106 protein-coding genes and 1 riboswitch (2 of these 107 cut by a window edge) are annotated in these 115,343 nt (G+C 39.2%); of the genes, 62 read left to right on the plus strand and 44 right to left on the minus strand.

The genetic code is table 11. The annotated features are described in order from the left end of the window. Both I7H67_RS06175 and parE read left to right on the plus strand, forming a co-directional pair. Nucleotides 1-30 carry the 3' end of a YqiA/YcfP family alpha/beta fold hydrolase gene (locus I7H67_RS06175; RefSeq protein ID WP_107880433.1) on the plus strand. It extends 552 nt beyond the left edge of the window, so the window shows 30 of its 582 coding nt (coding positions 553-582); its start codon lies beyond the left edge, outside the window; the stop codon is at nucleotides 28-30. A 14-nt stretch (nucleotides 31-44) separates the two neighbouring features. Further along, a complete protein-coding gene (gene parE, locus I7H67_RS06180) occupies nucleotides 45-1,928 on the plus strand; it encodes a DNA topoisomerase IV subunit B (RefSeq protein WP_151767075.1) in 1,884 nt (627 codons plus the stop codon). Nucleotides 1,929-2,051: 123 nt separating this feature from the next. Here the strand turns inward: parE and I7H67_RS06185 are convergent, their stop codons facing one another. Continuing rightward, a complete protein-coding gene (locus I7H67_RS06185) occupies nucleotides 2,052-2,555 on the minus strand; it encodes an ureidoglycolate lyase (protein WP_174739480.1) in 504 nt (167 codons plus the stop codon). Next, on the minus strand, nucleotides 2,552-3,562 hold the full coding sequence (gene alc, locus I7H67_RS06190) for an allantoicase (RefSeq protein ID WP_198307378.1): 1,011 nt from the start codon (nucleotides 3,560-3,562) through the stop codon (nucleotides 2,552-2,554). The genes I7H67_RS06185 and alc overlap by 4 nt, the downstream gene beginning before the upstream one ends. A gap of 199 nt (nucleotides 3,563-3,761) precedes the next feature. On the opposite strand from alc, the gene hpxO reads away from it, so the two are divergent. Further along, nucleotides 3,762-4,919, plus strand: coding sequence for an FAD-dependent urate hydroxylase HpxO (gene hpxO / locus I7H67_RS06195; protein WP_107880437.1), 1,158 nt, complete (start codon nucleotides 3,762-3,764; stop codon nucleotides 4,917-4,919). A 52-nt stretch (nucleotides 4,920-4,971) separates the two neighbouring features. On the opposite strand, the gene I7H67_RS06200 is transcribed toward hpxO, so the two are convergent. From I7H67_RS06200 to puuE, 5 genes are all read right to left on the minus strand, one after another. After that, nucleotides 4,972-5,697 (minus strand): outer membrane protein OmpK, encoded by a 726-nt coding sequence (locus tag I7H67_RS06200; RefSeq protein ID WP_005300575.1) that lies wholly within the window; start codon nucleotides 5,695-5,697, stop codon nucleotides 4,972-4,974. Between the two features lie 121 nt (nucleotides 5,698-5,818). Continuing rightward, nucleotides 5,819-7,186 carry a nucleobase:cation symporter-2 family protein gene (locus I7H67_RS06205; RefSeq protein ID WP_198307379.1) on the minus strand — a complete coding sequence of 456 codons (1,368 nt, stop codon included), beginning with the start codon at nucleotides 7,184-7,186 and terminating at the stop codon, nucleotides 5,819-5,821. 24 nt (nucleotides 7,187-7,210) lie between these two features. Beyond that, entirely contained in the window at nucleotides 7,211-7,534 is a 324-nt protein-coding gene (uraH, locus tag I7H67_RS06210; RefSeq protein ID WP_198307380.1) for a hydroxyisourate hydrolase, read from the minus strand. Next, nucleotides 7,531-8,034, minus strand: coding sequence for a 2-oxo-4-hydroxy-4-carboxy-5-ureidoimidazoline decarboxylase (uraD, locus tag I7H67_RS06215; RefSeq protein WP_198307433.1), 504 nt, complete (start codon nucleotides 8,032-8,034; stop codon nucleotides 7,531-7,533). The genes uraH and uraD overlap by 4 nt, the downstream gene beginning before the upstream one ends. A 100-nt stretch (nucleotides 8,035-8,134) precedes the next feature. After that, nucleotides 8,135-9,100 carry an allantoinase PuuE gene (gene puuE / locus I7H67_RS06220; RefSeq protein ID WP_198307381.1) on the minus strand — a complete coding sequence of 322 codons (966 nt, stop codon included), beginning with the start codon at nucleotides 9,098-9,100 and terminating at the stop codon, nucleotides 8,135-8,137. Between the two features lie 252 nt (nucleotides 9,101-9,352). On the opposite strand from puuE, the gene I7H67_RS06225 reads away from it, so the two are divergent. From I7H67_RS06225 to dsbD, 4 genes are all read left to right on the plus strand, one after another. After that, nucleotides 9,353-9,703 (plus strand): HPF/RaiA family ribosome-associated protein, encoded by a 351-nt coding sequence (locus I7H67_RS06225; protein WP_001019316.1) that lies wholly within the window; start codon nucleotides 9,353-9,355, stop codon nucleotides 9,701-9,703. Nucleotides 9,704-9,856: 153 nt separating this feature from the next. Continuing rightward, nucleotides 9,857-10,402: an ankyrin repeat domain-containing protein gene (locus tag I7H67_RS06230; protein ID WP_013196585.1), complete on the plus strand. Its 546-nt coding sequence runs from the start codon at nucleotides 9,857-9,859 to the stop codon at nucleotides 10,400-10,402. 12 nt (nucleotides 10,403-10,414) lie between these two features. After that, nucleotides 10,415-11,182 carry a transporter gene (locus I7H67_RS06235; protein WP_198307382.1) on the plus strand — a complete coding sequence of 256 codons (768 nt, stop codon included), beginning with the start codon at nucleotides 10,415-10,417 and terminating at the stop codon, nucleotides 11,180-11,182. A gap of 18 nt (nucleotides 11,183-11,200) precedes the next feature. After that, a complete protein-coding gene (gene dsbD / locus I7H67_RS06240; RefSeq protein ID WP_198307383.1) occupies nucleotides 11,201-13,027 on the plus strand; it encodes a protein-disulfide reductase DsbD in 1,827 nt (608 codons plus the stop codon). Here dsbD and I7H67_RS06245 read toward each other — a convergent pair. Both I7H67_RS06245 and I7H67_RS06250 read right to left on the minus strand, forming a co-directional pair. Next, complete coding sequence (locus tag I7H67_RS06245; RefSeq protein WP_198307384.1) at nucleotides 13,022-14,215, minus strand: GGDEF domain-containing protein; 1,194 nt, start codon at nucleotides 14,213-14,215, stop codon at nucleotides 13,022-13,024. The two genes, dsbD and I7H67_RS06245, sit on opposite strands and share 6 nt — an antisense overlap. Before the next feature lie 174 nt (nucleotides 14,216-14,389). Further along, entirely contained in the window at nucleotides 14,390-15,301 is a 912-nt protein-coding gene (locus I7H67_RS06250) for an alpha/beta hydrolase (protein WP_013196589.1), read from the minus strand. A 152-nt stretch (nucleotides 15,302-15,453) separates the two neighbouring features. Between I7H67_RS06250 and I7H67_RS06255 the strand changes: the two genes are divergently transcribed. Further along, nucleotides 15,454-15,891: a DUF2147 domain-containing protein gene (locus I7H67_RS06255; protein ID WP_002121971.1), complete on the plus strand. Its 438-nt coding sequence runs from the start codon at nucleotides 15,454-15,456 to the stop codon at nucleotides 15,889-15,891. Nucleotides 15,892-15,929: 38 nt separating this feature from the next. Here the strand turns inward: I7H67_RS06255 and I7H67_RS06260 are convergent, their stop codons facing one another. Continuing rightward, nucleotides 15,930-16,280 carry an arsenate reductase gene (locus I7H67_RS06260; RefSeq protein ID WP_049837533.1) on the minus strand — a complete coding sequence of 117 codons (351 nt, stop codon included), beginning with the start codon at nucleotides 16,278-16,280 and terminating at the stop codon, nucleotides 15,930-15,932. 455 nt (nucleotides 16,281-16,735) lie between these two features. Then, entirely contained in the window at nucleotides 16,736-17,560 is an 825-nt protein-coding gene (locus I7H67_RS06265; protein WP_005300601.1) for an exodeoxyribonuclease III, read from the minus strand. 38 nt (nucleotides 17,561-17,598) lie between these two features. Between I7H67_RS06265 and pyrE the strand changes: the two genes are divergently transcribed. Then, complete coding sequence (gene pyrE, locus I7H67_RS06270) at nucleotides 17,599-18,249, plus strand: orotate phosphoribosyltransferase (RefSeq protein WP_005300604.1); 651 nt, start codon at nucleotides 17,599-17,601, stop codon at nucleotides 18,247-18,249. Nucleotides 18,250-18,299: 50 nt separating this feature from the next. Here the strand turns inward: pyrE and I7H67_RS06275 are convergent, their stop codons facing one another. Then, nucleotides 18,300-20,486 carry a TonB-dependent receptor gene (locus I7H67_RS06275; RefSeq protein WP_198307385.1) on the minus strand — a complete coding sequence of 729 codons (2,187 nt, stop codon included), beginning with the start codon at nucleotides 20,484-20,486 and terminating at the stop codon, nucleotides 18,300-18,302. Nucleotides 20,487-20,715: 229 nt separating this feature from the next. Continuing rightward, complete coding sequence (locus I7H67_RS06280) at nucleotides 20,716-20,928, minus strand: DUF1737 domain-containing protein (RefSeq protein WP_002122004.1); 213 nt, start codon at nucleotides 20,926-20,928, stop codon at nucleotides 20,716-20,718. Nucleotides 20,929-21,088: 160 nt separating this feature from the next. On the opposite strand from I7H67_RS06280, the gene gshB reads away from it, so the two are divergent. The 8 genes from gshB (at nucleotide 21,089) to lpxC (ending at nucleotide 30,324) form a co-directional block, all read left to right on the plus strand. Continuing rightward, nucleotides 21,089-22,033 carry a glutathione synthase gene (gene gshB, locus I7H67_RS06285; RefSeq protein ID WP_151767064.1) on the plus strand — a complete coding sequence of 315 codons (945 nt, stop codon included), beginning with the start codon at nucleotides 21,089-21,091 and terminating at the stop codon, nucleotides 22,031-22,033. A gap of 237 nt (nucleotides 22,034-22,270) precedes the next feature. After that, the gene (murG, locus tag I7H67_RS06290) at nucleotides 22,271-23,368 is read left to right on the plus strand and encodes an undecaprenyldiphospho-muramoylpentapeptide beta-N-acetylglucosaminyltransferase (RefSeq protein ID WP_005300613.1); all 1,098 of its coding nucleotides are present in this window, start codon (nucleotides 22,271-22,273) and stop codon (nucleotides 23,366-23,368) included. Nucleotides 23,369-23,379: 11 nt separating this feature from the next. Next, nucleotides 23,380-24,828, plus strand: a complete 1,449-nt coding sequence (gene murC, locus I7H67_RS06295; protein ID WP_003654096.1) for a UDP-N-acetylmuramate--L-alanine ligase — start codon at nucleotides 23,380-23,382, stop codon at nucleotides 24,826-24,828. A gap of 36 nt (nucleotides 24,829-24,864) precedes the next feature. Then, entirely contained in the window at nucleotides 24,865-25,791 is a 927-nt protein-coding gene (locus I7H67_RS06300) for a D-alanine--D-alanine ligase (RefSeq protein ID WP_198307386.1), read from the plus strand. A 2-nt stretch (nucleotides 25,792-25,793) separates the two neighbouring features. Further along, entirely contained in the window at nucleotides 25,794-26,648 is an 855-nt protein-coding gene (locus I7H67_RS06305) for a cell division protein FtsQ/DivIB (protein WP_005300619.1), read from the plus strand. 60 nt (nucleotides 26,649-26,708) lie between these two features. Next, a complete protein-coding gene (gene ftsA / locus I7H67_RS06310) occupies nucleotides 26,709-27,971 on the plus strand; it encodes a cell division protein FtsA (RefSeq protein ID WP_004790064.1) in 1,263 nt (420 codons plus the stop codon). A gap of 164 nt (nucleotides 27,972-28,135) precedes the next feature. Next, nucleotides 28,136-29,311 carry a cell division protein FtsZ gene (ftsZ, locus tag I7H67_RS06315; protein ID WP_005300624.1) on the plus strand — a complete coding sequence of 392 codons (1,176 nt, stop codon included), beginning with the start codon at nucleotides 28,136-28,138 and terminating at the stop codon, nucleotides 29,309-29,311. 110 nt (nucleotides 29,312-29,421) lie between these two features. Then, nucleotides 29,422-30,324, plus strand: coding sequence for a UDP-3-O-acyl-N-acetylglucosamine deacetylase (lpxC, locus tag I7H67_RS06320; protein WP_004790060.1), 903 nt, complete (start codon nucleotides 29,422-29,424; stop codon nucleotides 30,322-30,324). 97 nt (nucleotides 30,325-30,421) lie between these two features. On the opposite strand, the gene I7H67_RS06325 is transcribed toward lpxC, so the two are convergent. Beyond that, nucleotides 30,422-30,862, minus strand: a complete 441-nt coding sequence (locus I7H67_RS06325; RefSeq protein ID WP_016143783.1) for a DciA family protein — start codon at nucleotides 30,860-30,862, stop codon at nucleotides 30,422-30,424. Between the two features lie 107 nt (nucleotides 30,863-30,969). Here I7H67_RS06325 and I7H67_RS06330 point away from each other — a divergent pair, with 107 nt between their 5' ends. The 5 genes from I7H67_RS06330 (at nucleotide 30,970) to I7H67_RS06350 (ending at nucleotide 37,843) form a co-directional block, all read left to right on the plus strand. After that, the gene (locus tag I7H67_RS06330; protein ID WP_005300632.1) at nucleotides 30,970-31,662 is read left to right on the plus strand and encodes a M23 family metallopeptidase; all 693 of its coding nucleotides are present in this window, start codon (nucleotides 30,970-30,972) and stop codon (nucleotides 31,660-31,662) included. Nucleotides 31,663-31,911: 249 nt separating this feature from the next. Continuing rightward, the gene (gene aceE, locus I7H67_RS06335) at nucleotides 31,912-34,629 is read left to right on the plus strand and encodes a pyruvate dehydrogenase (acetyl-transferring), homodimeric type (RefSeq protein WP_013196595.1); all 2,718 of its coding nucleotides are present in this window, start codon (nucleotides 31,912-31,914) and stop codon (nucleotides 34,627-34,629) included. A gap of 2 nt (nucleotides 34,630-34,631) precedes the next feature. Next, on the plus strand, nucleotides 34,632-36,614 hold the full coding sequence (locus tag I7H67_RS06340) for a 2-oxo acid dehydrogenase subunit E2 (RefSeq protein ID WP_198307387.1): 1,983 nt from the start codon (nucleotides 34,632-34,634) through the stop codon (nucleotides 36,612-36,614). Nucleotides 36,615-36,759: 145 nt separating this feature from the next. Further along, nucleotides 36,760-37,038, plus strand: coding sequence for a hypothetical protein (locus I7H67_RS06345; protein WP_077163716.1), 279 nt, complete (start codon nucleotides 36,760-36,762; stop codon nucleotides 37,036-37,038). A 28-nt stretch (nucleotides 37,039-37,066) separates the two neighbouring features. Further along, nucleotides 37,067-37,252, plus strand: a riboswitch (yybP-ykoY riboswitch). A 15-nt stretch (nucleotides 37,253-37,267) separates the two neighbouring features. Continuing rightward, entirely contained in the window at nucleotides 37,268-37,843 is a 576-nt protein-coding gene (locus I7H67_RS06350; protein ID WP_013196598.1) for a TMEM165/GDT1 family protein, read from the plus strand. A 60-nt stretch (nucleotides 37,844-37,903) separates the two neighbouring features. On the opposite strand, the gene I7H67_RS06355 is transcribed toward I7H67_RS06350, so the two are convergent. Further along, nucleotides 37,904-40,042 carry a TonB-dependent siderophore receptor gene (locus I7H67_RS06355; protein WP_198307388.1) on the minus strand — a complete coding sequence of 713 codons (2,139 nt, stop codon included), beginning with the start codon at nucleotides 40,040-40,042 and terminating at the stop codon, nucleotides 37,904-37,906. A gap of 227 nt (nucleotides 40,043-40,269) precedes the next feature. On the opposite strand from I7H67_RS06355, the gene I7H67_RS06360 reads away from it, so the two are divergent. The 5 genes from I7H67_RS06360 (at nucleotide 40,270) to recJ (ending at nucleotide 46,582) form a co-directional block, all read left to right on the plus strand. Then, nucleotides 40,270-41,067, plus strand: coding sequence for an MBL fold metallo-hydrolase (locus tag I7H67_RS06360; RefSeq protein ID WP_060465086.1), 798 nt, complete (start codon nucleotides 40,270-40,272; stop codon nucleotides 41,065-41,067). 194 nt (nucleotides 41,068-41,261) lie between these two features. After that, nucleotides 41,262-42,728, plus strand: a complete 1,467-nt coding sequence (gene guaB, locus I7H67_RS06365; RefSeq protein ID WP_004790042.1) for an IMP dehydrogenase — start codon at nucleotides 41,262-41,264, stop codon at nucleotides 42,726-42,728. A 148-nt stretch (nucleotides 42,729-42,876) separates the two neighbouring features. Then, entirely contained in the window at nucleotides 42,877-44,214 is a 1,338-nt protein-coding gene (gene glmM / locus I7H67_RS06370) for a phosphoglucosamine mutase (RefSeq protein ID WP_144732554.1), read from the plus strand. Nucleotides 44,215-44,224: 10 nt separating this feature from the next. Then, nucleotides 44,225-44,881 carry a pyridoxamine 5'-phosphate oxidase gene (gene pdxH, locus I7H67_RS06375; protein ID WP_198307389.1) on the plus strand — a complete coding sequence of 219 codons (657 nt, stop codon included), beginning with the start codon at nucleotides 44,225-44,227 and terminating at the stop codon, nucleotides 44,879-44,881. Next, a complete protein-coding gene (recJ, locus tag I7H67_RS06380; RefSeq protein ID WP_198307390.1) occupies nucleotides 44,882-46,582 on the plus strand; it encodes a single-stranded-DNA-specific exonuclease RecJ in 1,701 nt (566 codons plus the stop codon). 49 nt (nucleotides 46,583-46,631) lie between these two features. Here the strand turns inward: recJ and I7H67_RS06385 are convergent, their stop codons facing one another. Next, a complete protein-coding gene (locus tag I7H67_RS06385) occupies nucleotides 46,632-47,399 on the minus strand; it encodes a putative porin (RefSeq protein WP_004790036.1) in 768 nt (255 codons plus the stop codon). 392 nt (nucleotides 47,400-47,791) lie between these two features. On the opposite strand from I7H67_RS06385, the gene prfB reads away from it, so the two are divergent. The 5 genes from prfB (at nucleotide 47,792) to I7H67_RS06410 (ending at nucleotide 52,651) form a co-directional block, all read left to right on the plus strand. After that, a protein-coding gene (prfB, locus tag I7H67_RS06390; RefSeq protein WP_107880456.1) for a peptide chain release factor 2 occupies nucleotides 47,792-48,887 on the plus strand; the annotation gives its coding sequence in 2 pieces (ribosomal slippage) (nucleotides 47,792-47,863 and nucleotides 47,865-48,887; 1,095 coding nt in all). A 221-nt stretch (nucleotides 48,888-49,108) separates the two neighbouring features. Beyond that, nucleotides 49,109-49,411, plus strand: a complete 303-nt coding sequence (locus I7H67_RS06395) for an ArsR/SmtB family transcription factor (protein ID WP_002121891.1) — start codon at nucleotides 49,109-49,111, stop codon at nucleotides 49,409-49,411. A 28-nt stretch (nucleotides 49,412-49,439) separates the two neighbouring features. Then, entirely contained in the window at nucleotides 49,440-50,498 is a 1,059-nt protein-coding gene (locus tag I7H67_RS06400) for an alkene reductase (protein ID WP_198307391.1), read from the plus strand. A gap of 156 nt (nucleotides 50,499-50,654) precedes the next feature. Next, nucleotides 50,655-51,947: a 3-deoxy-D-manno-octulosonic acid transferase gene (locus I7H67_RS06405; RefSeq protein ID WP_198307392.1), complete on the plus strand. Its 1,293-nt coding sequence runs from the start codon at nucleotides 50,655-50,657 to the stop codon at nucleotides 51,945-51,947. After that, a complete protein-coding gene (locus I7H67_RS06410) occupies nucleotides 51,944-52,651 on the plus strand; it encodes a 16S rRNA (uracil(1498)-N(3))-methyltransferase (RefSeq protein WP_198307393.1) in 708 nt (235 codons plus the stop codon). The genes I7H67_RS06405 and I7H67_RS06410 overlap by 4 nt, the downstream gene beginning before the upstream one ends. Here the strand turns inward: I7H67_RS06410 and I7H67_RS06415 are convergent. Both I7H67_RS06415 and I7H67_RS06420 read right to left on the minus strand, forming a co-directional pair. Beyond that, the gene (locus I7H67_RS06415; RefSeq protein ID WP_198307394.1) at nucleotides 52,631-53,611 is read right to left on the minus strand and encodes a mechanosensitive ion channel family protein; all 981 of its coding nucleotides are present in this window, start codon (nucleotides 53,609-53,611) and stop codon (nucleotides 52,631-52,633) included. The genes I7H67_RS06410 and I7H67_RS06415 overlap by 21 nt on opposite strands. Before the next feature lie 113 nt (nucleotides 53,612-53,724). After that, the gene (locus I7H67_RS06420; protein WP_198307395.1) at nucleotides 53,725-54,300 is read right to left on the minus strand and encodes a DUF805 domain-containing protein; all 576 of its coding nucleotides are present in this window, start codon (nucleotides 54,298-54,300) and stop codon (nucleotides 53,725-53,727) included. Nucleotides 54,301-54,594: 294 nt separating this feature from the next. Here I7H67_RS06420 and acs point away from each other — a divergent pair, with 294 nt between their 5' ends. Then, a complete protein-coding gene (gene acs / locus I7H67_RS06425; protein WP_198307396.1) occupies nucleotides 54,595-56,544 on the plus strand; it encodes an acetate--CoA ligase in 1,950 nt (649 codons plus the stop codon). 41 nt (nucleotides 56,545-56,585) lie between these two features. Here acs and I7H67_RS06430 read toward each other — a convergent pair whose 3' ends face one another. Beyond that, nucleotides 56,586-57,128, minus strand: a complete 543-nt coding sequence (locus tag I7H67_RS06430; protein ID WP_198307397.1) for a cysteine hydrolase family protein — start codon at nucleotides 57,126-57,128, stop codon at nucleotides 56,586-56,588. A 105-nt stretch (nucleotides 57,129-57,233) separates the two neighbouring features. Here I7H67_RS06430 and I7H67_RS06435 point away from each other — a divergent pair, with 105 nt between their 5' ends. After that, nucleotides 57,234-57,647 carry an Lrp/AsnC family transcriptional regulator gene (locus tag I7H67_RS06435; RefSeq protein WP_198307398.1) on the plus strand — a complete coding sequence of 138 codons (414 nt, stop codon included), beginning with the start codon at nucleotides 57,234-57,236 and terminating at the stop codon, nucleotides 57,645-57,647. A gap of 93 nt (nucleotides 57,648-57,740) precedes the next feature. Here the strand turns inward: I7H67_RS06435 and sfnG are convergent, their stop codons facing one another. Both sfnG and msuE read right to left on the minus strand, forming a co-directional pair. After that, nucleotides 57,741-58,853 carry a dimethylsulfone monooxygenase SfnG gene (gene sfnG / locus I7H67_RS06440; protein ID WP_005300669.1) on the minus strand — a complete coding sequence of 371 codons (1,113 nt, stop codon included), beginning with the start codon at nucleotides 58,851-58,853 and terminating at the stop codon, nucleotides 57,741-57,743. 43 nt (nucleotides 58,854-58,896) lie between these two features. After that, nucleotides 58,897-59,637, minus strand: a complete 741-nt coding sequence (gene msuE, locus I7H67_RS06445; RefSeq protein ID WP_005300671.1) for an FMN reductase — start codon at nucleotides 59,635-59,637, stop codon at nucleotides 58,897-58,899. A 376-nt stretch (nucleotides 59,638-60,013) separates the two neighbouring features. Here msuE and I7H67_RS06450 point away from each other — a divergent pair, with 376 nt between their 5' ends. Beyond that, nucleotides 60,014-60,664, plus strand: a complete 651-nt coding sequence (locus I7H67_RS06450; RefSeq protein ID WP_013196611.1) for a response regulator — start codon at nucleotides 60,014-60,016, stop codon at nucleotides 60,662-60,664. 43 nt (nucleotides 60,665-60,707) lie between these two features. Here I7H67_RS06450 and I7H67_RS06455 read toward each other — a convergent pair whose 3' ends face one another. Next, nucleotides 60,708-61,475 carry a hypothetical protein gene (locus I7H67_RS06455; protein ID WP_013196612.1) on the minus strand — a complete coding sequence of 256 codons (768 nt, stop codon included), beginning with the start codon at nucleotides 61,473-61,475 and terminating at the stop codon, nucleotides 60,708-60,710. 389 nt (nucleotides 61,476-61,864) lie between these two features. After that, entirely contained in the window at nucleotides 61,865-65,362 is a 3,498-nt protein-coding gene (locus tag I7H67_RS06460) for a PAS domain-containing hybrid sensor histidine kinase/response regulator (RefSeq protein WP_111855189.1), read from the minus strand. Nucleotides 65,363-65,543: 181 nt separating this feature from the next. Between I7H67_RS06460 and I7H67_RS06465 the strand changes: the two genes are divergently transcribed. The 4 genes from I7H67_RS06465 (at nucleotide 65,544) to I7H67_RS06480 (ending at nucleotide 70,591) form a co-directional block, all read left to right on the plus strand. Beyond that, on the plus strand, nucleotides 65,544-65,876 hold the full coding sequence (locus I7H67_RS06465; RefSeq protein ID WP_005300680.1) for a DUF485 domain-containing protein: 333 nt from the start codon (nucleotides 65,544-65,546) through the stop codon (nucleotides 65,874-65,876). 1 nt (nucleotide 65,877) lies between these two features. Next, a complete protein-coding gene (locus I7H67_RS06470) occupies nucleotides 65,878-67,593 on the plus strand; it encodes a cation acetate symporter (protein WP_004790007.1) in 1,716 nt (571 codons plus the stop codon). Nucleotides 67,594-67,763: 170 nt separating this feature from the next. Further along, nucleotides 67,764-68,456 (plus strand): ion channel, encoded by a 693-nt coding sequence (locus tag I7H67_RS06475; RefSeq protein ID WP_198307399.1) that lies wholly within the window; start codon nucleotides 67,764-67,766, stop codon nucleotides 68,454-68,456. A 167-nt stretch (nucleotides 68,457-68,623) separates the two neighbouring features. Further along, nucleotides 68,624-70,591, plus strand: coding sequence for a BCCT family transporter (locus I7H67_RS06480; protein WP_198307400.1), 1,968 nt, complete (start codon nucleotides 68,624-68,626; stop codon nucleotides 70,589-70,591). Between the two features lie 60 nt (nucleotides 70,592-70,651). Here the strand turns inward: I7H67_RS06480 and omp33-36 are convergent, their stop codons facing one another. Next, nucleotides 70,652-71,551 (minus strand): porin Omp33-36, encoded by a 900-nt coding sequence (gene omp33-36, locus I7H67_RS06485; RefSeq protein ID WP_192834089.1) that lies wholly within the window; start codon nucleotides 71,549-71,551, stop codon nucleotides 70,652-70,654. Between the two features lie 1,004 nt (nucleotides 71,552-72,555). Here omp33-36 and I7H67_RS06490 point away from each other — a divergent pair. Both I7H67_RS06490 and I7H67_RS06495 read left to right on the plus strand, forming a co-directional pair. Further along, entirely contained in the window at nucleotides 72,556-74,265 is a 1,710-nt protein-coding gene (locus I7H67_RS06490; protein WP_198307401.1) for a GGDEF domain-containing protein, read from the plus strand. Between the two features lie 87 nt (nucleotides 74,266-74,352). Further along, nucleotides 74,353-76,113, plus strand: coding sequence for a P-loop NTPase fold protein (locus tag I7H67_RS06495; RefSeq protein WP_198307402.1), 1,761 nt, complete (start codon nucleotides 74,353-74,355; stop codon nucleotides 76,111-76,113). A 27-nt stretch (nucleotides 76,114-76,140) separates the two neighbouring features. Here the strand turns inward: I7H67_RS06495 and uvrA are convergent, their stop codons facing one another. Further along, on the minus strand, nucleotides 76,141-78,972 hold the full coding sequence (gene uvrA / locus I7H67_RS06500) for an excinuclease ABC subunit UvrA (RefSeq protein WP_198307403.1): 2,832 nt from the start codon (nucleotides 78,970-78,972) through the stop codon (nucleotides 76,141-76,143). Between the two features lie 297 nt (nucleotides 78,973-79,269). On the opposite strand from uvrA, the gene I7H67_RS06505 reads away from it, so the two are divergent. The 4 genes from I7H67_RS06505 to I7H67_RS06520 all read left to right on the plus strand — a co-directional run bounded on the left by I7H67_RS06505 (nucleotide 79,270) and on the right by I7H67_RS06520 (nucleotide 81,666). Then, on the plus strand, nucleotides 79,270-79,872 hold the full coding sequence (locus I7H67_RS06505; protein WP_144732595.1) for a TetR/AcrR family transcriptional regulator: 603 nt from the start codon (nucleotides 79,270-79,272) through the stop codon (nucleotides 79,870-79,872). 3 nt (nucleotides 79,873-79,875) lie between these two features. Further along, entirely contained in the window at nucleotides 79,876-80,853 is a 978-nt protein-coding gene (locus I7H67_RS06510) for a zinc-binding dehydrogenase (RefSeq protein ID WP_198307404.1), read from the plus strand. Nucleotides 80,854-80,918: 65 nt separating this feature from the next. Next, nucleotides 80,919-81,272 carry a DUF1304 domain-containing protein gene (locus I7H67_RS06515; protein ID WP_002053763.1) on the plus strand — a complete coding sequence of 118 codons (354 nt, stop codon included), beginning with the start codon at nucleotides 80,919-80,921 and terminating at the stop codon, nucleotides 81,270-81,272. A gap of 52 nt (nucleotides 81,273-81,324) precedes the next feature. Continuing rightward, the gene (locus tag I7H67_RS06520; protein ID WP_004789991.1) at nucleotides 81,325-81,666 is read left to right on the plus strand and encodes a GlpM family protein; all 342 of its coding nucleotides are present in this window, start codon (nucleotides 81,325-81,327) and stop codon (nucleotides 81,664-81,666) included. 42 nt (nucleotides 81,667-81,708) lie between these two features. On the opposite strand, the gene I7H67_RS06525 is transcribed toward I7H67_RS06520, so the two are convergent. The 3 genes from I7H67_RS06525 to tenA form a co-directional block, all read right to left on the minus strand. Then, on the minus strand, nucleotides 81,709-82,515 hold the full coding sequence (locus I7H67_RS06525; RefSeq protein WP_198307405.1) for an SDR family NAD(P)-dependent oxidoreductase: 807 nt from the start codon (nucleotides 82,513-82,515) through the stop codon (nucleotides 81,709-81,711). A gap of 103 nt (nucleotides 82,516-82,618) precedes the next feature. After that, the gene (locus I7H67_RS06530; protein WP_005300704.1) at nucleotides 82,619-82,990 is read right to left on the minus strand and encodes a MerR family transcriptional regulator; all 372 of its coding nucleotides are present in this window, start codon (nucleotides 82,988-82,990) and stop codon (nucleotides 82,619-82,621) included. A 65-nt stretch (nucleotides 82,991-83,055) separates the two neighbouring features. Beyond that, complete coding sequence (gene tenA, locus I7H67_RS06535; RefSeq protein ID WP_151768131.1) at nucleotides 83,056-83,730, minus strand: thiaminase II; 675 nt, start codon at nucleotides 83,728-83,730, stop codon at nucleotides 83,056-83,058. 262 nt (nucleotides 83,731-83,992) lie between these two features. On the opposite strand from tenA, the gene I7H67_RS06540 reads away from it, so the two are divergent. From I7H67_RS06540 to ssb, 3 genes are all read left to right on the plus strand, one after another. Then, on the plus strand, nucleotides 83,993-85,075 hold the full coding sequence (locus I7H67_RS06540) for a DUF475 domain-containing protein (RefSeq protein ID WP_005300706.1): 1,083 nt from the start codon (nucleotides 83,993-83,995) through the stop codon (nucleotides 85,073-85,075). A gap of 147 nt (nucleotides 85,076-85,222) precedes the next feature. After that, nucleotides 85,223-86,587 (plus strand): MFS transporter, encoded by a 1,365-nt coding sequence (locus I7H67_RS06545; RefSeq protein ID WP_005300707.1) that lies wholly within the window; start codon nucleotides 85,223-85,225, stop codon nucleotides 86,585-86,587. Between the two features lie 51 nt (nucleotides 86,588-86,638). Then, nucleotides 86,639-87,229, plus strand: coding sequence for a single-stranded DNA-binding protein (ssb, locus tag I7H67_RS06550; protein ID WP_004789979.1), 591 nt, complete (start codon nucleotides 86,639-86,641; stop codon nucleotides 87,227-87,229). A 41-nt stretch (nucleotides 87,230-87,270) separates the two neighbouring features. Here ssb and I7H67_RS06555 read toward each other — a convergent pair whose 3' ends face one another. Then, on the minus strand, nucleotides 87,271-87,594 hold the full coding sequence (locus I7H67_RS06555) for an AzlD domain-containing protein (protein ID WP_111855172.1): 324 nt from the start codon (nucleotides 87,592-87,594) through the stop codon (nucleotides 87,271-87,273). Continuing rightward, nucleotides 87,591-88,286 carry an AzlC family ABC transporter permease gene (locus I7H67_RS06560; protein WP_151822333.1) on the minus strand — a complete coding sequence of 232 codons (696 nt, stop codon included), beginning with the start codon at nucleotides 88,284-88,286 and terminating at the stop codon, nucleotides 87,591-87,593. Before I7H67_RS06560 ends, I7H67_RS06555 begins: the two co-directional genes overlap by 4 nt. A gap of 68 nt (nucleotides 88,287-88,354) precedes the next feature. Here I7H67_RS06560 and I7H67_RS06565 point away from each other — a divergent pair, with 68 nt between their 5' ends. Together I7H67_RS06565 and I7H67_RS06570 are read left to right on the plus strand one after the other, a co-directional pair. Next, nucleotides 88,355-88,903 (plus strand): helix-turn-helix domain-containing protein, encoded by a 549-nt coding sequence (locus I7H67_RS06565; RefSeq protein ID WP_151822332.1) that lies wholly within the window; start codon nucleotides 88,355-88,357, stop codon nucleotides 88,901-88,903. Nucleotides 88,904-89,230: 327 nt separating this feature from the next. After that, nucleotides 89,231-90,673: an amino acid permease gene (locus tag I7H67_RS06570; RefSeq protein ID WP_198307406.1), complete on the plus strand. Its 1,443-nt coding sequence runs from the start codon at nucleotides 89,231-89,233 to the stop codon at nucleotides 90,671-90,673. A 60-nt stretch (nucleotides 90,674-90,733) separates the two neighbouring features. On the opposite strand, the gene I7H67_RS06575 is transcribed toward I7H67_RS06570, so the two are convergent. Continuing rightward, complete coding sequence (locus I7H67_RS06575) at nucleotides 90,734-92,233, minus strand: PLP-dependent aminotransferase family protein (RefSeq protein WP_151822331.1); 1,500 nt, start codon at nucleotides 92,231-92,233, stop codon at nucleotides 90,734-90,736. Nucleotides 92,234-92,388: 155 nt separating this feature from the next. Between I7H67_RS06575 and gabT the strand changes: the two genes are divergently transcribed. Next, nucleotides 92,389-93,681, plus strand: a complete 1,293-nt coding sequence (gabT, locus tag I7H67_RS06580; protein WP_004789969.1) for a 4-aminobutyrate--2-oxoglutarate transaminase — start codon at nucleotides 92,389-92,391, stop codon at nucleotides 93,679-93,681. Further along, the gene (locus tag I7H67_RS06585; RefSeq protein ID WP_151988731.1) at nucleotides 93,678-95,126 is read left to right on the plus strand and encodes an NAD-dependent succinate-semialdehyde dehydrogenase; all 1,449 of its coding nucleotides are present in this window, start codon (nucleotides 93,678-93,680) and stop codon (nucleotides 95,124-95,126) included. The genes gabT and I7H67_RS06585 overlap by 4 nt, the downstream gene beginning before the upstream one ends. Nucleotides 95,127-95,229: 103 nt before the next feature. Here the strand turns inward: I7H67_RS06585 and I7H67_RS06590 are convergent, their stop codons facing one another. Both I7H67_RS06590 and ycaC read right to left on the minus strand, forming a co-directional pair. Next, entirely contained in the window at nucleotides 95,230-96,204 is a 975-nt protein-coding gene (locus I7H67_RS06590) for a LysR substrate-binding domain-containing protein (protein WP_198307407.1), read from the minus strand. Between the two features lie 20 nt (nucleotides 96,205-96,224). Then, on the minus strand, nucleotides 96,225-96,851 hold the full coding sequence (ycaC, locus tag I7H67_RS06595) for an isochorismate family cysteine hydrolase YcaC (protein WP_002052204.1): 627 nt from the start codon (nucleotides 96,849-96,851) through the stop codon (nucleotides 96,225-96,227). A 276-nt stretch (nucleotides 96,852-97,127) separates the two neighbouring features. Between ycaC and I7H67_RS06600 the strand changes: the two genes are divergently transcribed. From I7H67_RS06600 to I7H67_RS06615, 4 genes are all read left to right on the plus strand, one after another. Beyond that, complete coding sequence (locus I7H67_RS06600; protein WP_198307408.1) at nucleotides 97,128-98,000, plus strand: pirin family protein; 873 nt, start codon at nucleotides 97,128-97,130, stop codon at nucleotides 97,998-98,000. Nucleotides 98,001-98,439: 439 nt separating this feature from the next. Continuing rightward, nucleotides 98,440-99,738 (plus strand): FAD-dependent oxidoreductase, encoded by a 1,299-nt coding sequence (locus I7H67_RS06605; protein WP_043961653.1) that lies wholly within the window; start codon nucleotides 98,440-98,442, stop codon nucleotides 99,736-99,738. A gap of 4 nt (nucleotides 99,739-99,742) precedes the next feature. Then, nucleotides 99,743-100,570, plus strand: coding sequence for an SAM-dependent methyltransferase (locus tag I7H67_RS06610; protein ID WP_198307409.1), 828 nt, complete (start codon nucleotides 99,743-99,745; stop codon nucleotides 100,568-100,570). 8 nt (nucleotides 100,571-100,578) lie between these two features. Beyond that, nucleotides 100,579-101,001, plus strand: a complete 423-nt coding sequence (locus I7H67_RS06615; RefSeq protein ID WP_005300748.1) for a GFA family protein — start codon at nucleotides 100,579-100,581, stop codon at nucleotides 100,999-101,001. A 535-nt stretch (nucleotides 101,002-101,536) separates the two neighbouring features. On the opposite strand, the gene I7H67_RS06620 is transcribed toward I7H67_RS06615, so the two are convergent. Next, the gene (locus I7H67_RS06620; protein WP_198307410.1) at nucleotides 101,537-101,920 is read right to left on the minus strand and encodes a hypothetical protein; all 384 of its coding nucleotides are present in this window, start codon (nucleotides 101,918-101,920) and stop codon (nucleotides 101,537-101,539) included. Between the two features lie 294 nt (nucleotides 101,921-102,214). Between I7H67_RS06620 and I7H67_RS06625 the strand changes: the two genes are divergently transcribed. The 3 genes from I7H67_RS06625 (at nucleotide 102,215) to I7H67_RS06635 (ending at nucleotide 105,501) form a co-directional block, all read left to right on the plus strand. Then, nucleotides 102,215-102,727, plus strand: coding sequence for a DUF2059 domain-containing protein (locus tag I7H67_RS06625; RefSeq protein ID WP_227602545.1), 513 nt, complete (start codon nucleotides 102,215-102,217; stop codon nucleotides 102,725-102,727). An 825-nt stretch (nucleotides 102,728-103,552) separates the two neighbouring features. After that, a complete protein-coding gene (locus tag I7H67_RS06630; protein ID WP_198307412.1) occupies nucleotides 103,553-104,836 on the plus strand; it encodes an AAA family ATPase in 1,284 nt (427 codons plus the stop codon). Beyond that, nucleotides 104,833-105,501, plus strand: a complete 669-nt coding sequence (locus I7H67_RS06635) for an HNH endonuclease (RefSeq protein WP_198307413.1) — start codon at nucleotides 104,833-104,835, stop codon at nucleotides 105,499-105,501. Before I7H67_RS06630 ends, I7H67_RS06635 begins: the two co-directional genes overlap by 4 nt. Nucleotides 105,502-105,653: 152 nt before the next feature. Here I7H67_RS06635 and I7H67_RS06640 read toward each other — a convergent pair whose 3' ends face one another. The 7 genes from I7H67_RS06640 to I7H67_RS06670 all read right to left on the minus strand — a co-directional run bounded on the left by I7H67_RS06640 (nucleotide 105,654) and on the right by I7H67_RS06670 (nucleotide 112,342). After that, nucleotides 105,654-107,759 carry a DEAD/DEAH box helicase gene (locus I7H67_RS06640; protein ID WP_198307414.1) on the minus strand — a complete coding sequence of 702 codons (2,106 nt, stop codon included), beginning with the start codon at nucleotides 107,757-107,759 and terminating at the stop codon, nucleotides 105,654-105,656. Nucleotides 107,760-107,830: 71 nt separating this feature from the next. Then, nucleotides 107,831-108,991, minus strand: a complete 1,161-nt coding sequence (locus tag I7H67_RS06645; protein ID WP_198307415.1) for a site-specific integrase — start codon at nucleotides 108,989-108,991, stop codon at nucleotides 107,831-107,833. A 323-nt stretch (nucleotides 108,992-109,314) separates the two neighbouring features. After that, entirely contained in the window at nucleotides 109,315-109,959 is a 645-nt protein-coding gene (locus I7H67_RS06650; RefSeq protein ID WP_032052401.1) for a hypothetical protein, read from the minus strand. Nucleotides 109,960-110,527: 568 nt separating this feature from the next. Continuing rightward, entirely contained in the window at nucleotides 110,528-110,806 is a 279-nt protein-coding gene (locus I7H67_RS06655; RefSeq protein WP_198307416.1) for a type I restriction endonuclease subunit M, read from the minus strand. 60 nt (nucleotides 110,807-110,866) lie between these two features. Beyond that, nucleotides 110,867-111,211, minus strand: coding sequence for a hypothetical protein (locus I7H67_RS06660; RefSeq protein ID WP_413784433.1), 345 nt, complete (start codon nucleotides 111,209-111,211; stop codon nucleotides 110,867-110,869). After that, entirely contained in the window at nucleotides 111,195-111,725 is a 531-nt protein-coding gene (locus I7H67_RS06665; protein WP_198307417.1) for a hypothetical protein, read from the minus strand. Before I7H67_RS06665 ends, I7H67_RS06660 begins: the two co-directional genes overlap by 17 nt. A gap of 77 nt (nucleotides 111,726-111,802) precedes the next feature. After that, on the minus strand, nucleotides 111,803-112,342 hold the full coding sequence (locus I7H67_RS06670) for a hypothetical protein (protein ID WP_198307418.1): 540 nt from the start codon (nucleotides 112,340-112,342) through the stop codon (nucleotides 111,803-111,805). A 118-nt stretch (nucleotides 112,343-112,460) separates the two neighbouring features. Between I7H67_RS06670 and I7H67_RS06675 the strand changes: the two genes are divergently transcribed. Continuing rightward, on the plus strand, nucleotides 112,461-112,706 hold the full coding sequence (locus I7H67_RS06675) for a helix-turn-helix domain-containing protein (protein ID WP_198307419.1): 246 nt from the start codon (nucleotides 112,461-112,463) through the stop codon (nucleotides 112,704-112,706). Nucleotides 112,707-112,745: 39 nt separating this feature from the next. Here the strand turns inward: I7H67_RS06675 and I7H67_RS06680 are convergent, their stop codons facing one another. From I7H67_RS06680 to I7H67_RS06690, 3 genes are all read right to left on the minus strand, one after another. Beyond that, on the minus strand, nucleotides 112,746-112,973 hold the full coding sequence (locus I7H67_RS06680; RefSeq protein WP_198307420.1) for a helix-turn-helix transcriptional regulator: 228 nt from the start codon (nucleotides 112,971-112,973) through the stop codon (nucleotides 112,746-112,748). A 16-nt stretch (nucleotides 112,974-112,989) separates the two neighbouring features. Beyond that, the gene (locus I7H67_RS06685; protein ID WP_198307421.1) at nucleotides 112,990-113,148 is read right to left on the minus strand and encodes a hypothetical protein; all 159 of its coding nucleotides are present in this window, start codon (nucleotides 113,146-113,148) and stop codon (nucleotides 112,990-112,992) included. A gap of 348 nt (nucleotides 113,149-113,496) precedes the next feature. Then, complete coding sequence (locus I7H67_RS06690; protein WP_198307422.1) at nucleotides 113,497-114,366, minus strand: LysR family transcriptional regulator; 870 nt, start codon at nucleotides 114,364-114,366, stop codon at nucleotides 113,497-113,499. An 81-nt stretch (nucleotides 114,367-114,447) separates the two neighbouring features. Between I7H67_RS06690 and I7H67_RS06695 the strand changes: the two genes are divergently transcribed. After that, nucleotides 114,448-115,236: a 2OG-Fe dioxygenase family protein gene (locus tag I7H67_RS06695; RefSeq protein WP_198307423.1), complete on the plus strand. Its 789-nt coding sequence runs from the start codon at nucleotides 114,448-114,450 to the stop codon at nucleotides 115,234-115,236. Nucleotides 115,237-115,241: 5 nt separating this feature from the next. Then, nucleotides 115,242-115,343, plus strand: the beginning of a protein-coding gene (locus tag I7H67_RS06700) for a LysE family translocator (protein WP_198307424.1). It continues 507 nt past the right edge of the window; 102 of the gene's 609 nt are visible here — the first part of the coding sequence; its start codon is at nucleotides 115,242-115,244; its stop codon lies off the right edge, out of view.

A 115,343-nucleotide genomic window follows, 5' to 3' on the forward strand; every position in this document is an offset into this window, starting at 1 on the left:
ATCGAATTCTTTGCGCACACCATCAAATAAGGAAAACGTACAACGTGACACAATATACGGCTCAATCGCTTGAAGTCCTTTCTGGTTTAGACCCTGTTCGTCGTCGTCCAGGGATGTATACCGATACGACTCGACCTAACCATTTAGCCCAAGAAGTTATTGATAATGCTGTTGATGAAGCATTAGCTGGTCATGCCGACAAAATCTGTGTCACTGTTTATAAAGATGGTTCATTGTCTGTTGAAGATAACGGCCGTGGTATGCCAGTGGATATTCATCCTGAATATGGCCAAAGTGGTATCGAAATCATTCTGACCAAGCTCCATGCGGGTGGTAAATTCAGTACCGATAACTACCAGTTTTCAGGTGGTTTGCATGGTGTGGGGATTTCAGTTGTAAACGCTTTATCAACACGTGTTGAGGTCGAAGTTCAACGTCAGGGTAACCTATATCAAATGGCCTTTGAGCAAGGTGAACCCGTAGCACCTTTAGCTGTTCTCGAAGGTAAGGCTCCAAAGCGCGCGACAGGTACAACGGTACATTTTTGGCCGGAAGCGAAATATTTTGATAGTCCAAAATTTGCGTTAAAAGCACTTAAACACAATTTAAAAGCCAAAGCTGTTTTAGCGGCTGGTTTAAAAATTATCTATATCGATCAAATTAACGATGAAAAAATCGAATGGCAATTTGAAAATGGCCTCGTCGATTATTTGATGGATGAATTACAAGACCGCGAAATTTTGCCAAATCCCGCTTTTGTGAGTAATGGTCAGGCAGACCGGGCGGCGTGTGAATTTGCGATTTGCTGGAATGTAGAAGGCGGTGAGCAGGTTCAAGAAAGTTACGTCAACCTGATTCCAACCGCACAAGGCGGTACTCATGTGAATGGTTTACGTTCAGGTGTAACTGAGGCGTTACGTGAGTTCTGTGAGCTGCGTAACTTGTTGCCACGTAACCTCAAACTTTCGGCAGAAGATGTATGGGATGGTGTGAACTATATTTTGTCACTCAAGTTCCAAGAACCGCAGTTTTCAGGTCAAACCAAAGAACGTCTTTCGAGTCGGGAAGCATCTAATATTGTTTTAAATATTGCTAAAGATGCCTTCGCACTCTGGCTAAACCAACATGCTGAAATTGCCATGCAATTGGCAGAAATGGCGATTTCTAAAGCTGGTCGTCGTTTAAAAGCAGCGAAAAAGGTTGAGCGTAAAAAGATTGTTTCTGGCCCTGCTTTACCGGGTAAATTGGCTGACTGTGTTGGACAAACGCGTGAAGACAGTGAGTTATTCATTGTCGAGGGTGACTCAGCAGGTGGTAGTGCCAAGCAAGCGCGTGATAAAAACTTTCAGGCGATCATGCCAATTCGTGGAAAAATCTTAAACACATGGGAAGTTTCTTCTGATGAGGTTTTGGCTTCTCAAGAGGTTCACGATATTGCGATTGCCATTGGTGTAGACCCTGGCAGTGATGATTTATCAGAGCTGCGTTATGGCAAAATCTGTATTTTGGCCGATGCGGACTCGGACGGTTTACACATTGCGACGTTGCTTTGTGCTTTATTCGTTAAACACTTTCCAACATTGGTTGAAGAAGGTCATTTGTATGTGGCGATGCCACCATTGTTCCGTATTGATATTGGTAAAGATGTCCATTACGCACTTGATGAAGATGAGCTTGAAGTCATCTTGAAGAATGTAAAAGGCAATCGTAATCCGCAAATTACCCGATTCAAAGGATTGGGTGAGATGAACGCGATTCAGCTACGTGAAACGACCATGGATCCAAACACGCGTCGTTTAGTTCAGCTCGATCTAGATGATGCTCATTTTACAGCTGGTTTACTTGATAAATTGCTTGCTAAAAAACGTTCAGCAGATCGTAAGCAGTGGCTTGAGCAGAAGGGTAACCTAGCTGATATCACTGTTTAAAATAGAATTAAAAAATCCCCGCTCAATAGGCGGGGATTTTTTTATGTAAAACTAAGTTATTGGAAATCACCACAACGGTTTTTGCCATAAAATTAAAAAATATACAGATCTGTATATTTTAATTTAGGTCGTAATTTTTATAGTCTGTGGAAATTGAAAAACATCACAATTCGCTCCACCTCCAATTCGATCTACCACTGCAAAATCACTTGGTGCCTCAAAGGTAAGCAAAGGATGATGCCATGTGCCTGCCCGATAATTGATACTTTGCTTCCCATTTGAAACAAATGCACATAGCTTTGAAATGTCGGGAGTATTCTCGTCTAAAGCGGGCGCGACAATAATTAAAAACTTTTGTTGCTGTAATGGAATAAATGCCTGAGACCCCTTGGGATGGCGCTCTAGCATTGAAATTTCCAGAGGTAGCACACTGGCCTTAATATTACGGAAAATACTAATTCCTGCCTTTGCTTCCCCTTCAATTTCAGTTTCAACGAGCGCATGGTAGCGCTCGGTGTGGGCATCGTTAATATGAAAAAAGTCATGCCCGTCGCAACAGATGACCTCTCCGAAGGGCTGAAAGTTTTCAATTGTTAAGGGCTGAATTTGAACATTCTTCATGATCATGACTTGGCAATTTTTCCCCATAAACGAACACGACTAATACCACCGTCTGGAATCATGTTAATGCGAATATGAGAGATTTTTTCATGCTGTAAAATCTCATTCACATATTCATGAATATGGTCCATTTGCATCGGTTGAGCTTCAAGTAAATAAGACCAGAACATACTTTGTGGAATCAGCTGTGCATCGGTAGCATTTTCAAGGTAAACCGCTTGAATAGATACTTGGGCAGGGAAATTCCCTTTAAAGTGAGCCGTATCAATTTCAAGCTTCTCAATTTTTCCGCTTTTACCCAACGCAAGAATACACCAGTCATAACCCGGAGCTCGGCGGCGTTTAGTTTCCCATCCATCGCCCATGTTGATGCCACGACCGGGGTTAATCAAATTACGTGGATGTCCAAAATGCGCATCACTATAGGCAATTACGCGACCACCATTTTCTAGGGCCAATAAATCAAGCGTTTGCTCACCATCAGTCACCTGAATATGAACGTCTCCATAGACACGTAAACGGGCAATACCACCATCTGGGAAAATATTGAGGCGTATATGAGTGAAAAGTGCATCATTATTGACCATAAAAATATGATGCTGGCTTGGGCCGAGTTCCGTATTTCCTAAAAGGCTCTCCCATTTTGCCCCTGTAAGGTCACCATTTGGTGCATAACAAGCTTCTAATGATGCAGATGCTGGATAATTTCCTGTAAAAAAGCTGGTATCAATATCAAGTGCACTGATTTTTCCACTTACACCTAGTTTTACGATGCACCAGTCATAGCCCGCATGACGTTTACGACGCGTTTCCCAACCGTCCATCCATTTGCCGTTATCATCAAATTTATCTTCAACAAAAATAGGTGCATCAAATTGCAGCATACGCTTTGCTTCTGCAAAGAAATCATCTGAACACTCAATGACTTGTGCACCAATTCGGGCATCTGCCAAATTGGTTTTCGTATTCAAAATTTCAGGAAGTTCAAATGCTGGAGCGTGCAATGTTGCCATAGTGGATTATCCGTATTTCTTGTTAAAAACATGATTTTTCATTTAAAACTGCGCCAACACGGAGCGTGCTGAGACGAGTTTTACACGTAAATATATAAGCATGGTGCATGCCAGTTTTGTGGAAAAGCTAAATAAATTTTGAAGGATGGCATGTTTTTAGCATAAGCACTCTATAGGTGAATATCTATAGGAGCGTGTTATGAATGTGGTGATTATTGGTGCGGGAATGGGAGGTCTAACCACAGGCATTGCATTAAAAAAATTTGGTCACCAAGTTCGTATTTTTGAGCAAACTGAAAAGATTCTTCCAGTTGGCGCTGCAATTTCGCTGTGGTCAAATGGTGTGAAATGTCTAAATTATCTGGGATTAACTGACAAAATCGCCAAACTTGGTGGACAAATGGATGATTTGGCCTATGTGGATGGTTTAACTGGAGATGTGATGACACAATTCAGTTTACTACCATTAATTGAAGAAGTAGGCCAAAGACCTTATCCAGTTGCACGTGCCGATTTACAAAATATGCTGATGGATGAATTTGGCAGAGATCAGATTTATTTAGGCAAAAAAATGGTTAGCCTTGAAGACAAGGCTGATTATGTTGAGGTCCATTTTGCAGATGGCAGCTCAACGCAGGCTGATCTATTAATTGGGGCTGACGGTACCCACTCACTTACACGGACCTATGTGTTAGGCCAACAAGTACAGCGCCGTTATGCGGGTTATGTGAACTGGAATGGCTTGGTTGAAATATCTGAAGATTTAGCCCCAGCTCAGCAATGGACGACTTATGTGGGGGAAGGCAAGCGAGCTTCTTTAATGCCAGTTGCAGATGGTAAGTTCTATTTCTTTTTAGATGTGCCTTTGCCAGCAGGATTAGATAATAATCGAGATGACTATAAAAAACTTTTAAAACAATATTTTGCGGATTGGTGTTTGCCAGTACAGCAACTCATTGAGCGCCTAGACCCGCAAAAAACCAATCGGGTAGAAATCCATGACATTGAACCGTTTACTCAGTTTTATAAAGGTCGTGTAGTGATTTTAGGTGATGCTGCACACAGCACGACACCTGATATTGGTCAAGGCGGTTGCCAAGCAATGGAAGATGCGATTTATTTAGCGCGTTCTCTGCAAATTAACACTTTAGGTGTCGAAGATGCTTTACGTCGCTATCAAAACAAGCGTAATGAACGTGCAAATGAGTTGGTACTTCGTGCGCGTAAACGCTGTGATGTGACCCATATGAAAGATGAAAGCGTTACACAAGCATGGTATGCAGAATTACGCCGTGAACAAGGTGGACATATTATGCAGGGGATTATTAGCAATATTGTGGGTAATCCACTCGATTAAAACAAAAACAGCAAGGAATTACCCTTGCTGTTTTATCTTCTAAATCATAATTTTAGAAGTGGTATTTAACCAATGCGCTGACGTTATTTTCGTCTGCACCTTTAATACCGAATTTGTTATTCCACACAGAGTGCTCAATACCGAGGTATAGGCGTGTGTCAGGAGAAATGTGTTTACCTACATTCCATTTCCATTGTGTTGTCCAGTTCAACTCGCTGGCATGGTCGCCTTCAGCAGTTGACCAGTCAAGGAAACCATCTACCAAGAAATCTTCAGATCCTAATTTTAATGGAACGCCGTAAACGAATGTCATTTGATAATCGTCGTCAGTTTTCTCATTATTCGCGCGGTAGAAGTTTAAATTCGCATATTGGAAATATGGGATATCTAAGTCAACTGCAAAACCATAAAGGAAGTTGTCGAAGTTATTGCCGTTTTCACTGTTACTTTCCCAAGTGGTACTAATTAACACATCTTTAATTGGACCATACGCCAGTTTTTTACCAGACACTTCGCCTAAGCTTAAACGTGGTGATAACTCAAAGTAAGTACTCTTGTGGTCATTTTCACCGCGCATGCGGTCCATGAAGAAAAATACATCAGCGTATTTAACTTTCGCAGCATATTCCAAAGTAATCGTAGTTTCTTTGTCATCTACAACTTCATAGTTTTCACCATAAAGTCCAGTTACACTAAAATCTTGCCAGATTGGTTTTGCCTGAACCATGGCAGTTGCAGATAACAAGGCACAAGTCGCCGCAAGTTGCTTTAATTGCATTTAAATGATCTCCCCCCAAATAAAGCACGCTAAGGATACAGGGTCTTAAGCAAAAATGAAGCCAAATTTGATCAACGGTTAAAAAAAAGCCCACCGAAGTGGGGCGCTAAAAACTAAATCTTTAATGAGTATTTCTTGTGTTTATTGTTTGGCTTAAATGTGGGGTACGCGAGCTGCGAAATGAGGGTAAATGATTAAATAATAAATTCAACAAGATAGCAAAGATACATGTTGAACTAATGCCCGAATGAAACAAAGTTTGTACCCAAACTGGAAAATGAGCATAAAACTCATGGTTAATAATTGGGATCATTCCTGCTGATAAAGCAGTCGCGACAATAATCAAATTTTTCTGATCGTTATAATCTATTTTTGCCAAAGTGCGAATTCCACTTGCTGCAACTGACCCAAACAAGACCAAACCTGCACCACCAAGTACGGGCATTGGAATCGCGGCAATCAAACGACCCATAATGGGGAGTAGGCCCAAAATAATGAGAATGACACCACCTGCTGCCACGACAAAACGACTTTTGATGCCAGTAATTGCAACTAACCCAACATTTTGGGCAAAAGCGCTTTGCATGAACGAACCAAAAATAGGCGCAAAAGCACTCGAAAACATATCAGCACGTACGCCATTGGCGATTCGTTTCGAATCGACTTCAGTTCCTACAATGTCTCCGACAGCAATAATGTCTGCTGTGGTTTCAGTCATAATGACCAAAGTTACAATCAACATCGATAAGATTGCACTAAGCTCGAAAGTCGGCAAACCAAATGCAAATAAGTGTGGAAATTGGAGCCATGCGCCTGAACTGACCTGAGTAAAATCACCAAAACCCATAAAGTAGGCGAGGGTGGTACCAGCAACAATAGCCAACAAAATCGATAAGCGTCGGATGCTTGCTTGCGGCAGCATATTTAGAACAATCACAATACCTAAGGTCAGTAAGGCTAAAGAGATATTTTCTACGCTACCCCAGTCAGGTGCTTTGTTATTACCACCCATCATCCAGCGAATCGCAACGGGTAAAAGAGATAGTCCAATAATCGTGATGACGCATCCGGTCACAACGGGTGGGAAAAACCGAATAATTTTTGAAAAGTAAGGCGCAAGACATAGTCCAATCAGAGATGCGACAATCACCGCACCATATGCAGCAGGTAAGCCGCCACCAGTGGTGATAATGGCGACCATAGTTGCAACACCTGCAAAAGACACACCCTGTACCAGAGGTAATTTTGCGCCTAGATATTTTGTTCCAATGGTTTGAATCAGTGTCGCCAATCCCCCGACAAATAGGGCAGCTGCAATGAGCATTCCGACTTGTGCTGAGCTTAAGCCAGCTGCTGTTCCAATAATAAGTGGCGGGGCTACAATGCCACCATACATGGTCAGCACATGCTGTAAGCCGTAGGCAAAACTTTTGGAAATTCCTAAATATTCATGCTCTGGAGAAATCGCATTTTTTTGCTGATGATTCATATTTTTCTCCTATTTATATTTGAATTAACTACCGCGATAAGTGGAGTAAGCAAACGGGCTGATCAGTAATGGAATGTGATAATGCTGATTGACGTCTTCTACAAAAAATTGAATACAAACACGTGGGAAAAAAGTTTTAATTTGCTGAGATGAAAAATAAGGTGCAATTTCAAATTCAAGTTGATAAGCACCTTTGGCAAAGTCGGTTATTCCAAAATCACCCACTCGACCGTCTGGATTAGTGGTTGCGGTTGCAATCAGCTCGTGGGTTTCTGCATGAAACAACTTCACTTCTACGTGTGCAGCTGGTTTGCCTAAATTCGTATCTAAAATATGAGTGCTGATCATGCTTGTATTTCCTGAGATAGACGTAATAGAGCAATCGCTGAGAGTTGCTCATGTACAATTACTTTTTCGATAGCTAAGTCATGTTGTAAACGTTCGCGTAGCTTTTTTAAAATCTCATCGCTACTGAGGCCCGCTGCTTTAATTAAAAAAATAAAGCCAAACTTTTGTTCATAATCAAGGTTGCCTTGTAGCAGCGCTTGTTGCGTTTGTTCATCTAAAGAAATGCCGGCTTGTTCCTGATTTGAAAAATGTTGCTCTTTTGCATTGAGTTGTTTTTTTGCTTGTCGTTCACCAATTTTTGGGTGGGTTGCTAAAGCAGTTTCAATGTCTTGCCATGACCACATTTGACTTAAATTTTCTGCATGCTCTAAAAGAGATACTTTTGATGAATAGGGACGTCCTGCAGTGATTTTCTCGGCCCATGCTGGAATGTGGACACAGTTTTTTAACAAAGTCTTGAGTTGTTCGGGTGGGGCTTGATTAAACTCGGCTAAAAACACTGTTATTCCTGAACTCGTTGTCGTGATACAGAGTTTTAGCAATAACAGTGCCAAGAGGTGTTCATGATTCGCTTATGAATTTGGAAAATTAAAAAATCAATTATTTAGTTATGTGATTTTTATACCAATGTTCAGCAATGTCTTGACGACTACATATCCAGACTCGATCGTGCATTTGAATATAGTCGAGAAACTTTTGTAGTGCTTTAAAACGGCCTGGGCGCCCTAAAATACGGCAATGCATTCCAATCGACATCATTTTTGGTGCATTTTCTCCCTCTGCATACAGCACATCAAAACTATCTTTTAAATATTGAAAAAATTGTTCTGAACTATTAAATCCACCCGGTGAGCAGAATTTCATATCGTTACATTCCAGAGTATACGGAATAATCAGATGAGGACGTGATGCACCCGCAGCATTGGTGAGAGGCGTCCAAAAAGGCAGATCATCGCCATAATAATCAGAGTCGTATTGAATTTGCGGGAATTCTGCAAGTAATTGACGTGTATTAGGGCTATCACGTCCGGTGTACCAACCGATCACTTTATTTCCAAACAAGTTTTCTAAAACAGATAAAGCTTGTTCTATATGCTGTTTTTCTAACTCAATATCAGTATCTTGATAGTGAAGCCAACGGTAACCATGAGAAACCACATCATAATCAGCTTGCTTAATCGCCTCTACAATATAAGGATTGCGGACAAGTGCCATTGCAACTCCAAAAATGGTCATTGGAAGTTTGCGCTTTTGGAATTCATTATGAATGCGCCAAAAACCAGCACGTGAACCATATTCGTACATCGAGTCCATCGACATATGTTTCGCTGGGTAACTTGCAGCACCAATAATCTCCGATAAAAACTGTTCTGAGCCTTCATCGCCGTGCTCAATATGTTTTTCGCCACCTTCTTCATAATTAAGAACAAATTGCACTGCAATCTTGGCATTGTTAGGCCATTTCACCTGTGGAGGCTGTCCGTGATAACCAATCAAATCACGTGAATAAGGAGACTTTTGAATTTGCTCAATGAGCTCGGCTCCAGATAGATAAGATTTGGACACGATTGCTCTCCTTTTGTTCAATTTTTCATAAATATTTAAAAAATCAGCTTGCATATTTTTATAGATGGACTGATATTGAAGATATGAAGATCTTCAAAATAAATTAAAACCAGTACGTTTAAGTCAGGAGATAACAAACCATTACACCATCAAAATGTACAATTGAAGTCAGTTCATGCATGCTTAAAACATGCCAACATAAAAAAGTTTTGCATAGAAAAGATCCACAGTAAGAAAGAGAGGATGGTATTTATGAATATTGAAATCCGCACAGATAAAAACATCCATAACAGCGAACGTTTAATTACTTATGTACGTGCAGAACTTACTCAAGAATTCCAACGTCATAGCGAACGTATTACGCATTTTTCGGTTCATTTTAGTGATGAAAATGGGGACAAAGGTGGTGACAAAGATATCCACTGTATGATTGAAGCGCGTCCTTCAGGTTTAAAACCGGTTGCAGTGCACCATAAAGCAGGAAATATTGACGCTTCAATTCATGGCGCGATTGAAAAATTAAAACGTAGCCTCGAACATACTTTTGAGAAAAAAGAACACCCGAGAGGTGGGCAACCAGAATTCATTGATGATGAAGTTTAATTGAAAATGCTAAAAAGCCCTTCGGGGCTTTTTTTATATTTGATGAAAATAAAACTATTCACAACATTAGGTTTGCAATGCGATGCAATCAACCTCTAAAATCTGGAGAAGAGATTAGGCATAATAGCCCTAATATATTTTTGAGAGATGGTCATGTTAACCACCCAGCAGCAAGCTTTAATTAAAGCCATAGAAGAATTAGAACTCGCGCAAGTGCAGAAATTACTTGCTGACGGACTTGATCCGAACTTTATTGATCCAGAGCAAGGGCCACCTGTATCAATTATCTGTGATGGAATTTTTAAATGGTGGGAAAATGTATCGGAAGCTTATGAAGCTGGTACACCATTATCAAAAGAAGAGAAGCAACAATCGTTACAAGTTTATCTCGATATTCTTGAAGCCCTAATTCAAGCTAAAGCCAATGTACACCTTTGGGATGCAGAAGAGTTTTATGGCCCGTTATGGGATGCAGCAAGCTCGGCATGTGCTCCTGCTGTTCAACGTTTACTCGATGAAAAAGTTGATCCAAACTCACGTGATGAAGAAGGACTCACCGTTTTATCTTCAATCAGTCAGTTGTTCTTTGATTGCGATTTTGATGAAATAGATTGGTCAGAATCACTTGAAGAAGAGCGTGAAACATTAGAGTTATTGCGCCGTCATGGGGCTAAAATGACAAAAGAATTAACTACTTGATTGGACATTAAAATGAAAATAGTACAAATTTTAACTTTTGCCCTTACAACTATTGCTGCTGGAAGTACTTTCGCAGCAGAGTTTTCCTTTGACCGTCCTGGAGCAGGCTTCGGAACAGGTATTACACCAGTGGGTAAGTTAGCTTGGGAACAAGGTTTACCTAGCACGACTTATACAGAGTCGACTGTCGATGGCGTTAAAGAAAAGACCGTAACTGTAAGTGAAGATATGCTATTCCGTACAGGTTTGGCTGATGGCTTAGAATTACAATTAGGTTGGCAAGGTCCAGCATGGACTCAAACCAAACGTGCTGGCAAAAAAACTGACAATTCAGGCTTTGGTGATGTAAGCATCGGTTTGAAAAAAGCAATTGATCTAGATGATGAAAACTTATCAATGGCTGTGTTAGCTCAGGCTGTCATTGCAACTGGTAATGATGAATTTACTGCGCATGATGATATTTATAGCCTAAGCTCAGCAGTGGCTTATAAATATGATGACTTGATTGATACCTCAATTACCATGCGTTACGAAGTGCAAAACAGTAATTGGGCTGTGACTGCAATTCCAGCAATCAACTATAAGATAGCTGGTAAACTTTCTGGATATTCTGAATTCATTTACCGTAAAGCTGAAAGCCAAGACTATGAATACGGTTTAGGTACAGGTTTAGTTTACGCTGTAAATAATCGTACTCAGCTTGACGCAAGTATCGGGGTCGATTTAGAAGGTCAAGATAAGAGCTACAACGGTGGCTTAGGCGTGGCGTTCTTGTTCTAATCGAAGCAATTTAAATTTATGTTAATGAAAAAGCTTATTCATCAGGGAATTCTTTATTTTCTAGCAGTTGCTGTTTGTGTATTTAGCCAGTTGGTTTCCGCACAGGATAAGCTGCTCTCGCCCGAACAAGCTTTTTCATTTTCGGTTGAATCTTCTGAGCCGCATACTGCGAGTTTATCTTGGCAGATTCAGCCAAATTATTATCTCTATCAGCATAAATTTACCGTACAACAAGGTACTCAACCTTTAGCTTTAAAGTTACCTAAAGCGATTGCTCAATATGATGAAAATTATGGGCAAAGTCAGGTTTACTACCATCAAGTTAATTTCAAAATTAAAACAAAGCCTTCAGAGCACTATAGTGTGACTTGGCAGGGCTGTGCCAAAGATCGTATTTGTTATCCGCCACAAACCATTGAGTTTCAAACTGATGCAGATGGCTTGGTTGGTGTGCAAAACCAAGCAGGAATAGCGCCAAAACGATTGCTAGATTTGGCAAATACTCAGCCAGAAGCTTCTTCAGATTCAAAGCTTTTAGAAAAAGAGCAGAGTACAGAGCCTGTATTAGATCCATCTGCGCCACAAATTGCGCAAGATCAGATCTGGTCAGCTAAGTTAATTGAGCACTCGCTTTGGTATGGAGTTTTATTATTTCTCGGTTTAGGCATGTTGCTCGCATTTACACCATGCTCTTTACCGATGTTGCCTATTTTAACTTCGCTAATTATTCGAGAACATAAAGGTATAAAGGCTTGGACCATTGCACTTACTTTCGTGTGTAGTATGGCATTGGTCTATGCAGGTTTAGGTTTAATTGCTTCTTCAGCAGGCTTAAATTTTCAGCGCTGGTTACAACAGCCTGCGACTTTAATTGCTTTTAGTTTGTTGTTTATTGTCTTTGCACTGAACCTATTTGGCTTATTTGAACTTCGTTTACCGCAAACATGGTTAAACCGACTTGACCGTATTCAGTCGATGCAACAAGGCGGCACTTTAGTAGGTGCGGGAGTCATGGGTGTGGTCTCTGCACTCTTGGTCGGTCCTTGTATGACTGCACCTCTCGCTGGAACTTTATTATTTATTTCTCAAACACAAAACCAATGGCAAGGTGCATTGCTTTTATTCTGCCTAGGTTTTGGAATGGGAATTCCGCTACTGTTGGCAAGTATTTTAGGGGCAAAATTTTTGCCTAAAGCGGGCGACTGGATGCATCAGATTAAAGTGATTTTTGCTTTTCTGATGTTGGGTTTAAGCCTCTACTTTATTCGTCCTTTATTGCCAGATTGGGGCATGCAAGTACTTAGTTTAGTACTGGGCCTCGCTTTTATAGCCTATGCTGTTTATCAATTTTTCTGGAAAAAAGGACAACTACAATGGCTCTACGTGATCTTATTGTTAGTCGTTACCCCTTTTGTAGCCTATAACCAATATCAACATATTCAAAATCGAACTTTGCAAAGTTCTGACCACATGGCCGAGTGGCATGTTGCGACTAGCGCGGCAGACTTCCAAAAGATTTTAGCAGCAGCGCCTACTGATCGGGCTATTGTGGTTGATGTATATGCCGATTGGTGTGTTGCTTGCCAACCAATTGAGCACCGTATTTTAAAAGCACCTGAGGTTCAGTCTGCTCTTGCACCTTACTATTTAATTAAGCTTGATTTGAGTCATTATGACCAGTCACATGAAGCGCTACTCAAGCAATGGAATATTTTGGGACCACCGACCTATCTATTTTTAAGCCCAGAGCAAAAAGAGATTCGTGCTCTACGCTTAACGGGTGCTTTTAGTCAGCAAGAACTTTTACAACAACTCGCGAGTTTGGCAAAGCTCAAAGAATCATAAGGTATCAATAGTTTCGGTCTGATGAAATGTACGTACCTGATTACGGCCTGAAGCTTTTACCGCATAGAGAGCTTGGTCAGCCTGTCGAATAACAAGATAAGGGTCCTGTGCAAAAGCTGAACTGCTTATTCCAAAACTTGCACTAATATGAATAGGATTATTTTGGGCGCTAAAGACAGGTAATTCTTGTAAAGCACAGCGACAACGCTCAGCAATTTTTTCTGCTTGAATGATATCGGTGTGGGGAAGTAATAAAATAAATTCCTCTCCACCAAATCGACCAATAATATCCTCACTACGCAAGTTCTCGGAAAGACATTGAGCGATTTCAATTAATACCTGATCACCTTGGTGATGGCCATATATATCATTAATTTTTTTAAAATGATCGATATCAAGAAGTACCACAGCATAATCAAATTGCTGTTGGTGTAGCGACTCTAAATGCGTATTTAAACTACGTCTATTTAATACATTAGTTAATGGATCAAGTTGGCTTAAACGGTGAATATAAGTTTCGCGTTGACGCCATTGGGTGAGTAATATTTCAAATAAAATAAAACATGCCAATAAAATGGGCATAATAAAAAAAGCCATGCTTCCTAACCAAAATGGATTGGTTTGAGCACGTTGCATGGCAATCAGATTAAATAAGGGGGCGTAAGGCAAAACACTTTTCATACTCAAATAAGTACATACCGTTAAAATAATTGTCGCAGGTACAAGAGCGCTATAAACAATTTTTCGATCAAATAATACCAGACCTACCCCAATCGTGCCGACATAACCGACCATAGTGGCGGGGCTAATGCTGCCAATTAAATATCCATCGTGGCATAGCATGAGCGTAAAAAATTGCACACTCACTAAAGGAATAATTCGTTGAGCCCATTCAACATTTTTGTAGCGATAGCAGGGGATAATTAAAAGAGCCAATAAAAATAAGGTTAATAAATTGAGCCAGATTTGCGACTCAACTAAAGGTAAATGTGTCCATTGCCAGACACTAGGGGTAATTAGAATATAGCCTTTCCATAAAATCCAACTGAAATTCATTGCACAGGCAAGTGTAAGCATCAGTGCGCTTTTTTGTAGTGGCGTCCAGTTGATGATGTGATTATTGTAGATGAAATCGATTATCACCTGTTTTATTCTATTTACGGGATGAGTGATTAAACGATTTTTCATAGTAAGTAAGGCCTCCTAAATATAGATGCCTCTTTGTTGGACCATCCTAAAATTGGACTGTTTAAATAATTTATATTTTAAACATAACATGATTTTCATTTTATATATGATGACTTTTTATAAAGAAAATGATGTGAAAAGTTTTATTCACTGTTCACACCATTTATAGATAAATTAAGTTTTATCAAGTTCGTGAGCAAATTCAGCAATATCTGCCAATGCTTGTTTAGCCTCATCAAACCATGCATTAAACATCTGGAAGTTATGCCACATGCCTGTATAAAGTTTGAATTGAACTTTAACACCTGCATCTTCGGCTTTCTCTCTAAAACGTTTGGCATCGTCTAATAAGATTTCTTTAGACCCGACTTGAACCAAAGTAGGCGGTAGACCATGCAAGTCATCGAAAATAGGCGAAACACGTGGGTCATCAGCTGCAATATGATTGCCTATATAGTACTGAGTTCCTGTTTGCAGCGCTTCAATAGAGAGTAAGGCATCATGTTTTTTATTAAATCTGAGCGACTCACTCGTGAGTGTTAAATCCAAAAAAGGAGATAGCAAAATCAGACCACTTGGCATGAGCTCGGGTTGTTCTTTTAAACGTAAGCAAAGTGCTAGCGCTAAATTTGCTCCGCATGAATCACCTGACAAAATAATATCTTTAGGCTGAACACCTTGTACTACTAAAGATTGATAGATGTCATATAGAGCTTCAGTTGCCTCAGGATAAGGATGCTCTGGTGCAAGTGGATAGTCCACATGAATAATCTGCATTTGAGTACGAGCAGCTAAATCCGTCATGAAAGCATGGTGTGTTTTGACACTGCCAAGAAAAAAAGCGCCGCCGTGAATGTGAAAAATCAGTTGAGTGGCAGAATCTTGTGGTTTGATTTCTTCACCTTTAATGCCTGCTAGCCGAATTGGGCGCACAGAAACATTTTTTTGCCTTGGGAAAGCACGACACATCTGATCTAGAACGGGACGTAAGGCGGTAGCCGGCAAATTTAGCTGGCTTGGCTTGCGAATTGTTGTTTTAAGAAAAGTTTCTGTAAAATAATATTTCCAAACATTTGATATATTCATAGAGCATCCATTTTTATGCTAGTTTCTTGTTTTCTTGTAAATTTTATTTTGCAAGATTACAAGGTTACACGAAACAGTCACATTCAAAAATTGCAATATCTTTGCGACTTCTGAATACTAAAAATCTTGAAAGACCCAAGGATATTACAAAAATGAAAAAGATTGCTTTAGCTTTAGGACTCATTGGTATGGCTGCATTTGCCAATGCGGCTGATTCACTCAATGGAACGGTATGGAAAACGATTGATGATCAGACCAATAAGCCAAAAGCCGTAGTGAAATTTACGGAACAGAAGGACGGAACCTTAACTGCAACCATTCAAAACATTTTGACACCGGGCGAAGAAAACGCTTGTACAAAATGTGAAGGTCCGTATAAAAACAAACCACTTAAAGGTGTCACCATTGTACATAATTTAAAAAATGTAGGTGGTAACAGTTATGAAAACGGTACGATTTTAGACCCAAAATCAGGTAAAACTTACAAACTGAAAGGTGAGTTAACCGATGGCGGTAAAAAGCTTAAATTACGTGGTTATATTGGCGTTTCTGCACTTGGTCGTAACCAAACATGGATTCGCGCTAACTAAAAGTTTTAATAAAAAAACGAGCCATATGGCTCGTTTTTTTATGCTTGGATGTTTTGATAGGTAGATTCATCAAAACCTACAATGAAACCTTGTGAGGTTTGTAAAACCGGTCTTTTAATTAAACTTGGTTGAGCAATAAGTGCTTCAATAAGGTTATCTTCACTGCTTAAAGCACGATTTTGTTCTTCTTCTGAAAGCTTGCGCCAAGTCGTTCCTTTTTTGTTGAGAACTGTATCTTGCCCAATTTCTTTTAACCAGATCTTTAGAGTATCTGCATCAATGCCTTGTTTTTTATAATCGTGAAAATCATAGTTAAGTGCTTTGGCTTGCAAAGCATCAAATGCTTTTTTCATTGAATTACAGTTTTTAATTCCATAAATTTTTAACATTTTATCGGACCATGTCAAAAAGAGAGAGCACACAGCCTAACCCAAAAAGCTTTTAAGCACTACTTTATACCGATACTTTTAAAACAAATGAAAATTAATGATTAATCGAAAGAGAGATGTCATGTTATTGTCATAAGACAAAGCGATAATGAGCTTAATAAGAAGAAATTAAAACTAAAAGAACTTAGCGCAAAAAATAAGAGACTTAAAAAGAGAAAACCCGCATTTAATCATCCTGATCATGCGGGTCTCATTTCAACGTCCAATGTCACATCCTTGCAAATAAACTTATCATAAGTTTATTTTATCTTCCTACGGCGTCCTATCCTTTTGCGTCATCCTGACTGCTTCCCTGTGCCGTGCAGCTATAATGCCGTTAAAGCTGTGTAAGAAAAATACTCAAAAACGACATATGCTGTAAGCGAAAACGACAATGCAAGTGAACAAGTGTTCACTTACTCTTGAATTTTATAGTCAATAATAACAGGCGCGTGGTCGCTAAACCATTGATCTTTAAAGACCCATGCGTTTGCTACACGTGTTTTCCAGTCTGGTGAACACGCTTGATAGTCAATACGCCATCCTACATTTTTTGCACGAGCTTGACCTCGATTTGACCACCATGAATAAAGTTCTGCTTCTGCGCGAACTACACGGAAGGTATCGACATAGCCAAGCTCATCGTAAATATGGTCAAGCCATGCACGCTCATGTGGTAAACAACCCGATGATTTCTGGTTACCTGACCAGTTTTTAATATCAATTCGTTTATGAACAATGTTGTAGTCACCACAAATGATGACTGACTTATTCTCGTCACGCCATTGTTTCAAGATTTTTGCGTATTCACCTAAAAATAAATCTTTACGTGCTTGCGCTTCTTCACCACTTGAGCCTGAAGGTAAGTATAATGATGCAATATGTACCGGATGTGACAAACCTAAATCGAATTCCGCAGAAATAAAGCGGCCTTGACTGTCTGCTAGCTCAAACCCTAAACCATCTTTAACAGAGACGAAGGGTAGGCGGCTATATATCGCAGTCCCCGCATAACCTGCACGCTCTGCTGGAAAGAGATGGGTATGCCATCCTTCGGGTCTAAATTTTTCAGTCCATTGTTCATGGGTAATGCGGCTTTCCTGCATGCATACAACATCGGCATCTGATTGTTCTAACCATTCAAGTAAGCCTTTCGTTACTGAAGAACGTAAGCCATTTACGTTAATGGAAACGACTCGAAGAATTTTTACATCACTTGGATACTGATCCTTTGGTATCATGCGAAAATTTAACCTCAATTGTGAATTTGGAGCACCTCATGACAACGCCTGTGTCATTTCACCCGCAAGCATTTATCGAACTCGCATTATCACGCGGTGTGCTTAAATTTGGTGAGTTTACTTTAAAATCTGGACGCGTGAGTCCTTATTTTTTTAATGCAGGCCTACTCAACGATGGTGAAGCTTTATCTCTTTTAGCGCAAGGCTATGCCGATAAATTAACACAATGCCAAAATGTTGATGTGATTTTTGGACCAGCTTACAAAGGTATTCCTTTTGTAGCAGCCACTGCTGTTGCTTTATCGCAAGTTCATAACAAAAGTGTGCCATGGGGCTTTAACCGTAAAGAAGCGAAAGATCATGGTGAAGGCGGTGTTCTAGTTGGTGCTGCGGTTGAAGGTAAAAAAGTCTGGATTATTGACGACGTAATTACCGCAGGTACAGCGATTCGTGAAGTTGTAACGATTTTGAAAAACGCTGGCGCAACTATTGCGGGTGTTTTGGTGGCATTAGATCGTCAAGAACGTGGTCAAGGTGAGCTTTCTGCAATTCAAGAAGTTCAAAAAGAATTAGAAATTCCTGTGCACGCACTGATTACCATGAAAGATTTAATGGATTATTTAGAAGCGAAAGGCGAAAAAGAAGCCCTAGCAAATATGCAAGCTTATCGCGAAAAATACGGTATCTAAAAAAGAAAAAGGCATACCTCTAAATAGAAGTATGCCTTTTTAATATTTACTTAAAACTGATAATTCAAACGCAATAACACATTACGTGGTGTGCCTGGCATGCTGTCTGAACGCCAGTATTCTTTATTAGTTAGATTATTCACCGCAAGTGTGACATTCCATGGATCTGCACTATAGCCAATTGCCGCATCGACACGGTTAAAGCCTTCCATTTTTACTTGATTATTAAGATTTGGATAATACGAACCTACATAGGTTACACCCACCTCGGTATACCACTGTTCAGTTGGTAAATAACGAACAAATAAATTACCCGTATTTTTAGATGTGTTGGCTAAATAGTTGCCTTCTTGTTCAGGCTTTTGTTTATCTTCTTTTACTTTTGCATCTGTGTAGCCATAACCACCGCGAACAAAGACATTATCAAGTACGCGACCAATAAAGCTAAATTCAAGACCACGAGATTGATGTTGTCCGGCAGTTGCCCATACATCTGGTTGCTCATTAGGATTTGGTTTATAGCGGATATTATTTTTACGAATATCAAAGACCGAAAATTGAGTATTTAAACGACTATCTAACCATTCGCTTTTTACCCCAACTTCGTATTGCTCATTATATTGAGGCTCTTTATCCATTTTTGTGACATCGGTGCTTCCAGTGACTTGGTTAACACCCATTTGTCCGCCAAATGGTGCAAAGCTCTTAGAGTAAGACGTATAAAAGCTATGTTCAGGAAGCGGTTGCCATACCAAACCCACATTTGGACTAAAGCTGCCATCTTTTACATTACGGTGTTCATTAGTTAACTTGTTGGTGGTTGAAAAATCGAAGTAATCGTAGCGGACACCCATCATCAGTTTAAGTTGGTCATTTAGACCAATTAAATCTTGAATAAATACGCCGTAAGTTGTGCCTTCATTATAGTTATGCTGTCTCATCTTTAATGGGCCATTGCCACGGCTATATTCACGTTCGCCTGTGAATGGATTAACGTAGCCGTAAATAGAACCGTTCTGAGCTTCATTTGCTAAGCGTGGCTCTCGTTGTTCATATGTCCAGTCTGTACCCATCATGATTTGGTGTTCAAGCTGGCCTGTTTTGAACTTGCCCTTAATATCAAATGTATTTGTCGTTGTTTTATTGTTGGTTTGTTGCCAGTAATAAATTTGGTCGATGTAACCTTTTTTTGTACAGGCCTCGTTCTTTGAGTTTTTCCCATCTAAACCACAATAAGTTCCAAAATAAAAGTGGTCAAAGTTCTGTTCTGCTTGTCGGTAACTTGCTGCCCAGTGAAAGTTCCAATCAGGCGCATATTGATAATTCACATCGGTGCGAACCACTTGCAAAATATCATCAACATAATCGCCGTCTTGGGCAAATCCCATTTTAATTGAAGTTCCCGCAGGCAAGTTTTCATATGCTGGACCACGATCAGGCACACGACCTAATTTGTCATAGGTATATTGTGTAGTCCAAGTGAGAGTTCCATCATCATTTTTATAAGTGAAACTTGGTGAAAACATTTCAATTTTATTTTCAATGCCAGAGCGGAAGCTGCCTGACTCGCCATATTCTCCAGTCAAACGTATTGCTAAATTGTCATTAATGACTTGGTTGATGTCAGCCGTTGTTCCGTAGTTGTCGTAAGAACCTGCGTACGCACCAACTGAACTTTTAGAGTCAAAGTTGGCGAATTTACTCACCATATTCACAACCCCACCACCAGCGCTACGACCATATAAAACAGAAGCGGGGCCTTTTAAAATTTCAATACGTTCGATATTTGCTGTACTACGACGTACTTGTCCGCTTTCACGTATGCCATCACGGTAAATATCACCTGTATCGGCACCAAAACCACGAATCGTGATGCCATCACCGCGCATATCGTAACTGGTTGATACCCCAGGGGTGCCTTGTAGCATAACGCTTAAATCATTCGATCCATAAATTTTATATTTCTGAACATCAATCGTATCAACGGTTTGAGGAATATCTTTTTTGTCTAAACCGTTGCGTGTGACATTGGCTTTGTCATAGTCGATATAACTTTTAATTGGGTCGAGTTCACTCATGGCCTCAATTTTTATGGTGGGCATGGTAGCTGCCACTTTCGATGATGAGTCAATCAAGTCTTCTGCATAGGCACCTTGAATATTCAAGATCATTAGACTGAGTAAGCTCAGCGGGAAAAGACGCTTAATTTGGGGAGATGATATAGAAATTCTTAACATAAAAATAAAATCAATTAACAAAAATAAAAGTATAAATGATAATTATAATCATTTAATTGTTTAGAATAAAAGAACTATTGCTTCAAAAAATGACATATTTATTTTTTAATAACTATTTTTTAGGAATGTAATGAGTAAATTAAGCAAGCTATGTGAATTAACTTATTAGTTTTTCTTGTTAATTGAGTTTTGGAGAGGGGCTTTTACCAATAAAAACTCCTCTTTGGGATTAAGCATTATTTTTCAGAACATCTAAAATATCCATTTCTGGATCATAATTCTCGTCAATTGTTTTGCAAATTGCTTGTCCAACAATGACATGCGTTCCATTAAAGGTCATGGTTGGTGCTTCATATAATTCCCAACCATGATTGAGTGCTTTAGTCACTCGTGCACAAAAAGCAGAGTCATCAGGGCCAGTTAAATAGCGATAAAGTTTCATGTTTAGCCTTTAAATATAATGTTTTATGGTCATAGTTTAACTGAATTTACTTAAATTCCAGATCAAGAAATAACAGGTAAGGTTTTACTGAAATTAAGAAAAACCAGTGAAAAATCTCAGCTATACTCATGTTAATTTAAATTTTAAGAAGAGCTTGAGCATGCGTGTACTTGTCGTCATGGATCCGATTGAAACCGTAAACCTTAAAAAGGATTCAACCATGGCAATGTTGTGGGCGGCGAGCCGTCGTGGACATGAATTAGGTTATGCATTACAGCAAGATTTATATATCGATCAAGGTAAGGCTTACGGTCTAATTTCACCGTTAAAAGTTTTTGAAGATTACAATCATTACTATGAGTTAGGCGAAAAGAAAAAAGAATCGATCGCGGCTTATGATGTAGTACTCATGCGTAAAGATCCGCCATTTGACATGAATTTTGTCTACACGACTTACGTGCTTGAACAAGCTGAACGTGAAGGTTCATGGATTATTAATAAGCCTCAATCATTACGTGATTGCAACGAAAAACTTTTTGCAACGCAATTTCCAGAGCTACAAGTGCCTACACTTGTGACATCACAGCAAAGTTTAATTCGTGAATTTATTAAAGAACATGGTGATGTGATTGTTAAGCCGCTTGATGGTATGGGCGGTATGGGGATTTTCCGTTTATACCAAGACGGTGTAAATATTGGTTCTACCTTAGAAATGCTTACAGAGCTAGGCAACCGTCCAATTATGGCTCAGCGCTATATTCCTGAAATTGTAGAAGGGGATAAGCGTATTTTAATGGTGAATGGTGAACCTATTCCTTACTGTCTAGCTCGTATTCCACAAAATGGTGAAGTACGCGGCAACTTAGCGGCAGGTGGTTTAGGCCAAGCGCGTCCCCTTACTGAAAATGACAAGTTGATTGCAGCTAAAATTGGCCCTTTCCTACGCGAAAAAGGTTTGATTTTTGTGGGCTTAGATGTGATTGGTAATTATGTCACTGAAATTAATGTCACTAGCCCAACGTGTATTCGTGAAATTGATGCTCAATTTGGTACATCAATTGCAGATGATCTATTTGATGTATTAGAAGCTGGACGTTCAGCTTAATTATTTATTTCAGGTGGTTTTCCGCGGTATTTATGGGAAATCACCTGAAAATATATGAATTAATAAAATAACAATACTAAATACACCACAGCTTTGTAGGCATATTTTCAAAAAAGCACATCTTTCTGTTATAAACGAGTGAAATTAGCTTTTCGTTAATGAAGCTTTAGGATTAAAATAAACGGCTACAAAAATAGATGACAATTTCCATTGTTTTTTGAGTTGAAGAATTAGACCGTGACCGATTCACAGCAAAGCAAACCTAAACATGTCATGATGATGGCTGCCGGTACAGGTGGACATGTTTTTCCAGCCCTCGCCGTAGCCAAAAAACTTCAACAACAAGGTTGTCAGGTTTCATGGTTAGCCACGCCAACAGGTATGGAAAACCGATTATTAAAAGATCAAAATATTCCAATATATCAAATTGATATTCAAGGTGTTCGTGGCAATGGATTAGTCCGTAAAATTGCTGCACCTTTTAAAATTTTAAAAGCCACTTTAAGCGCAATGCGTTATATGAAACAGCTTAAAGTTGATGCAGTTGCAGGCTTTGGCGGTTATGTTGCGGGACCGGGTGGTTTGGCAGCACGTTTGTTAGGTATTCCTGTACTTATTCATGAGCAAAATGCGGTTGCTGGTTTTACCAATGCGCAGTTATCTCGTGTTGCTAAAGTCGTGTGTGAAGCATTTCCAAATACATTTCCTGCGGGTGGAAAAGTCGTTACAACAGGAAATCCTGTTCGTCATGAAATCACAGATATTTTAAGCCCAAAGTGGCGTTATGATGAGCGTGCGCAAGCAGGGCAGCCTCTAAATATTCTAATTGTTGGTGGTTCTTTAGGTGCCAAAGCACTCAACGAACGCTTACCTCCAGCATTAAAACAATTACAAGTTCCACTTAATATTTTTCACCAGTGCGGTCAGCAACAAGTTGAGGCAACTCAAGCACTTTATGCAGATGCTCCAGCTAATTTAACCGTACACGTTTTACCGTTTATTGAAGATATGGCAAAGGCTTATAGTGAGGCAGATTTAATTATTTGCCGAGCTGGAGCACTCACGGTAACAGAAGTTGCAACAGCAGGTGTGGCCGCAGTTTTTGTGCCACTTCCTATAGCAGTTGATGACCATCAAACTGCAAATGCCAAATTTCTGGCGGATTTCGGTGCTGCAAAAATTTGTCAGCAATCGACTATGACACCAGATGTTCTAAATGAATTGTTCACTTCGCTGATGAACCGCCAGTTACTTACAGAAATGGCAGTGAAAGCGCGTCAACATGCCCAACCAAATGCGACTCAGCATGTGGTTGATCTTATCCAAAAAATGTAATCGGATTTACTATGTCTCCATCAACAGCTGCGAACCAAGCAAAAAAACTGATTAAAGTGCCTGAAATGCGCCGTATCAAACACATTCATTTTGTGGGGATCGGCGGTGCTGGGATGTGTGGCATTGCAGAGGTATTGGGTAACCAAGGTTATAAAATTTCCGGTTCAGACATTAAAGCATCTAAAACTACAGAACAATTAGAGCAAAATGGCATCAAGGTTTATATTGGCCATCAAGCGGAAAATATTAAAAATGCCAATGTGCTTGTAGTTTCTACAGCGATTGATCCAGAAAATCCGGAAATTAAAGCAGCCATTGAGCAACGTACTCCAATCGTACGCCGCGCAGAGATGCTAGGTGAGCTTATGCGTTACCGTCATGGTATTGCTGTAGCGGGTACACATGGTAAAACGACAACGACTAGTCTTTTAACGACTATGTTGGCTGAAGAAAACCTTGATCCAACTTATGTGATTGGTGGTTTACTTAACAGTACAGGTGTAAATGCTGCATTAGGTGAAAGCCGTTTCATCGTAGCGGAAGCTGATGAATCAGATGCATCTTTCCTTTATTTGCAACCAATGGCAGCGATTGTAACGAACATTGATGCTGACCATATGGATACCTATGAAGGTAGCTTTGATAAATTAAAAGATACGTTCGTACAGTTCCTTCATAACCTACCATTTTATGGTTTGGCTGTCGTTTGTGGTGATGATGCCAACATTCGTGAAATTATGCCGCGTGTAGGACGTCCAGTCATTACTTATGGTTTTAACGAAGACAACGACATTCGCGCAATTGATGTTGAACAAGATGGTATGCGTTCACACTTTACTGTGTTACGTAAAGGTCGTGAGCCGCTACGTTTAACAATTAATCAACCAGGCATGCATAATATTTTGAATGCTTTGGCTGCGATTGGTGTTGCGACTGATGAAGGTGTTTCTGATGACGCAATTAGCCGTGCTTTAGCAGGCTTCAGTGGTGTTGGTCGTCGCTTCCAAGTACAAGGTGAATTCGAACTTGCCGACGGTAACGTTAAGTTAGTTGATGACTACGGACACCATCCGAAAGAAGTAGAAGCAACTATTAAAGCTGCTCGTCAGAGCCATCCGGATCGTCGTTTGGTGATGTTATTCCAGCCACACCGTTACTCTCGTACCCGCGATTGTTTTGATGACTTTATTGAAGTGCTTTCTCAGGTCGATCAATTATTATTATTGGAAGTTTATCCTGCCGGTGAAAAGCCTATTGTAGGTGCAGACAGTCGTACTCTAGCGCGTAGTATTCGTTTACGTGGACAGGTTGAACCGATTTTGGTTGATCCGGTTGAAGGTAATTTGCAAAACATCATGCAAAATGTGTTACAACCAAATGACTTGTTATTAACGCAAGGTGCGGGTAACGTGGGAGCAATTTCTGTAGAACTTGCACAACACCATTTGTATGTGAAATAAACAAAAATATTGAATTATCGGGTTAAGGATTTAAACGTGTCAAATGCTACAAAATTCGGCAAAGTTGCCGTGCTATTTGGTGGGAAATCGGCTGAGCGTGCTGTGTCTTTAGATAGTGGTCAGGCAGTTCTGGATGCTTTATTGCGTTCAGGTGTTCAGGCTGAAGCATTTGATCCGCAAGACCGCAGTGTGACTGAACTTGTAAATTATGATCGTGCATTTATTGTATTGCATGGTCGTGGTGGTGAAGATGGCCAGATTCAAGGCGTACTTGAATGGTTAAATCTGCCTTATACAGGAACAGGTGTACAAGGTTCTGCGATTGGCATGGATAAAGTCAAAACCAAGCAAATCTGGCAAGGTAGCGATTTACCTACAGCGCCATATCGCATTATTACTAAAGAAACAGATTTAGATGCGGTGATTGCTGAGTTAGGCTTACCTGTGATTATCAAACCTGTACATGAAGGCTCAAGTGTCGGCATGAGTAAGGTTGAAAAAGCAGAAGATTTTACAGCTGCAATTGAAAAAGCAACTCAGCACGATGCTGTTGTGATGGCCGAGAAGTGGATCACAGGTCGTGAATTCACAATCTCATTCCTAAATGGTCAGCCTTTACCGGTTATTCGTTTACAACCACCAGCAGATGTTGCTTTCTACGACTACGAAGCGAAATATCAACGTAATGATGTTGAGTATGGTATTCCTTGCGGTCTAAGTGAGACAGAAGAGAAGAACCTACAAGCATTGTGCTTACGTGCTTTTCAGGCAGTTGGTGCAGAAAGCTGGGGCCGTATTGATGCGATGCAGGATGAGCAGGGTAATTTCTGGCTTTTAGAAGTAAACACAGTGCCAGGTATGACCAGCCACTCTTTAGTTCCAAAAGCTGCGAAAGCTGTTGGCTATAGTTTTGATGAATTGTGTGTTGCCATTCTTGAGCAAACATTGGAAGGTACGGCTTAAATATGGCACAACTTCCGGCTTCCATGCGCCGTAAACGTGCGGCCATCACCTCTATTCATGATAAACCACCTACACGTAAGCAGAAGCTTGCAAATGCTGGTGGTTGGGTGCTGTTGGTTATTGCTTTTGTAGTGCTGGCAGTCGGAATTTATGGGCTATATAAAGTTATTACAGATGCAACAGTTGCAAAGCTAGAAGTTGTGGGATCGACGTCTTCAGTTGAAACACAACAAGTGATGCAGCATGTTGCTCCAATTATAAAAGCGAATTATTTCACATCTGATTTAGAACAGATTCGAGATAAAACATTAGAAATTTCGTGGGTAGACCGAGTTGTCGTTTCTCGTGCTTGGCCCAATGGTATTCGTGTTCGTGTCATGCCTCGACATGCCATCGCCCGTTGGGGAACAGGTCGCTTGTTAAGCGATGGAGGCGATGTATTCAGTGAGGCAGAGCCGACTATTCATCCTGAGCTTCCGTTACTCCATGGTCCGGTAAGCCAGTCGAAAATGATGATGCGACGCTATAATGAAATCAATCAATTATTCCACCCTGCCAATTTGCGTCTAAAAGAGTTATATCTGACAGAGCGAATGACTTGGTTTATGCAGTTTGACTCAGGTTTACGAATTATTGTTGACCAAGATCAAACAATGAATAAGTTGCAACGTTTAAGCCATCTGGCACAATCTGACTTAAAACCGGTGTGGTCGAAAATCTCAGCCATTGATTTGCGATATCGTAATGGATTATCTATTCAATGGAAGAACGCAACGCCACCTAAAATTGTGAATGGTCAGTTTGTTGTAACGATTGATGACACAAGCATTGCAGGTGGAACAAAAGCAAAGCCATAATACGTGGCTTTAAAATAGGCAATTTGCCTGGTATTAAACAACAAAGAAATGGTATGAGTGATGAATGAAGCTGTTCCCTCAGTTGTTGCGATTGACATTGGGACGCATAAAGTTTCAGTTTTGATTGGAAAAATTCATGCGCCGGATAACATTCAAGTTATCGGTATGGCAACTGCTCGCAATCGTGGCATGAATAAAGGAAAAATCGTAAGCCTCGATAAAGTTATCGCTGCGATTAAAAATGCTGTCGCTGAAGCGGAAAATATGGCCGAATGTCGCATTCATAGCGCATGGGTATCGATTCCGAGTACCGAGTTGCAAAGTTTTTATGCCTCTGGTCGCACACCAGTTGCTAATCCAGCACATGTTATTACAACAAATGAAGTCGTGCGCGCGTTAGAATTGGCAAAAGCAAGTCATGTGACTTCTGATTACTATTTAGCAAGTGCAGTACCGCTAGGCTTTGAATTAGGTGATTCTGCTGAATGGGTGCAGAATCCAATTAACATGACTGCCCATAGTATGACCGGACATTATCAGTTAATGATGATGCCGATTGCGACTATGCAAAACCTTGATCGCGCCATGAAAGGTGCAAATATCGGGGTTGAAAAAATGGTGGTATCTTGTCTGGCAACCGCTGAGGCAAGCTTGCTTAAAGATGAAAAAGAGTATGGTGTTTGTCTTGTCGATATTGGCGCAGGCATTACCAATCTTGCGGTTTATTTAGATGGACGTTTGGCTCTGGCACGTACATTGCAACGCGGTGGTGAACACGTTACGCGTGATATTGCTGCTGTATTGCAAACTACGACAGAAGAAGCTGAACGTATTAAAATTCTGTATGGTTGTGTTGATTTAAGTGCTGTGAAGCCAGATCACATGATTCAGGTAGAAGGAATTGACGGCCCTCAAACTATTAGTCGAATTGAGTTGTCAGAAATTATTATTGCCCGCTATGAAGAGATCTTTAGCCAGATTCGCGATGAGCTCGAAAACAGCGGTGCAATTCATGGTTTATACCATGGTGTAGTGTTGACAGGGGATGCTTGTCAAATCGAAGGTATGGTGAGTTTGGCTCGCCGTATGTTGGGGGTATCTGCCCATTTGGGTAATCCGCCGTTACAGGTTTATGCTGATGATCAACATCAGGCAGCATTACGTCGTTCGATGTATGCAACAGCAGCTGGTTTGCTCATGTTTAGCCAAAGTGAGTTGCAAGAAGCTGTTGAAGAGCCTGAAGAGGCAAATGACCGTTCGGTATGGGAGCGAATGGTAAATGGCTGGAATGCATTTAATAGCAAGCTAAAAGCCATTTTTTAGGATGTATGGATTTATTGGTAGAATTGTTAGGAAGTTGTAAGAGAAAACCACTGTACTTGACAAGGTTTGTATTGCACAGCATTCTTAAAATTAGTTATTTTTGAAAATCAAGGCAGTATACGGGCTGAAGTGACTGCCATAATGTATTAGGAACCCTAAAGGTCATGGCCTCATTTGAATTTATAGAAGATGAACTAAACGATGGCAACGGTCAAGCCCGTTTCACTGTATTTGGTGTAGGTGGTGGTGGCGGTAATGCCGTTCAACATATGGTGCAGTCTGATATTCAAGGTGTTAAATTCGTTTGTGCCAATACAGACAAACAAGCACTAGACTGTATGAATGCACCTTTCAAAATTCAGTTAGGCGAGCAAAGTACGCGTGGTTTAGGTGCTGGTGCTAACCCTGAAGTTGGGCAAGTTGCAGCAGAAGAAAGCCGTGAAATTATTCGTCACCATCTTGAAGGTACGGATATGGTATTCGTTACCGCTGGTATGGGTGGTGGTACGGGTACGGGCGCGGCTCCTGTCGTGGCTGAAGTTGCCAAAGAAATGGGTATTTTGACTGTTGGTGTTGTAACAACTCCATTTAACTTTGAAGGCCGTCGCCGTTTAAAATCTGCTGAACGCGGTATTGAAGCGCTTGAAGCACATGTTGATTCATTGATTATTATCCCTAATCAGCGCTTACTTAGCGTATATGGCGATATTTCAATGAAAGATGCTTATAAAAAAGCTGATGATGTATTGTTAAACGCTGTACGTAGTATCTTTGACCTTGTTGTAAACCGTGGTCACATTAACCTTGACTTCGCCGATTTGAAAACTGCAATGAGTACTCGTGGTTACGCAATGATGGGTGCTGGTTTAGGTCGTGGTGAAGATCGTGCACGTCAAGCAGCTGAACAGGCTATTCGTAGTCCATTGCTTGATAACGTAAATATTATTAATGCTAAAGGTGTGTTGATTAACATTACTGGCGGTGATGATATTACTCTACGCGAAACTGAAATCATTACTGATGTAGTGAACCAGATTGTTGACCTTGATGAAGGTGAAATTTTCTACGGTACAGTATTTGATCCAGATGCGCGTGATGAATTACGTGTAACAGTGATTGCGACTGGTTTAACTCGTAATGCAGCAGATGCAGAGCCGAGAAAACGTAATACAGTAAGTCATGCATCGACTCAATCAGCTCAATCTGTTGATGAAGATGACGTTCCTGCTATTAATAAGCGTCAAAATGCAGACAATGAAGTGAGTAGCAACGCAAGTTCTTCTCCGCGTTCTTCTCCGATGAGTATTCAAGATTACTTGAAAAATCAGCAACGTAAGTAAAAAATTATTAAATTTAAAAAAAGGCAGTGTTTAAACACTGCCTTTTTTTGTTTTTGATCAATGACTAAATATGCTAACGTATAGCGGTTTTAAAAAAGAAGTTACAAAGCATGGTGAAACAACGTACTCTCAATCGTGTGGTAAAAGCGAGTGGAATAGGTCTTCATAGCGGTCAAAAAGTGATGATCAATTTCATTCCACATACCGCGGATGGAGGTATTGTATTTCGTCGTATCGATTTAGACCCGCCCGTTGAAATCCATGCGAATGCTTTACTCATTCAAGAAGCTTTCATGTGTTCCAATTTAGTGATTGGAGATATAAAAGTTGGAACGATTGAGCATGTAATGAGCGCAATTGCAGGTTTAGGAATTGATAACCTTATTGTTGAGGTATCTGCGTCCGAAGTTCCGATTATGGATGGAAGCGCCGGCCCATTTATTTACCTGTTAATGCAGGGTGGATTACGTGAGCTCGATGCGCCGAAAAAATTTATAAGAATATTAAAACCAGTTGAAGCATTAATAGATGATAAAAAAGCGATTTTTAGCCCGCATAATGGTTTTCAATTAAATTTTACGATTGATTTTGACCATCCGGCATTTGCTAAAGAATATCAATCTGCCACTATCGACTTTTCTACTGAAACTTTTGTATATGAAGTCAGTGAAGCTCGTACTTTTGGTTTTATGAAAGATCTAGATTACCTCAAAGCAAATAACTTAGCCTTGGGTGCAAGTTTAGATAATGCCATTGGTGTAGATGACACAGGTGTTGTGAACGAAGAAGGCTTACGTTTCGCTGACGAATTTGTGAGACATAAGATTTTGGATGCAGTAGGTGATTTGTATTTACTTGGTCATCAAATTATTGCCAAGTTTGATGGCTATAAATCGGGACATGCTTTAAATAATCAGTTGTTACGCAATGTTCAAAGTGATCCGAGTAATTATGAAATTGTAACATTTAATGACGAGAATGAATGTCCAATTCCATATGTCAGTGTGACATAAGTCATTGTCTTTACTTGGCTACGTTATATTGTAACGTTTCAAAGTGTGATTATTATCACATAATAAGAACGATTCTAATTAAGAAATAGAAAGCTCATCATTTTTTATTGCTTGCCAAACGTAGTAAAGCTTGGCTAAGCTTAGGGTCGCTCACAAAGTCGGCTGCACTACGTAACATTTCTTGTGTTTCCGGGGGGATGGGTTTAGATGGCTCAGATGAGGGTGCATTTGAAATATTTTTATTTCTCAAGCGAACCTGAATTCTTTGTAAGTCTTTTAACCCTTCAAGTTGAGATAATTTAGATACATATTGGTTCTGTAAATAACTGAGTTGACTAATCATCGCCTGATTTTCACCAGTAATGATTAAAGAACCATTTTGATAACACACGACCTGCCATTGTTCCGGTTGGGGCAATAAGGGTTGGATTATTTTCGTAAGTCTTTGCCATTGCGCGACTTGCGTTGTTAGAAACGTAAGGTTTCCTGTTTTTATGTGTTTTCCGGTTTGTTGAAAAACGTTATCGGGTTTAGACATGGGTCATTCTCGGATAGATTCTTGTCTTCATCTTAAGCGTTCATTTCGATTGATATCAAGGAAGAGATCATAAGGAACTTGAGTAAGAACAGTTTCAAGAGGTTTTTATGCACACGCGTCGTATTTTATTAGCGTTTTCACTTGCCGCTTCGGCAGCATCAGTTGCTTTTGCAGATTATCAAACAATTAACCAATCTACTGATTCAGATCGATTGGAACAACTATCAAAAACATTATCTCAAGGTTCATACACCCATCCTGATGATTTAGATCTTCCGGCGAGTGCGAAAGTTTCAGTGACCTTACGCCAAAAAACGGTTGAGCTCAACAATGAATCGCTCGCAAAAAAATATGGCAATACGAGTGCAAAGAATTCTTTTAATGCCTCTTCTTCAAATGCTTACTCTTGGTTAGTTTCGCATCCTCTTCCTGATACTGTACGAGTTTCTTCGAACTTCGGTGGTCGTACCATGAGCGGTCGTGCCGAACATCATGGTGGTTTAGATATGGCTGCTCCGAGTGGCACGCCAATCTATGCAACAGGCCCAGGTATTGTAACGAAATCTGGCTGGGGCACTGGCTATGGTCAATATGTTGAAATTAACCATGGTAATGGTTACTTAACACGCTATGCTCATGCTTCGCGCTTAATGGTACGTGTAGGCGACCAAGTATCTGCAGGTGAACATATTGCCAATGTCGGCTGTACTGGCCGTTGTACTGGTCCACATTTGCACTACGAAGTAGTAAAAGATGGTCAACGTAAGAATCCAACGACTTACTTGGCGATGCTTCCTTAAAAGCATAGTTAAAAAGTTAAGGTTATTAAATTTATGAATCTGAAATTAGCCTAAACCTTTTTTAACGTAAAGATTGTATAAAAAAACGCCATTATTGGCGTTTTTTTGTTATTTTGTTTAATGCTCGGTCAATGACTATTCATTCAGAAAATAATAGGCCCCCCTCACATTCACCCGTGGCAATAACTAGAGAGGGGTAAAACGTGGTAAAAATACAAAGTAGATTAAAGAACAAGGAACAGGTGAATTATGGCGTTTTACGGTGACTCCGATGCACAAGAAACCCAAGAGTGGCAAGATGCATTCGATTCAGTTTTACAACATATGGGAACTGAGCGCGCAGCATTCTTATTGGAAAAACTTTACCAACAAGCAATTGCTAAGCATGTTCCAATTCAACGTCTCAATACACCTTACTTAAATACAATTTCTGTTGAAGAACAACCTGCAATGCCAGGCGACCAAGATATGGAACGCCGTATTCGTGCATTGATTCGTTGGAATGCCTTAGCAATGGTACTTCGTGCGAATAAAACAGGTGATGATTTAGGTGGACACTTGGCGAGCTTCGCATCAAGTGCAACATTATATGACGTAGGTTTTAACCATTTCTTCCGCGCAAACAGCGATAACTTTGGCGGAGATATGATTTATTACCAAGGACACTGTGCTCCTGGTATTTATGCACGTTCATTCCTTGAAGGACGTTTAACTGAAGAACAGTTAAGTAATTTCCGCCGTGAAGTTGGCGGTAACGGTTTACCAAGCTATCCACATCCATATTTAATGCCGGACTATTGGCAATTCCCAACTGTATCAATGGGTCTTGGTCCAATTATGTCGATTTATCAAGCGCACATTCAAAAATATTTGATGAACCGTGGCTTGATCAAAGAAGAAAATCGTAAAGTCTGGGCTTATCTTGGCGATGGTGAGATGGATGAGCCAGAAAGTACTGGTGCAATTTCACTTGCTGGTCGTGAAAAACTTGATAACTTGATCTGGGTTGTTAACTGTAACTTACAGCGTCTAGATGGTCCTGTACGTGGTAACGGTAAAATCATTCAAGAATTAGAATCTTTATTCCGTGGTGCGGGCTGGCGTGTCATTAAAGTGGTATGGGGCCGTCATTGGGATCCGCTACTTGCAAAAGACAATACAGGCGCTTTAAAAGCGGTAATGGAAGAAACGGTTGATGGTGAATACCAACGCTATCAAGTGAAAGGTGGTGCATATACACGTGAGAAATTCTTTGGCAAGTATCCAGAAGCTGCGGAACTTGTAAAAGATTTAAGCGATGAAGACATCGATAATCTCAACCGTGGTGGCCATGATCCTTACAAAGTTTTTGCTGCCTATGCAGAAGCAATGAAAGCCAAAGGTCAACCAACAGTTATTCTTGCGAAAACTGTTAAAGGTTACGGTTTGTCTGAAGAAATTGAAGCGGTGAACAAAACTCACCAAATCAAAAAAATGCAGATCGACTCTTTAAAATATGTACGTGACCGTTTTAACCTGCCATTTACAGATGATAAGTTAGAAGAGCTTCCATTCTATCGCCCAAGTGAAAACTCTCCAGAAATGAAGTACATGAAAGCGCGTCGTGAAGCGTTAGGTGGTTACCTGCCAGCACGTCGTCGTGAGAGTGAAATTTTAGCGATTCCTGAATTATCTGTATTTGATGCAGTATTAAACGGTTCAGGTGGTAAAGAGCAATCTACTACGATGGTGATGGTTCGTTTAATTGCTGCTTTACTTAAAGAAAAAGCAATTAAAGATCGCGTAGTGCCAATCGTTCCAGATGAAGCACGTACATTTGGTCTAGAAGGTATGTTCCGTCAGCTTGGTATTTATGCTGCTCACGGTCAAAAATATACCCCAGAAGACCAAGAACAGTTAATGCATTACCGTGAAGCAAGTGACGGTCACATGCTTCAAGAAGGGATTAACGAAGCTGGTGCGATGAGCGCATGGGCTGCGTTAGCAACAAGTTATTCAACGAATAACTTGCCAATGATTCCGATGTACATGTATTACTCAATGTTTGGTTTCCAACGTATTGGTGACATTGCATGGGCTGCGGGTGATGCACAAGCTCAAGGTTTCTTGTTAGGTGCAACTGCTGGCCGTACCACATTGAACGGTGAAGGTTTACAGCACCAAGATGGTCATTCACATATCTTGGCGAACACGATTCCAAACTGCGTATCTTATGATCCATGTTTTGGTTACGAATTAGCTGTAATCGTACATGACGGTTTACAACGCATGTATGTGAACCAAGAGCGTGTGTTCTATTACCTAACTGTAATGAACGAAAACTACGAGCATCCTGCAATGCCAGAAGGCGCTGAGGAAGGCATTAAACGTGGTATGTACTTATTCGAAAAAGATGAAAAAGCAACTGTTCAATTACTTGGTTCAGGTGTAATTCTTCGTGAAGTGATCAAAGCTGCGAAAATCTTACGTGATGAATACCAAATCCATTCAAACGTTTGGAGTGTAACGAGCTTCAACGAATTGTCGCGTGATGGTATGGCATGTGAAGAATACAACCGCTTACACCCACTTACTGAAGAAGTAAAAGAGTCTTGGGTATCTAAACAGTTACGTGGTACAGAAGGTATTGTTGTTTCAGCAACAGACCATATGCGTGCGTATAGCGAACAAATCCGTGCTTATCTTCCAGATGGCCGCCCATTTGTTGCATTAGGTACAGATGGTTATGGTCGCTCAGATACACGTGCTAACTTACGTAGTTTCTTTGGTGTTGACGCTGCACATATCGTTGTTGCTACTTTGAAAAAATTAGCTGACGAAGGTGAAGTAGATGCACGTTTAGTTAAAGATGCAATTTCTAACTTTGAGTTAGACACTGACCGTCCAGTGGCATGGGCTCCACAAGCACATCCAGAAGTTCAGGCAGTTGCTGAATACAATGAAGCGCAAACTGGTGAGGGGAACTAAGCATGCAAATTAAGACCCCTGATATTGGTGTAGATAAAGCAGTTGTTGCTGAAATTTTGGTAAAAGTTGGTGACAGCATTGCTGAAAATGACAGCCTTGTTTTGCTTGAGTCAGATAAAGCATCTGTTGAAGTGCCTAGCACTTCAGCAGGTGTGGTAAAAAGTATCTTAATCAAGGAAGGCGATAGCGTAACTGAAGGTACGGTATTGTTTGAACTTGAAGCTGAAGGTGCTGCACCTGTAGCTCAAACAGAAGAAGTTGCAAAACCTGCTCCAGCAGCTGAACAAACAGCAGCACCGGCAGCGGTACAACAGGCTTCAACTGCTGCACAACCAGCAGCGGCAACCACGAGCCAAGTGGTTGAAGTTCAAGTTCCTGATATTGGTGTTGAAAAAGCACTCGTTGGTGAAATTTTAGTAAAAGTTGGTGAGCAAATCGATGTTGAGCAAAGCATCGTTGTTGTTGAATCTGACAAAGCAACTGTAGAAGTACCAAGCAGTGTTGCGGGTACCGTAGAAAGCATTCAAGTTAAAGAAGGCGATACAGTTAAAGAAGGTGTTGTGCTCATTAAAGTGAAAACAACGTCTGCATCAAGTGCGCCAGTTGAAGATCCTGCTTCTACAGCAGCTCCAGCGGCAGCGCCTGCACCAGTTCAACAAGAAACTGTAGCTGCGGCTGCTACTCAATCTGGACCAGTTGATATTAACGTTCCTGATTTGGGCGTAGATAAAGCAGTTGTTGCTGAAATCTTGGTTCAGGTTGGCGATAAAGTTGATGTAGACCAAAGCCTTGTTGTGGTTGAGTCAGATAAAGCGACTGTTGAAGTTCCAAGTACTGTTGCGGGCGTTGTGAAAGCGATTCACTTGCAAGCAGGCCAACAAGTTTCACAAGGTATATTGCTTGCAACAATTGAAGCTGAAGGCCAAGCACCTGCTGCGGCACCAGCGGTAAAAGCAGAAGTAGCTCCAGCTCCACAGGCAGCAGCACCTAAAGCGGCAGCTCCTGCTCCGACTCAGGCTGTATCTGCTCCAGCGTCTGGTAGTGACAAGTTAACCAAAGAGCAAGAAGCTGAAAACGCTAAAGTATATGCAGGTCCTGCTGTACGTAAGCTTGCTCGTGAACTTGGTGTGATTTTGTCACAAGTTAAAACTTCTGGTGAGCATGGCCGTGTTGTTAAAGAAGATATCTTTGCTTATGTGAAGACTCGTTTAACTGCGCCACAAGCTGCACCAGTTGCTGCGGCTGCACCAGCGGTTTCGGGTTTGCCAAAGCTTCCTGACTTCACTGCGTTTGGTGGCGTTGAAGAAAAAGTACTGACGCGTTTGCAGCAAGTATCAATTCCGCAATTGTCATTGAACAACTTTATTCCGCAAGTCACCCAGTTTGATTTGGCTGACATTACTGAGTTAGAAGATTGGCGTAATGAACTGAAAGGCAACTTCAAAAAAGAAGGTATCAGCCTGACGATTATGGCATTCATTATCAAAGCGGTTGCGTATTTGTTGAAAGAAGAGCGTGAGTTCGCAGGTCATCTATCTGATGACGGTAAATCCGTGCTCTTGCGCAATGAAATCCATATGGGAATTGCAGTAGCAACACCTGATGGTTTAACTGTGCCAGTACTTCGTAACCCAGACCAAAAATCAATTAAGCAAATCGCAGTTGAATTGGGTGTGTTAGGTCAAAAAGCACGTGATAAGAAATTAACACCGAAAGACTTGCAAGGTGCGAATTTCACCATTTCAAGTTTAGGCGCAATTGGTGGTACAGCATTTACACCACTTGTAAACTGGCCGCAAGTTGCGATTTTGGGTATTTCACCTGCAACGATGCAACCGGTTTGGAATGGTAAAGACTTTGATCCACGCTTAATGTTGCCGTTGTCGTTGTCTTATGATCACCGTGTAATTAATGGTGCAGATGCCGCTCGATTTACCAATAAACTTACGAAACTTCTTAAAGATATTCGTACTTTATTAATCTAATATTCTGAAATGAATCATTAAAACCTCGCTTCGGCGGGGTTTTATTTTGGTATTTAATTTAATTGATTTTAGGTTAATCTAAAGATGAAGAAGGAGTGATCGAGAGAGGAAAAATTTCTCGTTTTAGGTAAAGGAGAAATAATAGATGGCGGGTTTTTTAAAAATCATGTTGCCGATTCTGTTGGTTGTATTTTTATTGATGGGATTATGGGTCAGTTTTTTGCACTTTCCTTGGGAGTGGATGACCTACGTTGCAATCGGTTTGGAAGTATTTGTGGCAACGCTTATTTTGCCATTTGAATTTCAATCACAACATATAGCTGGTATTAACAATTTTGGTTTTATTAACTTAAGTATCTGTTTAGCTTTACTATTAGGCTTGGGGCGTCTGTTAGTATGGGCATGGATAAAATTTTTTGTTTGAAAAATAGAATTGCTCGAATATAATGAGCACATACTTCATTGGGGAGTAGCCGCTATTCATTTCTGAATGAATAGGTGATGATCAACATAATTGTTCAACAGAACATGGTCATCATAGCTTAAACGTCTCATCGTTTCCGAGTTGGCAAGACCTTTGATTTACCACTCTGCAGATATTTGGCTAGCAGGAGGGGTAGGTCATGGGCATTTATGCTAGCCAGAGAAACGACATGCAAGAATTTCTGATTTCTACCTCGATTGTTGCCCTTGCTGAAATGGGCGATAAAACTCAATTGTTGGCCCTTTTACTGTCTGCACGTTTCCGTAAGCCAATCCCTATTCTCATTGCGATTCTTTTAGCCACTTTAATTAACCATGGTATCTCTGCTGTGCTTGGACAGTGGATTACGACCGTCTTGAGTCCTGAAATCTTAGTTTGGGTACTTGCGGGTGGTTTCATTGGTATGGCGTTCTGGATGCTTATTCCAGATAAGCTAGATGATGAAACAGATAGCATTAACAGATGGCAAAAATTTGGTGTTTTTGGTGCAACCTTTATCCTGTTTTTCTTAGCAGAAATTGGTGACAAAACTCAGATTGCGACAGTTGCTTTAGCTGCACGTTATGACAGCATTTTCTGGGTAATGCTAGGTACAACCTTAGGTATGATGATTGCCAATGCACCAGCTGTATTTATTGGTAATAAATTAGCTGAACGTTTATCTATCTCTCTCATCCATAAAATTGGTGCTGCAATTTTCTTAATTGTAGGTATCTCTACTTTAGTGCAGCATTATTTCTTCTAAAGCATTTAACGTTGCCATAAAAAACGCACTCAATTCGAGTGCGTTTTTTTGTAGGTCATTTTAGTAGTTAAATTTCACTGTGAAGTTAATTTGGCGTGGGTTGCCGAGCGTCACCAAATTCTCGTTCAGTGCACCTGCATAGTAATCTTTATCAAATAAATTACGAATCGCAAGTTGGGCACCCCAATGTCCAGCGTCATAGCCAGCTTCAGTGTCAAAGACTGTATAGCCCGGAATGTGGACATCTAAGCCATCGACAGTTTTATATGTTTCACCACGGAATCCACCGCCAACATACCAACCAAGTTTTGATGCTGGGTCAAATTTATAACGTGCTGACAAGCTATAAGCATGCTCAGGAATATTATCGAGTGCTTTTCCTACATTGCTTGAGTTTGCATCTTTACTAATTTCAGCATCAATGGTGTAGGTATAGGCAGCTGTTAATTTTAAGCCTTCTAAAATTTCTGCGCTGAGCTCAGTTTCAATACCACGTGTTAACTGTTCACCACGCTGAGCTTTATAGCCACTATTCGCAGTATCAGTGACTAAAACATTTTGACGTTTTAAATCATACCAAGCGATAGCACCTTGAACTCGTTGATAAGGACTTTGTAATTTCATTCCGACTTCAACCTGTTTTCCTTCTTCAGGTTTGAATGGATTGTTATTTACATCAGTACCACTGTTAGGTGTAAATGAAGTGGCATAGCTGACATAAGGGGCAACAATGTCATTAAGGGTATACATGACAGAGGCGCTACCCGTAAAAGCATTGTCTGATTGTTTACTTGCACTACTTGTAACTAAGCTTGTGCTTTGAGTTTGTGCCCAGTCTTGGCGTCCAGACAAGCTTAAAAGCCATTGGTCATTAAGTTGGATGCGATCACGCATATAGAGTCCCAAATATTTGAGACGATTAATATCCCGAACATTTTGCTTCAATGTCACGTTTTGACCATAAACGGGGTCATAGATATTTAAATTACCAATATCGTATTTATCATTGGTGTAGTCACTTTTTTCCTGAAAAGCATCTACGCCAATATTAATGTCGTGCTGCATGCCATATAAATCAAACTGTTTGTTTAAACGGTTATCGATGGCGAAACTTAAGTTATCAATCACTTGATGCCGACTATTATTAGCTCGGTTAATGGTTGTGTAAGATGTGTCTGCCCAAAACTTTTTAGTTTGAGCAAAAACCGCAGTGCCATCCATTTCGGTTTTTTGGACGGCAAAATTCTGGTTAAAGTTCCAGCCATTATCAAAGGCATGTTTAAACGTATAACCCGTACGATAAACATCTGCTTCATATTTACCAAAATTAGGATCGCCAATATATAAGCTTCGGTCTATAGCGCCGTTAGGATTCTCTTTTAATGTACCAATAACAGGTAAACCTTGCTGACGAATATATTCGCGATGCTGATAGCTTGCGATTACAGAGAGGTCAGTGTTATCACCTAAGTCGAAATTGTAAGAAGGGGAGATATAGTAATTTTTAAAATATACATAATCTGTCGGATCATCTTGATCAGAGATACGACCATTTAAACGAAAAGCACTTTTCTCACTATTATTAGGGCTATAGTTTAAATCGAATGTACCTTCTTTTAAGTTATAGCTGCCATAAGTCATGCTAGCACGTGCAAAGTTTTCTGCTTCAGGTCGTTTAGTGACTAAATTGACCATACCACCTGGTGCAACCAAACCGAAATTAATAGAGGCAGGGCCTTTTAAGACTTGGACCTGATCCATGCCTGATAGTTCAGTGGCAACGTAAGTATTTTGTCCAACTCTTAAACCATCTACATAAACCGAATTGGAAGAGGTCTGCCCTCGAATAACAAAATCATCCCAACCACGACGACCAAGTTTTCCAGCTTCAACACCTGCAACACCTTCAAGTGCATCTGCTAGAGTTCTAGCTTGTTTCTGGTCAAGCTGTTCACGAGTCACCACAGAAACCGATTGAGCCGTCTTAAATAAGGGTGCATCTGATTTTAAGGCTGAGGTTGCTTTTGTTGCGACATAGGGAGAGCTGGGTTCTTTTTGCGCCTGAATAGAAATTGTGGGTAGCACACTGGTCGAATTCTGTTGTTCTGCTGTTTCATCAGCATGACTTGCTGTCATTAAGCTAAAAATAGTAACTGCTAACAATGTTTTGGAACTTGAAAAATAAGGTGCTTGGTTCATGGGAGGCCTAGGCAGCGCAAAAGACAAAAATGATAATGAGAATTATTTTAATTTATTGCAGGTGAATTTTAAATAACATTATGATTCATTTATAAAATAAGAAAAGCAAAAGCTATTTTAAAATATTATGAGAAAAATAAAGCAATTCATTGCAAGAGTTGTCGAATCCCTTTATTTTAGTATGGATATAAAAATATCTAATATTTAAAGTTTTTTTGGGGAATTGTATGGGGTTTGAAAAAACAACATCGCAGATATTATTTGATAACGGCGTACATAAATGTATTAGTTTTACCAGTTTGGTCAAAGGGGAAGGTATCCAAGCCAATCAATTTTTAATTATTGATCATGAGCGTGCTGCTGTAATCGATCCGGGTGGCGATTTGACCTATGTTCCATTAACGATGGAATTAAATAAATATACACGTTTGAAAAATCTAGACTATGTGATGGCTTCGCATCAGGATCCAGATATTATTACTTCAATGCCGCGCTGGTTAGTCTATACCGATGCTAAAGTCGTGGCGTCAAAATTATGGGCACGTTTTCTACCGCACCTAAATTCCTCATTTATGAGTGAACGTATGAAAGGGAATTGGGAAGACCGTCTTATTGAATTGCCTGACCGTGGCCAAGTGATTCAATTGGGGGAATCAAAGTTAGTTGTAGTTCCTGCCCATTTTCTACATTCGGTGGGTAATTTTCAGTTTTATGATCCAGTCGCTAAAATCTTATTTTCTGGAGATATGGGTGCTTCGATTGTTGAGGATGCCAATCAACCTTTGACAGATTTCGATACGCATGTTCTAAAAATGAAAGCTTTTCACCAACGCTATATGTGTTCCAATAAGGTTATCCGTTTATGGGTAAACATGGTCCGCCAGATGGACATTGAAATGATTGTTCCACAGCATGGCAGTCCATTTATTGGCAAAGAAATGATTAATCAGTTTTTGGACTGGATTGAGGTTTTACCTTGTGGTGTCGACTTGATGACAGAACAAGTTTTTAGTTGTCCTGCCTAAATATGATGTCTAATGATCAACCCAGATAAAATTCTGGGTTGCAAAAACATGGGTTAAAAAATAACGTTAAAACGATAATAAGTAGGAATTATTTAGAGCAGCTCTACATCTATTGCTGAAAAAGGCAAAGATAATATGAAAATTGCATTGAAATTTGTTTATAATAGCTCACGGAATTTACCAGTGAGATTGTTATGCTGACCATCGTTCAAGAAGCGCTAACCTTCGATGATGTCTTATTACTTCCTGCCTACTCTACTGTTCTCCCAAAAGATGTCTCTTTAAAGACACGTTTAACTCGCGGCATTCATTTAAATATCCCATTAGTTTCAGCTGCAATGGATACAGTGACTGAGTCACGTATGGCGATTGCGATGTCACAAAATGGTGGTATCGGGATTTTGCATAAAAACATGGATATTGCTGCTCAAGCTGCAGAAGTACGCCGTGTAAAGAAATTCGAAGCGGGTATGGTGAAAGACCCTATCACTGTAACGCCTGAAACTACAGTACGTGAACTGATTGCAATTACCACTGCTAATAACATTAGCGGTGTGCCTGTTGTTAAAGACGGCAAGGTTGTTGGTATTGTGACAGGCCGTGATACGCGTTTTGAAACTAATTTAGAACAACCTGTTAGCAACATCATGACAGGTCAAGATCGTTTAGTCACTGTACGTGAAGGCGAGTCTAAAGAAAATATTCAAGCATTATTGCAAAAACACCGTATTGAAAAAGTCTTGGTCGTTGGCGAGAGCAACGAACTTAAAGGCTTAATTACAGTGACTGACTTCCGCAAAGCTGAAAGCTATCCAAACAGTTGTAAAGATGATCTTGGTCGCTTACGTGTTGGTGCTGCGGTAGGTACAGGTGCTGATACACCAAGTCGTGTGGAAGCATTGGTTGAAGCTGGTGTTGACGTCATTGTTGTTGATACAGCACACGGTCACTCAGCTGGTGTAATTGAACGTGTACGTTGGGTGAAACAAAACTTCCCTCAAGTACAAGTGATTGGTGGAAACATTGCAACTGGTGATGCTGCATTAGCATTATTAGATGCAGGTGCCGATGCTGTAAAAGTAGGTATTGGTCCTGGTTCTATCTGTACAACACGTATTGTGGCAGGTATTGGTATGCCACAAATTTCTGCGATTGACAGCGTTGCTAGCGCACTAAAAGATCAAATTCCTTTAATTGCAGATGGCGGTATCCGCTTCTCTGGCGATATGGCAAAAGCGATCGGTGCGGGTGCAAGCACGATCATGGTTGGTTCATTACTTGCAGGTACTGAAGAAGCGCCAGGCGAAGTTGAGTTTTTCCAAGGTCGTTACTACAAAGCATATCGTGGTATGGGTTCATTAGGTGCAATGGCGGGAGCAACTGGTTCTGCTGACCGTTATTTCCAAGATTCAAAAGCGGGTGCTGAGAAGTTAGTACCAGAAGGAATCGAAGGCCGTGTTCCATATAAAGGCCCAATGGGTAACATCGTTCATCAAATGATGGGTGGTTTACGTTCATCGATGGGTTATACTGGTTCAGCTGTGATTGAAGATCTTCGCCAAAATGCGAAATTTGTGAAAATTACTTCAGCAGGTATGTCTGAGTCACATGTTCACGATGTAACGATTACTAAAGAAGCTCCAAACTATCGTGTTGGTTAGATTTTGGTAACCAAAACAATGAAGAAAGCCGTCATTACACTGACGGCTTTTTGTTTTTGGTGTAAAGTAAATCTGAGAAAAGAAATATGGCGGAATTGCCATATATGAAGTGAGCCACCGCTGAAGTGGCGTAAGAATGAGATAAGCTATGAGTTATTTTGGAACGGATGGTATTCGTGGAAAATTTGGGCAAATGCCTATTACTCCAGAGTTTGCTTTAAAACTCGGTTTTGCTGCAGGGAAGGTATTAAAACGAACGAGTCAAAAAAATAAACCACTCGTTGTATTAGGAAAAGACACTCGTTTATCTGGCTACATTTTAGAATCTGCTTTGCAAGCGGGCTTAAACGCTGCTGGCGTATATGTTCATCTACTTGGTCCTTTACCAACACCAGCCATTGCACACCTTACTCGTGCTTTACATGCACATGCAGGTATTGTTATTTCTGCATCGCATAATCCATATTATGATAATGGGATTAAATTCTTCTCAAGTGAAGGCAAAAAATTACCGGACTCGTTACAAGAAGAAATTAACCGCGAATTAGAAAAAGATTTATTCATTGAGGACACTGCAAACTTAGGTAAAAGTGTTCGTGTAAATGATGCAAATGGTCGCTATATTGAATTCTGTAAATCTACATTCCCTTACCACTTTGATTTAAATAATTTAAAGATTGTGTTGGACTGTGCTCATGGCGCTGCATATAGCGTTGGGCCTTCAGTTTTCCGTGAGTTAGGGGCAAAAGTTGTTGCTTTATATAATGAACCAGATGGCTTAAATATTAATGAGAGCTGCGGTTCAACACATCCTGAACACTTACAAAAAGCAGTGGTTGAGCACGAAGCAGATTTAGGTATTGCCTTTGATGGTGATGCTGACCGTGTTGTGATGGTTGATAAGTTTGGTAACTTAATTGATGGCGACCATATTTTATATATTTTGGCGACTCAAGCTCAAAATAAGCCAGCGGGTATTGTTGGTACAGTCATGAGTAATATGGCACTTGAAGTTGCACTTGAAAAAGCAAACGTTAACTTTGTTCGTGCAAAAGTCGGTGACCGCTATGTATTACAAGCTTTAGAAGAAAATGGTTGGGTGATAGGTGGCGAACCTTCTGGTCATATTCTAACTTTAGACAAGAGTACGACTGGTGATGCCATTATTGCTGCTCTTCAAGTTTTAACTGTGATGGTTGAGCAAAATAAGGCTCTTCATGAATTGGTTCAAGACTTTAAATTATTCCCACAAGTTCTTTTGAACGTACGTTTAGAACAAATGCTGGATCCGTATTCTATCCCGGCATTGGTTACTGAATTTGATAAAGCAGAAGCACAGCTCAAAGGCCGTGGACGTATCTTGATTCGTAAGTCTGGAACAGAGCCTGTGATTCGTGTCATGGTTGAAGGTGATGATGAGCAAGAAGTGAATGCTTTAGCTCAACATTTAGCAGATTCAGTTCGTTCCCAAGCACAAGTCGCATAAGGTGCATGACATGAGTGATGTCATCAAAGATTTAAGTGAATTACGCTTAAGTTATGAGCAAGGTGAGTTGCATGAGGGGCAGGTTGAATCTAACCCTCATCAGCAGTTTCTGGGTTGGTTTAACCATGCTCTAGCAGCCAATTTGCATGAACCCTATGCAATGTCATTAGCAACATCAAGTGCAAATGGCAGACCTCATGTTAGAACTGTTTTGTTACGTGGGGCCACAGAAGCTGGTTATGATTTTTATACGAATTATGACAGTCAAAAAGGTATTGATTTGGCAGAAAACCCATATGCCGAATTATTATTTTACTGGCCAAGTCTAGAGCGTCAGGTGCGAGTGGGTGGTCGTGTAGTTAAAATTGCTGAGCAAGAATCTACAGATTACTACCTTAAGCGACCACGTGATAGCCAGATTGCAGCGCATATCAGTACTCCCCAAAGTGGTAAAATTGAAAGCCGAGAGCTGTTACAACAACGTTTTCAAGACTTACAACAGCAAGTTGAAAGCCGTGAAGTGCTTGATAAGCCGGAGTTCTGGGGAGGGTATCGTCTGCAACCAGATTATTATGAATTCTGGCAAGGACGACCAAATCGTTTACATGACCGCTTGAGTTATGAAAAAATCGACGGTCAATGGACGCTGCACCGACTGATGCCTTAAATGACAAAAATACAAATCAAACAAAGACCTTTATTAACACGCCCTGAACAATTTCAGGGCGTGCCGCCGTTTATTGCCGAAATTTTGGCAAGGCGGGGAGTACAATCTGAACAGGAATTAGAGCTAAAGCTTAAGAATTTACTTGCTCCTCAGCTCAAAGGATTAGAAACTGCTGTGGCATTAATAGATCAAGCTATTGATGCACAAAAAAAGATTGTTATTGTCGGTGACTATGATGCTGACGGTGCAACCAGCACAGCGTTAATGGTATTGGTGCTTCGCGATATGGGAGCACAAGTCGACTATTTAGTTCCAGACCGATTTAAATACGGTTATGGGCTTACCCCCGCAATTGCAGAGCTTGCGCATCAAACTTATCAACCCGATTTATTAATTACAGTTGATAATGGAATTTCCAGCCATGCTGGAGTTGATACAGCCCATGCGCTGGGCATGCAAGTTATTATTACCGATCACCACTTAACAACAAAAGAAACGCCTCTAGCGGAAGCGGTGGTTAACCCAAATCAGTTAGGCTGTGATTTTCCAAGTAAGGCGCTTGCTGGTGTTGGTGTTGCATTTTATGTGCTGGCCAATTTGGCAAGTTTACGTAGCAGACAAGGTAAAAGCACAAGTAAAGTCACTCAATATCTAGATTTAGTCGCTTTGGGAACTTATGCGGATGTTGCTGTATTAGATTATAACAACCGCATTTTAGTGGATGCAGGGGTGAAGCGCATTCAGCAACATCAATGTCGTGTTGGAATATTGGCACTGTTGGATATTGCTGGCCGAGAGGCGTCGTCTTTGCGTGCACAAGATCTAGGTTTTGTTTTAGGTCCGCGTATTAATGCTGCGGGGCGGATGGAGAGCATGCGAATCGGTATAGAGTGTTTATTAGCAGACTCTATGGAAACAGCTTACCCGATTGCTCAACAATTAAATCAGTTAAATATAGAGCGGCGACAAATTGAAGGAGAGATGAAGCAACAAGCTTTATCTGCTTTAGATAGCTTGCAACTTTCAAAAGAAGATATTCCTCCAGCTCTGGTGCTCTTCGAGGAAAATTGGCATCAAGGCGTGATTGGGATTGTCGCAGGGCGTTTAAAAGAACAGTTTCATCGCCCAGCTATTGTCTTTGCACCAGATGAAGATGGTGTCCATATTAAAGGATCTGCACGTTCAATTGATGGCGTACATATTCGAGATATGATTGAACAGGTTGCTGAACAACATCCTGAATTGGTGAGTCATTTTGGTGGACATGCAGCAGCGGCTGGTTTAACGATACGTAAAGAAAATTTTGATGCTTTTAAAACAGTGTTTACTACCTGTGTTGCAGCTATGGAAGAATCTTTGTTTCAAGCTACTTTATGGACAGATGGGGAATTACCAGCTTCGGCTTTGCAACTAGACACATTGGACTGGATAGAGCAGCTTGGGCCATGGGGGCAAAAATTCCCTTTTCCTCAGTTTGAAGGAGATTTTAAAGTTGTCGATTATCGCTGGCTTAAAGAAACACATCTAAAACTTAGATTGGCTCTTGATCAATATACTTTTGATGCGATTGCTTTTAATGCCGCTGGACGATTTGAATTTAATCCTATGCGAGATGAAGTTCATTTGGTCTATGAGATTGATCGTAATGTATTTAAGGGTAATGTAAATTTACAATTGCGTATTGTGCATTTAAACCAATAAAAAAAATCCGCTCATTTGAGCGGATTTTTTTATAAACTTTTAGGTAAGATTAGAAGCGGTAGCCTGCACGAACACCATAAGTGTTATCGTTGTCACCGAAACCAATACGACCTTCAAGACTTACTTGTTGATTTAAGAATTTTTTAGCATTAATACCAAATTCATCTTTATCAGTTAAGTCGTTATTGTAGTAATCCACACCAAGACTTAAAGTTTTATCGATGTAGTAGTCACCACGAACTTTATATTCGTCTAGATCACCAAACGCACCGAACGCTTCAAGGTTTACGTCATGTTGACCTACTTGAGTTACGTATTTAGCACGAACTGTTGGATCAGCGCCGTCTTTACCATCTTTTTCGTCGTAACCTTTAACACCTAGTGCAAGTAATAAACCTGGAGCTGGTAAATAACCTACTTCAGCTGCATAAGTAGTTACTTTGCTATCAATATTGGTGTTATCAATTTCACGCTCATTACGGCCTACATCACCGCTAAGGTAGAAATCTGAGTTAGGAACATAGTATTCAACACCTACGCCATACTGAGTATCTTTAGTACCGCTGTTATCGCCATAGTTGATAAGTGCGTTAACATTACTTGCACGGCTTAAAAATGCTGCTTCTGCAAGTGGAGCGTTACGAGTTTGAACAGGATTAAAGTAATAAGTCCCGTCAACACCGAATTTACTTACGCTGCTACCGTTGTCTGGATCAAGATAATTGTAAGAACCACCAACTTCAGCTTGGTAAGCGTTTGCTGCGCCACTTACTGCGAGTGCAGATAAAAGAGCTGATGCAATTGCTAGTTTTTTCATGGAATCTCTCCCCTCTAAAAAGCGATTTTATAAATGTTTTGTTACAACTTTTAGTCTAGAGGAAAATCGGGTAGCGTCAATCTTGCACAAGTAACCGCACTGTAACTATGTGCTTTTTTTGTAAATATGTTTAACTTAAATATTTGATTTTAAAATATAAAAATAGAATGTTTAATTTTATTAAAATTGAGGAGATTTTGTGTAGATCATAAAAAATGCTGTAAAAGTACCCAATTTTGTATGAGGATGTTACTGGTTAAGCTTAAAATGAACTGAAGAAAATTTAGAAATTAGATGAGTGAAATATAATGAGAAATACAAAGCAGGTTCGAAGATAACCGCAGCTATGCTAAAATAATTGCCTGTTTATCTGCTCTTATGGGAACACTCGCGTGGAAATTAATCCTTATCTAAACCAATTGAAAGACTTAACTGATCGTAGCCAAACACTACGGGGGTATCTTTGACTACGATCTGAAAAAAGAGCGTTTAGAAGAAGTTTTACGTGAGTTAGAAGACCCTGCGATTTGGAATGATCAAAGCCGTGCTCAGGCAATGGCGAAAGAAAAGGGCGAACTAGAAAACGTTATTAATGTATTGGATGGGTTGTCAACACAACTTGAAGATGCAAAAGCGATGTTAGATTTGGCTGTAGAAGCTGATGATGAAAGCTTGCTTGAAGATGTTCAGTCAGAGCTTAGTGCTGCTGAAGATGAACTGGCTAAACTTGAATTCCGTCGTATGTTTAGCAATCCAATGGACCCGAATCCTTGTTATGTCGAGATTCAATCAGGCTCAGGCGGTACCGAAGCACAAGACTGGGCATCTATGCTATTACGTATGTATATGCGCTGGATTGAACGTCATGGCTTTAAAGCAGAGCTCATGGAAGTATCTGATGGTGACGTAGCTGGTATTAAATCTGCAACAATTCGTGTTGAAGGTGAATATGCCTACGGTTGGTTACGCACAGAATCGGGTGTCCACCGTTTAGTTCGTAAATCACCATTTGACAGTGGTAACCGCCGTCATACTTCATTCTCTGCGGTATTTATTTCACCAGAAGTTGATGACAATATTGAAATTGATATTAATCCTTCTGATGTTCGTACCGATACTTACCGTGCATCTGGGGCAGGTGGTCAGCATATTAACAAAACCGATTCGGCAGTACGTTTGACCCACACTCCAACAGGTATTGTGGTGGCGTGTCAGAACCAGCGTTCGCAACATGCTAACCGTGACCACGCATGGAAACAGTTACGTGCGCGTTTGTATGAATTGGAAATGCAAAAACGTAATGAAGCGGCTCAAGCTCTAGAAGACTCGAAGTCTGATATTGGTTGGGGAAGCCAAATTCGTTCATATGTATTAGATGATTCACGTATTAAAGATTTACGTACGGGCGTTGAAAACTCTAATACAGGTGCTGTTCTTGATGGTGACCTTGATCGCTTTATTGAGGCGAGCTTAAAACAAGGTTTATAAGAGTCTGCTGAACTTTTAGTTTAAATACAGTTCATCTATGAATATGTAGAACTCTTGGATTTTTAGCGATTAAAACGGCAAAGCAATTCAGCCTTCGAATCTTAATCGAAAAAATGCGATATGAATATCGAAAAAAATAGATATGAATATCGCAAAAATGCGATATGATGTTTTCGAAATGCTGAATAAAGCTTTGTTCGTTTAAAAGACGTGTTGAGCCTATGGATATTGATGCAATTAGCAAAGCCCTTTCCAATCCGCTACGTCGGCAGATTTTGCAATGGTTGAAAGAACCTGCGCATTATTTACCAGTGGAAGAGTGTGGTGGTAGTTTTGAGAAGGGTGTTTGTGCAGGTCATATTGAACGATTGGGCAAAGTAGCACAGTCTACAATGTCGAATCATTTGTCTGTTTTACAACAGGCAGGTTTGATTCAGGTACAAAAATATGGTCAATGGTCTTATTTTTCACGTAACGAAGCTTTGATTCAGCAATATATCGAACATTTAAAACAAACACTTTAACAATATTAAAGTGTAAGTCGAGGCGACTATGGCTGAACTCAATACTCCTTTAACGGTTGGTGATTTTGAAATCAAAAATCGATTGGTAATGGCTCCATTAACGCGTGCGCGTAGTGGTGAAAGCCGAGTACCTAATGATTTGATGGTTGAATATTATCAACAGCGTGCAAATGCTGGTCTTATTTTGACTGAAGCAACAGTGATTGGTTCAAAAACTGTAGGTTATGCAGAAACCCCAGGATTATGGTCACAAGAGCAGGCACAAGCTTGGAATAAAATTATTGAGGCAGTTCATGCTCAAGGTTCAAAAATTGTAGCTCAACTTTGGCATGTTGGCCGTATTTCGCATCCTGAACTTTTAGATGGTGATATTCCTGTTGCACCAAGTGCAATTCAACCTGCGGGTGAAGTGAGTTTATTACGTCCTAAACGTCCGTATGTAACACCACGCGCACTTTCATTAGAAGAAGTGAAAGAGGTTGTTGCTCAATATAAAAATTCAGCAGAATTAGCTAAAGCAGCTGGTTTTGATGGTGTTGAATTACATGCAGCGAATGGTTACTTAATTGACCAATTCCTTCAAAGTAATACAAATCAACGTGATGACGAATACGGTGGTTCTGTTGAAAACCGTGCACGTTTATTATTAGAAGTCGTTGATGCATTTATTGAAGTGTGGGGCACTGGCCGAGTAGGTGTACATATTGCACCACGTGGTGATTCACACGATATGGGTGATGAAAACCCGTTAGCAACGTTTGGTTATGTAGTTGAACAACTGAGCCAACGTAATGTTGCTTTCATCTTCTCTCGTGAATATGAAGCTGCTGACAGTATTAGTCCTAAACTTCGTGAAAAATTTAATGGTGTATGGATTGCGAATGAGAACCTAACACCAGAGTCAGCAAAACGTATTTTGCGTGATGATGAAGCTGACGCAGTATCTTTTGGTAAAGCATATATTGCCAACCCAGATCTTTTACAGCGTTTAGAGCAAGACTTACCTTTAAATGAACTTCAACCAACAACTTTATATGCAAAAGGTGCTGAAGGTTATACAGACTATCCAACGCTAGAAGCTTCGTAATTTTTTAAACTGATAATTTACTGACCTCATTCATTTATGGGTTCAGTAAATCGCTTTTCTTGTAATGGTAGAGTTTAGGTATCGAAACTCTGCCATTTTTTCTATCTATGTTATATTTTCCCCAGTTTTAAACTTTGACTATTTGAGGCAACCCGCTTGGCGACCCCATTTTGGTACAACACCGCACTCCATTTATTAAAACCTTTTTACCACTGGCGGATAAAAAAACGTGCAGAAAGCCAGGAATTATATAATCAGGAATGTCTGGAAAGATTTGGGCCGTTTGAATCTCCAAAAAATGTGAGAGCAATTTGGTTCCATGCTGTTTCGGTTGGAGAAACCAATGCTGCGCAGCCTTTAATCGAGCATTATCTTAAACTCGGACAACCTGTGCTAGTTACTAATACGACTAAAACTGGGCAGGCACGTGCCAAATCATTATTTTTAAAAGCACCTTATTTAGATTTATTTCAAGCAGTTTATTTGCCTGTTGATCAAAAGCATCTTTTAAAACAATTTTTTGAATTGTATCAGCCAAAACTTTTAGCATTGGTTGAAACTGAACTTTGGCCAAATTTAATTGATCAAGCCAAGCTACAACAGGTTCCTTGTTTATTGTTAAATGCGCGGTTATCAGAAAAATCAGCTAAAGGTTATAGTCGAGTCTCAGGTTTAACAGCAGGAATGCTGAAACAAATTGACTGGGTGTTGGCACAAGATAATGCTACTCGCCAACGCTATGTCGAGCTTGGCTTAGATCAACAAAAAAGTCAGGTGGTTGGAAATATTAAATTTGATATTCACGCACCAGAAGCATTTATAAATCAGGCAGCAAAGTTATATCAGCTATGGTATTTGGGCCAACGAAAAGTACTGACAATTGCCAGTACACATGCACCCGAAGAACAACAAATTTTGCAAGCACTTCAGCCTTATTTAAAGTCAGATCCAGAGTTGGTTTGTATTGTTGTACCTCGACATCCTGAACGTTTCGATGAAGTATTTGAAATTTGCCAAAACCTAGATTTAATTACTCACCGTAGAAGCTTGAATCAAAGTATTCATACGAGTACACAGGTTTATCTAGCCGATAGTATGGGAGAGCTTTGGTTATGGTACGCCTTAAGTCAGGTGTGTTTTGTTGGTGGTTCTTTAAATGAGCCGGGTGGTGGACATAATATTTTAGAGCCTATGGTTTTGAATGTACCGACCGTAATTGGACCTCGTTACTTTAATTTCCAAACCATTGTCGATGAGTTTATTGATGAAAATGGTGTGCTCATTGCCCAAGACGCTGAGCAAGTTGTGGCAATCTGGATAGCATGTTTAGCTGAACCTGATCAGGCCCAACAAGTAGTAGAACAAGCACATAAAGTCTTACAACGTAACCAAGGTTCATTGCAAAAACATATTGGCGTAATTAACCGGTATTTGGCCGACAAACCATGAATATCGTTTTACTAGAGCCTGAAGATATTCAGTCAGACACGTGGTCAATTCACTCAAAGCGCCAATTACAACATTTACGTGAACATCTTGATATTACGGTTGGCCAAAATCTAAAAGTTGGTGTTCGTAATGGCGCACGTTATACCACTGAAATTATCTCGATTAACGAGCAAGAAGTTTGTATACGACCTATTAGTGAAGAAGCTGTACCTGCAAAACTTCCGGTTCATTTAATTATGGCTTTACCAAGACCCAAAGTTTTACGCCGTTTAATCATGGACAGTGTGACTTTAGGGGTGGAAAGAATTAGTTTGATTCATAGTTATCGGGTAGATAAAAGCTATTGGCAAACTCCATTTTTGCAACAACTCGATAACTATGTGACTTTAGGGCTTGAGCAAGCAGGTGACACGATTGTTCCTGAAATTCACATGTACAAACGCTTTAAACCTTTTGTTGAAGACGTTCTGCCAAGCTTGATCTCCAAAGAAACACCCGCCTATGTGGCTCACCCTTATGCCGAGCAGAGCATGCCAGTTAATATTCCACATGCTTGTAGTGTAGTCGTGGGTCCCGAAGGTGGCTTTATTCCCTATGAAGTTGATTTGCTCACAAAAAACGGCTGCCAAGCTGTGAGCTTAGGCAACCGTATTTTAAGAACTGAAACGTCTATTTCTTATATTTTAGGTCGTCTCTTTAGTTGATGCTTCAGAATTTAAAAGTGGCTGATTTGCGGCCATTTTTAATTCCTGAATTGGGTAAGGAATATTAATTCCGTTCGCATTAAAAGCTTGCTTGACCTGAGCTTGAATGGTGCTCGTAGATGACGAAATATCAGTTTCAGTTGTATCAACCCACCAGCGTACAGTCAGGTTAACCGAGAAATCTGCTAACGCTGTAACGTTAACCGAGAAGGCTGGCTGACTCAGTACATTTCGATCATTGTTAAGAATATCTAAAATAATCTGCTTAGCTTTTTGTTCATCGTCGTCATATCCAATTCCGACTACAAACTCACAGCGTCGTTGTTGATAAGCAGTATTTACAGTTAAAGCACTTGTATAAACAGTTGCGTTTGGAATAACAATGCGACGACCATCTGGCGAGCGTAAGAATGTTGCACGAATTTGAATATCTTCAACAGTTCCTTCAAGCGAATTGACAACAATGGAGTCTCCAATGCGGAATGGTTCGCTTAATAAGATTAAGATACCTGATAGTAAGTTTTGAAAGATATCTTTAAATGCAAAACCAATAGCGACAGAACCAATTCCAAGTGCACTCATGAGTTGCCCTGGTGTAAACCCTGGAATCGAGATCACTAAAGCAATTAAGAAACCAAAGAATAAAATCGCTGTACTGCCTACACGGTTTAAGACCAAAACGAGGTTTTGGCGTGTGTAAGAGCGGTTTTCTAAGGTTTTACGAACAAAGAACTTAAATAATTTGGTCAGTAGCCAAAAAATAATAAAAACGATAATCGCAATACATATATAAGGCACACGTTCCCAGAAGCTATCCACGATTTTGTCGATAGTGGTATAGGCATCATGATACTTTTCAGTATGGGCTAAAACCGTTTGAGTGGTTTTAGTGCCCGCTTCTTGCAAAAGTTCGCCTGTATTTTTTGCGACATCCGTTAAGGATTTTTGTTCATCAGCCACGGCAAGTCTCAATTAAAAAAATTTATGAAAGCGATTTTCGGCTTTCATCATAGTAGGAGATAAAATGTGCGCCTACTATAATGAGTTCATCTAAATAATAAAGTGTTTTTTAATTAAAAGTATTCCGTTCCTTTTTGTAAGATTTGTGTCGGTGTTTCTAAGGTATCAGTCCCTGAGAAATAATAAAAAATTCCTGCTGTTGAAATAAGGCTAACTAAAATAGCGACTAAAATAAGCCAAGCCATCAGTTTTTCTATAAACGTTGTTGGTCGAACAGGACCGTATTCGTTTGGACCTGCTGTACCTGAGGCAAGCAGTAAATAAATCATAAAAAAGAACTGAACAACTGGAATGAACAATAGCAATCCCATCCAGCCACTCTTATTTAGATCATGCAAACGTCGAACAACGAGAACAATATTTAAATAAATCAGGAACAGCGAAAAAGCCCAGACTACCAAGGCACTGGCTCCAGAAAGAGAGCTATAAAATTCAAAATTAAATAAATTGCTTGAAAGCTGAAAACTTCCAAGAAATGAAGCCAAAATGAAATAGCCCAAGAGGGTGACTAAATAAATCAGTCCATAACCACCTAAATAGCTCATGCGATTAAAACGTCCATGAATTGAAAACGGACTATCTTTAAAAGGGAGTTGTGGTGGGCGTGAGGAGCTTGTTTGGGCAAACATATTATTTTATTCCTGTGTTGCGTATGAGAGACAAAATAATCTTTGTTGATGATCAAAACCATCAAATCTTGCAAAAATTATAAAAGTAAAAGCTATAGACAAATGTTTTAAATCAACTTAATTTTATAAAAATGTTCACAATTTCGTGTGCTTGAGTAAGTGATTAATATATGACCAAAGTCGCATTGTTTAGACTTTGAAAGAGTCATCATACTGCAAAGGCATACAAATAAGATCCAGTAAAATAATAGCCACAGTCTCGAGATGGGATGCACAAGATCAAGGAAGTTGCGTATGAATGAGATCTATCCAGTACCAGAGGAATTTAAAAAAACAGCTCGTACTGTTGAAGCAGACTACTTTAAACGTTATCAACACTCTATCGAGAACCCAGATGAATTCTGGGCAGAGCAAGCTAAAATTGTCGATTGGATAAAGCCATTTACCCAAGTTAAAAATACGAGTTTTGACAAAGACAATTTCAAGATTGAATGGTTTGCCGATGGTGAGTTGAACGTATCAGCAAACTGCCTAGACAGGCATCTTAAAGAACACCCTCATAAACCTGCAATTATTTGGGAAGGTGACCATCCTTCTCGTCATAAAATCGTTTCTTATAAAGAATTACACGACGAAGTCTGCCGCTTTGCCAACGTTTTAAAGAAATATGGTATTGGTAAAGGTGACCGTGTTGTGTTGTATATGCCGATGGTCACTGAGGCTGCAATTGCCATGTTGGCCTGTGCCCGTATTGGTGCTGTTCACTGTGTGGTATTTGGTGGGTTCTCGCCAGACTCTTTAGCAAGTCGTATTGAAGATAGCCAAGCTAAACTGGTGATTACCGCAGACTCAAGTCTACGTGCCGGAAAACTATTACCACTCAAAGAAAATGTCGATTTGGCTCTAGAATTGCCGGGTACAGAGTGTGTTGAAAATGTAGTGGTGGTTTACCGTAATGCGAACCCGATTGAAATGAAGCCGGGACGTGATTTATGGTATCACCTCATTATTATGGAAGTGGATGCAAACTGTCCTCCAGAACCGATGAAGGCTGAAGACCCATTATTTATTCTCTATACCTCGGGCTCGACAGGTAAACCGAAAGGGGTTTTGCATACCACAGGTGGTTATTTAGTCTATGTAACAAGTACCTTTAAAGAGGTCTTTGATTTAAAACAAGATGATGTATATTGGTGTACGGCCGATGTAGGCTGGATTACAGGGCATAGTTATTTGATTTATGGCCCGCTTGCAAATGGAACTACAACCTTAATGTTTGAGGGCGTCCCTCAATATCCAACATGGGCACGTCTTGGTCATGTGGTCGATAAACATAAAGTCTCTATTTTATATACAGCGCCAACTGCAATTCGCGCCATGATGAGAGAAGGGGATTCGTTTGTACGTGAAAGTAACCGTAGCAGCCTGCGTTTACTTGGTTCGGTCGGTGAGCCTATTAATCCTGAAGCTTGGAATTGGTACTACAACGTTGTTGGTGAAGGCCGCTGTCCGATTGTTGATACATGGTGGCAAACCGAAACAGGCGGTATTTTGATTGCTCCATTGCCGGGTGCAACAGCTTTAAAACCGGGTTCCGCAACACGTCCTTTATTTGGTATTCAACCTGCCATTGTAGATGGTGAAGGCAATGAGCTAGAGGGTGCGGCTGAAGGTAACCTTGTAATTAAAGATTCATGGCCGGGCCAGATGCGTACCATTTGGGGCGATCCTGATCGCTTTATCGAGGCGTATTTCTCAACCTTTAAAAGTACCTATTTTACAGGTGATGGTGCTCGTCGTGATGAAGATGGCTATTACTGGATCACAGGTCGAGTTGACGATGTCTTGAACGTTTCAGGTCACCGTTTAGGTACTGCTGAAATTGAAAGTGCTCTGGTGTCACATGAAGCCGTGGCAGAAGCTGCGGTGGTGGGTATGCCGCATGATATTAAAGGACAAGGTATTTGTACTTTTGTGACTCTACAAGCGGGTGTTGCAGAGTCGGAAGAACTGCGTAAAGAGTTAATCAACTGGGTGCGTAAAGTGCTTGGGCCTGTGGCTTCACCAGATGCACTACATTGGGCACCAGCATTACCTAAAACTCGATCGGGTAAAATCATGCGCCGTATTCTAAGAAAGATTGCGGCAAATGAATTAGATAGTTTAGGTGACACTTCAACTTTGGCTGAACCTGCTGTAGTAGATCAGTTAATTGCAACGGTTTATCCCGATAAGCAAAACTAATTTTAAAAAAGCCCCATTTGGGGCTTTTTTATTAAGCTTTATTAAGAGTTTGCTAAAAAATCAGTAGTATTTTGTACATTCGCGAATGTACTAAGCGCAGTTAAAAAAGCTGTTTGTACGTCTTCTGCTTTTGTAGTCTTCCCAGCATAGCTTAAATCACGAGTTGCGGTGGCATCTCCAATTAAAATGGGTTGATAGCCCAGTTCTTTGGCTGCGCGTGTCCCTGAATCAATACACATGTGAGTCATCATGCCTGTAATCACGAGTTGCTCAATTTGATGTGCTTTTAAAAGTTCCTCTAAATTGGTTTCTAAAAAACTGTTTGGATAGTGCTTTGTTACGATTAATGAATCACTGCCAGCACTGAGTTCAGGGTGAAGTAAAACTCCATCTGTATTTTCTTGGAAGAAACTCGCTTGTGGCGGGTTAATATGTTGTACATAAATAATTGGTAAGTTTTTCTCGTTAAAATATTGTTCGAGTTGTTTTATTTTTTCTAGCGCTTGCTCTGGCCCAACCAATTCCATTTTGCCATTTTTAAAATAATCATTTTGTACATCGATAATTAATAGTGCTTGTTTCATGAGATCACTCTTGTTGATATGAGATAAAACAAGATTATTCTCTGCCAGTAAAATCGGCTATAGTCAGATGAAAGCATTACCGCCAGTTTTCTTTCGCCATGAAAAATGAATATTGAATTAGACCCGATTGATCTAAAAATTATTGCATTGCTTAAACAAGATTCTCGACTAACCAATAAAGAAATTGGGCAACGTGTGCATCGAACAGGGCAGGCAGTGGGCGCTCGAATTGCTCAGTTAATGGATGCTGGTGTCATTAAAAATTACACTATTGCCGTACAATATTCGCATAAACAATTTATTCATTTGCATTTAAATGAACAACGCGCATTTGAAGAAATTGAAAATTTGGTTAAGCAATATGAACAAATAGATGAATGCTTTAAAGTGATGGGCAATGCTTGCTATATGATTGTGAGTCATTTTGAACCCGCAGCATTAAATGAATTTATCGAGAAACTTTCAAAATGGTGCCGTTATTCGGTTGAAACAGTGATTCGACAAGTCGAGAAATCTTAAAAAATAAAGGCTCCAAGCCGAGTCTTGGAGCCAATAAGTCTTTATTTTTAATTTATTGTTTTTATTGTCTTGCGCTGCTTTAAATGAAGTTTTTTAGGCTGATTTCGCTTGAATTTCTATCTCCTTTTCTTGTTGAAGTTCTAATTGGCGAACGAGTGGTAGAACTTTTTCCCCAAAATATTCTACTTCTTCAATGAAATGTAAGAATCCAGAAAGAATCAAATCAACACCTACATTTTTAAGCGCCACAATACGCTCTGCAATTTGCTGCGGTGTACCAATTAAATTGGTTTTAAAGCCATCGTTATATTGCACTAAGTCTTCAAAACTTGATTTTGCCCAGTTACCTTGTTGCTCTGGAGAAGCTGCACCCGCTTCACGTGTTGCATCGCCAAACGCATTTACTGCTTCAGTGTTGGCTTTATCAATAATTTCTTGAAGTACCGCTTTTGCTTCTTCTTCGGTATCTCTAGCAATAATGAACGCATTTACACCAATTTTAACCTGATGATTATTGGCTTTAGCTTTAGTGCGAATGTCTTCGACTTGTTTTTGAATTTCTTCTACGGTATTACCGTTGGTGAAATACCAGTCAGATACACGTGAAGCCATGTCACGTGCTGCACGTGAGCTCCCGCCTTGAAACACTTCAATATGAGGCTTTTGCAGAGGTTTCGGTTTAAGTGTGTAGTTTTGGAATTGATAGTATTTACCATCGAAACTATAGTTATCGGTGGTCCAAATTCCTTTTAACGTACGGATAAACTCTTCAGAGCGGACGTAGCGCTGATCATGCTCTGGCCACTCTTCACCAATCGCATCAAACTCTCCTCTAAACCAACCACTCACCACATTAATGGCAATACGGCCTTCGGTTAGATAATCGATTGTTGCAAGTTGCTTAGCTGCGAGTGCCGGTTTCCAGGGGCCGGGCAGAATAGCTGCAATCACCTTAAGTTTTTCAGTTTTTGCCAGTAATGCATGACTGAAACTTACTGATTCATGTTGGTTTTCTGCTCCGTACCCCGCCGTAAAACGAATTTGAGTGAGCGCATATTCAAAACCATTTTTTTCGGCAGCCTGTGCAAGTCGAACATTGTAGTCATAACTCCAGTCTGTACGCTGTTCGATGTTACTTACTACAAGGCCACCGCTTACATTTGGTACCCAATAAGCAAATTTAATAGGTTGTTGTAATTGCGTCATGGTTTGCTCCCCCAATTCGTATTTTTATTTAGCGATATTGCACTTAGGCAACATGCGTTGTTAATGATTTGCCAGACTTGTGATGCAAGCGAGACTCTGCCGCATCAAGATCAGGTACAGCCGCTGAAGGTAATACTTCTTCTTGCTCAATTTGCTTGTTAATACCAAGCTCTTGATTTGCTTGCTGAGTCTTAGATTTGACTACTTCAGCACGTTCACCTTTCGCTGGTGCCCATTCTAAAATTGGCAATGCACGCGCTACTGCTAACGTAATACGATCTGATAATTGCTCGCTTTTCACCGTATATTCAGGGGTAAAGTCACGATCAGTTGCATATACGCCGATTGGTAAAGTTTGTGCTTGGAAGAAGCTGAACAATGGACGAAGTTGATGTTCAAGTACCAGTGCATGACGATCACTACCGCCTGATGCTGCTAAAAGTACAGGCACATCGACCAATGCAGTTTGTTCAACAAAATCGAAGAAATGTTTGAAAAGACCCGTAAAAGATGCACGGTAAACTGGTGTACCTACAATTAAAGCATCAGCTGCTTCAACCGCTGCAAGATCATCTTGCACGCGCTGTGGAAGTTGGTTGCGATAAAATGCACCGCCTAATAAAGGCCCAATTTCACTTAATTTAATAAAATGAACTTTAATATCGGTTGCTTCGGATAACTCATCAAGAATGGCTTGAACCAGACTTTCCGTTTTAGATGGGGTATTTAAGCCACCAGAAACAGCAACAATATTCAAAGGTTTTGGTGATGTGATACCAGTCATAATTTGGTTCCTAAGCCTAAAACAAGAGATTGGACTTATTAATCAACAACGACGGCGAACTGTAAAATAACGAAATTGGTCAACCTTATCAGTTTTAAATATAAAAGATAAATAGTGGATTTTTATACTTTATTTATCTATTAAGTTGCTGTTTTTATTTTATATAATTATTGGTGATATATTTTTTATAATAAAAAGTAAGCTTATATAAAAAACAGATTAATTTTGATTAAATGTTAAAAAACATCTGAAAATTTTAGCTAAGTTCTGCATTTATCATCATTTTGCATAAAAATGGATAAGATGAACGTATCTTTCATCTAAATAGTAGGGTTACAATAGGCCATACTTATGCTCAAGATTACTTTAATCGCTTATGAATATTTTAATCGTTGATGATCATCCTTTGTTTCGTCATGCTTTAATTCAAGCAGTACGTTATAGCCTGCCACAGGCACAAATTCATGAAACAGCTTCGGTTGATGAGTTTTATGAGCGTTTGGAAAATGGGGCAGAACCTGATCTAGTATTACTCGATTTAAATTTACCGGGTGCTTCAGGCTTTTCTGCTCTAGTCTATGTACGAGCACAGTATCCAGCTATTCCAATTATTGTGGTTTCTGCACATGAAGAAACTTCAATTATTCAGCGTGCGATTGCACATGGCGCGATGGGTTATATTCCTAAATCTGCTCATCCAAGTCATATTGGTGAAGCGATTCGTCAAGTTTTAGAGGGTGAAATCTGGTTACCACCTAATTTGCCACCTAACCTTAATCTTGATCCGAGAGCGGCAGATGAAACTGCTTTAGCTGAACGTATTCAATCTTTAACACCACAGCAATTCCGTGTTTTGATGATGGTTGCGGAAGGTTTGCTTAATAAACAGATTGCTTATGAACTTGATGTGTCAGAAGCAACGATTAAAGCGCATGTGACAGCAATCTTTAGAAAATTAGGTGTGCAAAACCGTACACAAGCCGTATTGGCAATTAGTGCACTCAATATTGAAGATAAGAAAATCTAAAAATAAAAAAGACCTCAGTTGAGGTCTTTTTTATGTGTGGCACTTAAGCAAGGCAATCTTGCTTTGGTGTCAGGCTATCGCAGTACAAAGGATTGAGTGCACATTGCAAATCATCAATTTGATCTTGAGTGACATAACCTTTCATTTTTAAATATTCAGCCACGCGGTCATCACGCAAGCTTAAAAACGCTGCATCATAAACACCTAAATCTACAAAAAGTGCAGCTGTTTCTAAGCTATTGAAGCGATCAAGGAAAATATCATTGCCATACATTAAGAAGATATGGTCGAGTTTTGCTTTTTCATCGACATGTAGTCGTTCAGCAAGTTGATCTGGGTGAGTTTTAATAAAGAGTAAGTCAGAGAGCTCATCAAATTGAGTCATATCTAGCTGATTTTCGCCAAGTTTGACATGACCAAGCCAAGCTTTGAAAACAAGTACAGCTCCACCGCGAAGTAACATGCTCCAAATTTGATGACGTGTATCGTGATCAAGATTTTCACTTTCAGCGCTAAGCACTTTTAAGAAGTTTTCTTCTTGTTGTGCCAATTTATCAAATAAGCCTAATCCTTGAGGATGATAAGCCGCAGGTGCAAATACATCAAAATTTAGATCATGAAATACATTAAGCGCGAGTGGGACTGCACTTTGATAAATCGTATTTAACGCTTTGATATGGGCTTCATTGAGTTTGCTGTTGGGAAAAATACTTTGCCAATCTAGTTCAGGAAGTAAAGCATTGGCACTGTATTGACGATAAAACTGTTGAGATGAGAGTTGGTTTTGTGGGCTATTATCAGAAATGTTCATGGCAATTGTCCTTTGCATTAATTCGTGAGCAGGGGTGCTTAATATAGAAATCGGTTAAAAAATGGTTATACATTTATCAAATGCGTTTGGAATAGTTATGTGTCATCAAGAATGCAAGTAGAATACGACTAAAGTCGTATATGGTGGTTCGAGTTAGATAATATTTTTTAAAAACAAATATTTATTAAATTGTAACTAAGTATACAAGTGTTCACTTACAAAAAAGATGGGCTTTGCCATAGAAAAAGGGCTGTTGGAAAGTTTAGCCAATTATTTAATCAACAAAAGTAGACTTTTTGAGCAGTTCTGCCTATTGGCTTAAATTAAACCTATAACTTTTGCCAAAAAATCTCTCCCAAACTTATAAAAAGCTTGGGAGAGGAAAATGTTTAATCTGCCGCGCTGGCAATTTTAAGTCCCGATAGCCATGCTCTTAGAGAGGCTGGTTTAAGCGGTTTTTTGAGTAAAACGATATTCAGTTCTTTCAATTGTTGAGGTAATTCTGGATGCGAGTCCGCTGTAATTAAAGCAACCGGAACGTCATGCTGTCGATTTTGCATAATAAAATCGACACCGAGTTGGTTGTTATTTAAATGCTGATCGATAAGCCAGACCTGAATATTCTCTTTTTGAATAATCTCAAGTGCTTGTTCTGGTTCAGTGGCTTTAAAAACCTCATAACCCCATCGACCTAATAAGCTACTCATTCCTTCTAAAATAGTTTCATCATTGTCTAAACATAAAATCCGGTAGGCTTTAGTTTTTAAAGGCACTGCCTGTACGGTTGGAGTTATTACTTTTGGCGCTTCTACAACTGGAACCTCAATCATAAAGCAGGAGCCTTTATTGAGTTGAGAGTAGACATGAACAGGGTAATTCAACAAACCTGTCATACGCTGCACAATTGCGAGACCCAAGCCTAGGCCTTGCTCACCCCACGGTGATAAATGCCCACAGCGTTCGAATTCTTGAAACAGTTTAATACGTTGTTCTTCGGCAATACCGGGGCCTGTATCCCAAACACCAATACGAATATGGTCAGGTTTTTGAGCCGAACGTAGAACACCGACAATCACTCGGCCTTTGGCAGTATAACGCAGTGCATTACTCACAAAGTTTTGAATAATACGTCGTATCCATTGTGGATCTGTGTCAATCCAGAATGATACATCGTGAACTTTGAGTGAAATATTTCGCTGAGCAGCAATCGATTTAAACTGTAGTTCAAGATCACTGAGTAAATCATGTAATGGATAAGGCTGTCTTTTTGGCTGTATGCTACCGCCTTCCAAACGCGCAATATCGAGTAGGGCAGAGAGCATGCTTTCTGCACCATATAGAGCACGGTCAAGCTGTTGCAAAGTTTGACGGTCTTCTTCTGTTGCAATGCTTTGTTCAAGAACGGTACTAAAGAGACGAGCCGCATGCATGGGTTGTAATAAATCATGACTTGCCGCTGCAATAAATCGGCTTTTTGACATATTCGCCATATCGGCTTGTTCACGCGCAAGTTGTTGCTCGGTTAAAGCATCAGCAAGCTGTTGAGTTCGGTCTTTTACTCGGGCTTCAAGTATTGCCTCATTTGCACGGAAAGCAGTAATGTCGGCGAATGTTGTAACAAAGCCTCCACCTGAAATAGGATTACCGCGCATTTGAATAACGCGTCCATCTTTACGGATTCGTTCAAATTCATGTGCACTTCCGACTTTCATCCAGTGTAAACGTTTACGAACATGTTCTTCGACTGAACCAGGGCCGCATTCGCCGCGTTCAGCGTTATAACGAATTAAATCAGCAATTGGACAACCCACATAAACTAAGTCTTTCGGGTAGCCAAATAGTTTTAAATATTGGTTATTCCAAGCCACCAGACACATATTTTTATCAACCACACTTACCCCTTGGGTCATGTGGTCAATCATGGTCATGAGCAAGTTTTGATTGAAACGTTGCCACTGTGAGGCTTGGTCTAAAATATTAGCGACTTGTCCTAATGCGAGGCCATTATTGATCATTGCTGTAGTGAGCAAAGTACGGGCAGAGGCTGCGCCGATAATGCCAGCTAGATATTGCTCGGTAAAACGCCACCACATGCCATTGGCGATGCTATTGGGGTTGAGCGTGAGATGATTTTGCTCGCAAAAGTTCTCGAATGCTTGTGTTGTTGGTTGCTCACCTGTAATTCTTTTAGCAAGAGCGAACAGGTCACCTACTTTTAAACGTGCAGCATCGTGCGGTAAATAAGTTAAATCAGTAGAAGTATGTGGTGATGGCAGGGGTTTGGTTTCATAGTAGAAAAAGCTTTCTGCCTGAATTTGTTCTGCCACACTTGGGCGGTAAAGTTTAGAAATCCAAATATATAAAACAATATTTAAACCAAGCGACCAGATTACACCGTGTGTAAGTGGCGCAAATGATTCAAAACCGAAAAGTGACTCTGGTCGTAAGGCGTTAATTCCAAAAGGGCCAAAAAGCAAAATACTTTGGGCAGTTTCCTGATAGGCCTCTGGCAAACTACGTAAAATCGTTGGAAATAGTAATGTGTAACTCCACATCAAAAATCCAATAATGAGGCCAGCATAGACACCTTGACGGCTTCCGCCTCTCCAATACAATCCACCAATGAGAGCAGGTGCAAATTGGGCAACTGCACTAAACGCCAATAAACCAAATACTGAAAGCTGGTTAATATCATTAAAGAAATGAAAGAATAAAAAGCCAAGTAGCATCACCGCGACAATACTAATACGACGGCTGAATTTAAGAACTTTAGGTAAATGTTTATCGTGACGTGACAGCAACTTAAAACGCCAGAGTGCAGGCATAATCAAGTCGTTACTGAGCATGATAGATAGGGCAACAGATGAAACCAGTAACATGCCTGTTGATGCAGAGAACCCACCTAAAAAGGCCAGTAAAGCCAACCACTCTTGGTTATAACTCAGGGGTAATGAGAGTACTGCAACATCAGGCACAGTTAAGAACTTCGGTGCTGCATGTAATGCCCAACTTGCGATCGGAATAATGGCTAAAATTGTTAAAATCAGATAAACCGCAAACCATTTGCGTGCACCGCGAATATGTTTTTCATCTCGTAATTCGACAACCGCGACATGAAACTGGCGTGGCAGGCAGATAATTGCCAAACCTGCCAATAAGGTCTGAATCCAGAAAGTTTCAGGCACACCAAACAACTGAACTTCTTGAAAGGTTTGGTTCACATCTGATGTGACTTGGACAAGGTTCGCTGGTGTTTCAAAAATAAAAAATAAAGCAACGCAAATCAGCGCGAATAATTTTACAAAAGATTCAAATGCCACAGCTAACATGAGACCGCCATGTTGCTCGGTATTGGCAATTTGCCTTGTACCAAAAATCATGGCCAAAATAGCCAGTACACTGGTTAAAAGCAAAACACTATTGGTGGTTGTATGGATATGAGCATTCTGTTCCATAATGACAGAAGTACTTAAAGCAATCGCACGTAACTGTAGAGCGAGATAGGGAATAATTGCGATTACAGCCAAAATGGTGACCAGTGAAGCCAATACCCCACTTTTCCCATAACGTGCCGCAACAAAGTCAGCAATTGAGGAAATCGCATGGTGCTGGCGTACCCGACCTAAACGTCGCCAAATGTCATAACCAAACCAGACAAATAAGAGAGGGCCTAAGTAAATAGGCAAGAAAATGACGCCTTCTCGAACAGCTGCTCCAGTCGCGCCGTAAAATGTCCATGATGAACAGTAAACGCCTAACGTTAAGCTGAACAAGAACATGCGGCCACGTGTACTCAGACGGCTGGCATGCTTTTCACCAAAAAAAGCACAAATAAATAAGAGTGCTATATAAAGGGTGAGTACCCCAATAATCAGCCAGCTGTTCATATGACTCACATGATTAAAACCTTGTGCCTATCATACCCCAAGCAGAAACAAAGCTATAAATTGATTAAATTTTAACGACCAAAGTCTAAGTTACGAATTACACGTAATTTTGCTAACTTTAATCCTGAGAAACTACTATTAAAAAGTGGCCAAGGCTGGGCACAGGGCAAGGAGTTTGGTTATGGATCAGAACCAAGTAGAACAGATTCTACGCAATCCAAAGTTTCAAAAGATGGTCAAGAAAAAAAGTACATTAAGTTGGACGCTCACAATCATCATGTTAGTTCTTTATGTGGGTTTTATGCTGCTTGTTGGCTACAACAAAGAATTTTTGATGAGTTCATTTAGCGGTGGTGTAACGACATGGGGAATCCCACTAGGTTTAGGAATTATCGTTTTATCTTTCCTATTGTGTGGTGTGTATTCTTTTATCGCGAATAATACCCTTGACCAGTTGAGTGAAGAAGCGTTGAAGGAAGTTGAAGCCATCACGCATGAGAAAGGACTACACTAATATGAAATGGAATTCATTAAAAGCGAAAGCTTTATTGGCAGCAGCATCGCTATATTCAACAGTGGCTATGGCAAGTCCAGACTTAGGTGAAGCAGAGCAACAAGCCACCAACTGGCATGCCATTATTATGTTTGTCATCTTTGTTGGTTTCACTTTGTTTATTACGAAGTGGGCTGCAAAGCAAACCCAATCAACACAAGATTTCTATACAGCAGGTGGTGGAATCAGCGGTTTCCAGAATGGTCTGGCAATTGCGGGTGACTATATGTCTGCTGCATCTTTCCTTGGTATTTCTGCACTTGTGTTTAGTTCAGGCTTTGATGGCTTACTTTACTCGCTTGGGTTCATGGTAGGTTGGCCAATCGTTTTATTCTTGGTTGCAGAACGTTTGCGTAACTTAGGTAAATATAACCTTTCAGATGTGGTTTCATTCCGTCTTGAAGAGAAACCGGTACGTACTTTAGCAGCAGTCAGTTCACTTGTTGTTGTGGCATTCTATTTGATTGCTCAAATGGTAGGTGCGGGTCAGCTCATCAAATTACTCTTTGGTTTGAACTATAATATCGCTGTAGTCATCGTTGGTTTATTGATGATGGCATACGTAATCTTTGGTGGCATGTTGGCAACAACATGGGTACAAATTATTAAAGCGGTCATGTTACTCAGTGGTGCAACTTTCATGGCATTCATGGTGATGAAAGCGGTTGGTTTTAGCTTCAGCAACATGTTTAGCCAATCAATTGAAGTATTCAGTAAAGTACACGACATCAGTTTGGCCGATGCTTCAAAAATTATGGGGCCGGGTAAACTTGCCGCAAACCCGATTGATGCCTTGTCTCTAGGTTTGGCGTTGATGTTCGGTACTGCAGGTCTTCCACACATCCTGATGCGTTTCTTCACTGTAAAAGATGCGAAAGAAGCGCGTAAATCGGTTGTAGTTGCAACAGGTTTCATTGGTTACTTCTATCTTTTAACTTTCATTATTGGTTTCGGTGCGATCCTTTTCGTATCAAACAATCCGCAATTCCTTGATGTTGCGAAAATGGCAGTAACAGGCAAACTTGAGCTTGTTGGTGGTAACAATATGGCAGCCGTGCATTTAAGTGACGCTTTAGGCGGTGACTTATTCATGGGCTTCATTTCAGCAGTAGCGTTCGCAACGATTCTTGCTGTTGTTGCTGGTTTAACACTTTCAGGTGCATCTGCAATCTCTCATGACTTATACGCTAACGTATTCAAGAAAGGTCAAACGACGCCTGCTTCTGAACTTCGTATGTCAAAAATTGCGACATTGGGCTTAGCAATCTTCGCAATGGTTTTGGGTATCTTGTTTGAGAAGCAAAACGTAGCATTCATGGTTGGTTTAGCGTTCTCTGTAGCTTGTTGTGCAAACTTCCCGATTCTGGTTCTTTCAATGTTCTGGAAAGGCTTAACAACTCGCGGAGCGGTTATTGGTGGTGTTGTTGGTCTTGTAACAGCAGTAGTACTCATTGTTCTTTCTAAAGCAGTTTGGGTAGATACTTTAAAAATCTCTGATACACCAATCAACCCGTTCAATGGTCCAGCATTGTTTGCTATGCCATTGTCATTCCTTTGCTGTTGGTTCTTCTCGGTGACTGACAACTCTGCACGTGCTAAAAAAGAGCGTGCCGCTTTCGATGCTCAATATGTTCGTTCAATGACAGGTATTGGTGCATCTGGTGCATCGGATCACTAAGACGAATATTGTTAGCTCATTCTTAAAAAAGCCCTACGGGGCTTTTTTATACTTATTTTATTTCCAATCTAGAGTTTAGATATTAATAAAGAACAACTTGTTTGCCTGATTTTGTGTACAGTATTATTTGTTAAATCTCAAAAAAGCATAATGAAACAAGGAAAATAATAATGCGATCTATTATTGAGTTTTGGGCAAGTTTTCGCTTACTGCCTTCTGCATGGCTGTTACTGGTTCAGTTTATTTTATTGATTTTAGCCATGCTGACATTTGATAGTTTGCCTTATCGGACTTTAACCTGGTCATTAGGTGTCCTTGCTTTATTATTGATTGCTAAAGTTATTCGCCAGACCCCGATGTTTACTTTTTTGGGCTTAACATTTGTAAGCGGTGCAATTCTGTCATCAGTACTGATTGTGTTGGGATATAGCAATTTATATATTCAACTATTTGCCCATAGCTGTGAAGCTTTGGCCTATTTTTCGGCGGCTTATGGTTTATTTCGTTATATGTTCGCTGACCGATATTTAACAAGAGATGAACTATTTGCGGCGGCAGCAGTCTTTACACTGATTGCGTGGGGTTTTGCATTTTTATATAACATTTGCCAGCTTATTTTCCCTTATAGCTTTCAAAATCCAAATAACCCCCATGCTTTCCAAACTTGGCTGGATTTACTCTTTTTAAGCTTTAGCTTGCAGTCGGCTACAGGCTTATCCGACCTCATGCCAATCACTCCACCAGCGCGCGTTTTATCCATGCTGCAAATGTTCTGTGGAGTCATGTATTTAGCTTTAATCGTCACCCGTCTAATTGCTTTACAATATATTACCCACCTCCCTAAAAAAAATTCAGATAAATAATGGAGGAGGTGTTTTAATTTATTTACACCTTTGTAACTGCAATATTCTTTAAGTTTATTTAGAGTGTTATCGGCTTTCTCTATTGAAAGCCCTAGCTTTGTTCATTCTATGAATATCTTATTGGCATTTAAGCCTGTCACTCGTCATTAAAATAACATGGAGGATTTATGCCTTCCAAACAGTCCGGTTGGTTCGCAAACGTTAATCCTAACGTATTTTTGGGCACGGTCATTATTATTGCTTTGTTTTTAGCAGTGGTTGTGATCGCCCCGAGTTCTTTTGAGCTTCTAACACAGCAATTAAAACAGTGGATCACTGATTCATTTAGTTGGTTCTATGTTTTATCTGTTGCTTTCTTTCTCATCTTATTGATTTACATTGCCTGCTCCTCGATTGGACGCATTAAATTAGGACCAGATCATAGTCAGCCTGATTATAACAATGGGTCTTGGTTCGCCATGCTGTTTACAGCAGGGATGGGGATTGGGCTGATGTTCTTCGGCGTTGCCGAACCTGTCATGCACTATGTTAATCCACCAAGTGGTGAGGCTCAAACTATTGATGCAGCACAGCAAGCATTAAGAGTTACCTTTTTCCATTGGGGACTACATGCTTGGGCAATCTACGCTGTAGTTGGGTTAGCTTTGGCTTACTTTGCCTATCGGCATAATTTACCTTTAAAGACCCGTTCAGCACTCTATCCACTTATTGGTAAGAGAATTTATGGGCCATGGGGCGATAGCATTGATATATTCGCGACCATTGGTACTGTATTTGGTGTAGCGACCTCTCTTGGCTTTGGGGTAACCCAGATCAATTCTGGTTTGCATTATTTATTTGGAGTAGAGCAAAGCACCAATATTCAAGTCTTACTCATTATTTTCGTGAGTATGTTAGCTTCCTTATCTGTGTTTCTAGGTCTTGATAAGGGTGTAAAACGTTTGTCGGAGTTAAACTTAGTTTTAGCTTTAATATTATTGATATTTGTTTTCATTGCTGGTCCAAGTATTTATTTACTTCAAACGACAATTCAAAACACTGGGCAATATATCTCTAACCTATTTACCATGACATTCAACTTATATGCCTATCAGCCGAATGGCTGGATTGGTGGTTGGACAATTTTGTACTGGGCTTGGTGGATTTCTTGGTCGCCATTTGTGGGAATGTTTATTGCCAGAGTTTCTCGTGGTCGTACCATTCGAGAATTTATTGTTGGGGTTTTACTCATTCCAACAGGCTTTACCATTATCTGGATGGGTTTCTTAGGAAATGCCGCCTTATTTAGTATTATTCATGAACATCAAACAACATTAATTCAGGCTGTTCAGCAAGATTCCTCAGTTGCATTATTTGAATTCTTAGGTCACTTACCGTGGTCTGGAGTGATGAATGTCTTGGCAACTATTCTGGTAGTTTTATTTTTTGTGACATCCGCTGATTCAGGGGCATTAGTCACTGACTATTTAACTGCTAAATCTGAAAATTCACCAACTTGGCAGCGTCTGTTCTGGACGGTACTCATGGCTGTGCTCGCAATTATTTTATTGCTAGTCGGTGGTTTGGCTGCACTTCAGGCTTCCATCATTATGAGTGCGTTACCTTTTACTGTCGTCATGCTCTTAATGAGTTGGGGATTAATAAAGGCCTTACATCTTGATGTCACAAAAATGACAGCCATTCAGGAAGCACGCATTACACCACGTGCAATTCATAATCCAAGGAGTTGGCAACAGCGTCTAGGGTTAATCATGCACTATCCTCATAATGAAGAAGAAGTGCGTGAATATATTGAGAAGCAAGTGGCTGGTGCATTTGAAAATATTCAACATGAATTTAGACGCCGTCATCTTGAGGTTTCAATTAGCCAACTTGAAGATGGTATGCAGCTTCGGGTGGACCATCACAATGAAATTAATTTTATTTATAAAGTTGTTCCACGTGAAACAGTACCGCCAAGTTTTTTAATTGGGCGTACTGAAGCCGAAGATGGACAATATTTCCAAGCAGAAGTTTTCTTAAGAGAGGGTGGTCAGAACTATGATGTAATGGATTGGACGCAAGAAGATTTAATTCAAGACATTATTGATCAATATGAACGTCATCTGTATTTCTTAAATATTGTGCGAAGCTAATATTTAAGTATAAAAAAAGGACTCAATTGAGTCCTTTTTTAATTCGATTTCTAAATTAAATTAGAAACGGAATTTAGCATTTAAGCCGATAGTTTGTGTATCGTAGCTAGACTTTTTAACGTCAGCTTTCATGTACGATGCACCAACTGCTACAGCTGGAGTAATGAAGTAGTTTACGTTACCACCCCAAGCTTGACGGAATTCACCAAGGTCATTACCTTTGATGTCAGCTGAACCATCGTTACCAACGAAAGATGCGCCAACGCTTAACTTAGGAGTTAAGTAAAGGTCAGTTTTCAAACCGTATTGGTTTTCTTGACCGAAAGCACCAGCAGCTTCAAAACCAATTGCCATGTTAGTTCCATCGATTGGACCTACATATTTAGCACGTGCTGTAACAGCATCTTGGTCGTCTTGAATCGCAGCAGTTTGGTTAGCAGCAGTATAGATACCGTTGCTGATGATGCCAAAGTTGTCTAAAGCGAATTGGTTAGCAACACTTGTATAACCAACAGTCATCAAGAAGTTAGGTAACAACATAGCACCAACTTCTAATGCATAACGGTCACCGTTGTCATCTTTAGAGTTGTTGTTTTTACCATCAACATCAGTGTGGTTGTAAGTTGCGCTAGCATATACAGGAAGGTAAGGAGTAGGAACATAAGCCTCACCTTTAACACCGTAAGTACCAACGTGGTAGTTTACGTTGCCTTGGTCATACTGTTGGTAGCTGTAACCTACAGATACGTTAGAAGCTTGGTTCAAGAAAGCTGCTTCAGCTAAAGGACCTTTAGTGGTATCAACATTTTTTAAATAGTATGTACCAGCAACGTCACCAGTGAAGTTTTTATCGTTTGCAGTTGTGTCAACATATTCAGATTGACCTTGAACTTCAAATTGATAAGCATGAGCACCGGTCATGGCTAATAGTACAGCAGTGGCTAAACCAAGTTTTTTCATAATCATTTCCAGCAATAACAAGAGATAAAGCTGGGGTCATTGTATTGTAACAATTTATGAAGTCAATAATGAAAAAAAGGAATGTTAAAGATATTTGACACTTATGTTAAAATTGGTGAAAAACTGATCAAATGAAAAATAAATTGTCAACCTGATAAAAAAATGAACATTTACAAGAGGCTAATAATTATATTTCATAATGAATTTAGAAATAAATGTTTAAAAGTTATTACATTTATGATTGGAAAAAATGATTAATATGATCGGTTTTAACATTAAGTAAATTGTAGAGTTGCTTACATGTTGAGTAAAAATTCACCAATTTATTATCGTATTCATACTATTTTGAGGAGTAGTTAACAATATTTAGATTAGTTTAACTAAAAAATTTAACTATTTTTAATTATTATATAAGTGAATAAAATAAAAGAAATCTCTATTTTAAGTTGAAAAATCGATTAAATTTTGAATTCTGATTAATTTAATCGACTTTACAAAAGTAGAGATAAGTCACATAATTCAATCGCAAAGTTCACTGCCTAACGTTTTTAGGATTTAAAGTGCTTTCCCAGATACGATGTGTGTATCACATCAGATTTTACGAGCTCAGCTTTCCCCAAGGTTGAGCTTTTTTTTATCTATAAGAAAATCTTAAAATTATAAGAAAATTTATATGAACTTTATTGGAAAATAATAGAACAAAAAGAACCCAGCTTAAAGCTGGGCAGTGGATGCTGGGAGAAGCGCATCCAAGAGGATAACTAGATATGTTTATTATCATTGCTAAAAATTTTTAATCTGTAAAATAGAGTTTTTTTATAAAAATCATTTAATTTTTCGATACTATTTATTTAAGCTTACTAAAATCTAGAAGCCGTATAATTATTAAAAGAGAAATGAAGGTTTTATTGATGAAATTCTAGTTATTAAAATGCTAGGATGGATTTAAGCCTAATTTATATCGTATTAAAAATGGCAGGACATTTACGGAGTACCAGCTAGAAATGTCAGGATTACGTTCAGAGCATATTAGTAATCGACTGTTCTTTTTTATGCTGGTTATTATTTTGTCCTTATTATTCATGGCTGTACCGCTTATTGTGGGAAGCTATCAGGATTATATAAAAACTAGACAAGCCTTAGCCGAAATAAAAAGTTTAAGAGCAGTAGCAGATATTGCCTATAAAATTTCTAAGGAGCGTGCTCCTGCCAATAAGATGATGTCGAGCAGTCCTAGTGATTTATTAAAGAATCAGCAAGAATTAAAAAAGTTTCGTTTAATTGTTGATGCGCAAATTGATACAAGCATTCTTATCTTAAAACAAGCAGGCTATGTTTCATTAGCAAATGAGCTGCAAACCAATTTCAAAGAAAATCTTAGACAAGCTCGACGTGTCGTTGATTATTACGGTGAAACTCCTTATAGAGCCAGAACTTCCGTTCAAATGGATAATGCTATTTTAGGAATGTTTGGAGTCTGGGATCATTGCAGGGAAATACTGCAAAAACTGATGTTGCAGCTAAAAAGTAAAGATAGCCGTATTTCTAATTACTTTACGCTCATTATAGTTCTAACCGATATGCGCGATCAGGCGGGACGGATGGCGTCTAATATTATTGCTCCTGTGAGCTTTAATGAAGAAATTCCAAGTAATAATCGCGCACGTTCTCTGCAAACTCAGCATCAATCTAGATATTTATGGATTTTGGTCGATACCTTGCAGCCTGAACAGGCAAAGACTCCTGAATACCGTCGGTTATATGCTCGAGTGAAATCAGAATTTATAGATAAGGGTATTCCGATTGTACAAAACCTATTAGATGAAAGCCAAAAAGGGGAGCCATATGATTTAAATGGCACCCAATTGACAGAAGCAATAGTAGGTAAATTTACTACAGTGGTTGATTTACAAAGTTATATTCTTGATGAAAGTGTAGCAATTGCAACTCAAGAAAATATAAGTGCCCGAAAAGGTTTTCTTTTAACTTTATTAATATCTTTAATTTCTTTAGCTACGGCTTTACTTACGCTTAATTATGCACAAAGAAGGGTTTTTTCTCCTTTAATAAAAGCAAGGACTTTAATTTTAGATTTATCGCGTAGTTCTAATCATTGGACAGATGAGATGAATATGACAACAAAAGGTGAATTTCTTTCCCTGTTTGAAGCGATTGATCGATTACAGCGTATGTTGCAGCAACGCGATGCTTTTGAATTTCAATTAAAGAATATTGCCAATACAGACCCATTAACTGGTGTGTCCAACCGTCTAGCTTTATCTGAATATTTAAAAATTGTTGAAAGTTACCCTCAAAAATTTACGCAAACCTGTTTAATGATTATAGATATTGATCGTTTTAAACAGGTGAATGACCAATATGGGCATATTGTGGGTGACCATGTCATTGTCAGTATTGCCGAGCAATTAAAGCAAAATATTCGAAGTTCGGATTTAATCGTTCGTTATGGCGGCGATGAGTTTTTAATATTATTAGAACAGGTGCAATTTGTAGATGCTCGTCTTTTAGCAGAGAAAATTCGGATTGCGATTTCTTTAGAAGAGATCTGTTTATCTGGTTCAGATGAAAAATTGCATGTGTCTGTCAGTATTGGTTTTGCCATAGGCGCAGCAAGTTGGATCGAGCTTTTAGAGAAAGCTGACCGTTCGCTATTAAGAGCTAAGGCCCGAGGTCGGAATGCAGTTGAGGGGTGACTTCTAAAATTTTATCCAGTTAGCTTTTGAAAATTAAAATTATCTGTGTTTTCATTAAGTATAGGCTAGCTTGAAATATACTGAATTATGAATACATTACAAAAAGAACAAAGGCTAAAAGAATTATTAGAAAATAATATAAAAAATGAAGAAAATGGTACGGCCATTGCGATTACTGGGGCTTGGGGTATCGGTAAAACTTTCTTCTGGAACAATTTTTATAAAAATTCCACTTATAAAGAGATAAAAGATAAACAAAATTTTTATTATGAAGCTAGTAGAGTTAATTATGAAAGTGTTTTTGAATGTCGAAAATATGCTTATATTTCTCTTTTTGGTATAGAAAATTTAAGTGACTTAAAAAATACTATTTGTACGAAGTTAACTCTTAATCCACATGCTAAATCGGACATTGATAGATTTGAATTTATCCAACTTTTAAAGAATACATTAGCTCAGTTTAGGGATGTGAAAGTATCAAGTTATGGTGTGAGTACATCAGCAAGAGTTTTAGAGTCGTTACTTTTCTTACAAGTTAAAAACTCAATTATTTGTTTTGATGATTTTGAGAGGATGTCTAAGAGTTTAGATATCAAAGATGTTATGGGGTTGGCAAACTATCTAAAATTAGAAAAAAATTGTCAAATTATTTTAATTTTGGATGAAGAGAAATCAGAGGGCGAAAATAGGGATAAATATAGTAGCTATAAAGAAAAGTTAGTTGATGAAACGATAATATTAACTTCTGTTGAACCTTTGATTCGGGAAAATACTAAAGGTATCGATGAGCAATTAGTGAATTTGATGATAGATTTTGCTGAAAAATTAGAAATTCATAATTTTCGGTTTTTCCAGAAAGTAATTAAATTATTTAGATATTTTCTTAGTGAGTTCTCAAAAGAAGTTGCTTATTCAACAAAAGAAATTATTCTAACTCGAATTCTGCAAGGCTACTTAATTCATGATTTTGCAAACTTTGAATATGGCTGGGCTGATTGTAGATATTATTCTGATAATGTGAGAAAAGACTGGAGTAAGATAAAACAAACGAAATATGATGCATTAAAAAAAATTAGTTACGGTTTTGTACAGGATGATTTATGGTTCTTTGAATTTAAAAAATGGTTTGAGCAAATAGATAAGGTTGATTTCCCGAAACTTAAGGAATTAGCAGTTTCTGATTTAATTTCAGAAGAGCAAAATCAATATAGATTGCATATTAATCGATTAATGAAACAATGGAGAGATCTTGAAGTTGGTAATAATTTTTGCCATGAATTACATTATTATGCCATCAAAAGAATTGGTAGTGAAAATTTAGAAAATATAGATTTTTATAAAACTTTATTAATTAATTTTAATCGAAAAGATTTAGCCACTGATTTGAAAAAGAAAGTGAAAGCGTGGATAGATATAAGTATACAAACCAAGGGAAGATTATTTACAGATGATATTTTTGGTTTTGGATATAAAAAGCAGAACCTATTTCATCGTTACATAAAGATATCTATTCTAAAGAATCCTTTTGTAGGGTTGCCTAAACTCATTGATTTAGTTGAACAATATCTTGTTCATAACGCCTATAATACTAATACTTCTCCTTTGGTTTTAGAGCGAACGACTAAAGAGGATTGGGAGAAATTATTATTTGAAGATATTAAAAATGATATACGCTTTGCAGATATTAGTAGGTTAGAGATCATTAGAAAAATGATAAGGCAGTCAATTAAGCCTGATTTAAATCCCAAAATAAGACAGGAACTTTTAGAGATACTTCAAGAGAAGGGGAGAGAATCGGAATTAATAAAACTGAATGTGGATTATATAATTTCAAGATTAGACAATTAAAAAGGGCTCTTAACGAGCCCTATGAAATCACTTCAACATCGGTTTTAAGAAGCGCCCAGTGTGGGAAATCTCAACCTCAGCCACTTGTTCAGGTGTACCTTGGGCAATAATCATACCACCGCCTGAACCACCTTCAGGACCTAAGTCGACAACCCAGTCCGCTGTTTTAATCACATCAAGGTTATGTTCAATCACCACAATGGTATTACCTTTGTTGCGTAGCTCATGCAAAATGTCGAGTAACTTAGCAATATCATGGAAATGTAGACCTGTTGTTGGTTCATCCAAGATATATAAAGTTTTACCCGTATCTCGTTTTGCTAACTCACGCGCTAGTTTTACACGTTGTGCTTCACCACCAGATAAGGTCGTAGCAGCTTGACCTAAACGAATATAGCCTAAGCCCACCTGAGTTAAGGTTTCTAAGCGGCGGTGGATGACTGGAATTGCACTAAAGAATTCAGCAGCATCTTCAACCGTCATTTCTAAAACATCAGAAATGTTTTTGCCTTTATAGCCCACTTCAAGCGTTTCACGGTTATAACGTTTGCCATGACATGCATCGCAAGGCACATACATATCTGGTAAGAAGTGCATTGCGACCTTAATCATGCCGTCACCTTCACAGGCTTCACAGCGTCCGCCTTTCACGTTAAACGAGAAACGGCCTGCACTATAACCACGGGCTTTTGCCTCTGGTGTTTGAGCAAATAATTCACGGATTGGCGTAAATAACCCTGTGTACGTTGCTGGGTTAGAACGTGGTGTACGTCCAATTGGACTTTGGTCAATATCAACGACTTTATCTAGATGTTGAAGACCATCAATTGAATCAAACTTTTCAGCTGTTAATGTGGTTGCACCGTTGAGCTGTGTTGCAGCTAATGGAAGTAACGTACGGTTAATCAGGGTCGATTTACCCGAACCTGAAACACCAGTCACACAAGTCATAATGCCGAGCGGAATTTTTAAATCGACATTTTTAAGGTTATGACCACTTGCACCAGAAAGTTTAATGAACTCATCTGGACGTGGTGATTGAGTCCGTTGTTTTGGTATTTCAATTTTGAGTTTGCCAGAAAGGTATTGACCTGTGAGTGAATCAGCATGGTTAGCCAATTCATCATAAGTTCCTTCGGCAATAATCACGCCACCATGGATCCCAGCTCCCGGACCGATATCAATAATATGGTCGGCTGCACGAATTGCATCTTCATCGTGTTCAACGACTAATACTGTATTACCTAAATCACGTAAGCGAATCAGCGTTTGTAATAGACGATCATTATCACGTTGATGCAGGCCAATAGATGGTTCATCAAGGACATACATGACGCCCATCAAGCCTGCACCAATTTGTGAGGCTAAACGGATACGCTGTGCTTCACCACCCGATAACGTTTCGGCAGAACGAGCTAAACTTAAATAGTTCAGACCAACACTCACCAAGAAATGTAAACGCTCTCGAATCTCTTTAAAGATTTTATCGGCGATTTCACCTTTAGCACCTTCAAGATTTAAATCTTGATAATAACTTTCAGCATCACCAATCGACATGCGAGTAATGTCGGCAATCGTTTTATCTTTAACGCGAACATGACGTGAAATTTCATTTAAACGTGAGCCATCACATGCATCACACGCTGCATTAGAAAGGTATTGAGCTAAATCATCTCGTACATAGTTACTTTCAGTTTCACGGTAACGACGTTCAAGGTGCGGTAAAATCCCTTCAAATGGTTGTACGCGAGTATGTTTACGGCCACGCTCATCGATATAGCTTAAATCAACTTTTTCTTTGCCAGTACCTTGTAAGAATTTCTTTTGAGTGTCTTTATCTAGCTTGTTCCAAGGCGTATCAAGTTGAAAACCAAAATGGTCGGCAACTTTTTGTAGCATCGAATAGTAATATGGACGTTGACGATCCCAACCACGAATAGCACCTTCACTAATTGCAAGATCCGGATTTGGAATGAGCTTTTCAGAGCTAAAGTGGCTACGTGTACCTAAGCCATCACAAACAGGGCAGGCACCGAACGGGTTGTTAAATGAAAACAAACGTGGCTCAAGTTCTGCGACTGCACGATCACACTCAGGGCATGAATGCTTCGCAGAAAAAACGCGATCAGGATGTTCGCCATTCATCCATGACAAAACGGCAATATCGCCACCTAAACGCAGTGCAGTTTCAAATGATTCTGCAATACGGTTACCTAAGTCTTCACGCACTTTAAAGCGGTCAACGACAACTTCGATGGTATGCTTTTTCTTTTTGTCGAGTTCAGGTGGTGTATCAATATCAATGATTTCACCATCAACACGGGCACGGACAAAACCTTGGCCTTGTAGTTGCTCGAACAGGTTACTGTATTCACCTTTACGCTCACGAACGACAGGTGCAAGCAACATGAGTGCTGTGCCTTCTTCAAGTGTTTTTACCGCATCGACCATTTCAGAAATAGTTTGCGCAACCATCGGCAAGTCATGTTCAGGGCAGTAAGGTGTACCGACACGAGCATAAAGTAAACGCAAATAGTCATAAATTTCGGTAATTGTACCAACCGTTGAACGAGGGTTATGACTGGTAGACTTTTGCTCAATGGCAATCGCTGGAGATAAACCTTCGATTGAGTCGACTTCAGGCTTTTCCATTTGCGATAAAAACTGGCGAGCATAGGCCGAAAGCGATTCGACGTAACGGCGTTGTCCTTCGGCGTACAGGGTATCGAAGGCAAGAGAAGATTTTCCTGAACCTGATAACCCCGTAATTACCACAAACTTATCGCGTGGAATATCGAGAGACACATTTTTTAAATTATGGGTACGTGCGCCTCGAATACGGATATGACTTTGGCTCATAAAACATCTCAATTATGTATTAATGAAAATTTAGGTGTTGTTTTGATTAGCACAGGGAGATGTGGCTATTTATAAACAACAGACCCTATATATGATAACGATTTAAAATTGTTCAAGTGGTACAAAATGATTTAAAGCGACAAATTGTGACGGTTAAACGACAATCGACAAAATTTGTTTAAATAAGCAGGTTGTATTTTTAACATTCCTTTCTTTTGATTTCTACTTCTTAGCAAATTTTATTGAGCAACATAATTTTACTAGACGACTGGTCTAATAGTGGAGTATGGTGTCTGCATGAAACGATTAAATAAAAGTGAAACCACGCGACAACATATTTTGGATACAAGCTTTGAGCTGGTATTACACAAAGGATTTGTCGGTGTTGGTTTGCAAGAAATTTTAAAGACTTGTGACGTACCCAAAGGTTCGTTCTATCACTATTTTGCTTCGAAAGAGGCGTTTGGTTGTGCCTTACTAGAGCAATACATGGCCAATTATAAAGTTCGTATGGAACAACTTTGGCAGCACAGTGAACAAAGTGCCCATGCCCGTTTAATGGCGTTGTGGCAGGCGTGGATTGATGATCCCATATATGGCAGCTGGGCTGAAAACTGCTTGATTGTGAAATTGGCGGCAGAGGTTTCTGACTTGTCAGAAGATATGCGCCAAATTCTCAATGACGGTGTGTACAAATTAACGCAGCGTCTAGCTTTGCTACTCAAAGAAGGGCAACAGGAAGGGTCAATTCCAAAACATATTGATCCTTTGAAAACTGCGCAAGTCATGTATCAGTTATGGTTGGGTGCCGCTTTGCTCACAAAATTGTCGCAAGACAAAGCACATCTACATCTAGCTTTAGAAACGACCCAACAACTCTTAAAACCGATAGAGGAATAAAGAATGCGAAGTATTATCCATGGTAATTTTGGCGAACCTGTAGACGTTTTAGAGCAGGCGGATATGCCAAAGCCAGAACCAAAAGCAGGCGAAGTGCGTATTAAAACCATCATGTCTCCAATTCATAATCATGATGTATGGACAGTACGGGGAAGCTATGGCTACAAGCCAACTTTACCTGCGATTGGTGGTAGTGAAGCCGTTGGTATTGTAGATGCGTTGGGCGAAGGCGTTACTCATGTACAGGTAGGGCAACGTATCGCAGTTGCATCTGTGCATGGCAGTTGGGCTGAATACTTTATTGCACCGGCTCAAGGGCTTATTCCACTCAATAATGAAATTGATGATGAAACTGCAGCACAGCTGATTGGTATGCCAATTAGTGCCCTGATGCTTTTAGATTTTGTTAACGTTCAACCGGGTCAATGGCTCATTCAAAACACGGCAAATGGTGCAGTCGGTAAAACAGTTGCGATGATTGCACAGGCACGTGGCTTACCTGTAATTAATTTAGTTCGTCGTACTGATGCAATTGCTGAAATGCAAGCATTAGGTATTCAACATGTTGTCGCGACTGATCAGCTAAACTGGAAAGAGCAAGTTAAACAGATTCACGGTGATCAACCGCTGATTGCTGGTGTGGACTCAATTGGTGGCAGAGCAAGTGGTGAAATGCTGAATTTACTCAGTGAAAATAGTCTATTGGTTTCGTTTGGCAGTATGACTGGTGAAACCATGCAAATTTCATCGGGTGATTTGATTTTTAAACAAGCAACAGTAAAAGGTTTCTGGGCGAGTGTAGTCAACAAAGAAATGCCAGCAGCTCGTAAAAAGGAACTGATTGTTGAGTTATTAACGTTAGCAACTCAGAAAAAATTAATCCTACCTGTAGAAGGTGTATTTAGTTTTGATGAGATTAAAACAGCTGCCCAAAGAGCAACACAAGGTGCTCGCCAAGGCAAGGTGCTGTTAAAACCGTAACACACTAAAAGATCAGTCGAGAGACTGATCTTTTTTCATATCTTTAAAATAAAAAGGAAAACTATATGATCGGACAAATATTCATTGCGCTTATTGCCATATTACATGTCTATATTTTAGTGTTAGAGATGTTTTTGTGGGACAAGCCCTATGGCATGAAAGCCTTTGGAAATAATGCAGAGAAAGCAAAACTCACCAAAGTTATGGCACAGAACCAAGGGCTTTATAATGGTTTTTTAGCGGCGGGTTTGTTTTGGTCTTTATTGGCTGATGCACCGTTTGCGACATCAATCGCTAATTTCTTTTTAGGCTGTGTACTCATTGCAGGTATCTATGGTGGTCTGACTGCCAGTAAAAAGATTATTTATATTCAGGCAGTTCCAGCATTGATTGCTTTAGTCGCTGTTAATTTTCTTTAAAAAGCGCAAAATACAGCGTTTTGAAATGGAAATGATCAGGTAGGATCAGTGTATGTGGGCGTTATTTTTAAAATGTATGTTGGGGGCTGGGGTTGTCCTCATTATTTCGATTTTATCGAAAAGTAAGGCATTTTATATTGCAGGTTTAGTTCCGCTTTTTCCTACCTTTGCTTTAATTGCTCATGTGATTGTCTATCAGCAAAAAGGAGCTGAAGCATTACAGAAAACGGCTCTGTTTGGCCTATGGTCACTTATTCCCTATGCCATTTATTTAGTTGCTGTTTATGTGCTAGCAACACGGATGTCGATGTGGTCTTGTCTAGGATTGGCAACTCTATGTTGGGTCGTGGCTGCGGCAGGTTTAATTTATGGCTGGCAGCTGTTTCAACATTAAAAGATTAAGAGAAATCCCTTAATCTTTTAAATTGAACTATTTTTATGAATGCTCAACAACACGGGTTTTGAGCATACCTTCAACTAAATTAATCATCTTTTGGCGAGGAAGAATTCGAGGTAATTGAGACGTCAAATAGTTGCTACATCCCACCACAACTGTTGCTTTATTCTTATCTAATGCTTTAACGGTTGCCAACACAACGTCCTCAACTGTAGAGCTTTTCATACCACTCGTATCGGCATTTGCGACCTGAGTAAAATTGGTTTCGGTATTGCCCGGACAAACTGCCAGAAATTTAACTCCCGAAGATGCATATTCCCCCGCAAGCGCTTCAGTAAACTGTAATACATAAGACTTACTAGCACCATAAACAGCAATGTAGGGTAACGGCTGGAACGCGCCTGTCGATGAAATATTAATCATGATGCCTTTTTTGTTCGCAAGCATATGGGGCAAAAATAAATAACATAAAGACGTTACGCTGCTGATATTAAGCGTGATCATTTCTTGATAGGTAGATACAGATTGATCTAAAAATTTAGTCCATTTTCCAAATCCTGCGTTGTTAATTAAAATATCTACCGTTAATTTTCTAGCTTGTACTTCATCAAATAAGCTTTGAGCTGAATTGGGTTGAGCTAAATCTAAAACGATCACCTCAACATTCACGTTATATTTTTTTCTGAGTTCATCGGCTAAATCATTTAGTTTCTGTTCAGAGCGTGCTGTTAAAATTAAATGAATTCCTAAAGATGCAAATTCTTGAGCATAGGCTTTGCCTATTCCTGAAGATGCGCCTGTAATTAATGCTGTTGAATTTTTAAATATTGAAAGATGAGCACTCATTTTATTGGTCCGTAATAAAAGAAGTCATTACGATAAACCTTGTCCCTAAGGGCAGAGTCAAGCACTCATTTTGAAAGCTATTTGCAGATTTTAACCAGCTGTTTTAGGCAGAAATCTTATTGGTAATATAAGTCTGAATAATCTCATCTTCCAGTTCTTTTAAATCTTCTTGTAAACGGTTTAACGCTTTTTTTTGCTCAATAATTTGTTGGTTCTTTTTTTGAATAAGCTGCTGTGCAATTTCTACAGGAAAGCGATTATTTTTATATTTTAAAGCGGACAAGTCATAAAGCTCGGCAAGGCTAAATCCAACAGCTTGTGCAAGGCGGATCATCTTAACGGATTTAACATCAATCTCTTCATAAATACGATAATTGCCTCTTCTTTTTGCGACTGGTAGTAAGCCTAATTTCTCATAATGCCGAATGGCTTTAGGAGTGGCTCCAGTTAAAGATGCTAATTCGCCGATATACATATTTATCTCGCATTTTATTAAAAATGGTCAGCGTCTTGAACGATCTGACCGATTCTTTTGAAGTTTTAAATATGGTCTAAACCTAGCCATTGTCTTTGGTGGTAGGCGCTATCCCAAAATAACCACTCAAGTTTTGCACCCATGGTGTACGCGGCATGCATTTTTTCTAAAGTGTCTGCATCACAACGTGCGGCAACTTTATCTACTGTCGCAATCACATTACGAACGGCTATATGGAACTCTTCACCTGCATAGGTATCAATCCATGCTTGATAAGGGTTATTAGGAATTGATTTATCTACAATATCTTTACCGACTTCGGCATAAATCCAGAAGCAAGGTAACAGTGCAGCGAGTACGACAGGGTAGCTTTCAGACCAAGCAGTTGCTGTTAAAAATGAAGTGTAATGATGGCCTGCTAAGGTCAAAGGCGTATTTTTAAATTCTTCTTTGGTTACCCCAAAGTTTTTCATAAAGTCATCATGCAAACTACGTTCAACTACAATTGCAATTTTAGCAGCATCTGAAAATTGCATAATATCGTCAGCCTCGAACGCTTTTGCTGCCGCAATAGCCAGTACGCGACCATAGGCCACTAAATATTGGGCATCTTGAATGACATAATGACAAAAAGCTTCTTTATCTAAAGTACCGTTAGCAAGTTCCTGATTAAAAGGCAGGTCGAGAATTTTTTGATATAAATTTAAATTACGTTGCCAAAGTTCTTGAGAAAAAAGCATAAAATCATTCCATTTAAAATAAGACAGCTGAACCGGATTTTAAATCAATTTTAAAATACAAAAATAATAATGATAGATATATCGCAAGAAAATATTTAATACGATTAATAAGTTAATTAAAGATTATAAATTTCTTTATTAAACAGAGAGATAAAGTAACGGGAATAACGGCACAAAACAACATCGTTTTGTGGTTAATTATCGATATAATAGCCGCGGTTTTAAGAAAGATTAAATTTAGTTCTTGGTATAGGTCTGATCCATGAAGCATTTCCGATTTTCGATATTTTTTACGGTGGTGTGTTTAGCACTATCCGCGTATTGGGGTTTTACCCATGGACCTGAAGCTGGCGTGTCTACCATGCTTAAAGCTTTAACGATTACAGCGATTTTAGCGGTAATGGAGGTCTCTTTATCTTTTGACAATGCTGTCGTAAATGCATCGGTTCTACGTAATTGGGATCCGTTCTGGAAAATGATCTTTTTAACGGTAGGTATTTTAATCGCCGTTTTTGGTATGCGTTTGATTTTCCCTGTCGTGATTGTTGCTGTAACCGCTGATATGGGTGTTATTGAAGTGGCAAAATTGGCACTCAACGATCCAAAAACGTATTCTGAGCGCTTAATGGCACACCATGCTGAAATTTCAGCTTTTGGTGGAACATTCTTATTATTGGTTTTCTTAAACTTCTTCTTTGATGATGAAAAAGAAACCCATTGGTTCAGATGGCTTGAATCTAAACTTTCAAGTTTAGCTAGCGTACCTGCAATGTCTGTTTTTATTGCTTTGATCGCTTTAATTGTGATGGCTGGTTATGTAGATGACCATCAACGTTTAGCAGTGACCATGGCCGGTATTTGGGGCATTGTGGTTTACATTGGCGTTGAAGTATTAAGTCATTTGTTAGGTGGTGAGCCTGAAATTGATGAAAATGGTAATGCTGTATTACAAGATGGCTCGGGTGCTGCGTCTGGTGTGGTTAAAGCTGGTTTAGGCGGTTTCTTATATCTTGAAGTATTAGATGCATCATTCAGTTTTGACGGTGTGATCGGTGCTTTTGCAATTACCAGCGACGTTGTTGTGATTATGTTAGGTCTTGCAATCGGTGCTATTTTTGTCCGTTCAATGACTGTTTATCTTGTTGAAAAAGGTACGCTAGATGCTTACGTGTTCTTGGAACATGGTGCACATTACGCAATTGGTGCTTTAGCATTCATTATGATTGCAAGTGGTACAGGCGTACATGTACCTGAAGTTGTGACAGGTTTAATTGGTGTAGCGTTTATTGTGTGGGCCGTTATTGCTTCAATCCAATATTCGAAGCGCGAGCAACAGTCGCCTTAAGCTAATTTTCAGTAAAGTTCGATAGAATAAAGAGGCTGAATGCCTCTTTATTTTTTTAAGCTGAAATCGTTAATTTAAATAAGGTGTCCCGTATTTTTAGAAACGAATCGGCTTATAATTTGCCTAGTTTGATAAACGTGTATTGATATGATGAATGCTTTGGAACGTCGCTCAACTTTTGCCTTAAGTAGTATTTTTGCGCTACGCATGTTGGGTTTGTTCATGATTATTCCTGTCTTTTCTGTAGTCGGGCAGTCATATCAATATGCAACTCCAGCACTCATTGGTTTGGCTGTGGGTGTCTATGGTTTAAGTCAGGCTATTTTACAAATTCCTTTTAGCTTACTGGCTGACCGTTTTAGTCGTAAACCTCTCGTGGTACTTGGCTTATTGCTCTTTGCTATTGGCGGTGCAATTGCTGGTTTATCTGACACGATTTATGGCGTGATTATTGGTCGTGCTATAGCAGGTGCGGGTGCAGTTTCAGCAGTCGTGATGGCGCTTTTGGCAGATGTTACGCGCGAAGAGCAGCGTACTAAAGCCATGGCAGCCATGGGCATGAGTATTGGTCTGTCTTTTGTGGTGGCGTTTAGCCTTGGGCCTTGGCTCACAAGTCTTGTCGGCATTTCTGGTTTGTTCTTTGTCACGACTATTATGGGTTTAATCGCGATTTTGATGTTATTGCTTGTACCTAAAGTAACTCGTCATCATCGTAATTATCAGCAAGGCTACATAGCGCAGCTTAAGCAAGTCATTCAAATGGGTGATTTAAACCGTTTACACGTTTCGGTTTTTGCATTGCATTTATTGCTGACTGCCATGTTTATTTATGTGCCTTCACAGCTTATCGAGTTTGCCCATATTCCTTTAGCCAGTCATGGTTTGGTGTATCTGCCACTACTAGTAATTAGTCTGTTTTTTGCATTTCCAAGCATTATTGTGGCTGAAAAATATCGCAAAATGCGAGGCATTTTCTTAACGGCAATTACAGGCATTATTGCAGGTTTGTTGCTGCTTATATTTGGTTATCAATCAAAATATGTATTACTCGCAGGCCTAGGTATTTTCTTCATTGCCTTTAATGTGATGGAAGCTTTATTGCCATCTTGGTTATCAAAATGTGCGCCAATTCAATCAAAAGCAACTGCTATGGGTGTAAATGCCAGTAGCCAGTTTTTAGGTGCTTTTTTTGGTGGCACACTAGGTGGTCAATTATTGATGTTACATAATACTGCGATTGGATGGAGTGTCTTAACAGGGATTGCTATAATATGGTTGCTAATTAGTTTTGGTTTAGCTCAGCCGCGGTATTTGTCATCGATTGTGTTGCCATTACCGCAAGTGCAACAGGTGAATGAGTGGACCACACAGCTATTGGCAATTCGTGGTATAGAAGAAGTTGTGGTGATGCCTGACCAGCAAGTTGCTTATATTAAAGTCGATAAACAGACTCTTGATGAGGCTGCGCGACGTGATTTAACGCAGTTGTTCGGTAAAGAGGTAGCCATTTAAGCATAACTCTTATAAAGTAAAACATAGAAATGAATAGGATGAAGACAGCTAATGCGTGGTGTAAATAAGGTTATTTTGGTTGGTACTTTGGGTCGTGATCCTGAAACAAAAACTTTTCCAAATGGGGGCTCGCTGACTCAATTTTCAATCGCGACAAGTGAAGCTTGGACCGATAAAACTTCAGGTGAGCGTAAAGAACAAACTGAATGGCACCGTATTGTTTTGCATAACCGTTTAGGTGAAATTGCTCAGCAGTTCCTACGTAAAGGTTCTAAGGTTTATATTGAAGGTTCATTACGCACGCGTCAGTGGACTGATCAAAATGGTCAAGAGCGCTATACAACAGAAATTCGTGGCGAACAGATGCAAATGTTAGATGGTCGTCAACAAGGTGAACAAGGTTTCGCTGGCGGTAATGATTTTAATCAACCACGTTTTAATGCACCTCAACAAGGTGGTAATGGTTATCAAAATAATAACAACCAAGGTGGCGGCTACGGCCAAAACAATGGCGGTGGTTATGGTAGCCAAGGTGGTTTCGGTAATGGTGGCAACAGCCCACAAGGTGGTGGTTTCGCTCCTAAAGCGCCACAACAACCTGCGTCTGCACCAGCTGATTTAGACGACGATTTACCGTTCTAATCAAAAGTTTCAAAAAAGGCGAGTTTATCTCGCCTTTTTTATTACTCAACTCCGAGCAAACGTATTAGGGCCGTGCCAGCCGCTGCTAAGCAAATTACCAATAAAAGCGGTACTTTTTTCCAAACCAAGAGAAGTGCTAGCCCAACACCGAATATACGCGCGAAACCTGCAAAATCTTGGCCTTCAAAAAATGTCGTCGTGACTGCAATCGCACAGAGTAAAACAGTCGCACCGTTTGAGAGTAAAACTTGGTATTTTTCAGAAAAAGTAAACTTGGCGCCTAAGTGAAAACCAGCAAAACGAATCCCATATGTTCCAAGTGCTAACAAGCCTATTCCTAAAATAATGAGTAATTGTTGATTCATTTTTTTCTACCAAATATTAAGCCAAAAAGTGAAATTAGAATTGGAAGTCCTGAGGCCAAAAATGGTGTGGTAATCAGTGCCAAAGTTGATCCGGCAAATGCAGCTTTTCGAGTAGATTTGTTCTTTAAAGCATTAAAAGTAAGTGCAATTAAAATGGCAGGGAAAATGGCATCTAGACCGAACGTTTTTGGGTCTGGAATGGCACTTCCAATAAAATAACCGGCAGTAACACCGAGTGGCCAAGTCAGCATGATGCCTATACCACATAGCCAGTAAGCGGCTTTTTTTGTCTCGAAATCGGGCTGTGCCATGCCAAACAAAACGCTTTCATCGTTCATGATATGAGCACCGAAATATCGAGAGAATTTACCTCTGATTAATTCATTGACCGCAATACCAAAAGGTAAGTGTCTTAAATTAACGAGTAGTCCTGCAATCGCAGCAGCAATTGGGCTACCACCTACAGCCAAGAATCCAATAAAAATAAATTCAGCAGTTCCTGCGAGCACAAATACAGATAAGCAAAGCGGGATCCAGAGTGCTAAGCCATAACTTGCGGCGAGTGAACCTAAAGACATACCAACAACACTGGTTGCTAAACAGACAAAGAAAATCGAGCGGGTGGTGTCTTTACTAAGTTTCTTAATCAGAGAGTATGTGGACATAGGATGATATAACGAACGATTTTCCATTATAATGAATAAGTCTGATCGTTTTGTCAAAACGAACGATCGTTTTTTTTATAGAACGGATGTGGTGAATGTCTCAGCCAATTGAAATTATTGCTAAAGGTTTAACGCGTGAACGTCAAAGAGCAGGGCTTTCATTGGCAGAGGTTGCTCGTCGTGCAGGTGTTGCTAAATCTACACTGTCACAATTAGAGGCAGGGCAAGGTAACCCAAGCATTGAAACGCTATGGGCACTTTGTGTTGCACTCAATATTCCATTTGCACGTTTGATGGAAGAACCGAGCAATCAGGTACAAGTCATTCGCTGTGGTGATGGGCCAACGGTGAGTTCCGAGATTGCCAATTACAAAGCAATTTTGTTGGCGACTTGTCCACCGCATGCGCGCCGCGATGTGTATTTATTGATTGTTGAGCCGGGCGAAGACCGTCTTTCAGAACCTCATCCAGTTGGTTCTGTGGAGCACATTATTGTGGTCGAAGGTAAAGCTTTAGTGGGCTTAATTGATGAGGCTGTTGAACTAGGTGTTGGAGACTATATTTGTTACCCTGCCGATCAGAAACATATCTTTAGAGCCTTGGAAATAGGTACAAAAGCGTTATTAATTTCTGAACAAAACTAAAGAATTCCAATCTTATTAAAGTGAAACTTAATTATTTTCATAATAAAAACTTAAAACCATTTACCAGCATTTCAGACAAAAAGAGCCAATTTTGCGTATAAATTTTGCAATTGGCTCTCTCTTTTATTCGAAAAATGGCTCTCGTTTCTTGAGTGCCGAAACGACAAATTAAAGCCATTGGAAGTATGCATACGGAAGCGCCGGATAAGCTCAGTGAATTTTCTGTTTTAGGAATTGAGCAAAACGGCTAAATTTTTAGGGGATATTTTTTGGCTTCGGAGGATTTCCGAGTCTAGCCGATATCCTCCATATATTAAGGAAAATGATATGGCAGCTCATCAAAATGGTTCTGAAGCCAATCACTCCCAAAGTTTAAAACATGGACTCAAATCACGCCACTTAACGATGATCTCGATAGCAGGGGTTATTGGTGGCTCTCTCTTTGTTGGCTCAGGCAGTATCATCTACAACACAGGTCCTGTGGTTTTCTTAACCTATGCTTTAGGTGGACTACTCGTTTGGTTCATCATGCGTATGCTAGGCGAGATGGCCGTTTTAAACCCCGACAGTGGCTCTTTTTCAACTTATGCGGACCGCGCAATTGGTCGTTGGGCAGGTTTCTCAATTGGGTGGTTGTACTGGTGTACGCTGGCAATGCTCATGGGCTGGGAAGCTTATGTGGCAGGTAAAATTTTAAATAACTGGTTCCCGTTTATACCGATCTGGGTCTATATGACTGTCGTCATTGGTGCACTGGTTGCAGTCAATTTGCAGAACGTAAAGAACTATGGTGAATTCGAGTTTTGGTTCGCTCTCATCAAAGTCATTGCGATTGTGATCTTCTTGGTGATTGGTAGCTTAGCCATCATGCATTTGTGGCCTTGGGGTAATCCAGCTGCATCTGGTATCAGTAATTTAACCTCTCAAGGCTTTATGCCTAATGGTGGTTCATCCGTTATTACCGCCTTACTTGGGGTCATGTTTGCTTATATTGGCGCTGAAATTGTGACTGTAGCAGCGGCAGAGTCTGCAAACCCATCTAAAGAAATTCGTAAGGCTTCGAACTCAGTGGTTTGGCGAATTATTTTATTCTACGTCGGTTCAATGTTTGTTGCGGTATGTTTAATTCCTCACAACAATGAACTTTTGAAAGATTCGACTTGGGGAACTTATAGCGTTACGTTGTCTGCGCTTGGTATTCCGGGTGCGCGCCATATCGTAAACTTTGTGGTTCTAACCTCGGTATGTAGCTGCTTTAACTCAGCGCTTTATACGTGTTCACGTATGTTGTTCTCATTATCTAAACGTGGTGATGCACCGAAAAGCTTTGGCTCTGTAAACAGTAAAAGTAGTCCGTGGGTGGGCGTGATTGTGTCATGCTTCTTCTCTGTAATTGCTGTGGTTTTAACTGCAACTAAGAGTATGGATGTTTACGACTTTTTCATGCTAACGACGGGTGCAGCAACACTGTATGTGTACCTGACGATTGCTTATTCTCAGCTTCGTATGCGTAAAAAACTAGAAGCTGAAGGCGTGAAAATTGACTTTAAAATGTGGATGTTCCCTTACTTAACCTATGTGGTGATCTTTGCGATTATTGGGGCCATTTTGACGATGTTAATTGAAGGCACTTATTTTAAAGAAGTGATTTACACCACTGCATTGTTCGGCATTATTGTGTTCTTCGGATTGTTGTCTGAAAAATTGGGTTGGGGTAAAGAGCGTCGCGAAACCCATTTAACCCATACGCATGAAGAAAAGTTAGTTTAAATTTTTAAATAAAAAAGAGCCTCACAATGAGGCTCTTTTCTTATTTAGGACAGAAAACAGTTAATTCAGCGTAGGTACGCCTGCTTCACGTAAGCACTGGAGCAACACGCCGAAAGCCATTACCATGTCTTTTTCATTTACACAGGCAAAGCCCATCAGTAGTCCGCGCTCTGCGTGAGCATGCGATTGCATGTAGTACTGTGAAAGTGGTCGAACTTTGACACCACGTTCAAGTGCGGTTGTTGCAATCGCGACGTCATCGCAAGAGTTTGGCAGTTTTAAAACTAAGTGTAATCCTGCTGCTTCGTCATATTGATGAATAAATTCGGGGCCAAGATAGCGTTTAATCAGACTGACTAAATAATCGCGTCTCTTTCCATAAAGTAAACGCATACGACGAATATGCGCTTCGTAATGACCTTCACGAATAAATTCAGCTAGAGCTTTTTGCTCAAGCAAATGTCCACCCCGATACAGTTCAGCTGCCACAATACGTAGGGGTGAAAAGAGTGGTTTAGGCACCACCAAATACCCAATTCTTAAAGATGGATAAATGGTTTTACTAAACGTGCCCATGTACAGCACAGGTGCATCATTTTCTAAGCCTTGTAAAGATGGATACGGTTGGCCTGAGAAACGAAACTCACTGTCGTAATCATCTTCTACAATCCAGCTATTGTGCTGGCGGGCAATCTCAATCAGTTTGCGTCGACGATCTAGGCTTAAATGTGAACCCAGTGGATATTGGTGTGATGGCGTGACAAAAATTAATTTGGGTGGTTTAACTGGATTTTCTTCAGGGATAATACCTTCGGCATCGACTGGCATGGGTTGAATATCTACACCATTAATACGTAAAGTGTTGCGCATTCCCCAATAGCCTGGATCTTCAATCCAGACGCGATCACCAATATCACTAAGCGCACGCGAAACTAAGTCAATCGCTTGGTGAATACCTTCGGTAATAATAATCTGATCAGCATCGCACTGGACTGAACGTGCAACGCGTAAGTAATCTGCCAAGGCACTTCGAAGCTCAATACAGCCACCAGCATTGCTGTAAATTAAACGGTTGATGTCAGGTTCTCGGCTTAGGCGGGCCTGAATGCGACTAAAAATATGATGGGGAAACTCGGTAACATCGGGCGCTCCCGGCACGAAAGCGCCCCATTGGTGTGGTGAGGCTGCGGCATAGCCTAATAAGTTTGAGCCACGATTTGAGAGCGCATAAGAGTTTTGAACTTTCGGGCTTGAAACTACTTTTTTCTTATTTTGTGTATTTAAAAAACTCTCCGGTAGTTTTTCGGCAACCCATGTGCCGTGTCCCGTACGAGCCTCTAAATAGCCTTCAGCTTGTAGCTGTTCGTAGGCGGTAAGAACAGTATTTCTCGAAACATGAATTTCACTGGCTAAGTCACGGGAAGCGGGCAAGCGTGTTTTAGGCTGAATGACGCCATCAATAATGGCACCACGCAGACAACGGAAAAGGCGCTGATGTAGTTTACCTTCGGTGTCCTGTTGGAGCCGTTGTAATAAATGATCTCCAAGTAAACTACGCAATTGGCTCTCTCCTACAGTTAAAAAATGGCTCTCGTCAGTTGCCGCCAGACGAGCGAAATTACATGCATAGGCAGTCGTTGTAAAGCACCCTGAAAATTAAGCACAGGATGCAAAAACCAAAGCTGCAACTGATGATGAAAATATGAGGGAATCAAATGGATAATCAACATTCTGCACTTAACGCACGTAAACAGCAAGCAACTCCACGTGGTGTAGGCGTGATGTGTCAGTGGTATGCAGAAAAAGCTGAAAATGCCACGCTTTGGGACAAGGAAGGCAACCAATTTATCGACTTTGCTGGTGGTATTGCGGTTTTAAATACAGGCCATCGCCACCCTAAAGTCATTGCAGCGGTGACAGAACAACTCACTAAATTTACTCACACTGCCTATCAAGTAACACCTTATGAAAGCTATGTGGCTTTAGCTGAGCGTATTAATGAGCGTGCCCCAATTGCTGGTCCTGCTAAGTCAGCTTTTTTCACTACAGGTGCAGAAGCAGTTGAAAACGCGGTGAAGATTGCTCGTTGTTACACTGGTCGTCACGGCATTATCACTTTTGGTAACGGCTTCCACGGTCGTTCATTTATGACGATGGCAATGACAGGTAAAACTGCACCTTACAAACGTGATTTCGGTGTGATGCCAGCGGGTGTGTTCCATGCACGTTACCCAGTGCCTGCTAAAGGTATTTCAGTGGACGCGGCAATTGAAAGCGTTGAAGATATTTTCAGTGAAGATATTGCACCACATGATGTTGCAGCAATTGTGCTTGAGCCAGTACAAGGTGAGGGCGGTTTCAATGTGGTGCCAGCTGAGTTCTTAAAACGTTTACGTTCAATTTGCGACAAGCACGGCATTTTGTTGGTTGCTGACGAAGTGCAATCAGGTTTTGCCCGTACTGGTAAATTGTTTGCAATGAACTATTACGAAACTAAAGCAGACCTCATCACCATGGCGAAAAGCTTGGGCGGCGGTTTCCCAATTTCAGGTGTTGTTGGCCGTGCAGAAGTGATGGATGCACCAAACCCAGGTGGACTTGGCGGTACTTACGCAGGTAGCCCAATTGCGGTTGCTGCTGCGCACGCTGTAATTGATGCGATTGAAGAAGAAAACTTGTGTGACCGTGCAAATGAATTAGGTGCTGAGTTAGTTGTTGCACTTAAAGATATTCAACAAGCAACAGGCGACGTGGTTACTGATATTCGTGCTTTAGGTTCAATGGTTGCAGTAGAGCTTGAAACGGCTGAACAAGCAAAAGTTGTACAAAACTATGCAATGGAAAACGGGTTGTTACTTCTTACTTGTGGTAAATACGGTAATGTAATTCGTTTCTTATATCCATTAACCATTCCTGCTGAACAATTCCGTCAAGGCCTTGATATCTTGAAACAAGGTTTTGCAACTCTAAAAGCAGGTAGTGCAAAAGCAATGGAGCAATCTGCATGATTCAAAATAATTTGCAGTATTTATTAAAACATCCTGATATTTCATTAGAAGCACCTGCATCAAATGATTATATCGAGGTTAATGATGCTGCTACGGGTGAAACTTTGGCATGGGTAAAAACCTATGACCGTGCAGGGGTTGAAGCCGCAATTAATCGTTCAGCAAAAGCGCAGGCTGCTTGGAAAAAGCAAACTGCCTTGGCGCGTGCTGATGTGTTATTGGCATGGTACAACCTCATGCTTGAGCACAAAGAAAATCTAGCTCAAATCTTAACGGCTGAGCAAGGTAAACCATTGGCAGAAGCACGTGGTGAAATTGGTTATGCAGCATCATTCATTCGCTGGTTTGCTGAGCAAGCCCGCCGTGTTGATGGTGAAGTCTTAACACCAACCTTGCCAAACCAACGTCTGCTCGTGATTAAACAAGCGATTGGTGTTACAGCTGCAATTACGCCGTGGAACTTCCCCGCTGCCATGATTACGCGTAAAGCAGGTCCAGCCATTGCTGCGGGTTGTTCAATGTTGGTTAAACCAGCAGAGCAAACGCCGTTAACAGCATATGCCCTTGAAGTATTGGCGTTACAGGCAGGCTTACCAGCTGATGTTTTAATTAACATTAGTGGTGATGCGGTTGAAGTGGGTAAAACACTATGCGAAAGCGATATTGTTCGTAAGTTAAGCTTCACAGGTTCAACCCAAGTGGGTCGTATCTTGATGCAACAATGTGCGCCAACTATTAAAAAGCTTTCACTTGAACTCGGTGGTAATGCACCAGTTGTGGTATTTGACGACGCTAATCTTGAACAAGCTGTTCAGGGCATTATGGCAAGTAAATATCGTAATAGCGGTCAAACCTGTGTTTGTGCGAACCGTATTTATGTTCAAGATGGTATTTACGATGCGTTGGCAGACCGTTTGGTTGAAGCCGTGTCTAAGCTGAAAGTTGGTGACGGACGTCAGGAAGGTTCAACTCAAGGGCCTTTAATTGATGAAGATGCGATTGCAAAAGTTCAGTCTCATATTGCAGATGCAACTGAGAAAGGCGCGACAGTTCGTATTGGTGGTCAGCGTTCGGCACTTGGCGGTACATTCTTTGAACCGACTGTGTTAACTGGCGTAACGCAAGACATGAAAGTATCTAAAGAAGAAACTTTTGGTCCACTTGCACCACTGTTCCGCTTTAAAACTGAAGATGAAGCAGTGGCGATGGCGAACGATACCGAGTTTGGTTTAGCTGCTTATTTGTTTACTCAAAGCACAGCTCGTCAATGGCGAGTGGGTGAAGCACTTGAGTACGGTATGGTCGGTATTAACACAGGCGCAATTTCAAATGAAGTTGCTCCGTTTGGTGGCGTAAAACAGTCAGGTCTAGGCCGTGAAGGTTCAAAATTCGGCATCGAAGAATATGTTGAAATGAAATACCTATGCGTAGACTTATCGGAGTAAGGAGCAAAGCGATTTCGTTTTGTTCTGAACGAAAACATGCAGTTATGCTGTATGTGATGTTTCACAAAAACCGGTCATGCCCATTCATGACCGGTTTTTTTATTTAAGTTGGCAGATATCCTTCATGGCTTTCGGGTAAACGTCTGAGTTCTTCAATCAGCGTTTCAATGAGTTTTTCGACCACCAGACGTTGACCTTTTCTAGACACATAGACCAGTTGTAGCATGCCAATATTCGACTTCCAGTCAGGAAGAATATGAATAAGTGTGCCTTTACGAATTTCCGATTCAACAGTTAAAAAGGGAAGGTCGGCAATGCCTAAGCCATCCATCACTGCATAGTAGACCCCTGCTAAGTCATTACTTTTGATTCGTGGTTGATAAGGCACATCAACTGATTCACCGTTACGAATATTGCATAAATGCCAAATAGGGTTTTGTTTTTGAGTACCTAAGCTGATACTTGGAAAGTCTTGTAATTCGGAATAATGCTCAATAATACGGCCTTGCAGTAATTCAGGCGAAGCCACCAGACAGTGGTCGGTTTTAATCACATCCCGAACAATTAAATTTGAATCTTCATTCGGTTCAAAGTTGGTCCGAATCGCGAGATCGATATCATCATGCAAGATATCTACCCGACGGCTGGTCAGCTCAAGCGATATTTCAACTTTAGGATAAGTTTTTAAAAACTGATTTAAAATTTTTCTAATTTGAAAATGCATCATTAAAGGTGGGCAGCTGACTTTTACTACTCCTTGAGGCTCACTTTTTTGCTTTAACAAAACGTTTTCTGCGCATTCAACTTGGGCAATAACTTTGCAGCATTCTTCGTAGAACTCTTGGCCTAAATCGGTCACTTTAAAATGGCGAGTTGTTCTTTGAATGAGGCTAACGTTAAATTTATTTTCAAGGTCAATAATGCGTCGGCTGAGCTTAGATTTACTAATATTTTCGGCTTCACTGGCCGCACTAAAGCCGCCGTGTTTTACGACTAAATAGAAATAATAAAAATCATCAAAAGAGCTTATCAATGTCCGATCAATCCATTTAAATTTAAGATTAGAGCGCTTAAGCACTCTAATCTTGGCAATTCAGCTTATTTTTGCGATGTATTGAAGCTATAGCTGGTCATCAGATTGCGGTAATCAGGAATATGATTTGAGAAGAGGGCTCCTAAGCCTTCTACGTCATTACGCCAGTCACGGTGTAACTCACATGCCATGCCGAACCAAGTCATCAGCTGAGCACCTGCTTTTGACATACGGTCCCAAGCAGCATCACGGGTTAATTCATTGAAAGTACCAGAAGCATCAGTAATCACAAACACTTCAAAGCCTTCAGCGAGTGCAGATAAAGCAGGGAATGCCACACAAACTTCAGTGACCACACCTGCAATAATCAGTTGTTTTTTACCTGTCGCTTTGACCGCCTTTACAAAGTCTTCATTGTCCCATGCATTGATTTGACCAGGACGTGGAATAAATGGCGCATCTGGAAAAAGCTCTTTTAATTCTGGAACTAAAGGGCCATTTGGACCGTTTTCAAAACTGGTAGTAAGAATAGTCGGTAAATTGAAATATTTCGCAGCATCTGCAAGCGCTAATACGTTATTTTTAAATTTATCTGGATCGATATCTCGAACTAAAGAAAGTAAACCTGCTTGGTGGTCAACTAAAAGTACCGCAGCATTATCCTTGTCTAAACGTACGTAATCTTGAGCCATTTTTATATCCTCGTGTTATCAAAATAAATAATCAAAAATTATTAAGTAGGTCATCAGTGCCTAAAATTATGCTAGATGAGTTTGTTGTCGTGATTAAGTCTAAAAAATAGGATTAAGAATTTTAAAAATAGGACGATCTTAAAAAGAGTACTTCAAACTTTATGATTGTCTCATAGATGAAATAATGTGTTGCTAATCCTGATCTATAAACTGCAATTATTGAGGCGTAAAATCAATCTCAGTTCAAGAAAATCCTACATATATAGGAGAGATCAGATGAAGAAATTTCTTGGTGCATATCAAAATAACCACATGCATTGGGTGGGTGATGGTTTCCCTGTATATAACCTATTCTCTTATGACCGTTTAGGCCAAACCTTAAGCCCATTTTTGCTACTCGATTATGCAGCGCCTTATACCTTCTCGCCAACGATTGAACAGCAAGGTGTAGGCTCGCATCCACACCGTGGCTTTGAAACAGTGACAATCGCCTATCAAGGTGAAGTGACTCATAAAGACTCAAGTGGCGGCGGCGGAACCATTAAAACTGGTGATGTGCAATGGATGACTGCGGGTGCAGGCGTGTTGCATGAAGAGTTCCATTCTCCTGAATTTGCAGAGCATGGTGGTCTTTTTGAAATGGTGCAATTATGGGTAAATTTACCTGCTCATTCAAAAATGACGCCTGGAAAATACCAAGCAATTGAAGCGAAAGAGATTCCAGACATTGCGTTAGACGAGCATGGTAGCCATTTACGTGTGATTGCTGGTGAATATGCAGATGCAAAAGGTGCTGCAACTACATTTAGTCCATTAAATGTATGGGATGGTAAATTGGTTAAAGGCCAAAAACATACCCTCTATGTACCTGAAGGGCACACCACGCTTGTTGTGATATTAGATGGCGCGGTTGTGGTCAATGATGCTAATCGTCTTGAAGGTAAAACCGTTGCGATTTTGTCTCGTGAGGGTGTTGAGTTTAGCTTAAATGCAGAAGAAGACACTAAATTCTTAGTGTTGACTGGTCAACCACTTAACGAACCAATCGAAGGTTATGGTCCATTCGTAATGAATACCAAAGCCGAGATTATGGAAGCGATTAATGATTTTAATCGTGGAAAATTCGGTTCAATCATGCAAGAAGGATAAATTGTTTAATTGCGCTTAATCCGCTATTAAAACAAAGTAATAAAAAGCCCGCTATCAAGTGTGAATAGCGGGCTTTTTCGCTGTAAAGATTCTGTTTTTATGATGGTTTTCATTGTTGTTGCGGCATTGTTTTATGTGATTTGGTTCTCATTATTGTGGCTCTATGATATCTCAAAAAAAGATAGTTGTAAAACATATGATATAAATATAGTTAAATTATCTTATTTTATTTAAAAGATTTTTTTTAAATTTATAAAAAATATCAGTTTTTATATGACTGTATATTTTTGTAAAAAAATATAAAAAGCTAGCCTGTCTGTTAGGTAAATATTTTCTATATAAATTGATGCAAAAAATAAAAATCTGGTAGTTTTTAATACGGTGTTTTTTTAGGGTATGAGTGATAATCAAAAAAATTCTCGAAAAATGGGACATCATTTTGAATATCGCAATTATTGGCAGTGGAATGGCAGGTCTTGCGGCAGCAAGAATTCTGAAAGATGCAGGGCATACGATCACGATATTTGAAGCACTTCCTGGCCGGGGAATGGATAGCCATAGCATTGAATTCGATGGTGGAATTATTGATGCACCGCTACGTGTGATGAATCCACATCTGTGGAAAAACACGCTCAGCCTTGCTGCTCATTTAGGCATTAAAACCTTCCCAGTTCGTACTTATATGTCATGTAGCTGGTTATTCGAAGATCGTACGGAAACATGGTTAACGACATCTCGTAGTCGTATTGGTAATTTCCCGATTATCAATAACCGTAAAGGTATCCAGCAATATGGCTGGCGTCTTGTGAAAGGAATGTTGCAATTAAAAACTGCAATTCATCAGTTTTTCAAATCTAAAAATCAAGATATTACCCTCGCTGAATTTATTAATCAGAACGATATAGAAGAAGTATTCTGGCATGGTGTTGTAATGCCGGTGCTCTATACAATTTGTACGTGTAATCCAAAAACAATTGGCGACTGGCCTGCAAAAAACTTACTTGAGTTTTTACGTCACTTAACTGATGGCGATATGCTGTTACGTATGAAAGGTGGTACACCTGCATTTGTAGACAGCCTAATTAAAGATATCGACATTCATAGCGGATCAGCGATTAAGAACGTTGAATTACAAGGCGAAAAAGTACTGGTTGAAAACAGCCAAGGTGAAAAGAACTTATTTGATCGAGTGATTGTGGCAACGCCAACGTCTAAAATTGATGAGTTTTTGAACCCTGAACAATTTGCTGAAGATATGAATTTGCTTAAGCAATTCCGTTTTGAACAAGGTGATCTTGTTATTCATACAGATGCAACAGTAATGCCGCCACGTCGTAAAGACTGGTCAGTGCTGAGCTATATGATGGATCGTAAGTTTACCCGTCAGCAATTCACAGTTTGGATGAATGCGGTTGAACCTTCACTTGTGGGCAAAAATCCTGTATTCCAAACTTGGCGTCCAGTGACTGATATTGATCCTAAAAAAATCATTTCAAAAGTGACTTTAACGCGTGCAGTTGTAGACTCACAAACAATTGCTCTAAATAAAGAATTGCAACAACGCCATTTAGACTTAAACCGTAAAGTATTTTACTGTGGTTCATGGTCATGTGATGGCTTACCAATTTTAGAGTCGGCAGTTACTTCTGCGATGCATATTGCTGAAATTTTAGGTGCACCTTTACCATTTGTAGGTTTAAAACCTCAAGTTGAAGTTGCTCCTGAGCTCGGTTACTAAAATTGTGAAAATAAAAGTCCGAGCGGCTCTTTCTCGACTTATTCCCCATAAATATGCAATTGATGCATCAAGTTTGGGAGATGATGAAGAGCTTGCTTGGACAAATTTGGGTTTTTGGAAAAATACCCAAAATTACCGTGAAGCTTGTCGCCAATTGGCAGATCATTTGGCACAAGCTGTCAATTTAAATTCAAAAGATCATCTCTTAGATTTAGGCAGCGGACAGGGTGCAAGTTTGTTGCACTGGCTACAGCACTATCAACCCAAAAGCCTCAGTGCAGTTGACTTACAACCAGAGTGTGTTAATAAAATTCAAAGGCTTATTCCTGAAGTAAGTCAGATTTTTTGTGGTTCATTTTTAAATTTAAAACAATTTGAATTTAAACAACACTTCGATGCTGTGTTGTGTATTGATGCGGCTTATCACAGTAATTTAAATTCATTTCTAGATTCGGCCACTCCAGTTTTAAATTCAAAAGGCCGATTAGGTTTTCATTACCTAATGCGTGCTGACACATGTCAAAACATGAGCGTGTTACAAGAACAAAAGCATCGTTATTTACTTAAAGCAGCAAATGTCGCTTGGGATGCTGTACCGACTGAAAAAATATTAAGAACAACCTTGGAACAACAAGGTTTTGCAGATATTCAAATTGAAGATTTATCCGAGCCTGTATTACTCGGTTTTTCGCGGTATATTCAAAATCAGCAAAGACAAAATCAAAGCCGAGGATTGGCAAATTTTAAAATTCAAATGACTGCAAAGTTATGCCAACAACTCTACCAAAATGGATATGTACGTTATATTCAAATCACAGCAATAAAAAAATAGGATGAGCCATGTCAGCTAAATATCAAGGATCGTGTTTATGTGGAGCTGTGAGCTATCAAAGCGAAACGGAGCCACGTTATAGCTTTAATTGCCATTGTCGAGATTGTCAGAAGGCAACAGGTTCAGCATATGCACCAATCGCTTTTTTTCACCAATCTGAATTGAAAGTAAGTGGTGAACTTAAATATTTTGAGACTTTAGGATCTTCTGGCCGACCTATTAAAAGAGCATTTTGCCCAACTTGTGGTTCTCAGCTTTTTGGCTTACCTGAAATTGCCCCTGAAATGATTTCAATACGTGCAGGTACTTTGGATGACCCGAGTCTCTATCAGCCTAGAGCAGAGGTGTTTGTGAGCCAAGCCTACGCATGGGATACGCTGAACCCAAACCTTAAACATTTTGAAAAAATGATAGAGAAGAGTAAGAAATAAGGCTTAATTAAAAAAACCAAATATTGCCAAAGCACATATTAAAGTAAAACTGCCAAAGGCTAAAAATAATATAGTTTTTCTAAATTTTAGCTGAGGCATTTTACTTACAATAATAATAAGGCATGCAAGTATGGTCACTAAAGGTTGAAAAAGATTTGATGGCAAAGTAAACATCTCGTTCCTTGTTATTTTTAAATATATTTTAGAAATAAAGTAATGGGTTCATTATAGCGTTTTCTTATTTAATTGACGAACAGAACTTGTTTATAAATTCATATTTTTATTTCAATTATAGTAAATCAAGTTTTAAATTTAAAAGAACCATGTACGCTTTTTCTTACATACATTCGGGAAATTGGCGTCTTTTTATGACGTGATGAATTGCCTATGATGAACTCATCAGGAACAGGAAGTTCCGAAACGTAAAACAACAATAATAAGTTTAAGCATCAGGACGTGAGGTATTACAGGAAGTGTACCTAGTAACGAAATACGGAAAAAGCCCAACAGGATGTTGGGCTTTTTTCATTTCTTATTAACGAATTTCTTTACCGCCTAAGGCAGCGCAGTTAAAAGGTGTATTCCATTTCACGGCAGTTCCTGTAAGTACTGGACGTACAATACGCCACGGCCAGAAACCAAATCTTTGGCTTTGATGATAATTAATCACTACATCTGCACCGTATTTACGAGCAACAATCGCTAATTTAGGTTTTACTTCTTCAAAACCACCATAGGTTCCTTTCGCGGCTTTAATACGTTTAATGGATTTATAGTGCTCTGCTGAAGGAGTTCCTTCAATTAAGCAAATGGGTGGGTTTGCAGTAGTTTGCATTTGTGGTTGAGATGTAGTGTCTTGAGCATATGTTGTTAAAGGCAAAGTTAGAAATAAAGCAGGTAAAATAAAACGAAGTTTCATACTTTTCCGTATTGGTATCTTAATGAATTAAAGTTTATAAAATAGGTCTTATTCATATGACCTTATTTGGGGCGCATTATAATCATATCTTTTTAATATTTCTTATTTTAATCATATATTTTTTAATAAATTAGCAGGATTCTATTTCACTTGTTAAAAGAATAAATTCGTTTTAGAAAATTATTTTTAAGATTAGGTTTATAATAAGTCTTTATTAAAAAAAACAAAGCCTTTGACAAGAATTGTCTATCCCAACTATTATCCTTAAAAAATATCCTTAATATGTTATTAATTATGATGAAGAAAATATTATCTACTTTAGTTATTGGTTTATGTCTCACTCATCCAACCTTTGCACAGCCTGCTTCAAGTGAGTCTGTAAAAGACTTAATGAAGGTCACAAAATCCCAAGATTTATATAAACAAATGAACTCGTACATTGAGCAGATGATTTCAAAAACAATCTCTGAAGTTGAAATGCAACAAGGTAAACCCCTTAATTCACAACAAAAACAGGTCGTGGCAAATTTTGCTAAAAAGTTCTCTAACATTACTGTAGAAGACATGGGTTGGGAAAAACTTGAGCCTGAATTTACTCGTATTTATGTGACAAATTTCACTCAAGAAGAAATCGATGGATTAATTAATTTTTATAAATCACCAGTTGGTCAAGCAGCCATAAACAAAATGCCTCTAGTGATGGAGCAAAGCATGAAATTAGGCCAAGATCTAACTAGAGAAGCTATGCCTAAAATTATAGCCGCAGCAAAAGAAATGGTTATTGAATTAGAGAAATATGAAAAATAATTTGAAGAGTGTGGATCAATAGGTCTGCACTCAATTTTTTGGTAATAATTATAAATCTTTAAGTATTTCAAAACCTACAGGCAACAAAAAACCCCATAAATCAAATATTCATGAGGTTTAATGATGGTGCCGACACACGGATTCGAACTGTGGACCTACTGATTACAAGTAAGAGTAAGTCATTATTTTTTATTGAATAAATTCAATATTGCACGGGCATAAAATTGTAAATTATTGAATAAAATCAATGAGACCGGACATGTTTTGCTTTAAGTTGTTGAAAAGTAAGGGTATGATCAAAAAATGATAGACTCATAGGAAAATATTCATTTTTGTAGGCCTAAGATATATAAGACCTCCATTCTGGAAAATTTGGTACAAAACCGTTGATGGACCGTAAAACTGCTACTGACCGGAAGAATAGACCGTAGAAAAATAAGAGATTTTGATAGACCGTAAATGACCATGTTAAATCATTGAACAGTGGATATGACCGTAATCTTCTGATCATTTGAGGCTGTAAACATGTTCCAGTACATACCGTGATGGGTGATAAGGGGAGTATCAGTTTTAATTTTTATTTTATATCAATTTTGCCCCCTATTTTTTTATATTTTTCCATAATTTTCAAAGGAATTCTGATATTTTCAATGCGGAGAATATTCTCCGCATTTGTATTCTCTGCTCTCCGAGAGGTTGATCAGATGAGTCTCTCTGACCAAAGAATACAAATGAAATGGGGAAGAAATAACCTTTAAATATTCTTTGCTTATTGTAGTATTAGATTATCGAAGTCTTAAAATTAGATTTTTAAAGAGTAATCAAATGAAGTTTAAGAAAATTTTACTTAACGATTGGCGGCAATTTCAAAATATAGATATTGATTTTCATCCAAATGTTACAATTATTACAGGGGCGAATGGTTCAGGAAAATCAACAATATTAAAATTACTTTCTAAACACTTTGGATGGTCTCAACCATTTTTAGGCACCCCTATTTTATCGAAAGAACAAGGAGTGTTCCATTATAAGACGGTATTTCGACCATTAAATAAAGAATATCAAACATCTCACTATGGTCATAATATCCATATATTAGGCAATATTTTTTATTCTAATGATACATTTTCTGACATTTTTATTCATGAACAAATATACAGCGCTGCTCAATTTGACTTGCAATTTGGAGGGAACGTTCCTGTAGTTAATGGGGTCCATATCAGTTCCCATCGACCTATTCCTAAATATGAAAGATTGCAAAATATTCCCACTAATCCTATGGATGCGTCGCAGGCTTTTAATAGTTACTTTCAAGAAACTGTTAACTTATTTAATAATAATTATACACAGCACAGCCCAATTTATAGAATGAAAGAAGCTATTGTTTCAATGGCTGCATTTGGTCCAGGAAATCAATTTGTACAGAAAAATGAAAAGATTGAAAAGCAATTTTCCGACTTTAAAGATATTCTAAAGCAGATATTACCTGCTGATCTTGGTTTTAAAGACTTAAGTGTACGGATACCAGACTTAGTATTGGAAACGGAAACAGGAGATTTTCTATTAGATGCCTCTTCTGGAGGAATTATGTCTATTATTGATCTAGCATGGCAGATTTTTCTTTATTCTCATGACAAAGATGAATTTGTCGTCACTATTGATGAACCAGAAAATCATTTACATCCGTCTATGCAACGCTCTCTATTGAATGATTTTGTTAAAGCATTTCCTAAAGCTCAATTTATTGTGGTAACACATAGCCCGTTTATTGTTTCTTCAATTCGTGAATCTAACGTATATGCTTTAAAACATGAAAAAAATAATATAAGCGATCAACAGAGTGGATGGGGGAAAAAAGTTGTTTCTTATAAGTTAGATCTGAATCAAAAAGCAGCTACCGCAAGTGAAATCTTGCGCGATGTTTTAGGTGTACCAGTAACATTGCCTAAATGGGCTGATGATGAGTTACAGAAAATCTGTTCGACCTTTACAGTCCAAGATATTACAACAGAAGGTTTATCTAGATTGAGAACCGAGTTAAATAATGCTGGTTTAGGAGAGTTCTACCCAGAAGCATTAAGTAATATCGTAGGAGAAAGTGGATTATGATAAAAATAATTAAAAAACAGAAGCCTACTGTGTTAATTAGAAATGCCAGTAAATGGAAGTCACGATTACTTGATAATATTAAAGCTGGAAAAGAATCAACGAAGTACCTCTTAACAAGATATAGTCATCCTGAGATTAAAGAGACATTAATTGAAGAGACACATGGTAAATGTGCTTATTGTGAAAGTAAGCTTTTGCATATTCATCATGGTGATATTGAACATATTTTTCCTAAAGCATTAGATCAATCCCAGCGTTATGAATGGAATAATTTAACTCTTTCATGTGAAATCTGTAATCAGAATAAAACTAACCATGATCCTAATTTGAAACACATCTTAAACCCATATATTGATGATCCTGAGAGTAGTCTTATTTTTTTTGGTGCCTTAGCAAATGGTATGGATAACAAAGGTGAGTCTACAAGAATTTTATTAAAGCTCAATAGAACGGCTTTGGTTGAGAAAAGGCAAGAGCGTTTAGATAAAATTAGACTGATAGTGAAGGAATTAAATAATGCAGGTTTACCAATAGTCGCTAGAAAAGCTATTTATCAGGACTTAATTGAGAACGAGGCTTCTCATGAAAGTGAGTATACTTCTATGGTTAAGCTTGCGATTAGATGTTTTGATGCAAGTATTCCAACTGAAGTAAAAGCCGCGTAATCACTTAATTGGTATATGTACAACTTCTAACTACTGATTGGGTTTAGTTCCATGAATAGTATTAAGATAACTGAGTTGACATTTATTTAACTGAGAAAGATAAATGGCACAGCATGTGCCATTTTAGTTTTGTAAAAATTAGACTGAGATAATTACTCCTCAACTAATTGTCCTGTACGAGCGTTATATCGTTTTTCATTTAAGAGCATGGTTTTTTTGGTTCTTAATGAGAACTCATTAAACCCATATCCGAAGGCGGTTAAGCCCTTGAATTGTACTTTCTTCAACTGATAGGGTTTCTTAACGTTAAACACATGAATAAAGCAGTATTTCTGTAAAAAAAGAATAGATTTACCAGCCTTGAATTGTAGAGTGTTATCTGCTGTCACCTCAACATACTTATCAGGGTAACGTTTCAGTGACTCCATAATGGATTTTTTATCCGCAACTTTTTGTAGTCCCTTATTCATGAGCTGTGTAACCTCATCATAACTGTGTATTTGCTCCTTGAACTCCTTACGTTGATAGGCTGTACGTAACTGTTGCATCACACTAATAACAATAGGGTTGCTTTGATATTCATGGCTGAGCTTGATGATTTTATCTGTATGATCATGTTTAATTGATAGGCATACATCCTTGAGATTATCTAGTCGTTCTGAAAGCTGCATAGCTTCTTCATAGACTTCCATACGGGTGGAGTTTTCATCATCCTCAAATTCAGGGCTCTCATGGATAGGGAGATGATCAATCTTTTTCTTGAATTCCTTGAAAGTCTTAACCTTATGTAATGTAAGCAAGAGTGAGCGACGTACTTTTATAACAGCATCTTTACGCTGTTCTTCCAATGATTTTTCACTTTCATTAAAAGCATCCTCAATTTCTTGAGGGAGTGGGTTGTTATTGTTGATTACAGTGACATTTGCATCAGGTAAAAATTGTAATAAGCGTTGTTTCAGATAGTTGATATTGCTATAGCACTGCTGAGTATCCAAGCGATAGAATCGAGCCACAAGACTTGCAATATTGAGACCGATCGTTTTGTTATCGGACCAGAAGCCTTTACAGCCGATCAGTCCGTTCGTTAACCCATTCATGATTTTGGTTTTATCAATCTTGGTTGAAACAATATCCTCAAAACCTGTAAATCGTTCAGCATTCAAAAAAACTCTGATCTCATTTAAAAAAAGACTAACTTCATGGTAGGTTTTATTATTTTGAGCAACATATTTTGTATGCTGTTTAAAGAAATTAATTTTAGTGTTATTGATAGGTGCTGGTAGATGAATATAAACAGGTGGATTAGCTACACGTAATCGCCCTATAAATTGAACGATTTCTTCTGGGTGCGTACTACTACCCACGATATGGATACTATCAATCTCCTCATCACTATTTTTGAGGTTAATGGCCTCATCTAAAATAGATGTACAAATCACAGCATCATATTCAGTATTGATACGCTCAAGACTTAATAATTCCTGACAGTCAGGATTAGACATTTCCTTACTATTAATCAATTGGATGTTGAATCCTTCTTTCTTATAGATTTCCTTCACCTGTTTGGCGATCTCGATATCATTCACACGAATGATAATCACTTTTTTACACTGTCCTTTTCGAAGTTTCTTCAAACGCATGAGTACATCGTATACCCAGTAACGAGAATTAAATGTAGTAGGATTAACAATACTAATTGAGCGCTGTTGCTGAGCAGTTTGAGTAAACTTGTAGTACTGGCTGATTTGAATATTCAGTTTCTCGAAAAGATGACTGGTTAAGGTTGCTGTCAAAAATACAATTCGATCAAACTTTTGGTTTTTCACCACTTCTAAAATGTACTGTATTGGCTTTTCACGATACGTTCCTACGGAATAGAGTTTTTGTACCTCATCCACAACAATGATTGCTTTAGATGAAAGGTGGGGCTCGAATTTAGCAAATTGATCGTAGGTCATTACCAAATGTTTTCTGATAATGGCAGGGATGTCATTCTTTGAAATAGCTTGATTGCCATGAATAAATACATAAGCATTATCATCCCCATAAATTTGCTGTAGCTGTTCTACTTGTGCGACAAGAGGACATAACATGATGATTTGATGGTTTTGAGCAAGATATTTCATCACAAAGGTACTCTTACCTATTCCAGTTCCGCCTTGGATGAGTGAATGACCATGTGATAGAGACTCTAGGCTATCGGAGATACGTTGCTTTTCGGTTAGAACAATTTCTTGTGATTTAGGTAAAATTGACATAAAAAAGTCCTCTGGATAAGCCTGTGAGGGCATATCCATTCAAAATTTAAATTGCGGTAAAAGTGGTTTAACTAAGCAACTTTGGCTTGCAGAATGACTGAGGCGACTTGTTCGGATGCCTGTTTTAGGGTGCTAGATTGCAGATGTGCATAACGTTGGGTCGTTTGAGGTGATGCGTGTCCTAATAAATGTTGGACGATAAAAAGACTCTGACCACTGTTGACTGCTGCACTTGCAAAGTTATGACGTAAATCATGAATTCGAATATTGGAAATATTGGCGCTATCCATAATCTTGTCGAAAGTTTTACGCATGTCGTTGAATGGCAAGAGCGTCTTAGGATTAGCAAATACATATCCGCTAAATTGAGGCATAGCTTTGATAATATTTAGGGCTTCCTGATTCAAATTAATGTGACGAGCTTTACCCGATTTATTATGGGTAAGCAGCCATACACCTGTATCCAGATTAATATCCGTCCATTTAACATCCATTGCCTCACGCTTACGGACACCTGTGATGAGCAGAAATTTCACCAAAGCAACAATAGTCAAATTATCGATGCCATAGGAGTGCGGGGCATTCAGGACATTGAGTAATCGAGGTAGTTCCTGTTCTGACAAGTAGCGCTCAATTTGATTATTCTCCTTAAGCTTTTTCACTCTACTGACAGGGTTCGTATCAATATGCTCATGATCGATTGCCATTTGAAACAGAGAGGACAATAGTGCTCTCATACGATTGACTGAAGCATTGGCAAGACCTTTTGCCTTTACCTTATTGAGTACCTCTATCAGCATCCCTGTTGTGATTTGAGATAATTGATACTTCCCTAATTCAGGAATGAGATGCTGCTCAAGACGAGCTTTCTCATCGGGATAAGAACGTTTTCGGCCTTTACTATCACTGAGATAGGGACCACGAGAAAATGCTTCAAATGTGGGAATGGGCGGTTCAACCTTATAAGCATCTTGAGGGTCAATTCCCTTAGCCAGTAGACTCTTAGCCTCCATTGCCATGATTTGAGCCTCTTTGATTGTCATAGTGGTGTGGTCACCAATGGCATAGGCACGTTTTTTGCCTTGATAAACATAACGAATGAGGAAGCGTCGTTTACCAGAGCGTGTGACAACATGCTTTAAAAGATTGACTGTTGGATCAGTCATTTCAACTTCACGTTTGTCTTTAGGGCATCGTAATTTTGGGATGTCCATCGGGGAATTATTTGACATATCTGACTCCTTATAGCTTTAAAAGGCGTAAGAATCCCTGACCCGTAATAAAGGTCATAAATTTGAAGGGGAATAGTTACGAGTGTTTCTTCTATAAAAAAAATATCTGACTGTAATTGGATTAGATTACGGCCAATGTCTTGGTTTCCCTTCCGGACGGGGTCCCAAAAATATTTAGCGTAGCGATGTTATCGCTGGAGAGATCATCGTGATGATGTTTATCAATTAGCTCAAAAGTTTGTCTGTACTGAACTTTTGTTAGTAGTTTAATTCTAAAGAGTTTTGTCTTTTACTATTTGCTCAAGACTAACTAGGGTAATAATTCAGAGTAAATAATTAGGCCAACTCGCTGATTCTGGATTGAATTCTGGAAAGTACTTTAGGGGAAGCATCTTAGCAGTATTTAATATCTGCTTAGAGTTACCATTATAGTGCTCCAAATCAAGAAGGCGGATTATCACAAGACCTTTAATTGTATCCTTGGATTCAATGGAATATATACCGATAAATGCATTATCTAAATTTTCTCGTTTTTTGAGTGATGAGACGATAATCGCTGCTTTTGCTGTATATACATGGTAGAAAAAATCAGTGTCTCCTTTTTCGATATTTTCCTTAGTAAGTAGGATTGGGCAATTTTTTAAGATTCGGTTTTTAGGGTCCAAAATAGGTGGAATATACATACATGAATCAGTTTGATTAAGTCTAGCCAAGCCCTTCATCATTTCATCGAATTTGTAAACACAGAGTTCTTTTTTTGAAGCTTGTTCCAAAAAGTCTGGACTAATTTTGTTGATTTCACTCTTAGAGCGTCCGTGGAAATCTCCGTAATACGTTGCGATTGAATATTCGCTCGAATTTACGGGAATTGTTAGGGCTGGATCACGATAATGGGCTACACCAATTTGTTTATCAAAACTAAAAAAATTCGTAACGTGACCTAATGTGCAAAGATCTGATTGGTCCATGATAAATCTCCATAAATACAGTGGTTAAATAGTGGTCTGAAGCTCAACGTGGAGGCATCTTAGGAGAAGATTTATTGGGATGCAATAGGGGGGAATTCGGCTAAATCATGTATTTTAAGGGCATACTTGTGTGTATTTTAATCGGTGTGTATGTGTCATCGGTTTATGCTAGTGAGAGATTTTTAAAAAAAATAAGCTATTGTAATTAAATAAGTATTTGTATTTTGCCAAGTAGTAAAAATAGTTTTCTCCCTATAAGTCCTTGCCGAAATGAGGAGTGGGTGATTCGAAAAGGATATTCAGGACGAAACGGGAAAATCACTAAAATAATCGGATAAATCTAAGCTCTAAAAATAGTATGTTTTTTGAACGATTTTGTGATAATTTCTGGGGTGAAAAAAATTTTCATTTTTTCTTGAATGCTCTTTTTTTAATCAACTTAGACCTGCTGACTAGTAGAGAGAGGAGCGGTAAATCAAAAAAAGCTATCATCTGTTGAGTGTGTTCAAAAAAAAAGATACCGTATAGCTCATTTTGCTATACGGTCTATTTACGGTTTTTTGTCAGGTCAATAATCCATGGGGAGTAAAATTGTGGTGATAGATCGATCAGCTTCGGTAATCACCCACACTTTTTCATTACCAAAATCGTAGCTTGAGAGAATCCGGAGATCCTCAATCAAAGCCTGTTCATTTGCTTCACGGTCAGGTTCATTTAAATCACCCCAGTCACCATATTGATGTCGATGAAGTAAATCGAAAGGAGTAATGTATTTTTGAGTCATGAACTCTACTGCATTTTTAGTAGCCACGACTTGTCCCAAAGCGAATAAGATATGCCTTGTCATAAAATAGCCTTAGATAAAAATTAGTAAAAGGTTTTGTAGGGGAGTGTGCTGTAAATAGCTTTAGATTGCTGTCAAAGAATGATTATCGAATACGTCATTCGGAACATAGATTAATATGCCTTCATTATCATTGAGCAATACATAAACCTCATACCAGTTCTCTTTCTTTTCGATATATTCCACTTCACCTAAGTGAAGCTTATCGCTAAGGCTAAAGGTCAGATTGGCAAGTGGTTCAGATAAATCAGATTCATCTTCACAAATAATAAACCACCCATGTAGGGTGGCTTGGTAAGGTTCATCATACTGCTGTTCTAAAGTTCGGATGTGATTGGAAATACTTTCCTTAATCGCTTCATTGTGTAGATGTGATAAATCATCTTTGGTCTTAATGCATTTCATCATCTGCTTGTTCCTCAACTTCGGATTCGATAGATTGATTCTTAGGTTTTGGACCACGTTTGGCAGGAATCTTAGTCACTATATTCTCTTGAATATCAGTTTTACCCACTATTTCTTCAAGGCGAAGAGGCCATAATTCATATTCCTCGATCACTTCCAGTAAACGGGCTGTTTGGGGATGTAGACGAATGACCTTTTGATCAACTAAAGCAGCACCCAAGAAACTATAGTTATTAACTGATTTCCCTATGAATAAGTCCTTCAAGGCAGTTGCATGGAAAGGCTTCCCAGATTGCAATAATTCTTTGATCGTTTTGAGGATGTCATCTACCTTGATGAGTTCAGAACTAAATCCACCAGATGATTCATTGTGGCTCAAAGCAATACCAAGAGATAAATCATCATTGTCTTGCCAAAGTTGGTAATGCAATTGGCCTTTAGAGCGTTCCGAAAGCTTATTGCAAATAAAGGTTTTGATGAGGGTTTGATTAACCTTATCGAATACGCGTTGTTGCATGTTGAAATTCCTTAGAAATAAAAAATCCCGATGACCTGTAAAGATCATCGGGACTGATAAATTGATAATGGGTTTAGTTATCTGCGCTGTTCAACCTTTTGTACTTCACGTTGTACGCAAGCATTCCAAGGGGGCGAGCTTTCAACATATTGAGAGCAGTTTCTCAAAGCACCCATAGATGCCTCTTGCATGGTGCCAAGCATTTGTCCATATGCATCAAGATCAGCAATTGAGACATCACCTGTACGTTTGGTTTGAGCTGAATACTGACGTTGGGTAGCTTGTTCAGCTTTCCTTTGCTGTTCCAATGCTTGTTGAGCGCGAAGTTCCTGCTGCTTTAACACTAAATATTCTTCCTTAGTATTAAAGTCAGCAAAGCCAGTAATTTCTCCGTCAGCGTTGTATTTCAAAGCCCGCCATACAGTTTTACCTTTTTCAGTTACAGGGATAATGCCGTCAGGCGAACTTATGATTCGTTGAGCCATTTCCTGTTGTTGCTGAGCTTGATAAGAAACTACCAATTCATTAGCAGAATTAGCAACTTGTTGAACATCTGGATTACCAGAGAATGTAGCCACTGCAGTTAGTGCAGAGCTAAGTAGATTTGAAAACCCCATCTTTATGCACCTTATATTTTCTCGTTAGGAAGTGAAGACTTAGTTCTGATTTCAGGATTAGTTACATATTACATGTATCTATATTGGGTACAAAATATATTGTATCGATAATAGGTACATGACAGCAAGTATCAATACCCCAGAAATGCAGGCTTTAACTAAGTGGTTGAAGCAAATGCGGGAAGAACAACACCTCACTATGCGAGCATTAGCTGAACGCATGGGTAAACCACACTCGTATATTCAAAAGGTTGAACAAGGCGAGCGTCGATTAGATGTTGTCGAGTATGTGTGGTATTGCCGTATACTTGGAATTACCCCAGAGGAGGGGTTAGAGCAGATTAGGCAAGCGATTCCAGCATAAAAAAATTGATATGGATCATAATAACTATTAAGAATAAACTTACTTGTTTTGCTCTTGAGGATCAAGATCAATTAAGCGAATACCCTGATGAGGGTCAATATTCAAGGCTTGGCAATAATAAATAAATTCAATGATCTCTAAGCGATAATCACCATGTTCCACATCTTCAATGTAATGCACAGGTTTTCCAAGCTTATGAGCTAATTGCTGTTGAGTCAGATCATTGAGTTCACGTTGTTGTTTGAGCCACTCTTTCAAAGCTTTCATTTTCATCTCCATGTACTTAGATCATAACCCCAACTACAGCATGTAGTTTGGTAAGAACATGCGTATCTTGGTCATTGCACATACGAATGGCATGTGCAATGGATTGAATTTGTGGATGAGGAATTGATGCAAGGATGTCGGAAACAGTATCAAGCTCAGGAAAGTATTTCTTCATGGTCACTCCTTGGTTAATAGACCATGTAGATAATATCTATGCAAATTCAAGGCAAATACAGAAACAGCTCTCTCCATCCATAAGAGCCAAGTGATTTTTACTCCATAAAAAGAGTGGTTATTTTAAAGAAACTCCCCACAATCATCAGGCATTCCCCCTAGATGTCCAGTCCGAAACAGGAAATGCAAGGAACCTAAAAATTTTCTTCAAGATATCCAAATTACTAAAGAGTACTATATAACCTTGGTTGGGTATTATTTTTGTGATAATCAACCCTCTACTCGAAACAACAAGAAGTATCTATATGATATATTTAATTAAGATTAACTTAATAATTGAATTTTGTGTTTAACTGATGAGTCTGGCTTGACTCTCATACATTTCTTTTCTTAACCAATTTAGAAAGATCATTTTTCTTTGATCAGTATTAAAAGCAGTATGAGACAGTAAATAATAAGAGGATCCATCTTGTACAGGTGATGATATTTTTTTTAATAACTTACATTCTAGCTCTTTCTCTATCATATAAATTGAAATAATAGTATCACCTAAGCCAGCTAAGCAACCTTCTAAGCAAAGGTAAAAGTGTTCTAATTCAACTTTCGAATATTCTCTTAAACTATTTTTAAACTCAAATATTTTATTAATATTTTTATAGAAATTTGGTCTTGATGCTGAAACCAAAAGTTCTTTATTTTCATAAGAATTTGCGCTCTGTACCATTACGATATATTCATCTGCAATTTTCTCACAATAGATATGTTCTCCCCAATTAAAATCATTTCTTCGAATCGCAATATCAATTTTATTTTTCTCAAAATCAACGACTCCACCACCTGTAAGTAGAACAATATCAAAATCATATCCCAATTCTTTAAATTTAGATAATCTAGGAATTAACCATTTCATCGAAATTGTAGATTCACAAGACAAGATCAACTGTTTCTTTTCGGTCTTGTTTAACCCGCTCAAACACTCATCAAGTTGGCTAAAAAGTCGCTGACAGCAATTAAATAGTATTTCTCCTTCCGGTGTAATTTCTAAGGTTTTATTTTTTCTAATAAATAAAAGAGTATTTAAAGATTTCTCTAGATTACATATTTGCTTGCTTACAGCACTTTGAGTAACAAATAACTTTTTTGAGGCTAATGTAACGCTTCCATATTTAGCAACGAAATAAAAAAATTTTAAAGAATTCAAAGATATTCGTTCAATCATTCCATAAACTCATATTGAATAAGTCGTTTTTTTCAATTTTTATTTTTGAATTTTTGTTCAAAAATAAAAACACCATAAATAATGAATCAAACTACAGCTATGGAAAATATACTTAAATTTGCAATACATTCAACTGCACATATAGAAAATAATAGATATTCAACAGAAATTGCTAATCAAGGCTATACTTTTATTGATTCCTATACATTCCAAAAAATACAAGAAGAAGATAATTTTTTCAATGTATGTGAACAAGATATAATTGAATTTGTTGATAGTTGGAACACACTTGACATAGATCAATTCATGTCTGATAAAGGGAAATATAGAACTAGAAAGCATGCAACTTTTACTGTTAATAATAGTGATAAAATTATTTTAAAGAATAAATATATGCCACATTTTCAAACTATTGAATACAATCCTCTAAATGGGGGTATTGCCAGATATTTTACAGAAATAGATAAAAAAACTATAGAAAATCCTATTTTTAAGAATCTATTACAATTTGCATATTTTACATTCTCAGAAATTAAAAAAGAGAACTGGTTTGTTGAAGCGCATCAATTTCGGATTAAAGCAAAACCAAACGATCTAGGAAAACCTACGCCTGAAGGCATCCATCGTGATGGTGTTGATTTTGTATTGATGGCTTTAATTAATAGACAAAATATTCAAGGCGGTATAACTAAAATATATAACCTAGATAAAGTCTTGAAAACTGAACTTATGCTAGAGAATTTTCTAGATATAGCTTTAGTGGATGATCATCAAGTTTACCATAGTGTTACTAAAACAAAGGTAGATAATATTGAAAAAGAAAAAATTGGATTAAGAGATGTTTTGGTTATTACTTTTAAAAAGGTGTGACTGAAATGGGAGAATTTATTGCTGTAATTATAATTACTATTTTAGCAGTAGTTAGCCCAGGAGCTGATTTTGCTATTGTAACTAAAAATAGTTATTTATATGGAAGA

It is taken from the genome of Acinetobacter sp. ACIN00229, from assembly GCF_016106645.1.
GTDB classification, from domain to species: domain Bacteria; phylum Pseudomonadota; class Gammaproteobacteria; order Pseudomonadales; family Moraxellaceae; genus Acinetobacter; species Acinetobacter oleivorans.

Coding starts and splice junctions, on each gene's coding strand:
- ycaC (WP_002052204.1), bottom strand. CDS start 96,851: ATGGCTCAAGATTACGTACGTTTAGACAAGGATAATGCTGCGGTACTT.
- I7H67_RS06660 (WP_413784433.1), bottom strand. CDS start 111,211: ATGATGAAATGCATTAAGACCAAAGATGATTTATCACATCTACACAAT.
- I7H67_RS06435 (WP_198307398.1), top strand. CDS start 57,234: ATGAATATTGAATTAGACCCGATTGATCTAAAAATTATTGCATTGCTT.
- I7H67_RS06360 (WP_060465086.1), top strand. CDS start 40,270: ATGGGGTTTGAAAAAACAACATCGCAGATATTATTTGATAACGGCGTA.
- I7H67_RS06470 (WP_004790007.1), top strand. CDS start 65,878: ATGAAATGGAATTCATTAAAAGCGAAAGCTTTATTGGCAGCAGCATCG.
- I7H67_RS06570 (WP_198307406.1), top strand. CDS start 89,231: ATGGCAGCTCATCAAAATGGTTCTGAAGCCAATCACTCCCAAAGTTTA.
- I7H67_RS06695 (WP_198307423.1), top strand. CDS start 114,448: ATGAATCAAACTACAGCTATGGAAAATATACTTAAATTTGCAATACAT.
- I7H67_RS06620 (WP_198307410.1), bottom strand. CDS start 101,920: ATGAAACTTCGTTTTATTTTACCTGCTTTATTTCTAACTTTGCCTTTA.
- I7H67_RS06545 (WP_005300707.1), top strand. CDS start 85,223: ATGATGAATGCTTTGGAACGTCGCTCAACTTTTGCCTTAAGTAGTATT.
- recJ (WP_198307390.1), top strand. CDS start 44,882: ATGACAAAAATACAAATCAAACAAAGACCTTTATTAACACGCCCTGAA.
- I7H67_RS06675 (WP_198307419.1), top strand. CDS start 112,461: ATGACAGCAAGTATCAATACCCCAGAAATGCAGGCTTTAACTAAGTGG.
- I7H67_RS06480 (WP_198307400.1), top strand. CDS start 68,624: ATGCCTTCCAAACAGTCCGGTTGGTTCGCAAACGTTAATCCTAACGTA.
- I7H67_RS06615 (WP_005300748.1), top strand. CDS start 100,579: ATGTCAGCTAAATATCAAGGATCGTGTTTATGTGGAGCTGTGAGCTAT.
- I7H67_RS06490 (WP_198307401.1), top strand. CDS start 72,556: ATGTCAGGATTACGTTCAGAGCATATTAGTAATCGACTGTTCTTTTTT.
- I7H67_RS06505 (WP_144732595.1), top strand. CDS start 79,270: ATGAAACGATTAAATAAAAGTGAAACCACGCGACAACATATTTTGGAT.
- I7H67_RS06645 (WP_198307415.1), bottom strand. CDS start 108,991: ATGTCAAATAATTCCCCGATGGACATCCCAAAATTACGATGCCCTAAA.
- I7H67_RS06330 (WP_005300632.1), top strand. CDS start 30,970: ATGCACACGCGTCGTATTTTATTAGCGTTTTCACTTGCCGCTTCGGCA.
- I7H67_RS06525 (WP_198307405.1), bottom strand. CDS start 82,515: ATGAGTGCTCATCTTTCAATATTTAAAAATTCAACAGCATTAATTACA.
- I7H67_RS06685 (WP_198307421.1), bottom strand. CDS start 113,148: ATGAAGAAATACTTTCCTGAGCTTGATACTGTTTCCGACATCCTTGCA.
- I7H67_RS06385 (WP_004790036.1), bottom strand. CDS start 47,399: ATGAAAAAACTAGCAATTGCATCAGCTCTTTTATCTGCACTCGCAGTA.
- I7H67_RS06540 (WP_005300706.1), top strand. CDS start 83,993: ATGAAGCATTTCCGATTTTCGATATTTTTTACGGTGGTGTGTTTAGCA.
- murC (WP_003654096.1), top strand. CDS start 23,380: ATGTCTCCATCAACAGCTGCGAACCAAGCAAAAAAACTGATTAAAGTG.
- I7H67_RS06460 (WP_111855189.1), bottom strand. CDS start 65,362: ATGAACAGCTGGCTGATTATTGGGGTACTCACCCTTTATATAGCACTC.
- omp33-36 (WP_192834089.1), bottom strand. CDS start 71,551: ATGAAAAAACTTGGTTTAGCCACTGCTGTACTATTAGCCATGACCGGT.
- I7H67_RS06680 (WP_198307420.1), bottom strand. CDS start 112,973: ATGAAAGCTTTGAAAGAGTGGCTCAAACAACAACGTGAACTCAATGAT.
- I7H67_RS06355 (WP_198307388.1), bottom strand. CDS start 40,042: ATGAACCAAGCACCTTATTTTTCAAGTTCCAAAACATTGTTAGCAGTT.
- I7H67_RS06345 (WP_077163716.1), top strand. CDS start 36,760: ATGGCGGGTTTTTTAAAAATCATGTTGCCGATTCTGTTGGTTGTATTT.
- pyrE (WP_005300604.1), top strand. CDS start 17,599: ATGACAACGCCTGTGTCATTTCACCCGCAAGCATTTATCGAACTCGCA.
- gabT (WP_004789969.1), top strand. CDS start 92,389: ATGGATAATCAACATTCTGCACTTAACGCACGTAAACAGCAAGCAACT.
- I7H67_RS06640 (WP_198307414.1), bottom strand. CDS start 107,759: ATGTCAATTTTACCTAAATCACAAGAAATTGTTCTAACCGAAAAGCAA.
- sfnG (WP_005300669.1), bottom strand. CDS start 58,853: ATGACGCAATTACAACAACCTATTAAATTTGCTTATTGGGTACCAAAT.
- I7H67_RS06455 (WP_013196612.1), bottom strand. CDS start 61,475: ATGAACATTTCTGATAATAGCCCACAAAACCAACTCTCATCTCAACAG.
- tenA (WP_151768131.1), bottom strand. CDS start 83,730: ATGCTTTTTTCTCAAGAACTTTGGCAACGTAATTTAAATTTATATCAA.
- I7H67_RS06520 (WP_004789991.1), top strand. CDS start 81,325: ATGTGGGCGTTATTTTTAAAATGTATGTTGGGGGCTGGGGTTGTCCTC.
- I7H67_RS06560 (WP_151822333.1), bottom strand. CDS start 88,286: ATGGAAAATCGTTCGTTATATCATCCTATGTCCACATACTCTCTGATT.
- msuE (WP_005300671.1), bottom strand. CDS start 59,637: ATGACTGGTATCACATCACCAAAACCTTTGAATATTGTTGCTGTTTCT.
- I7H67_RS06200 (WP_005300575.1), bottom strand. CDS start 5,697: ATGCAATTAAAGCAACTTGCGGCGACTTGTGCCTTGTTATCTGCAACT.
- dsbD (WP_198307383.1), top strand. CDS start 11,201: ATGTTAATGAAAAAGCTTATTCATCAGGGAATTCTTTATTTTCTAGCA.
- I7H67_RS06260 (WP_049837533.1), bottom strand. CDS start 16,280: ATGTTAAAAATTTATGGAATTAAAAACTGTAATTCAATGAAAAAAGCA.
- I7H67_RS06245 (WP_198307384.1), bottom strand. CDS start 14,215: ATGAAAAATCGTTTAATCACTCATCCCGTAAATAGAATAAAACAGGTG.
- I7H67_RS06255 (WP_002121971.1), top strand. CDS start 15,454: ATGAAAAAGATTGCTTTAGCTTTAGGACTCATTGGTATGGCTGCATTT.
- acs (WP_198307396.1), top strand. CDS start 54,595: ATGAATGAGATCTATCCAGTACCAGAGGAATTTAAAAAAACAGCTCGT.
- ftsZ (WP_005300624.1), top strand. CDS start 28,136: ATGGCCTCATTTGAATTTATAGAAGATGAACTAAACGATGGCAACGGT.
- I7H67_RS06630 (WP_198307412.1), top strand. CDS start 103,553: ATGAAGTTTAAGAAAATTTTACTTAACGATTGGCGGCAATTTCAAAAT.
- I7H67_RS06400 (WP_198307391.1), top strand. CDS start 49,440: ATGGCTGAACTCAATACTCCTTTAACGGTTGGTGATTTTGAAATCAAA.
- I7H67_RS06410 (WP_198307393.1), top strand. CDS start 51,944: ATGAATATCGTTTTACTAGAGCCTGAAGATATTCAGTCAGACACGTGG.
- I7H67_RS06475 (WP_198307399.1), top strand. CDS start 67,764: ATGCGATCTATTATTGAGTTTTGGGCAAGTTTTCGCTTACTGCCTTCT.
- I7H67_RS06625 (WP_227602545.1), top strand. CDS start 102,215: ATGATGAAGAAAATATTATCTACTTTAGTTATTGGTTTATGTCTCACT.
- I7H67_RS06225 (WP_001019316.1), top strand. CDS start 9,353: ATGAATATTGAAATCCGCACAGATAAAAACATCCATAACAGCGAACGT.
- I7H67_RS06650 (WP_032052401.1), bottom strand. CDS start 109,959: ATGGACCAATCAGATCTTTGCACATTAGGTCACGTTACGAATTTTTTT.
- I7H67_RS06305 (WP_005300619.1), top strand. CDS start 25,794: ATGGCACAACTTCCGGCTTCCATGCGCCGTAAACGTGCGGCCATCACC.
- guaB (WP_004790042.1), top strand. CDS start 41,262: ATGCTGACCATCGTTCAAGAAGCGCTAACCTTCGATGATGTCTTATTA.
- I7H67_RS06530 (WP_005300704.1), bottom strand. CDS start 82,990: ATGTATATCGGCGAATTAGCATCTTTAACTGGAGCCACTCCTAAAGCC.
- I7H67_RS06510 (WP_198307404.1), top strand. CDS start 79,876: ATGCGAAGTATTATCCATGGTAATTTTGGCGAACCTGTAGACGTTTTA.
- uvrA (WP_198307403.1), bottom strand. CDS start 78,972: ATGAGCCAAAGTCATATCCGTATTCGAGGCGCACGTACCCATAATTTA.
- I7H67_RS06275 (WP_198307385.1), bottom strand. CDS start 20,486: ATGTTAAGAATTTCTATATCATCTCCCCAAATTAAGCGTCTTTTCCCG.
- aceE (WP_013196595.1), top strand. CDS start 31,912: ATGGCGTTTTACGGTGACTCCGATGCACAAGAAACCCAAGAGTGGCAA.
- I7H67_RS06565 (WP_151822332.1), top strand. CDS start 88,355: ATGTCTCAGCCAATTGAAATTATTGCTAAAGGTTTAACGCGTGAACGT.
- ftsA (WP_004790064.1), top strand. CDS start 26,709: ATGAATGAAGCTGTTCCCTCAGTTGTTGCGATTGACATTGGGACGCAT.
- lpxC (WP_004790060.1), top strand. CDS start 29,422: ATGGTGAAACAACGTACTCTCAATCGTGTGGTAAAAGCGAGTGGAATA.
- I7H67_RS06265 (WP_005300601.1), bottom strand. CDS start 17,560: ATGATACCAAAGGATCAGTATCCAAGTGATGTAAAAATTCTTCGAGTC.
- I7H67_RS06585 (WP_151988731.1), top strand. CDS start 93,678: ATGATTCAAAATAATTTGCAGTATTTATTAAAACATCCTGATATTTCA.
- I7H67_RS06515 (WP_002053763.1), top strand. CDS start 80,919: ATGATCGGACAAATATTCATTGCGCTTATTGCCATATTACATGTCTAT.
- I7H67_RS06350 (WP_013196598.1), top strand. CDS start 37,268: ATGCAAGAATTTCTGATTTCTACCTCGATTGTTGCCCTTGCTGAAATG.
- I7H67_RS06325 (WP_016143783.1), bottom strand. CDS start 30,862: ATGTCTAAACCCGATAACGTTTTTCAACAAACCGGAAAACACATAAAA.
- alc (WP_198307378.1), bottom strand. CDS start 3,562: ATGGCAACATTGCACGCTCCAGCATTTGAACTTCCTGAAATTTTGAAT.
- I7H67_RS06430 (WP_198307397.1), bottom strand. CDS start 57,128: ATGAAACAAGCACTATTAATTATCGATGTACAAAATGATTATTTTAAA.
- I7H67_RS06690 (WP_198307422.1), bottom strand. CDS start 114,366: ATGATTGAACGAATATCTTTGAATTCTTTAAAATTTTTTTATTTCGTT.
- I7H67_RS06340 (WP_198307387.1), top strand. CDS start 34,632: ATGCAAATTAAGACCCCTGATATTGGTGTAGATAAAGCAGTTGTTGCT.
- pdxH (WP_198307389.1), top strand. CDS start 44,225: ATGAGTGATGTCATCAAAGATTTAAGTGAATTACGCTTAAGTTATGAG.
- I7H67_RS06230 (WP_013196585.1), top strand. CDS start 9,857: ATGTTAACCACCCAGCAGCAAGCTTTAATTAAAGCCATAGAAGAATTA.
- glmM (WP_144732554.1), top strand. CDS start 42,877: ATGAGTTATTTTGGAACGGATGGTATTCGTGGAAAATTTGGGCAAATG.
- ssb (WP_004789979.1), top strand. CDS start 86,639: ATGCGTGGTGTAAATAAGGTTATTTTGGTTGGTACTTTGGGTCGTGAT.
- I7H67_RS06600 (WP_198307408.1), top strand. CDS start 97,128: ATGAAGAAATTTCTTGGTGCATATCAAAATAACCACATGCATTGGGTG.
- I7H67_RS06420 (WP_198307395.1), bottom strand. CDS start 54,300: ATGTTTGCCCAAACAAGCTCCTCACGCCCACCACAACTCCCTTTTAAA.
- I7H67_RS06205 (WP_198307379.1), bottom strand. CDS start 7,186: ATGAATCATCAGCAAAAAAATGCGATTTCTCCAGAGCATGAATATTTA.
- I7H67_RS06185 (WP_174739480.1), bottom strand. CDS start 2,555: ATGATCATGAAGAATGTTCAAATTCAGCCCTTAACAATTGAAAACTTT.
- I7H67_RS06555 (WP_111855172.1), bottom strand. CDS start 87,594: ATGAATCAACAATTACTCATTATTTTAGGAATAGGCTTGTTAGCACTT.
- I7H67_RS06235 (WP_198307382.1), top strand. CDS start 10,415: ATGAAAATAGTACAAATTTTAACTTTTGCCCTTACAACTATTGCTGCT.
- I7H67_RS06250 (WP_013196589.1), bottom strand. CDS start 15,301: ATGAATATATCAAATGTTTGGAAATATTATTTTACAGAAACTTTTCTT.
- I7H67_RS06635 (WP_198307413.1), top strand. CDS start 104,833: ATGATAAAAATAATTAAAAAACAGAAGCCTACTGTGTTAATTAGAAAT.
- I7H67_RS06450 (WP_013196611.1), top strand. CDS start 60,014: ATGAATATTTTAATCGTTGATGATCATCCTTTGTTTCGTCATGCTTTA.
- I7H67_RS06655 (WP_198307416.1), bottom strand. CDS start 110,806: ATGACAAGGCATATCTTATTCGCTTTGGGACAAGTCGTGGCTACTAAA.
- I7H67_RS06665 (WP_198307417.1), bottom strand. CDS start 111,725: ATGCAACAACGCGTATTCGATAAGGTTAATCAAACCCTCATCAAAACC.
- I7H67_RS06670 (WP_198307418.1), bottom strand. CDS start 112,342: ATGGGGTTTTCAAATCTACTTAGCTCTGCACTAACTGCAGTGGCTACA.
- uraH (WP_198307380.1), bottom strand. CDS start 7,534: ATGATCAGCACTCATATTTTAGATACGAATTTAGGCAAACCAGCTGCA.
- hpxO (WP_107880437.1), top strand. CDS start 3,762: ATGAATGTGGTGATTATTGGTGCGGGAATGGGAGGTCTAACCACAGGC.
- I7H67_RS06395 (WP_002121891.1), top strand. CDS start 49,109: ATGGATATTGATGCAATTAGCAAAGCCCTTTCCAATCCGCTACGTCGG.
- I7H67_RS06280 (WP_002122004.1), bottom strand. CDS start 20,928: ATGAAACTTTATCGCTATTTAACTGGCCCTGATGACTCTGCTTTTTGT.
- I7H67_RS06495 (WP_198307402.1), top strand. CDS start 74,353: ATGAATACATTACAAAAAGAACAAAGGCTAAAAGAATTATTAGAAAAT.
- gshB (WP_151767064.1), top strand. CDS start 21,089: ATGCGTGTACTTGTCGTCATGGATCCGATTGAAACCGTAAACCTTAAA.
- I7H67_RS06465 (WP_005300680.1), top strand. CDS start 65,544: ATGGATCAGAACCAAGTAGAACAGATTCTACGCAATCCAAAGTTTCAA.